Here is a 113,994-nt window from a genome sequence, read left to right as displayed (position 1 = left end):
TCACTCGAGTTCAGGCAAATGTCTACGGCTCCCTCTCCCTCACGGGCATCGGCCACTCCACCGACAAGGCCATCCTCCTCGGCCTCGCTGGTGAAGAGCCAGAGACGGTTGATATCGACGGCATCTCCGAGTTCATGAAGAACGTCCGCAGCAGCGAGAAGCTCATGCTGGGCGGCTCCCACGAGGTAGAATTCCCCAAGGACGGCGGCTTCTACTTCCACGATGAGTACCTCCCGATGCACGAGAACGGCATGTGTCTTATCGCCTTCGCCGGCGAGGAAGACATCCTGCACAAGACTTACTACTCGGTCGGCGGCGGTTTCATCGTCAAGCAGGAAGACTTTGCCACGCGCACAGACGCCAAGGTTGATATCCCCTTCCCGTACGCCAGCGCCGCAGAGATGCTCGAGCTATGCGAGAAGAACAACATGACCCTCCCGGAGCTAGGCCTTGCCAATGAGTTGGCACTTCGTTCCGAAGAAGAGGTCAACGAGCACCTGCGCAAGGTTCGCGATGTCATGTACACCGGCATCAAGCGCGGCTCCGCTACTGATGGCCCACTCCCAGGCTCCCTGCTTGTCCCCCGCCGCGCCGCTGCCCTCAGGCGCCGCCTGGAGCAGTCTGAACCGCACGATGGTCTGAACATCCTCAGCTGGGTCAATATGTTCGCACTGGCTATCTCTGAAGAGAATGCATCCTGCGGCCGCGTTGTCACCGCACCTACGAACGGCGCCTGCGGCGTTGTCCCGGCAGTACTGGCTTACTACGACAAGTTCGTTGAGCCCGTTACCACCGAGATGTTTGCTGATTACATCTTCGCCTGCAACCAGATTGCTTCCCTGTACAAGATGAACGCTTCCATCTCTGGCGCTGAGGTCGGCTGCCAGGGTGAGGTTGGTGTAGCGTGCTCCATGGCTGCTGGCGGTCTCGCCCAGCTCATGGGCGCTACCCCAGAGCAGGTTTGCATTGCAGCCGAGATTGGCATGGAGCACAAGCTAGGCCTGACCTGTGACCCAGTCCTTGGACAGGTTCAGGTACCCTGCATTGAGCGCAACGCTGTCGCTGCCGTTGACTCCATCACCAGCGCTCGCATGGCGCTGGAGCGCGAGAGCAAGCCATGCGTTTCTTTGGACGAAGTCATCTGGACCATGTATAAGACTGGTAAGGATATGAACGCCAAGTACAGGGAAACCTCACAAGGTGGCCTGGCCCTAGCAGTTCACCCGCCAGTTCCGGTGTGTGGATAGAGACCACCCTGTAAAGAAGCGATGAGCCGGGTGAGCACAGCGCTAAGCCGCTTGTGTTCATCCGGCTTTCTTGGCGCTACTCCCCCCTTCCGCCTATTCGCTTCCGTGTGATATCTTCTCTATAACCTGACAGGAATTAAAGGACATGCTTCAGCTAATGAACTTCCCTAGCGGCAGTGCCTCCGAAGAAAATTTCCTCGAGCAGTACATTCCCCTCGTCGAATTCCTCGGTAAGGCAATGGGCCCAAACACCGAAATCGTACTCCACGATCTCGACGTTCCCGATAAATCCATCATGGCCATCGCCAACGGCCACATCTCCGGCCGGCAGCTAGGCGGCCCCGTGACCGACTTCGCACTGTGGTTTATGAAACAAGGCGATGCCGCAGCAATCCCCATGATGACCGGCTACCGCGCCGTCAATGCGGAAGGCAAGATTTGCCGCTCTTCAAGCTACTTCATCCGCGACGACTCCGGCCATATGCGCGGCATGCTGTGCATCAATGTTGATGTCTCCGAGTTGGTACACATTCGCGATGCTGCCGCCGCACTTATCGGCAACGCCGATGATCCCGCATTTGATAAGTCAAAGGCTTTCGGCGGCTACCCCGGCGCGGAGGAGCAGCCGCAGCGACCCATTGCGGTACCAGACCCGGTCCCAGAAGACGAGGCTGCGGAAGAGGAGCCGGAGAAGGAAGAAGTCAGCGAATCTTTGCGCTCCAACGTGGAGAACCTTCTAGATTCCATGTTGAATTCCGCAATTTCTAACCAGAGCACGCCAGTTCCTCGCATGCAGCGCGAAGAGCGCCTCGAGGTGGTTTCTGACCTCGAGGATGCAGGATTTTTCCTCCTTAAAGGAGGAATCGCCGCGGCAGCGACGCGCCTAGGCGTATCTGAACCGACTATCTACCGCTACCTCGTCCAGGTGCGTGGATAGTAGTTCCACATTCCTAGCTATTCGCAGCTCGTAACCGTTCCCCGTGGTACCTCTCCCCCGAAAAGGTGGAGTTGTACCACGGGGAACAACTGTTTTTAATATTTCTCTCCGCACCGGGAACTAAATCGCTTAAGACTCCGTTGTACTTTGTGAAACCGGCGACAAATTCAGGAGGCTTCACTATGACGAAGACATCTGCCACCACCGCCAAGGGCACTTCAAGTGCCACTACTGATGAAGAACAGGAAGTAGACCGCGGATCTCGCCGCAACCAAACCAACGATAATCCTTCAGCCGATCTCGTCCGCGTTTATCTCAACGGCATCGGCAAGACCGCACTGCTCAGCGCGGAAGATGAGGTAGAACTCGCTCAGGCCATCGAGGTTGGACTGTACGCGGAGTACAAGCTCAATAACGCAGAAAAGCTCACCCGCGCAGAAAAGCGCGACCTTAAGATCCTCGCCCGCGAAGGCAAGAAGGCACGCTCCCACCTGCTCGAAGCCAACCTGCGCCTCGTCGTCTCGCTGGCAAAGCGCTACACCGGCCGCGGTATGCCACTGCTGGATCTCATCCAAGAGGGCAACCTAGGCCTTATCCGCGCAATGGAGAAGTTCGATTACGCCAAGGGCTTCAAGTTCTCCACTTATGCCACTTGGTGGATCCGTCAGGCGATTACCCGCGGCATGGCTGACCAGTCCCGCACCATTCGCCTCCCAGTCCACTTGGTTGAGCAGGTTAACAAGCTTTCCCGCATTAAGCGCGAGATGTATCAATCCTTGGGCCGCGAAGCTACTAACGAGGAACTTTCGGAAGAATCCGGTATTGACGAGAACAAGATTGAAATGCTGCTGCGCCAGTCACGTGATCCGGTCTCTCTCGATATGCCGGTAGGCACCGATGAAGAAGCTCCTTTGGGCGATTTCATTGAAGATGCAGAAGCTACCGATGCTGAAACTGCGGTCGTCGCATCTATGCGCCACTCTGATATCCGCGGTGTGATTGACACCTTGGAAAAGCGCGAGCAGGATGTCATCCGCCTGCGTTATGGCCTCGATGATGGTGTTCCGCGCACCTTGGATCAGATTGGTCGCCGCTTCGGTCTTTCGCGCGAGCGTGTACGCCAGATTGAGCGCGAAGTTATGGCAAAGCTGCGCGATGGCAATCGCGCCGATCGCCTGCGCGAGTACGCTTTGTAATCCACGCCTACCGCATTCGGCAACACATCCTCTCCCCGGGCCCATTTGGCAACGTACCGCCATGGGCTCGGGGTTTGGCGTTGATAAGGCATCGGCTTGGTTCTTAGCGGCGAACCAAGCCTTGGGTAGGCTAATCTGGACTGCAGAGTCTAGAAAGCGCTTTCCCGTTCTTGGGCGGGACAATAGCCGCGTAACCGTATTCACACAGAAAGGTATGCCCACGTGAGGGACCTAGTTGATACAACGGAGATGTATCTGCGGACCATCTACGAGCTAGAGGAAGAAGGCATCACTCCCCTGCGCGCCCGCATTGCGGAGCGTTTGGAGCAGTCCGGGCCAACGGTTTCTCAGACCGTGGCTCGCATGGAGCGCGATGGCCTTTTGCACGTGCGCACCGACCGCAGTTTGGATCTCACGGACAAGGGCCGCGACTTAGCAACCGCAGTCATGCGCAAGCACCGTTTGGCAGAGCGTTTGCTTACCGACGTCCTGGGGCTCGACATTGCCAAGGTCCACGACGAGGCCTGCCGGTGGGAGCATGTGATGAGCGAAGAGGTGGAAAAGCGCATGGTCGCTGTTCTCGATGATCCGACGCGGTCGCCCTTTGGCAATCCTATTCCGGCGCTATCTGCACTTGGCTTCGATGTTCCACAGCCGGATCAGGGTACCCGCGCGGTCGATCTCCCCAATGGCGAGCAGGTCTCTGCGACCGTCATCCAGGTCAATGAAATCCTGCAGGTTGATGATGGCACCTTCCAAGAACTCACCGATGCTGGAATCCGAGTGGGCGCCAAGGTGTCTGTGGTCAATAACAGCGGCACGATTACACTGTCGACACCGGAAGGCAGAAGCGTCGTGCTTTCCGACGATTTGGCGCACGCAGTGCGCGTGGAGGTATAACCCATGAAGCTTCTCGTCACAGGTGGCGCGGGCTATGTAGGCAGCGTTTGCGCTGCTGTATTGGTCGAACAGGGCCATGACGTAACCATTATTGATAATTTCTCCACCGGCAATCGCGAGGCCGTTCCGAAAGCCGCCCGCGTCATCGAGGGCGACGTCGCGGACAAGGCTGCCGATGTCCTGGGCGAAGGTGGCTTCGAAGGCGTCATTCACTTCGCTGCGCGCTCCTTGGTGGGCGAATCCGTGGAAAAACCAGATGAGTACTGGCAGCACAACGTCGTTACTACCCTGACGCTGCTTAATGTCATGCGGGATAACGACGTCAAAAACCTCGTCTTTTCCTCCACCGCTGCAACCTACGGTGAGCCCGACCAGGTCCCGATTACGGAAGACATGCCAACCCAGCCCACCAATCCGTATGGTGCGACCAAGCTGGCCATCGACTACATGATCACGTCCTTTGCCCACGCCTACGGCCTAGGCGCTACCTCGCTGCGCTATTTCAATGTGGCTGGCGCCTACGGAAATATTGGCGAAAACCGCGAGGTAGAAACCCACCTCATCCCCATCGTGTTGCAGGTTGCTTTGGGCCACCGGGATAAGATTTTCATGTTCGGTGATGACTGGGATACCGCAGACGGCACCCCAGTGCGTGACTACATCCATATCCGCGATCTAGCTGACGCCCACGTGCTTGCTCTCGAGTCCAATGAACCTGGCACCCACCGCATTTACAACTTGGGTTCTGGCGATGGTTACTCCGTCAAGCAAGTCATCGAGATGTGTCGCAAGGTCACCGGCCACGATATTCCGGCTGAGGTGGCCCCGCGCCGCGCGGGCGACCCAGCTACGCTCATCGCTTCCTCTGAGAAGATTCAGCGGGAGCTCGGGTGGAATCCCACCCGCACGGACCTGGAAACCATAGTCACCGACGCGTGGAACTTCACCCGACAGCTTGGCGATAAAGCACATTCGGCAAAGCGGTCCTAGACACCGCGCGCGTTAGGCGGGGCTGTCAACGCGGAGCCCCGCCGCTTCGCGGGCTAGCTCGCAACCATGGCATAGGCTGGAGACCAACCGCTTTCCCATGCCGCTGCGATATCCCTGCGCTATGAGGCGCCCCAAATTGTGATGGGGCGCCTCCTCTACTACTACGGAAAGCGCCGGACCGGCATAAATTCCGAATTCGTGAGACACCTGGCTAGCAGCATACAAAGCTAGGGCGTTATAGCGAATAGACCCCTGGAATGTACGCGCTACCGCCAATAACAGGTCTCCTGCTTCCTGCGGCGCGGAGACGAGCTCCGTAATGACTAGGTCGCGGGTCCAGGTGGTAGACATCCACATGGCTGCCACACACAACAATTCTTCATTTTCTAGGGTTTCCTCCAGCGATTCGACCTCGCTGAGCACATAGCGCACATCGGCAATGAGGTGCTTGACCACCTGCACTGGTTCTGTCGTGCCGTATCCGTGCCCGGCGCGCAATTGGCGGGCAATCTCTTCGGCGCATCGCTCCATGGCCCTAATCTCTTCTTCCCCAAAGTATGGGTTCGGGTCCTTAAAGCGCTGGACCAAGTCATGACGGCTAAGTTCCGGAAGCATGCCATTATTCACGCAGGCGCGCATCGTGTGGCTCGTCGAGATGGCGGGTATGGTTCCTTCCATCCAATTCTGGAGCGGGCCCTCGCCGCTTTCTGTGGCGTGGCCAAAGATGAGGTCATAGGAGGTACCGGTGGATAGTTCTTCGGCCAGCCAGCAGGCATCGATGCCCATACCTGTTCGGTCGTGGAAATGGTAAAGAGACTGCAGAATATCCCAGAGCTCTCCTTCCTCGCGCTGAGAGAGGACGAAGCAGAAAATGATGTCGGGATTTCCGCAATGAAACGCCTCCATCACCTCGTGCAGGGCACCAGGCACATCGTACAGATCGAGGCGGGCTACTGGCCCAATGCTGTATCCGCGTGGGCTGGGCTGGATGGAGATGAGGATCACTGATTCAGTGGGAAAGAATCCGAGGATTCCTGGGATATTGGCGAGGATATCGCCGGGCGTACGGATGGGCTGAGTTGGTGTTGTGATGTCCATGGCCCCAGCTTCAACCATGCGCGCAACTCTGCATAGGCCACCAGGGGCTAGGTGGTGGGGATCTGTGGATAGGTGGGGTGAAGGGGGCGTCGGCAAGCGGCTTTCCACACCCCGCCCGGGATTGCGCTGGCAATGCGCAGCGGTTTGGGGCACAATTGTTTATTTAACCTCGCAGTGCGCGCGGGAATAGTAAGCACGCACGCGGCGTTGGGGTAGGTAAGAAAGCAAGGAGGTAACACAACATGCACGAAGAAGATCGCCGCATGTATGAGCTGGAATATCCGGCTCCGGTGATTAGGGATGATTCCGGTGACGGACAAGGCCCCACCATGATTGTTGCCATGCACGGCTATGCTGACGCTGGCCAGGCCATTGAGGCAAGTGCTGACCACCTGAAAGCCGCTTTGGAAGGCCGTCAGCTGGCGTCATTTAACTCTGATGAGCTGATTGATTACCGCTCGCGCCGCCCAGCCATCACGATTGATAAGGATCGGGCGCTGGAAATCGAGTCCATGGATCTTGGCATTAAGGTCCTGCGCGATAATTCCGGCAAGACCTTCCTACTGCTGTCTGGCCCTGAACCAGACATGCGCTGGGAGGCGTTTACTACCGCCGTGGTGAAGCTGGTGGAAAAGTTCAATATCGAAGACACTATTATGCTCTATGCCGCGCCGATGCCGGTGCCGCATACCCGCCCCACGGTGGTTACGGCCCATGGCGCCTCCTCCCGCTTGACTGAGCACATGCTCTCGATGGATTCCACCATGATGGTCCCAGGCTCCGCCGCGCTGTATCTGGAAAAGGCTCTAGCGGATAAGCACCGCACGGTGGCTGGATATACCGTCCACGTGCCGCATTATCTGGCAGCTTCGCCTTATCCGCAGGCCACGTTCCAGTTGCTGGATTCGGTGGCTCGGGCGGCGCGCCTCAATATTCCTTTGGGCAGCATTGAGGCCGATATTTCTCGCGTGGAAAACCAACTGGAGGAGCAAGTTGGTGGCTCGGAGGAGATTGAAGGCGTAGTCCAACAACTCGAGCAACAGTATGACGCTTATATGGAGCGCTACCGCAAGGAGCATCCGCAGGCGATCATGCCCGGCGAGGAGCCTATGCCTACCGGTGAGGAAATCAGCGAGGAATTCCAGGCATTTTTGGCTTCCTTGGATGAAGAAGAAAGCCAGCAGATCATCAATACCGAGATCGATGACCGCGAAGATTCCACCAAGGAAGAAGGCTCGAGGTCCGATGAAGGGAAGGATGGCCCTGATTCTGCTTCGGGTGAGGGCGACTTAGGTGACGATATCTAACTAACCCGCCCCCATCGCCGCTAAGGTGGTGGGGGTGAACTTATCTCAGCTGCTGCCAGATTTGACGGAAGTACCCGAGTCCCTCGTTGACGAGGCGATCTGGGATACCTTTACCTCGTGGACCACCAGCCGGGGTATTAATTTGTACCCGGCTCAGGAGGAAGCCTCGCTCGGCATTTTGGCCGGCGATAATGTCATCCTCGCTACGCCTACTGGCTCAGGAAAGTCCATGGTGGCTAATGCTGCACACTTCATCGCCCTAGCTCGTGGCCAGCGCAGTTTCTATACCGCGCCGATTAAGGCGCTTGTGAGCGAGAAATTCTTTGCCCTCTGCGATATCTTCGGCGCCGAGAATGTGGGCATGATGACTGGCGACGCCACCGTTAACGGCAATGCCCCCATCATCGCCGCCACCGCCGAGATTGTGGCCAATATTGCGCTGCGCGATGGCTCCGAGGCCAATATCGACCAGGTAGTGATGGACGAGTTCCACTACTACTCCGAACCAGATCGCGGATGGGCCTGGCAGGTGCCGTTGCTAGAGTTGTCCAAGGCGCAGTTCCTGCTCATGTCCGCCACTTTGGGCGATACTCAGTGGCTAGAAGAAGATCTCACCCGCCGCACCGGCCGCGCCACCAACCTCGTCGCCGGCACTACGCGTCCCGTCCCACTGGACTTTTCCTATGTCTTTAGCGCGGTGCACGAGACCATCGAGGAGCTCTTGGCCGATAAGAAGGCTCCCATCTACGTGGTGCACTTCTCGCAGCGTGAAGCGGCCGAGCGCGCCCAGGCGCTCACCTCTCTATCGGGGATCATCACTAAAGAAGAAAAGGAAGCGATTGCCCAGGAAATCGGTGGTTTCCGCTTCACCACTGCCTTTGGCAAAGATTTGTCCAAGCTCCTGCGCAAGGGAATCGGCATTCACCACGCGGGAATGCTGCCCAAATACCGCCGTTTAGTAGAGCGCTTGGCACAAAAGGGCCTGCTTAAGGTCATTTGCGGCACCGATACCTTGGGGGTGGGCATTAACGTGCCCATCCGCACCGTGCTGATGACTGGGCTTGCCAAGTTCGACGGCCAGCGCCAACGCATCCTCAAGTCGCGCGAATTCCACCAGATTGCCGGCCGCGCCGGCCGCGCCGGCTATGACACCGAGGGCACTGTGGTGGTCGAGGCCCCCGAGCACGAGATTGAAAATGCCAAGGAGCGCCGCCGCATCGGCGACGACCCCAAGCGCTTGAAGAAGCTGAAGAAGAAGTCCGCTCGCGAAGGCGAGGTGTCCTGGTCCGAGAAGACCTTCGCGCGTCTTACTGAGGCGGAACCGGAACAGCTTACCTCTCAGTTCCGCGTTTCTAATTCCATGCTGCTCAACGTCTTGGCACGCCATGGCAATGGCTATGACCACATGCGCCACCTGCTGCGAGACAATCACGATAATCGCAGCAAACAGAATAAGGACATTCTCACCGCTATCGATCTCTTCCGCGGGCTAGTGGATTCCGGCGTGGTACAAAAATCGACCAAGGGATTGGATATCTACGGCCGTCCCTACCATTTGGTACGAGAGCTGCCGCGTGACTTTGCGCTCAACCAGCCACTGGGTCCATTCGCGCTGGCGGCGCTCTCGCTGCTGGATCCGGAGGCGGAGACTTATAACCTGGACGTCATTTCCGTGTTCGAGGCCATTCTGGATGACCCACGCCAGGTGCTCATCGCCCAGCAGAAGCAGCGCCGCGGCGAAGAAATTGCCGCGCTGAAAGCGGACGGGGTGGACTATACCGACCGCATGAATATCGTAGAAGACATCACCTGGCCGAAGCCGCTCGAAGAGCTATTGGAGCAGGCCTACGATACTTTCGCTGAGACCAATGCGTGGGTCAAGGAGTTTGAGCTGCGGCCCAAGTCCGTGGTGCGCGACATGCTCGAGAACGCGATGACCTTCTCCGATCTGGTCGCAACCTACGGCTTGGCCCGCTCCGAGGGCGTGATTTTGCGCTACCTGACCGACGCCTGGCGTACCCTGAAGCAATCCATTCCCGATGAGTACAACACTCCGGAGCTCGAGGACATCGTTGTCTGGCTGGGAGAGCTTATCCGCCAGGTGGATTCCTCGCTTGTCGACGAATGGGCGCAAATGGCCGGCGAAGACTCCCCCATCGACCAAGACACGGTGGACCGCGAGCTGGCCTTTGGCGTGAAGGACCCCACCGCGCTCACGGCCAACCGCCGCGCCTTTACCATCATGGTGCGCAACTACATGTTCCGCTTGGTACAACTCTTTGCTTTGGAAAAGGAAGACCGCTTGGCGGAGCTGCTTGATTACTTGGACGAGGTGCCGGACTTCGGCGCGATCCTGGACGATTACTTCGATGAGTATGATGACATCGATTCCGGCCCCGAGGCCCGCGGCCCAGAGTTCTTCCGCCTAGGCGATACTGACTCGCGTGCGTGGTCCGTGCGCCAGATCATCAAGGACCCCGACGGCGACCATGCCTACCAGTTCGTCGCTACGGTAGATCTCGACGCCTCCGATGAGGCCGGCGAAGTTCGCCTAGCGGACCTGCGTGTGGAGTACTAGCCAGCGAAAACGACAAAGCCGCCCTGGTTGCCGCGCCCCGGAATAAGAGGCACGTCGGCAAGCGCGAGGGCGGCTATAAGCCAGACTTTTAGCGTGCGGCCTCGATCTGGACAGCCTGTGCCACAGCCTGAACAACGGCCGCAACCTTGACGGCCTCCCAGACCTGCTCCTTGCTCAGGCCAGCCTCGTTGAGCTCGTGCGCGTGGGCACCCAGGCAGTGCTCGCAGCCATTGATGGCGGAAACTGCGGTATTCCACAGCTCGAAGTTGGCCTTGTCTACGCCTGGCTTCGAGATGATGTTCATGCGCAGGCCGAACTTAACCTGTGCGTAGTCATCGCCCAACCAGCCCTTGGCACGGTAGGCAACATTGTTCATAGCCATAACGGTGGCTGCGCCGTAGGCTGCCTCGATAGCTTCCTCGGAGAGGTGCTCCTTTGCTTCTTCCGCAATCTCAGACAGCACGGTGTCATTGCGGGTTGCAGCAGCCGATGCCAGCAGGCAGCCCCAAAGCTGCTCCTCATTGAGGTCCTTGGAACGGGTCAGGGCGCCCAGGTTGAGCTTCTGGTCCTTGGCGTACTCCGGCAGGGAAGACTTCAGATTATCAATAGACATAGCTTTTCTCCTTTGAGGTTTTGATAGGAATTTACTGCGTCGGATTTAAAAGGAAACCCCGCCACGAAAGCGGGGTGAACCTGCATCTCAGTGAGATTTAGAGCGCGGACTGAACGACGTCCATCTTGTTGATGTTCTTGGTTGGGTCGTTCTTCTCCCAGTTACAAGCGCAGACCTCTTCGGACTGCAGGGCGTCGAGCACGCGCAGAACCTCGTCTACGTTACGGCCGACAGCATCCGGGGTAACGGATACGAACTGGATAACGCCATCCGGGTCGATGATGAAGGTGGCGCGGTCAGCAACGCCATCAGCGTTTTCGACGCCCAGTGCACGAATGAGGTCGTGACGTACGTCAGAGAACATCGGGAAAGGAACTTCCTTCAGCTCTGGGTGAGTTGCACGCCAGTTGAAGTGAGCGAACTCGTTATCGGTGGAGCCGCCGAGGATCTGGGTATCACGGTCCTGGAATTCCTCGTCCAGCTTGCCAAAGGCAGCGATCTCGGTCGGGCAGACGAAGGTGAAGTCCTTCGGGTAGAAGAAGACGACCTTCCACTTGCCCTCGTACTTGTCCAGGGATACCTGCTCGAAGTAGTCCTCCGGCTGGTTAGCGTTGACGTCGTGCAGATCGCCACCGGTCAGGGCGGTGAGGTTGAACTCTGGGAACTTTTCGCCGACGGTCAAAATAGGCATAGTCTTCAACTCCTTTAGCAAAGGCTTTTCCTCTAAGTTTCCTGCCGCTTGACGTACAAGCAGCGGGGCCGGACCGTGTCCGGCCCAACACGATCAGTTATACCATCTTTTCCGCTCGCGTCAATAGCAAATCCTATAGGTAAGTGTTAGAGTGATAGGCATGCATAATAAAGAGTATCGCCCTACACTTGCTCAGCTGCGTACCTTTGTCACCGTTGCGGAAAATAAGCACTTTGGCACCGCGGCCGCCAAACTCGAAATTTCCCAGCCCTCCCTCTCCCAGGGCCTCGTTGCGCTCGAGCAGGGCTTGGGCCTGCAGCTTATCGAGCGCTCCACTCGCAAGGTCATCGTCACCTCGGCTGGTGAGACCCTCCTCCCCTACGCCAAGGCCACCCTTGAGGCCGCCGATACCTTCCTGGCCCACGCTCGCGGCGCCAACGGCACCCTTGCCGGCCCACTGACCATCGGCGTTATCCCCACCATTGCTCCCTACATCCTTCCCGATCTGCTCTCGATGCTTGTTGAGGCCTACCCGGATCTCGAGCCGCGCTTCGTCGAAGAGCAAACCCAGCACCTCATTACTCGCCTGCGCAACGGCAACTTGGACCTTGCCATCATGGCCCTTCCTTCTGAGGCCACCGGCATGGTCGATAGCCCGCTCTACACGGAGAAATTCTCCATCGTTTGCCCTCCTGATCACCCCATCGCCGGCCGCGAGGATGTCGAGCTTGCGGAGCTCAAGGACTTAGATTTGCTGCTGCTTGACGACGGCCACTGCTTGCGCGATCAGGTCGTCGATCTCTGCCGCCACGCCAATATCAACCCGGCCGAGGCCACCAATTCCGTCACCCGTGCTTCCTCCCTGACCACCATCATGCAGCTAGTCATGGGCGGACTGGGCTGCACCCTCGTCCCCGAATCTGCACTGGCCACCGAGTGCCATGGCAAGGACGTCGCCATCGCCCACTTTGCCTCCGATGTCACCGCCGAACGCGAGGTCGGCCTCGTGTTCCGTTCCTCTGCCGCCCGCGCCGAGGAATTCCGCGAATTCGGCACGCTCATCACCTCCGCCTATAACAAGGCGATTGAACGTTCCCGGCAGTAGTCTCACCCGGCGGCCCCACACGGGGCGTCGCCAAGCACGCCAAAGGCCACCGCCCCAAATTGGAACGGTGGCCTTTAACTATGGTGCGCTACGCCTGCGGAAGAGTATTGCGCCCCGCGCACTGGCGGTACATATGCGCCTGTGCCAAGAGAGTAACCGGATACGCCACGATGAGGCCGATACCCAAAAGCAAGAAACCGGCCACAATGATGAAAAAGTTCAAAATTGCCAGCAGCAACATTTGGCCGTAGTTATTCTTACCTGCCTGAAAGCCTTTCTTCACGGCCTCACCAACGCTATCGCCATCGGCCGCGAACCATTGCATCAGGGAGAAGAATGGTTGGATAAAGAAGCTAATCAGCGAAATCACGGCCATGACACCGAGCATGCCCATGACGGCGGCGAACGCTTCTTCATCGGAAAGCTGCTCGGCATTGCCGGCCAGCCCCTCCGCAGAACCGCGCACAGCGACGAAAGAAATCAGTCCCGCCACAACACCGATGACGACCATAATGACTAGTGGCTGCCACCAGCGCACATTCTTAAACAGGTAGCCCCACCCGGTGCGAGAATCATCAATCTGGAAAAGCGCCAGGCGCATAAGCGCCAGAGTTAGCACGATGCCAATCACCCAGGAAATGATTTGCATGATCGTGGAACTAGCAGTGAGATCACCGTCGGCACTCGTCGTCGCAGCGCCTACTCCGCCAGAAATGGCGAAAAAGACCACGCCGAGGAAGCCTGCAAGCAACGTTCCCAAAATCCACAGCTTCCAGTTGCTAAAGATAGCCCGAAAAGCCCAAGAAACGGCATCTATGGCCGAAACCCTTCCGGTGTGCTGAGGTTGGCCCGCGTGGTAGCCGGCATAGCCTTGGGCGTTGCCTTCGTGGGCGCCACCATACGATGGAAGCTGGCCGTAGTCCGGCCGATCCTCGGGATGGTTGGTCGGCTCATAGCGAGGAAAATCGTCATTTCCACCCGAATACGGGTTCGTCATAGGCGGTGCTCCTCCTTCAGGAATGCACATAGAAAATGTATAAGTATTTTCACTTTAACAACTTTTTCCTCATTTCAGGTGGACGGGTAAACTCGTTGCCTAGTCATGACTAAGAACGAATCCCCTTCTCGCGACGAGCTCTTCGCCGCACTCGAAAATGTCACTTTGGCCGAGGCCCGCTCCTTCCGTCGCCGCCTCAAGAAGGCTCGCGCCCCTAAAGCGCTGCAAGAAATCGGCGCTGAAATCCATGCCGCTGCCGAGCGCGTCGCGCTTACCGACGCCGCTGTTCCCACCATCACCTACCCCGAAGCCCTCCCCGTCACCGCCCGCAAGGACGATATCGCCGAGGCCATTCGAGACAACCAGGTCGTCATCATCGCTGGTGAGACCGGTTCTGGTAAGACAACTCAGATCCCAAAGATCTGCCTCGAGCTGGGCCGCGGCCGGCGGGGGTTCATCGGCCATACCCAGCCGCGCCGCATTGCAGCGCGCACCGTGGCCGAACGCATCGCCTCGGAATTGGACCAGAAAATCGGGGAGTCCGTTGGCTACGCCATCCGCTTTGACGATCGCGTGTCTGAGACCACCGCCGTCAAGCTGATGACCGACGGCATCCTGCTCGCCGAGATGCAGCGCGACCGCTTTCTCAATAAGTACGACACCATCATCATCGACGAGGCCCACGAACGCTCGCTCAATATCGACTTCCTCTTGGGCTACTTGAAGCGCCTATTACCTAAGCGCCCAGACCTCAAGGTGATCATCACCTCCGCAACCATCGACCCAGAAAGCTTCGCCGCCCACTTTGCCGACGCCGACGGCAACCCCGCCCCCATTATCGAGGTCTCCGGACGCACCTACCCCGTAGAAATCCGCTACCGGCCACTCGAGTTCGAGGCCGGCGAAAAAGTAGTGGACCAAGACCCGCTCGACGGCTTGACCGAGGCCATCGAAGAGCTCATGCACGAAGGCGACGGCGATATCCTGTGCTTCTTCCCTGGCGAGCGAGACATCCGCGATGCCATGGAAGCCATCGAAGGCAAGAAGTGGAAAAACGTCGAGGTCACTCCCCTCTTTGGCCGTCTATCCAACCAGGAACAGCACCGCGTGTTTAGCGAGCACCGCGGCCGCCGCATCGTCTTGGCCACCAATATCGCCGAAACCTCGCTTACCGTACCCGGAATCCGCTATGTCGTCGATACCGGCACCGCCCGCATCTCACGGTATTCCACGCGCACCAAGGTCCAGCGGTTGCCTATCGAGCCCATCTCGCAGGCCTCCGCCAACCAGCGCTCCGGCCGTTGCGGCCGCGTCGCCGACGGCATCGCCATCCGCCTTTACAGCGAACAGGACTTTGAAAGCCGACCCGAGTTCACCGACCCAGAAATTCTGCGCACCAACCTTGCCAGCGTCATCCTGCAAATGGTTTCGCTCAAGCTCGGCGATATCGAACAATTCCCCTTCATCCAACCTCCCGAGCACAAGGCCATCCGCGATGGCCTCACACTCCTCCACGAGCTCGGCGCCCTCCACGACAAGCAGGACAAGCCCTCTCTCACCACCATCGGCCGCGATCTTGCCCGCATCCCACTGGATCCGCGCATGGCTCGCATGCTCATTGAGGCCAATACCAACGGCTGCCTCGATGATGTCATGGTCATCGTTGCCGCCATGACCATCCAAGATGTGCGCGAGCGCCCCCTCGACTTCCAAGCCCAGGCCGACCAAGCCCACGCCCGTTTCAAGGACAAGACCTCAGATTTCTTCTCCATGCTCAAGCTGTGGGATTACATCAAGCAAACCCGCAATGAGCAATCCGGCAATAAGTTCCGCAAGCGCATGAAACAGGAGTTCCTCCACTACATGCGCATCCGTGAGTGGTTTGACTTGGTGCGCCAGCTCAAGGACGTCGCCAAGCAGCTGGGCTGGACCTACCAGGAAGGCACCGAGCGCCGCTCCGATGACATCCACATGTCCCTCCTTTCGGGCCTGCTATCCAATATCGGCGCCCGCGATGGCAATTCCAAGGAGTTCCAAGGCGCGCGCAACACCCGCTTCCTGGTATTCCCCGGCTCCGCCCTGGCTAAAAAGCCTCCCGAGTTCCTCATGGCCGCCGAGCTGGTGGAAACGTCCCGCCTCTGGGCGCGCGATGTCGCCGCCATCGATCCCGCCTGGGTGGAAAAGCTCGGTGCGGACCTGCTCAAGCACAACTACTCCGAGCCCACCTGGTCTCGCAAGCGAGCCGCCGCCATCGCGCACCAAAAATCCACGCTCTACGGCGTGCCCATCGTGGCCGACCGCACCGTGCCCTACCACCGCGTCGATTCCGCCGCTGCCCGCGATATGTTCATCCGCAACGCCCTTATCGCCGGCGACTGGAACACCCACCACGCCTTCTTCAAGGCCAACGCCCAAGCGCTTGACGACGCCGCCGCATACGAAGAAAAGGCCCGCCGCCGCGGCCTCATCGTGGACGAAGATACACTCTTTGACTTCTACGACCAGCGCATTCCGGCAAAGGTAACCACCGGCCGCCACTTCGACTCATGGTGGAAAAAGGAGCGCCGCCGCACCCCGGATCTGCTGAATTTCGATCCCGCTAAGCTCATCGATGACTCCCACGAGGTCACCGAGGAATCCTTCCCCGACCACTGGCACAAGGGCTCTATCGATTACGAACTGACCTACAAGTTCGAGCCCGGCGATCCTCTCGACGGCGTCACCGTAATGGTTCCCATTCCTATGCTCGCCGGCTTGGATACCGAAGGATTCGATTGGCTTGTTCCAGGTCTTCGCCTTGAGCTCGTCACCGAGCTCATCCGCAGCCTGCCCAAGGCCCTGCGCCGCACCGTCGTACCCGCGCCCGAATTTGCCGAGCGCGCCATCGATCGCCTCATCCCTTATGAAGGCCCCATCACCCAGCAGCTTGCCGACGTCCTCCGCGAACTCGGCGGTCAAGGAATCAACGCCACCGACTTCCAGGCCAGCAAGCTACCCGCCCACCTGCGGATGAACTACGGGGCCATTGATAAGCGCGGCAAGATCGTCGACTCCGACCGCGACCTCGCGGCACTCGTCCGACGTCAGGCCGGGCATATCAAGTCCTCCGTGTCCCGCGTCTCGCGCACCTCCGAGTCCACCGCCGTCAGCGAATGGACCGACGACACCCTCGGCACCATCGATGACACGGTCAAGACCACCGTGGACGGCCACGAAGTCACCGCCTACCCTGCCCTGGTCGCTACCAAGGACGGCGTCGAACTCAAGGTCCATCCCACCAAGGCCGCCGCAGATGCCGCCATGGTCACGACCACTCTTACGCTCCTCATGCGTGAGATATCCGTCAACGCCTCACAAATGGTCAAGGGCCTACCATTGCAACAGCGCGTCGCCGTCGATTCCTATCCGCACGGCGGCGCCGACGGCCTTGTCAATGACGCCCGCGTCGCCGCGATCCGCGACCTGATGCTCGAAGCCGGCGGACCCGTCCGCACCCCCGCGGCGTTCCAGAAGCTTAAAGACACCGTCAAACCCCAGGTCCCAGGACGCGTACGCCAGGCAGTGGTAGCTATTGCACCGGGACTCGCCGAGTACTCCAACCTGCGAGCGGAGCTCGCTCATTGGGACGGCCCAGCAATAGATGACATGCGCGCACAATTGGACTTCCTCCTACCCCAAAACGCCATCACTGTCCATGGAATGTCCCATCTGCGTCATCTACCACGATATATCCAAGCCATGCGAATTCGTCTAGAGGACATGAACCTTGACCCGGACCGCGATGCGGACCGCCAAGCCGAGGTAGACAACGCCAAGGCTTACCTATCTAACCGCCTTCGCAACCTCCCGGCAGGCCGCGAAAAGACGCGCGAGGTCAAGGACGTACGCTGGATGATTGAAGAACTTCGAGTTTCTCTTTTCGCTCAGCGCCTTGGCACAGCCCATGCCGTTTCACTCCGCCGTATCCAAAAGGCGGTGGACAAACTGCGCTAAAAGTCCTCGCGATCTCGCCTTCGCATCAGGCGAATCTCGGATTCAAAGTCATCTGCGCTTTCAAAGGATTTATATACAGAGGCGAAGCGCAGATAGGCCACTTCATCAAGGTCCCGCAGTGGTTCTAGGATGGCCAAGCCAATCTCGTTCGCGTTGACCTGCGAGGAGCCATGACTGCGCACGGTCTCCTCCACTTCTTGCGCCAGCTTCTTCAGGGCATCGTCGCTGACATCTCGCCCCTGGCAGGCACGGCGCACACCGCGAATCAATTTATCTCTACTGAAAGGCTCGGCCAGACCGTTTCTCTTCACCACAAGCAGCACGGCCTTCTCAACCGTGGTAAAGCGGCCCTTGCACGAAGCACACTCGCGCCGGCGACGAATCGACGCTCCAGCATCGACCACACGCGAGTCGATGACGCGGGATTGCTCATTGTGACAAAAAGGGCAATACACGGTGGTCCTTTCACTGACGTTGTTACGCCAGTAGTTTACTCACCTTCGATTTCGTGCGACCACCGACCTTCGCCCCACCATTCCCCCTATCGTGGTACTGCAGCCTCTACTTGTTGCACATTAGAAGCTGGCGGTTGCGGTGTACTGCTTCCTTCAGCGCCAGCTAGTCCACCTAACAAAGTGCCCACAAAGACCGCTACACCAAACACTGCGCCCAATGCGTAGTTACCTGTGTTCGACTCACCCACGCTGTTTCGGCCCCTATTCGATCTATCCCCAGAGCCTCCGGGCGACGTACGGTTCGAACGATAGGTCGTGCAATCTTCCACACGTAGAGTTCGAACATACCGAGAGTTTGCGGTACCGCGGACCACAGAACCGTAACCACGCTCCACATCCCACACGGATGCAGAAGGCACCACTACAGGTTCAGTAGCATTGCGAGTTACCAGGTTATTGCGAGAATTGATCAACAGAGACATGACTTTCCTTTCGACGACTGAACCCACCGTAGGCGTCTCATGCGACACGTCATGACAGCCAGTCGCCATAATGTTCGATTTAGTTGGTACGTTCGATTTATAGCATCGCTTCGAATACTTGTCCACCCCAACGCGCAAATCTCGAACATCTGTACTTTTCGTGCTACAAATGACGTGTGGCAACTTTTCAGCGCCGCCAGCTAACAGACCACCGATAAATCCACCCGACCCCCTCCGAGGAGCCAGCAATGGGCCGCAAGCCAAAGAAGACTACCGAGAAGACCGACTACGCTTCCCTATCCGACCGCCAGCGACGCATTCTCAACGTCATTAGTGACGCCGTTATGTTGCGTGGCTACCCACCAAGCATTCGCGAAATTGGTGACGCAGCAGGCCTGCAGTCCACATCATCGGTTGCCTACCAGCTAAAACAATTGGAAGAGAAGGGATTTTTGCGCCGGGACCCTAATAAGCCGCGTGCTGTAGATGTTCGTCACCTTAATACGGATGAAGGCGCCAAAAAGCCGGGCCGCAAGCCGGCCAAGTCTGAGCAGCAAGTTCCCGAGGATGCAGGTGCCGTTTCCTATATTCCTGTGGTCGGCCGTATCGCTGCGGGAGCACCCATTACCGCAGAGGAAAACGTGGACACATACTTCCCCATGCCTGACGAGGTGGTCGGTAGCGGCGACCTTTATATGCTGCAAGTAGTCGGCGACTCGATGCAGGATGCCGGCATCCTTGACGGCGACTGGGTAATCATTCGTTCCCAGTCAGTTGCAGAGGAGGGCGAGTTCGTCGCCGCCCTGCTCGAAGGTTCTGAAGCTACCGTCAAGGAGTTCCACCGTGATTCCTCCGGCGTGTGGCTGCTTCCCCACAATGATGCCTACGCTCCCATCAACGGCGATGATGCGGAAATCATGGGCAAGGTTGTATCGGTATTCCGTAAGCTTTAACCACTCACCTGACGCAGATTCCATTACCCCGCAAGGGCCGAGCGTAGCCCCCGCGGGGTCTATCTATGTACACCCTTCGTTGACGCAGCCCGTATCCTGCCACCCCCATTTTGGCTCTATTTCGGACCCGGACACCAAAAGAGACGAAAATCCCAATTTCCCACTTTTCCTGATAACCAGGCATTTCAAGGTACCGGCTCTAAAATGCAGCTGTGCAAGTTTTTGCTTTAGTCCGTTTGTTCCCGATTTTTGAGACAATAGACTAAGCAAAACAACATCGCCGGATTTTCACTTCCGCATAAAATGGCAATTTTTACCCCCGCGCCATGACGCGATGTCTCTAGATTCAAGGAGGAATCATGTACGCAGAAGAGCGGCGTCGCCAAATTGCTTCCCTCACCGCCGTTGAAGGCCGCGTCAACGTCACTGAGCTCTCAGAACGCTTCGAAGTTACGGCCGAGACCATTCGCCGCGACCTTGCGGTGCTTGACCGTGAGGGTGTCGTCCATCGCGTGCATGGCGGCGCAGTAGCCTCCCAAACCTTCCAGACCGCGGAGCTTACCCTGGATACCCGCCAGAGGTCCGCCTCCGGCGCAAAAGCGGCTATCGCCCGCGCGGCCCTTGATTTTCTCCCCCACGGCGGCGGCAGTATTTTCTTGGACGCAGGCACCACCATCAATGCGTTCGCGGAGCTCATTGGACAGCAATACCCGCAGGCGCAGTTCAATATTGTCTCCAATAGCTTGCCTATTGCCCTGTCGCTAGCGGGCAATGGCGTGCCTGACGTCCAGCTACTTGGCGGTACGGTCCGCGCGATTACCCAGGCCGTCGTTGGCGATACCGCACTGCGCACCCTAGCTTTGATGCGTGCCGACGTCGCCTTTATCGGCACCAATGCCCTCACCCTAGACCATGGCTTGTCGACGGCCGACTCCCAAGAGGCAGCCATCAAATCCGCCTTCGTCACCAATGCCCACAAGGTAGTGGTCATGTGTGACTCCAGCAAGCTGGGCAATGACTACCTTGTAAGTTTCGCCTCTGCCGCCGATATCGACGTCGTCATTACTGACGCTGCTGCCCCCGATTCCTTCGTGGAAGCGTTGCGCGAGCGCGAAATTGAGGTCGTGCTCGCCAGCGAATAATCCCCCGATCCTTCGCCCAATTTAGGCGAAGGACTCCATGCGTTCGACCACTGCGGTACGGGCAGCGTCAGGGCTTTCCGCATCCAGTGCCACCTCGGCAAGCTGCTGACACTGTTCCAAGGTAACTTCTGCCAGCTGCGCGCCGACGCCTGCTACCGCCGTCGACGCTGCGGATAGCGAATTTACGCCCAAGCCGGTAAGCACGCAGGCCAACATCGGGTCGGCTGCCGCCTCACCGCAGACGCCAACCGCAACGTTATTAGCTTGGCCCACGATGCAAGTGTGCTGAATGAGTCGCAGGACAGCCGGCTGCCACGGGTCGGTCAGGTAGGCCAGCTGTGGAGACAAGCGGTCCGCAGCCATCGTGTACTGAGTCAGGTCATTGGTGCCGATGGACACGAAATCAAGGTGCGGCATGATTTTATCCGCCATAAGCGCTGCGGCCGGAACCTCAATCATGGCGCCAGCAGTCAGGCCGCGCTCGCGGCACAGGCTAGCAAACCACTGGGCCTCGGTAGAGGTGGCAACCATAGGAGCCATCACCCAAGTCGATGCTTTGTCATCGCGAGCCGCAGCCGCCTGCGCAATCGCATCCAGCTGGCGGGTCAGCAAAGCCTCATTATCGCGTGCAATACGCAGGCCACGAACACCCAATGCTGGGTTTTCCTCGGAGCTTAGCGTGGCATAAGAGATAGGCTTATCGGATCCGGCATCCAGCGTACGCACGACAACCTTTGACTCAGGAAAGGCATTAAAAACCTTGCCGTAAATCTTTGCCTGCTCGTCCACGCTCGGTTCTTCACTAGCAGAGAGGAAGGACAGCTCCGTGCGGTAGAGACCAATGCCCTCTGCCTGGGAATCCGAAGCAATGCGGGCGGCGTTGCCATCAGCGACGTTGGCAAGCAGCTGCACGCGGTGGCCATCCTTGGTTTCAGCCGGGCCGCGCCACTGGGCAACGCGTGCTGCACGCTCGCGATATTCGGCCACGGCCTTTGTAGAAGCCTCTTCGTCGGCCCCAAGAGTGACGGCACCCACTGCACCATCGACGAATACCAGCGTGCCGCTTTCAATATCGCTAAGCGCGGTGCCCACAGCAACGATGCATGGAATATCCAGCTGGCGGGCGATAATAGCCGTGTGGCTGGTAGGTCCCCCCAGCTCGGTGACAAGGGCCTTGATGTGCTTGGTATCCAGCGTCGCGGTATCGGCCGGGGCCAAGTCATCCGCGAAGAGCACGGCCTCGCCGTCTACGAGCGGCAGCCCCGGCTCGTCCTCGCCGCGCAGCTCTGCGATTACGCGGTCGCGCACGTCCTTTAAGTCAGTGGTGCGCTCGGCCATCACGCCGCCGGCGGCCTCGAACATGGTGACAAACTTATCGGTGGCGCCGACAGTAGCGAACTCCGCATCCTGGCCGGTGCGGATGTTTTTGCGCACGGCTTTGTGCCAGCCACGGTCCTTGACCATGCCGGCCGTTGCGGTCAGAACTTCCGCAGCCTGGCCTTCTGCGGCAGCAGCTCGCTGCTCCAAACGGCCAGCGACAGTATCTACGGCCGCAAGGAAGCGGTCGTATTCAACATCACTCGCTTGCTCTGGGTCGATGCTTCCCTCGGTAGGCAGGGCGGGGCGAGGGCGGACCCACACGGCTTCGGCGTAGGCGACTCCGGCAACGACACCGGTTCCTTTGATTGTGGACTCAGACGCGTTTTCCATGAGCGTACTTCCTTCGAAGATAGCGGTTTATTAACTTCCAGAACACCACAAATCGGATAGAAAAGCAATGTATACCACAGGAATTCTGTTGACTTTCGGGCACAATCGGACAAGAATCAACATTAAGGGCGGGCCATGCCCGTACGGTTCTCTCCAACGGCGTTCGGCCCCCAATATACAACCTGCGAAAGGGACGACTTGATTCTCACGCTGACCCCCAATCCCAGTATCGACGCCACCCTTGTGCTCAGTGATCCATTGACCTCCGGTGATGTCCACCGCGCCAGCGAGGTCACACAGGTTGCTGGCGGCAAGGGTGTAAACGTCACCCATACCGTGCACTTGGCCGGCGAGCAATCCTTGGCTCTTTTCCCGGCCCACGACTCCGATTCCTTCCTGAATCTCATCCACTCGGCTGGACTGCCTTCCTCTGCTATCCCCATGGACGGCACAGTTCGCGTCAATACCACCATCACCGAGCCTGATGGCACCACCACCAAGGTCAACGGTCCAGGCCCTGCGCTTTCCGACGCCGACTCCCACGCCATTACCTCCGAACTCACCGCCCGCGCCCTTGCCTCCGACTGGGTGGTTCTAGCCGGCTCCCTGCCGCGTGGCGTCAACACCGATTGGTATTGCGACCTCATCTCCGCAGTCCGAGCAGCCGCACCACAGGCTCGCATTGCCGTCGATACGTCTGACGCCCCAATGCAGGCCATTGGCGAAAACCTCAATTCTGCTGCGCCGGATCTCATTAAGCCGAACGGCCTAGAGCTCGGCCAGCTCACCGGAACCGACGGCCGCGAATTGGAAGACCAGGCCGCACGCGGCGAGTACGCGGGGATTGTGCGGGCGGCCCGAGACGTCGTCAAGCAGGGCATCGCAGAAGTACTCGTCACCCTTGGCGGTGCCGGCGCGGTGCTGGTTACCGCGGACGGCGCTTGGGCTGCAACTCCCCCGCCAGCAACGGTGAAATCCACCGTAGGCGCCGGTGACGCCGCGCTCGCCGGATACCTCCTCGGCCGCACCGCCGGTAAGTCGCCGGCCGATAGCCTTGCGCAGTCGGTGGCCTACGGAACTGCGGCTGCATCCAAACAAGGCACCCAATTCCCTCGCCCAGAAGAACTCGATATCGCACATACCCCCGTACAATCGCTAGCCTAAGGAGTGCCTAATCATGGCTTCCGACCTCATCACTACCGACCTAGTCGCGCTCGACGCCGACTTCGGCGACAGCGTTGACTCCGTTATTACCAACCTGGCCACGCTAGTCCATGACACCGGCCGAGCCACCGACATCGCCGGCTTGGCCCAGCCCGCCATCGACCGCGAGGCCAAGGCCGGTACCGGCGTCCCTGGCGGAGTCGCCATTCCGCACTGCCGCTCCGAGGCAGTGACCGAACCCACCCTCGCATTCGCCCGCCTGAGCCGTGGCGTGGATTTCTCCGGCCCTGACGGTGACGCCCAGCTGGTCTTCCTCATCGCTGCTCCGGCCGGCGGCGGCAAAGCCCACTTGAAGATTTTGTCCAAGTTGGCCCGCGCTCTAGTGCGCAAGGACTTTCTCGAGTCTCTGCGCAACGCGCCCACCAAGGAAGAAATCGTTCGGCTTGTACTGGACGTAGTCAATGCCGAAAAGCCGAAGAAGAAGCCAGCCGAGGAACCGGCCGCCCAAGGCGCTGCTGCCGGCACTGCCGCAACCGGTACCGATGCCGGTGCCGCCGGCCCCTCCGCCGCCGCGCCCTCGGCCGCACCCCCTACCAACGCAGAACCTTCGGCCGATGTCACCCGCATCGTGGCCATCACTGCCTGCCCCACCGGCATCGCCCACACCTACATGGCGGCCGACGCCCTCACCCAAACCGCGGCCGAGCGTGATGACGTATCTCTGACTGTTGAGACGCAGGGCTCGTCTAATAATGAGTCTGTCTCCCAATCCACGATCGACGCGGCCGATGCGGTCATCTTCGCCACGGACGTCGGCGTGCGCGACCGCGAACGCTTCGCCGGCAAGCCGGTTATCGAGTCTGGAGTCAAACGCGCCATCAATGAACCTGGCACGATGCTCGACGAGGCGATCGCAGCCGCGCACAACCCCCACGCGCACAAGGTCTCCGGCACTGCTACCCGCGCCGATGCGGAAGAAGAAGACAAGTCTCTTGGTTGGGGCAAGCGCATCCAGCAAGCCATTATGACCGGCGTGTCTTATATGGTCCCGTTCGTTGCGGCCGGTGGTCTGCTGCTCGCCCTCGGCTTCCTTTTCGGTGGCGCCGATATGGCAAATGGTTGGCAGACACTATCGACGGAGTTTTCGCTCGGCAACCTCCCCGGCCATGACGTGACCGTTGACGGCGAACTCATGCACTTCGAGCGCTCCGGGTTCTTGCTCTATCTCGGCGCTGTTCTCTTCGCCGTAGGCCAAGCGGCAATGGGCTTCATCGTCGCTGCGCTGTCGGGCTACATCGCCTTTGCGCTGGCTGGCCGTCCGGGCATTGCTCCGGGCTTCGCAGGCGGAGCGATCGCAGTTACCTTGGGCGCTGGATTCATCGGCGGCCTAGTTACTGGCCTGCTGGCAGGCTTCATCGCGATGTGGATTGGCAACTGGAAGGTACCGCGTTGGCTAGGCTCGCTCATGCCGGTTGTCATTATTCCGCTGCTGACATCGTTGGTTGTCGGTCTCGCCATGTACCTGGCACTCGGCATACCGCTGGCAAACCTCATGGAAGGCCTGCAAAATTGGCTATCGTCCATGTCCGGTTCTTCGGCTGTATTGCTGGGTATCATTCTCGGCCTGATGATGTGCTTCGACTTGGGCGGCCCAGTTAATAAGGCGGCCTACCTCTTCGCCACGGCCGGACTGTCTACCGGCGACGAATCCTCCATGCAGATCATGGCCGCCGTCATGGCGTCCGGCATGGTCGCACCAATTGCGCTGTCGCTGGCTACGTTTATCCGCAAGTCGCTGTTTACACCGGCCGAGCAGGAGAACGGCAAGTCCGCCTGGCTGCTGGGTCTGTCCTTCGTCTCGGAGGGTGCCATCCCGTTTGCGGCGGCCGATCCGTTCCGCGTCATCCCTTCGATGATGGCCGGCGGCGCGGTGACGGGCGCGATTTCGATGGCCCTGTCGGTCGGTTCCCGTGCCCCGCACGGCGGCGTGTTCGTCTTCTTCGCCATCGACCCGTTCTGGGGCTACCTCGTGGCCATCGCGGCCGGCGTGGTTGTCTCCACTGCGGCGGTGCTGGCGATGAAGCAGTTCTGGCCTAATAAGGCCGTCGAAGAAGCCGCCCAGAACGTGGCAGTATAAACCAAACACTCGTACACTGGATTGTAAAAATCCCCGTAAGAAAGGATATTTTCCATGGCTTCCAAGACTGTAAAGGTTGGCTCCTCTGTAGGCCTGCACGCACGTCCTGCATCTATTATCGCGGACGCTGCCGGCGAGTTCGATGAGGATATCTTCCTCAACCTGGTCGGCGATGATGATGAGGATGAGACCGATGCGGCCTCTTCCCTGATGATCATGGCTCTTGGCGCAGAACAGGGCGATGAGGTTACCGTTACCTCCGAAAACGAAGAAGCAGTGGAAAAGATTGCTGCTCTCATCGAGAAGGACCTGGACGCTTCCTAAGCCCTAAAACGGTTCGGCTCTAGGCTCCCCACCCTTGCGGTGGGGAGCTTTTCGCTTGCCGACGCCACCTATCCCCACGGTGGCACCCACGTCACCTGCCCGCGCACGCGGGCTAGCCGGCCACGGCGCGGCGGGGCGTTGGGGTCATCGTCATTGACGCCGTTGTGATAGGGACAGCATGTTGCAAGGTTCGCAGCGTTGGTCTCGCCGCCATGCTTCCAGGCTTTGAGGTGGTGAATCTGGCACTTGTCGGCGGGATAGTTACAGCTCTCCCACGGGCATACCGGGTTGACCGCAGCCGCCATGAGCCGCTGCTTGTCGTTAGCCACGCGCGAGGTCCGGTAGAGGTTGACCGGCCCCTCGTGGGGATGGACGAGCGTGACATAGCCGTGGTCGCTCAGTGTCCGCGCGACAAGCTCCGCTCCGGTGATTCGAGCGCCGTTGGTGAGTTGGAGGGTGATTTCCTCGCCGCCTCCGTCTACTACGCGGTCGAGCTCGTCGAGGGTGAGAACCACCTGAGTCGTCACCGTCGCCCGCGTCGCATTCGCCTTGCCAAAGAAGAGGTCTTTGGCAGATTCCAGGGGCTTATTGGCATCCAATGCAGCGTGCATATCCGCCACATCGGCTGAATCCCCGGTAATAGTCAGTGACCACGGACCGCCGGAGCGGCGGGTAAGGCGCACTCCCTTTTCGGGCGCGCGGCGAGGTCGCAGTTCGCGTACCAAAGCGCGGGCACGCTTTTCCAAGGCGGTGGCGCTGCCGCGAAAGGCACACAGCTCGGTGCGTAGGGTCCAGGCGTCGCGCTGCGTCGGCAAGCGCAAGGCGTATTTTTCAATCAGCAATAGCACGTCAAGGGAATGCCTAGTCTGCCGCGCCGCTCGCTGTTTGGCAGCAAAGCCGCACCGGCCGAAGTAGGTATCGCATAGACGCAGCAGGTCGCGCGCGGCTATGTCAGAGGCACCCCGCGCGATGAGCTCGCGATCGCTAAGCCCTTGAACGGCGGCGACAATGTCCATGCCGGCGTTCACTGCGTTTAGATATGCATCCAATGCGGTCATGCTGCTAAGTTAAATAGACCCCGCACGCCTAAGCGAGCCGCATACCGGCGCGCTGTGGATAACCCGCGTTGCTCCGTCAACAACGCTGCCCGCCGCGGGCGCGCGACGGGCAGTTATCCACAGGTGGAAAATTAGTACTTGGCGCCGTGCCCCTCGCCGACGGAATCGTAAAGCTTTTTCATAATCGGATAGGCCACGATGATGCCTACGGAGCCCCACGCAATGCCCTCGAGGGAAACCCCACCCACGGTGAGGGTCAGGTTGCCGATGCCCGCGATAAGCGCCACCGCGGCCGCAGTCAGGTTGACCGGGTTATTGAAATTAACCTTATTATCCATCCAGATGCGCACACCCAGCATGCCGATGAGTCCATACAGCACGATACAGGCGCCGCCCAGAACGCCGGTCGGGATGGTGAAAATCAGCGCACCAAACTTCGGCACGAAGGCCAAAAGGATGGCGGTAAAGGCCGCCACCCAGTAGGCGGCGGTGGAATATACACGGGTTGCGGCCATCACGCCGATATTCTCGGCGTAGGTCGTGGTACCGGAGCCGCCGAAGCCGCCAGCAAGGGTGGACGCAAGGCCATCGGCGATCAGCGCGTCACCGGCCAGGTCATCGATATCGCGCTTGGTCATCTCGGAGACGGCCTTGACGTGGCCGACGTTTTCCGCGATGAGTACCACCAGCACGGGAAGCGCCACGGCAATGGCGGAGACGTTGAAAGAAGGCGCGTGGAATTCCGGCAGGCCTACCCACGGGGCGGCATCGATGGCCGCGACGGCGTCATCGCCGAGGTTGCCGGTCAGCGCAGCGAAGACCCAGCCGACGACCACGCCGAGCAGGATGGACAGGCGCGAGACCATACCGCGGCCGGCGACGGTGGTCAGCAGGATGACGAGCAGCGTCACCGCGGCCACGAGCGGTTGGGAGGCGAAGTTCTCGGCCGCATTCGGCGCTAGGTTCAGGCCGATGAGGGCCACGATTGCACCGGTGACGGCCGGCGGCATGACGGCATCAAGCACGCGGCGGCCGGCGATTTTGACTGCCACACCCACCGCAGCCAAGACGAGGCCGGTGACCAAAATGGAGCCCGCCTGCGCGGCGATTCCGTACTGCTGCGACGCCGAAAGCGGCGCGATGAACGCGAACGAGGAGCCGAGGTAGGACGGCAACCGGTTGCGCGTGATAAGCAGGAACAAAATGGTGCCGAGGCCGGAAAAGAGCAGCGTCGTATTGACGGGGAATCCGGTCAGGGTAGGAACCAACAGCGTAGCGCCGAACATGGCCACCACGTGCTGCATTCCGATGCCGATGGTTCGGCCCCAGCTGAGTCGTTCTTCCGGCGCTACGACCGCGCCCGGTGCAATCCTTTTACCGTCTCCGTGGACGGTCCAACCTTTTAAGCTCACGAGCCTTAATTATGGATCACCCAGGCTGGTTTTAGGAAACTTCCTCCACGATGAATTCGGCAAGTTCGCGGGCGGTGGGTGCGGGAAGGCGGACGTCGACAAGCGTGCCATCGGCCGTGTACTCCTCGTGGCGCACCGTGCCCTCGGCGTGTACGCGGGCCACCACATCGCCGCGGGTGAAGGGAACCTGCAGCTTGACGTGGCTATCGCGGGAGTTGAGGAAAAGCTCCACGCGCGCGGTAAGCTCGTCGATTCCCTCGCCCGTGCGCGCGGATACGCAGACGACGTCCTCGTGGTCGAGTACGTGACGCAGCTCGGCGAGCACTAGCGGGTCGGCCTGGTCGATCTTATTGATCACGATGATCTCGGGCGGGGCCTGCTCCCCAGTTTCCGCGACAATGTCATAGATGACCTGGTTGACGGCCTCAATCTGCTTGAGCGGGAATGGGTCAGAGCCATCGACCACGTGCAACATGATATCGGCGGCCAGCACCTCTTCCAGGGTGGATTTGAAGGCTTCGACCAGCTGCGTGGGCAGGTGTCGGACAAAGCCGACGGTATCGGTGAAGACGACCTGGCGGCCGTCGGCAAGCGTGGCACGGCGAGTGGTGGGGTCCAACGTGGCAAAGAGTGCGTCCTCCACCAGCACGCCGGCGCCGGTCATGGCGTTGATGAGCGAGGACTTTCCGGCGTTGGTGTAGCCGGCAATGGCTATTTGCGCGATAGTCGAGCGCTGACGCTTGGAACGCTTGACCTCACGGGCGGTCTTCATAGCGCGCAGCTCCTTGCGCAGCCGGGCCATCTCCGTGCGGATGCGGCGGCGGTCCGTCTCAATCTTGGTCTCACCGGGACCGCGCAGGCCAACGCCACCGTTGGAGCCGGCGCGGCCGCCCGCCTGGCGCGAAAGGTTGCCGCCCCAACCACGGGTATGGGTGTAGAGGTATTCCAGCTGTGCCAAGGAGACCTGCGCCTTGCCCTCTTTGGACTTGGCGTGCTGGGCAAAGATGTCAAGGATGAGCATCGTGCGGTCAATGACCTTGGTGTTAAGCGCGCGCTCGAGAGCGGTGAGCTGGCCAGGATTGAGCTCGCCATCGCATACCACGGTATCGGCGCCGGTGGCCTCGACGATGTCGCGCAATTCCTTGACCTTGCCGGAGCCGATGAAGGTGCCGGAATCCGGCTTATCGCGCTTTTGGTAGATCATCTCCACTACTTCGGCGCCGGCGGTCTCGGTCAGCGCCGCGAGCTCGTCCATGGTGGCTTCGACTTCGGCCACGGTGCCTTCGGTCCACACGCCAACCAGGATGACGCGCTCGAGGCGCAGCTTTCGATACTCCACCTCATAGCCATCGGTGGTGTCTTCGGCGCGGATGGTGGTCTCACGGGTAACGCGGCGGAAGGCGTTGCGCTCTGCCAGGTCAAGGTCACCGGTGGTGGGCGTCGCCTGTGGTGCGGTAGGGGCCTCGTTATCGCGGAACGCACGGGCGAGGAGATCGTCGTTATTGTGCTGGGAAAATTCGGTCATACTACCTTTCATTTTGGCATGTTGCGGCCGAAAGCGGGAATTGCGGATTCTTAGCTGGCTGCGCAAGGCGATACAATGGCGGGCATGAACGTTAAGGACACTGGGGTGAAGCAGAATACCGAGATGCAGGCGATTGGCCTCAATTTCGAACGATGGCAGGATGCCGTCGAGGCCGCTATCGCTAGCGATCGCTTGGCCGTTACCGGCGAGGTACGCGGTGGTCAGCTGATTCAGTTCACCGATCCATCGGGCGCGCAGCTCAATATCCTCGCGGTGGAACCTTTTGCTACTTTCATTGGCTTCAATGCCGTTACGCAGGGGTTCGCCCACGTGGAGATGGTCAACGATGTCCTCGCCCTGCTGGAGATTATCGATCCTTTCGGCACCACCATCGCCCAGGCCACCGCAAACTTGGCGCAGGGGCCTTTGCTTGCCGACGAACCCTTGCAACAGTGGCAGCAAATCTCCCTCACCGCCATGGGCCTTGATGTCCGCACCTACGAGTCTGCCGATGCCTATGAGGCGGCCGAGGGCGAATTCCCGGCGCTCTTTGAGTCCGCGGGGGCGAAGGTAATTTCCTCCGGGTCTGGCGCGGAGGTTCCTACCCCGGCTGCTACCTTTGCGGCGCGCGTCATGGAATCCGAGTGGCGTACCAATGAGCTCACCGGCGAGAAATTCGCCCACCTCGTCATGGATGGCCTCTTCCCCTTCGATCTCTGCCTGCCTGCAGGCAGAGATGAGCTGCCCGCCAAGGACTCTATCGTGGCCGGCACCGCCCTGCTGACGGCTTCTATTGAAATGCCCAGCGGTGGCTGCGGCGACGGCGCTGGCTGCGGTTGTGGTTCCGGAGGCTGTGGCTGCGGCGGCCACTAAGAACTGACGCAAAGGCTTGGTGGAATAGCTGTGTGGATGCCTTTCCCGGAAAATGCGAGGAACCGGCGTGTATTGGTTCTCGCGCTGATCCTGGTCGGATCAGTGGCGGTTGTGGCAACCCTAAAACTCCCCGGGGTTTTCATCGCGGCACTACTCATCGCGGCAGCACTGCTCATGCTCCACGCACGGCCGGATGCCTCGGAGCAGGCGGCGCTGCGCAGCTCTATTCGGCTCTCTGCCGAAGATATTCAGGACGTCTTGGCCGAATACGAAGACTTCCGGTCCTCCGAGGCGGCCGAAAAGATCGCGGACCGCACGCTTTACCGGCCGGCGCTTTTAGATCTGGATTGCTCCGACCCCACCATCGAAGCCTTCCACTATGAGATTTCGGGCTCCCGACGGTTCCTGCGCCGGCTGAACCTACGCGTCAACTCGGAAGAGGTCAGCACCAACGAGCTGGAGTCCTTGCTCAAGGTGACCGATGGACGGGCTCGCGAGCTCAAGGAAACATGGCTATCGGCCCGCCGCGCCGCTTTTGCGCTCGGGCCGAAGTATGAAAAGAACGAAGTAAAAAATCGCGCCCTGCGCCGCCAAGCCCTCGAAGAGCAAGCATTCGAGGAAGAGGAAGGCGAAGGACGCAGCGCCTAAGCACTCACCGTGTACCGCGCACCGCGCGCGTCGGGCCCGACGCGGTCTAAAGGGAGGTCTCGCCGGTGGCGACGATCGCGGACGGGCCGGTCAGGCGCGAACCGCCCTCGTAGATGTCCACTGTCACTTCCCCGCCGGGGACGTGTACGTGCACGGTACCGTGAGGGGTGGTGGTGTGGTCAACGGCGGCGTCGGCAAGCGCAGCGGTCGCGGCCGCCACGGTGCCCGTGCCGCAGGAGCGGGTCTCTCCTACCCCGCGCTCAAAGACGCGCATGTGCACGTGGCCATCACGCAGCGGGGTCACGACCTCAACATTCACGCCGGCGGGGAAGAAAGAATCATCAATGATGGGCTGCTCGAATGTCTTGGCTGCAAGGCCCTCGGCGTCCAGCCCCGGCACCACGGCCGCGAGGTGGGGGTTGCCCATGTCAACGCCTAGACCGGCGTAGCTCTCCCCGGCCATAGACGCGGTGGATACACCCGTTACGTCGGCCGGTCCCATCTCCACGGTCACCTCTGCCGCGTGCTCATCGCACGAGTGCACCGTCACGCGCTTGGCGCCGGCGCGGGTACCGATGGTGAACTCGCCTTCTTCCACGAGGCCGCGCGAGCGCAGCCAGTGGGCGAAAACGCGGGTGCCGTTTCCGCACATTTCGGCCACGGAACCGTCAGCGTTGCGATAATCCATGAACCAGTCAGTGGGCGCGATGCCCTCGGGCAGCGACTCGATTTCCCCGGCCGCGAGCAAGGCCTCGGCGCGCACGACGCGCAGCAATCCGTCGCCGCCGATACCGGCGCGGCGATCGCACAGCGCCGCTACGCGCTCGGGGGCAAGCGGCGTGGTGGCCGCGTGGTCTTCGACGATGACGAAGTCGTTCTCAGTTCCATGACCCTTGGCAAATTTCATGCTCCCTACCCTAGCGCGCGCAGCGCCTGGGCGGTCGTATCGCCCGCGGCATCCAACCACATGATGCGCTTATCGCGGTTGAACCACGAGCGTTGGCGGCGCACGTAGCGCCGTGTCCCGGTAATAGTGCGCTCGACGGCCTCATCCCACGTAAGTTCGCCACGCTGGGCTTGGAATACCTGCGCATAGCCAATGGCGCGCCCGGCCGTGGAATCGGCAACCAAGCCTTGGGCTTGGAGGCACTCGACTTCCTCGATGAGCCCGCGCTCAAACATCAGGCGCGTGCGCAGCTCGATGCGCGGATTAAGCCAGTCTGCGGTGGTGCGCAGGCCGAGCAAACGGGTGCCCCACCGCGGCGGGGCGTCCTTCGGCGGTTGACTAGCCTTATAAGGTTTACCGGTCAGTTCGATGACCTCCAAGGCACGCACGGTGCGCCGTGGGTCCTTATCTTCAATGATGGCGGCCGCGGCCGGATCCACCTGCGCCAGCTCCTCATGCAGGGCATCGGTACCGATTTCTACGCGCCGGGCCTCATACTTGGCGCGGACGGCGGGGTCGGTGGGTGGAAACTGCCAGTCGTCGACAAGCGCTTGGGCATAAAGCATGGAACCGCCGACTAGGATTGGCGTCTTGCCGCGGGCCATGATGCCTTCCACGTCCGCGATGGCATCGCGCTGGTAGCGCGCCACAGAAGCGGTCTCGGTCACGTCCCACACATCGAGCTGGTGGTGCGGGATTCCCTCGCGCTCGGCCGGGGTGAGCTTGGCGGTGCCAATGTCCATACCGCGGTAGAGCTGCATGGAATCGACGTTGACCACCTCGCCGCCCAGCTTCTGCGCCAGCGCCAACCCCAGCGCAGATTTGCCGGAGGCGGTGGGTCCAAACACTGCAATCGGGCGCATTAGACCTCCCACCCTGCAACGTAGCGGCCAACCCCCAGGGTGGCGTCGGTGGCCAGCAATTGCGCCTTCTTTGGTTGTAGTCCTGCTAACTCCTCCCACAGCGCGGGCTCTACCACACCGCGCTGGGACAGCCATTCGCCTGCCTTGCTTGCCGACGCCCCCATGAGCACCTCCTCGCACCACTCGTGCGCTTCCTGGGCACCGGGAACGAGCGCCAAGGGGGCGCGCTCGGTCAGGCCCGCGCTGCCATCTGCCACGACGATGGTGAGCGCCGCCGGATCCGGCTGGCCAATGTGCTCCCGGCTAGCGCGGGCGTGAAGCTGCGGCACGCTGTGCAGCACGTACCGAGCCATGATCTCCGGAAGGAAGTTGCCGCCGCCCAGGTCAGTGGCCGCACCCCAGGCCCGTAAGCTTCCGGAATGGGCGGTATACCAGCGCTTATCCTGGCTGCCGACGATATCTACTTCCACTATTCCAGCGGCTGCAGCCTCCACTGCGAGCGTACGGGCAGCGGCAAGCAGGGCGCGGGAAGCAGCGTCATTGGCGGAAAGCTCCACGGCCAGCGCCGGTGACGCAGGCATTACCATGAGATTGAACATTATTCCTCCATACTATCTACCCAAGTGGAGGTAATTAAATAGAATCTGGGCACGCGCGGGATATTCGCGGTAATGTATCCAGTGATTTTATTCGGCAGCCGTGACGCGCGGCGATCTATGCATAGGAGGGCTTGTCATGTCTCCCATCCCTACCCCAGGTTCCATGCCCAAGAAGGGCCCTCGTCCCACCGCAAAGCCTGTTCCCGTGCAGGCACCAAGCAAGAACGACCCGGCTAAATGGGGCCGCGTCGACGCGGATGGTTCCGTCTTCGTCTCCGCTCCGGAGGGCGAACGCAAGATTGGCGAATGGCAGGCCGGTACCCCAGAGGAGGGCCTACAGCACTACGGTGCGCGCTACGACGATCGCTCCACCGAAATTGAATTGCTCGAGGCTCGCCTGCGCGCCAACCCCAGCGAGGCCGCTGGCATCAAGAAGACCGCAGCGCAATTGCGCGACACCCTGCCTACCGCTGCGGTCATCGGTGATATCGCAGCACTTGACCGCCGCCTTGTTGCCGTCATTGAGCACTCGGTAGAAGCCGGTGAGCAGGCGCAGGCCGATAAGGAACGCCGCCGCGAGGAAGCTATTGCTGCCAAGGAGAAGCTGGCGGCGGAAGCAGAAGACATCGCAGAAAATTCCACCGAATGGAAGGCCGCCGGTGACCGCATCCGCGCCATCTTAGAAGAGTGGAAGCAGATTAAGGGCATTGATCGCAAGACCGATGATGCCCTGTGGAAGCGCTACTCCCGCGCCCGCGACTCCTTCAACCGCCGTCGCGGCTCCCACTTTGCCGAGCTGGACCGCGCCCGTGCGGTTGCCCGCAAGAAGAAGGAAGAACTGGTCGAGCGCGCCGAGGCTATCCAGGATTCCACCGAGTGGGGACCCACCGCCCGCGCCTACCGCGATTTGATGACTGAGTGGAAGGCTGCCGGCCGCGCCCCGCGCGACGTGGACGATAAGCTCTGGGCCCGCTTCCGCGCCGCCCAGGACAAGTTCTTCAATGCCCGCAATGCCGTCAATGACGAGCGCGACCGCGAGTTTGCAGAAAATGCCAAGGCCAAGGACGCCTTGATCGCGGAATACGACGAGCAGATCGACCCGTCCAAGGGCATCGAGGGTGCGAAGGCCAAGCTGCGCGAGCTGCAGGAAAAGTGGGAAGAAATTGGCTTCGTTCCCCGCAAGCAGGTGCGCGAGTACGAGTCCAAGATTGAGGCGCTGGAGCAGCGCGTCACCGAGGCAGAAAAGTCCGAGTGGCGCCGCACCGACCCAGAGGCGCAAGCACGCGTGGCACAGTTCCAGGCCAAGGTCGATGAGTTTAACTCCCAAGCCGAGGCAGCTGAGGCCAAGGGCAATGCGAAAAAGGCCGCTGATCTGCGTGCGCAGGCTGAACAGTGGCAGGCTTTTGCCGACGCCGCCGCTAACGCCGTCAATGACAAGTAGTGCACCTCGTCCACATTGCGCGGCCACCGCGGCCGGCGCACTCGCCTACCGCTCACGCCCGGCCCAGCGAACCTGCGGACTGTATTCGCAGCTTCGTCTTTTGGGCCAACTTGGCGGCCCAAGAAGCCAGCGGCGATGCCGCGGCATCGACGTCGCCGGGCCGTGTGGTCCAGCGTCTGCAGGGTTCTAGCGAATCACAGACCTATCTCTTTGCCGTAGTGGACGGCGACTCCACCCTTGGTGAGGTTTCTGATCTTGGCCTGCCGCTCATCCCCTCGGTGGAGCCGAGCCCGGAGCTGGATTACCTTGGGTTCATCCACATTAGCCTGCCGCTTTTGGAGGAGCGCGAGGCCGCTGAAATTGAATGCGTGCTGTGCGACCTGCCTCTGCCCGGCGAGCAGCTCGATGAGGAAGGGCGCAAGGTTGCCGAGTGGATGGGTACGAAGGCGCTGGAGCTGGCCCGGCAGCTCGGCCGCACCGTAGCGCACGTGGGATTATTGAACCCGCCGGGCGCGGATCCAGACTACGACGCTATGGGCAGCATCTACCGCGAGTTGGGATTTACGCAAAGGCATGCGGAGCACCAGCTGGTGATGGACATCCCCGAAAGCCCGGTCGCAGCACTGCTCCCAGCGGGAATCACGGCCCGAGTCTGGCCGGATTACGACATCCCTGAGGACTACCTCGACGAGGTCATGCGGCTGCTTAGCCTAGCGTCCAAGGACGCGGAGACCGGGAATCTGACGGTGGAGCCCATCGTGTGGACGCGTGCTCGATTGCGCGAAGCGCACAGCCGGCTGCGCTCTCGTCGCGGGCACACACTTCTTGTCGCACTCACCGCCGAGGACGGGAGCATTCTCGCACTAACCGAAATGGCCCGGCACGAGGACGCGAATCCTGAAGTATGCGAGTGGACTCTGACTGTGACCGATCGCCCGCACCGCCGCCGTGGACTTGCGCAGCTAGCGAAGCTCACAGCGCTGCATGAGGTGGCAGGCTATTGGCCACGGGTACGGCGCTGCTATTGTTCCGTTGCCGCCAAGGACGCGGCCATGAATGCCATTTACCGCAGCCTGGGTGCCCGAGAACTCTCCCGCTCTTCCGCGTGGGAGTTGCGGCTGCGGGACTAGTGGCGGTGATAGGCCTACTGCTCGCCGCGCTGGGCGCGGTGGCGTTCGGCGGCTTGCTTGCGGCGATTGTCCACAAGGGGTTCCTGACTCGGTGCCGCGTCAATTTTGGATTGGAATTCGCCCACCTCATCGAGCTGTCCGGCGGTGGCGCGCACGCGGGCTTCGGCAGCCTTCTGCTCTGGGCTGCGGCGCAGCGCCACCATGCTATAGGCCAGAAATGCTAGGAAGGTAGCCAGCATTCCTACCCACATTCCCAACGACGCCCCGTCGGAAGTAGAGCCACGGAACCAGAAGCCCCATAGGTTAGCGAAGAAGGACACCGTCACCAACATCCACGCGATGAGTCCCGGCGTAGCGCGGCGGGTAAACAGCGTCACCGGAGTAAGAACGCCCAACCCAATGAGCGCGAGCCACGCGGAGACGGTTTCCATGATGGAAATCCTGACGCCACTTGACGTGGTGCCGAAGGTCAATGCCTCCCAACCATGGGCCGGACCGGCGTAGGGCAAAATCAGGTAGAGGATATAGACCACCACTGCAATACTCAGCGTCACCTTGTGACCGCCGAGGTCCATTGTTTGTGCTGCTCTACGCTCAGCGTTAGCTGCATTATGGGCTGCGGTGGTCGAATGTTCCTCAGTCATGGCTCCCTAGCCTACTCCCCTGCTAGCAACCGCAGGAATCGCCAGATTCGGCCGCTGCGGGCTTGCCAATCGACGGCAATCCCAGACCGACGCCGATGGGTGCGGTGGTAGGCGTTTCGCCGGCAGCAGACATGTCCCCGGCCTTGGTACGGGTGTGGGAGGTCACGGCGGCGTCGGCAAGCAAGAAGAAGGAGCCCGCACCGGTGACCTGGGTATGCACCACATCGCCAGGGCGAATCTCCGCCGAAATATCCGTGCCATCCGAATCAACCGGGGTAAAGTGCACCAGGCGGCCATCGCGCGCACGGCCGGTCATGCGGTGGGTTTCATCGTTCTTGCGGCCACCTTCGGCCTGCACCAAAAGCTCCACATCCGTGCCGATGAGCTTCTTGTTTTCCTCTGCCTGAATGCTATCTTGCAGGGCAACGAGACGTTCGAAACGATCCTGGACGACCTCCTTGGGAATCTGATCCTCCATTTCCGCAGCCGGGGTTCCCGGGCGCGGCGAATACTGGAAGGTAAAGGCCGAGGCAAAGCGAGCGCGGCGCACCAATTCCATGGTGTCTTGGAAGTCTTCCTCGGTCTCGCCCGGGAAGCCCACGATGATATCGGTCGTGATTGCGGCGTGCGGAATCTTGTCCCGTACCTCGTCCAAAATCCGCAGGAACTTCTTGGTGCGGTAGGAACGACGCATGTCCTTAAGGACCTTGTCGGAGCCAGACTGCAGCGGCATATGCAACTGCGGGCACACGGCCGGGGTCTCGGCCATGGCATCGATGACGTCGGAAGTAAACTCCGCTGGGTGCGGGGAAGTAAAGCGCAGGCGCTCAAGGCCTTCGATCTTGCCCACCTCGCGCAGCAGCTTCGAAAAAGCGAAACGGTCGCGTGGCATGTCGGGATCGGCGAAATTGACGCCATAGGCATTGACGTTTTGCCCCAGCAGGGTGACCTCGGATACGCCCTGATCTACTAGGGCTTTGACTTCGGCCAAGATATCGCCGGGCCGGCGGTCCTCTTCCTTGCCGCGCAGGGAAGGAACAATGCAGAACGTGCAGGTGTTATTGCAACCTACGGAAACAGAAACCCAGCCGGCATAGGCAGACTCACGCTTGGCTGGCAAGACCGACGGAAAAGCCTCGAGGGAATCAACGATTTCCACCTGGGCTTCATCGTTGTGACGGGCGCGCTCCAGCAGCGTCGGCAGGGCCGCCATATTGTGAGTGCCAAAGACAGCATCAACCCACGGGGCATTATCTAGGACGGTGTCCTTGTCTTTCTGCGCCAGGCAACCGCCCACGGCAATTTGCATGCCGGGATGATTTTCCTTGGTCTTCTTCAAGGCACCCAAGGTGCCGTAGAGCCGCTTATCGGCATTTTCGCGCACGGCGCAGGTATTGAAGACGATGAGATCTGGCTCCACGCCTTCGCCGGCGGCCGCGTAGCCGGCCTCCTCCAAGAGACCAGAGATGCGCTCCGAATCGTGCACATTCATCTGGCAGCCGAAAGTTCGGACTTCATAAGTACGGTTATCTGCGATTGTCTGCTCCACGTCGGCATAGTTTAGCCATGAAGCTAGGCATCTCATAACTGCCGGACTTGGCCATTCCGGTGCTGCCCTGCCTTGGCCGTATCAGTCCTCTGCGCGCAGCTCCGCGCACCGCGCGTCAAGCGCCGCGATTGCAATCTGCAGCGACATCCCTTCATTGAAGCCACGGCGTGCCAGCACTCCCACGATGCGGCGTAGAGCCTTGTCGCGCTCCTTGCGATCCTCCGGTACGAACTTAATGGAGCGGGCCTTCTTTTCCGCAAGGGCCTGTGCCATAGCTTGTTCATCGGCAGGGTCGATTTGCTCGAGAGCCTCAGCACGGTCAGCCTCACTCACGCCCTTTTCCCGCAATTCCCTGTTGAGAACCGAACTGGACTTGCCGCGCCGCTTATGGCGCTGGCGCACCCACTCGTGTGCAAAAGCGGCGTCGTTCACCAGGCCCGCGTGGGCTAAATCATCTAACACTTCCTCCACGACATCTGGCTCAAACTCGGCCTTTACTAGACGGTCATAGAGCTCTTTCCGGGACCTAGAACGCTGATCCAAAAGACCCAGCGCCCGAAAGCGGACCTTGGCCTTAGCTTCTTCTGCCTCTCGATCAAATAGCCCGCCCCCTGCCGCTCCATTCTCATAGGCCTCGAGGGCCTGACGAAGTTGGACGAGCTTTTCGGGGGCGGGTTGATTCATGATGCAGATTCAAATGGTACGCGGAGTGTGTGGGGACGGGTTAGACGTTTTAGTCGTCATCAAAATCGACGTTTGGAACGAGATCAACGGACTCGTCGGTCAATGGATCATCGGCTCCAGGAACGTCCATCGCGGCACCCTCTTCACCTTCGGCCGCGGCCTCGCCGATACCGAGCTTCTGGAAAATCTTCTGCTCGATTTCATTGGCCAGATCCGGGTTATCCTTCAGGAAATTACGCGCTTTCTCCTTACCCTGGCCCAACTGGTCGCCTTCGTAGGTAAACCAAGAGCCGGACTTGCGGATGAAGCCGTTTTCGACGCCAAGGTCAATAATGGAGGACTCGCGAGAGATGCCTTCGCCATACATGATGTCGAACTCGGCAATCTTAAATGGTGGCGAGACCTTGTTCTTTACTACCTTGAGCTTGGTGCGGTTACCGATGGCATCTTGGCCATCTTTTAAGGTCTGGATGCGGCGGATATCGCAGCGCACGGAAGAGTAGAACTTGAGAGCCTTACCACCGGTGGTGGTCTCAGGCGAGCCGAACATCACGCCAATCTTTTCGCGCAGCTGGTTAATGAAGATAGCGGTGGTCCCGGAGTTGTACAGGGCACCGGTCATCTTGCGCAGCGCCTGCGACATCAGGCGGGCCTGAAGGCCGACGTGACTATCTCCCATCTCACCTTCAATTTCCGCCTTCGGGGTAAGGGCAGCTACGGAGTCAACGACGATGATGTCGATTGCGCCGGAGCGCACCAGCATATCGGCAATCTCCAAGGCCTGTTCGCCGGTATCTGGCTGGGAAACCAAGAGGTTATCGGTATCCACGCCAAGCAGGCGAGCATACTGCGGGTCGAGAGCGTGCTCGGCGTCAATAAACGCGGCAATGCCGCCATCCTTTTGCGCAGATGCAATAGCGTGCAGCGCAACAGTGGTCTTACCAGAAGACTCCGGGCCATAAATCTCTACGATGCGCCCGCGCGGGAAACCACCAATACCCAGAGCGACATCGATTGCGGTATTACCGGAAGAAATGGCCTTAATCGGTGGGCGGTTGTCATCACCCAGGCGCATCACAGCGCCTTTGCCGTAATCCTTCTCAATCATGGCCATTGCGGCATCGAGGGCCTTTTGGCGGTCATCTCCCTTAGAGGCGGCAGAAGAAGACTTCTTTTTGGTTGCCATTAACTTTCATCCTTATCTTTAACGACGATGTACTAACGCATTATTAGACTGCCGTGGAACTCAAACGGTTCCCTCCGTCAACGCCATCCCACTGTAGACGACTGCATCGACACTTCCGCCATCTTACATACATCTGTTCGAATTTTGAAAGTGAACACGCCAGTCCGTCAAATTCGACGCCGCTATAAAGTAGGGTAATCGACCCCCAACCTGCGCTCCTTCGGTACATCAAAGTCATCGCACAGGCTCAGCCAGACGCGACGCGGATCGACGCCGCGTTCGATAAGCTCATCAGGCGTTGCCCCGAGGTCTGGCAAGACATGGGAGTGGCTAATCCACTTTCCCTTAGACTCGCCAAATTCGTCCTTAATGAGCTGGTAATACTCGGTCAATCGCATGCGCGCCATCCTACTCAGCGCTTAAACACAGGCGCCAGCGGGCTAAGAAGCCTCGATTGGGAGCCCGCCGCAATAGCTCTGGCTCGCAATTATCAGCCCCGGGTGAACACCGTTCAAAACCCTCAATTGTCTGCAGTTTTCATGCAGTGCTAACCTCTTGAGCATGAAAAAGAACTCTCTGGCAACCACCATTGCCTATGTTGCCGTGTTTACCGCTCTCGTCATTGTCCTTGCCTTCGTATCCATCCCCGTCGGTTCAGCCGGCGTGCCCATTGTGCTGCAAAACGCAGCGCTGATCCTCGCCGGCCTAATTTTGGGCAGCAAGCGCGGCGGTTACGTGGGACTACTCTTCTTGTTCCTGGGGCTCGCCCTCCCAGTTCTGGCAGGTGGCGGTACCACGCTGCGCGCGCTGGCAGGCCCGACCGCAGGCTACATCATCGGCTATGTTCTCTCGCCAGCAGTTGCAGGCGCAATTGCCTACCGCTCCCCTAAGAACAAGGGCGGCATGGCGGTCATATTTGCCATTGCTGCCATTGCAGGCCTTGCGGTCCAATACATCTGCGGCGCCTTTGGTCTCATGATCCGCTCTGGCTTGGACATTGGTCCAGCCTTCGCCGCCCAATTGCCCTTCATCCCTGTCGATGCCGGAAAGCTTGTCGTTGCCGTCATCATCGCTCTCGGTGTTCACGCGGCCTTCCCCGATCTGATGGGACGAAAGGCCGCCTAGTGCCCACGATCGAATTTTCCTCGGTCTCGGTGGCTTTTGATGACACCGTGGTGCTTGAGGACATCAACCTCACCCTCACCGAACAGCGCATAGGCATTATCGGCCAGAATGGTGGCGGGAAATCCACCTTGACCCGGCTCATTAATGGGTTGGGCGAGCCTAGTGAAGGTACGGTGACGGTGGACCAGATGGACGTCGCCAAGCAAGGCAAAAAGGTACGCGAAAAGGTGGGGTTCGTCTTTTCGGATGCCGAAAACCAGATTGTCATGCCCAATGTGCGCGATGACGTCGCCTTTTCGCTCCGCCGCTTTAAGCTGCCCAAACATGAGCGTCTCGCCCGCGTGCATGCTGCTCTCGAGCGCTTCGGACTCGCCGACTTTGCTGAGCGCTCGCCGCATACGCTCTCCGGCGGACAAAAGCAGCTCCTCGCGCTGGCAGCGGTCATGGTCATCGACCCGATTCTCATCATCGCTGATGAGCCCACTACCCTGCTGGATCTGCGCAACCGCGATCGAATCAAAAGAGAATTCGCGCGATTGGAACAGCAACTAATTGTGGTGACGCACGATCTGGACTTTCTGCGCGATTTTGATCGAGTCATCTGCATCGATAACCACCGCATCGCCGCGGATGGTAGGCCGGCTGAGGTCATAGATTTTTACCAAGACCTCATGGCCCAGCGGCCGCTGTAGGGAGAATTGTTATGCAACGACGCTCGAATCTCCCACTTTCCGTCTATGTTGATGGCACCAGCTTTGTTCATCGCATCAAACCTAGCTGGAAGATCGCATTCCTCTTAGTCTTTATCCTGGTCACCAGCATCTTTTTCAAGTCCATTCCGTGGGCAGCAGGCGGTGTCATTTTCGTCGTCTTTCTCTATGCTTGCGCCCGGATTCCACTAGGCATTGCCTGGAGTCAGATCTGGCCGCCTCTCCTTTTCCTAGTCCCCTTGGCAGGCTTTCAATGGTGGGCAAAGGACTTCGACTATGCGGCGGTGATGTTCCTCAATGTCTTCGCCGCTATGATGGCTGCCTTCCTGCTCACGCTGACCTCCACGGTAGATGAAATCATGGAGTCGCTGGAAGAATCGCTGCAGCCCCTAAAGCGACTCGGAATACCGGTAGAAAACATCAGCTTGGCTATGTCACTGACTATTCGTCTCATCCCGCTGATGTTTGAAACCGTCTATGAAGTTCTAGATGCGCGCAAAGCGCGCGGTGCCGGGATGTCCCCGCTCGCATTTGGCACCCCGGTTATCATTCGCTCCATCCGGCGAGCGCGCGCGATGGGTGAAGCGTTACAGGCCCGCGGCGTCGGCGACTAGCAGCAAAAGTTATCGCCTCCCTTGCACCACCACATGATGGCCGAGGGAGGCGATAACTATTTAAAAGACAGTCGGGGTTTACTCCCCACGCAGCTCACGCAGCCGGGCCTGCACAGCATCGTTATTGGCACTGCCGGGCTGAGCAGCGTTGTCGGCAGCAGAGCCGGACGCTTTATTGCCCTCAATGGCCTGAGCCTTATTGCCTTCCACGGACTTAGAAGAGTTCATTTCACTGCGAATCTGCTCCAAGCGAGAATGACCGGCCATCTGAATACCAGCTTGTTGTACCTCGGCCATGCGGTTTTCCACGGAGTTCTCAGCAAGCTCAGCCTGGCCCAGCGCCTTGGAGTAACGGCGCTCAATCTTATCGCGCACAGCATCCAGAGACGGCGTATTGCCATTGGCAGTCAGCTCGTTCATGGAGTTCAAAGACTCAGAGACCTTTTCCTGCATCTTTGCCTGCTCCAGCTGGGAAAGCAGCTTGGAACGCTCATTGACCTTTTCGCGCAGCGCGGCGTTATTACGCTGAACCGCATTCTTGGCCTTTTCTGCCTGCTGTAGTGCCTGGTCGTGCAGCTTCTTGGTATCCTCCACGGACTCCTCAGCCGTAACCAGCTGGGCGGCGAAGGCCTCGGCCGCGTTCTCATACTCCACGGCCTTATTTTCATCGCCCTTGGCACGGGCCTGATCAGCCAATTCCAGAGCCTGGCGAGCATTGCCCTGCAGCTTTTCTACCTCTGCCAAACGGCGGTTAAGCTGCATTTCCAACTGACGCTGGTTACCAATCACGGCGGCTGCCTGCTGAGACAGCTCTTGGTGCTGGCGCTGAGCATCCTCAATAGCCTGCTCGATTTGCACCTTTGGATCGGCGTTTTCCTCGATCTTATTATCGAAGAGAGCCATTAGGTACTTCCAGCCCTTAACAAATGGGTTCGCCATGGTGTGCTTCAACCTTTCTAGGTTAAAAAATGTGCGTAATGTTCTGCTGTTTATACTAGCGAAGCGCTGTTTCCACCGCTTGTACTCCCCGCGGTCGCGGGCGCTTGCCGACGCCCCCTTAACCACCACAGCCGACCTTCCTCGCAAGAGAATAGGCCGGCTGTTGACATAGACCGCTATGGGCTAAAGCTCTGATGCGGCAGGTGCCGTATGGGCTAGCTCCTCATCCATGGAGGGCAGGGCCATGTAACCGGCCGCTTCAATCAATACGTCCGAGACTGAGCAATCCAGCGCGTGGCACACGGACGCAAGAAGCTCAGACGAGACTTCCTTGCGGCCGCGTTCGAGCTCTGACAGGTAACCCGGCGATACGCGGGCCACTCCGGCCAATTCGCGCAGGGTCACTCCTTTGTCCGCGCGGAAGGCGCGCAGCGTCAACCCAAGAGCCTCACGCAAAAGGGGCTCAGGGGTACGAGCAGTGGCGGGCGCCGCTGGTGCAACAGCGCCGTTTACCGGGTGTTCGAGGACTGCAGTAGAAGTGTTCATCACTATGGTCAACGCTCCTTGTCTCGATATTGTTCCCGCAGTGCCGGATTTTCTTCCAAAGTTGAGCCCAGGAGCCGCAAGGCGGCTGCGACCGTGGCCTCTCTGATTTCGTTTCGCTCTTTCCCCAACCCGGACAGCTGCAGCGAAAAACTGACTCCGCTAGGAGAAAAAATTCCGATATAAACCGTGCCCGCCGGCTTGCCTTCCTGTAGGTCTGGTCCCGCCACCCCGGTAAGGCCTATCCCCCAGTCCGCGGCGGTTTCTGCCACCGCCGCGCGCGCCATTGCAAGGGCGGTCTCCCCAGAAACCACACCGGCTGCTTCGATATCGGCTACCGGTTGGTGCAAAAAGTGGGATTTCACCTCGGTGGCATATGTTACAAGCCCTCCGCGCAACACAGCCGAAGCTCCAGGGACGGAAGCCACCGTGGCGCTGGCCAACCCAGCAGTAAGTGACTCACAAAAGGACAAAGTTTCGCCGCGCTCGGTGAGTTCAGATACGAGGCGGGCCGCCATGGAGCTCATGAGCTACCTAGCTATTCTGCTTCTTGCCGTCGATGAGGTACTGAACGCCGGTAACCACGGTCACCACTGCGGCCAAGAGCATCACCAAGAAGGTAGGAACGTTCATCCACTCCGGCAGCGGCCACAGGTACAACCCTACTGCCAAGGATTGCAATACAGTCTTCAGCTTGCCGCCCTTCGAAGCAGGCACGACCTTACCGCGGCGCAACAAAACCATACGCCAGATGGTGATTCCGAACTCACGGATGAGAATGACCACGGTAATCCACACTGGCAGTACCCCAATGATATTGAGGCATACCAGTGCGGTAGTCATAAGCGCTTTATCCGCGATGGGATCAGCAATCTTGCCAAAATTGGTGATAAGGCCACGGGCACGTGCGATGTCCCCGTCGAGCTTATCTGTGAGCATTAGGGCAGCAAATAGGCCAAAAGCCCACCATTCATGGCCGGCAATAACTAGCCATGCGAAAACCGGAATGAAAAGAATGCGCAGGCTGGTGAGAATATTTGGCAGGTTCCAATTGGACACCTGCGGATTCACATCCGAGGATTGCGCTGACTGTGTTCCGGGTTGATTCACGTTATACATACTACCTGTTAGCACCAAGCACCTGCGCTTGGATGCCCCTGCATTTTAAAATGCGAAGCATGAAGTATTTTGCTGTTAGCTACGACTACAACCCCAATAATCCTGAGATTGCTAAGGCTCGCCCCGCGCACCGCGAGTTTACCGCGCAACTTTTTGAGGAGGGCACCATCATTGCCACAGGCCCCTTGACGGATTCCAAGGGCGGCGCACTCATCATCGTGGGGCTTGCCGACGACGCCGTGGTCGCCGACGCCATCGCTCTCATGGACAAAGACCCCTTCTACCAAGCCGGCTGCATCACTGGCCGCAGCTTCCGCGAATGGAGTCCCGTAAACGCCCGCTTCTAGTGTGGTAGCTCTTCCTTGGGCAGGTCTTTGGCCTTGCCCAAGAATTCGCCCCTCTTGTTCCGGACGATCTTATTGCCTTCCTCGTCCCAGTCGAAGTGATTGTGCGATACCGGCACTCCGCCTTGGTTCTCATCGCGTTTACTTTTAATAATCGAGGCGATAACCGTAATAACCAGGACGCCCACGATCACGATAAGTGAGGTGATGGTGGAAAATTCTGGGATCGACTCCACGTTCTCGCCGCCGTTTACAAACGGCAAATTATTCTCATGCAGCGCATGGAACATGAGCTTTACACCGATGAAGCCCAAGATGATGCCCAAACCATAGGGCAGGTATACCAAGCGATCCAGTAGGCCATCCAACAAGAAGTACATCTGGCGCAATCCCATGAGGGAGAAGGCATTGGTGGTAAAGACCAAGAACGCTTCCGAGGTAATGCCGTAAATGGCCGGAATGGAGTCGAAGGCAAACATCACGTCGATAAGGCCAATGGACACCAACGCAATAAATAGCGGGGTGAACGCGAATTTCCGCTTGCCCGAAGAATCTTCCACGCGGTGCGTGAGCTTATCCCCGTGGTAGCGCGGGGTGACGTGGACTACCTTGCGGATCAGCTTGATGATGCCCATGTCATTGGGATCGGTTTCGGGGGCGTCCCGAATCTCGTCGACGATGAGCTTGATCGCTGTGTAGATGAGGAAAATCGCGAACAGGTAGAAGATATCGGACCATGCCGCGATGACCGCAGCACCCAAAAGGATAAACACCAGGCGGCATGCCAAAGCGATGACGATACCGATGAGCAAGACCTTTTGCTGGTACTTACGCGGGATCTTGAAGGCGCCCATGATAAGCGCGAAAACAAAGAGGTTATCTACGGAGAGCGCCTTCTCTGTCACGTAACCCGTGAGGTATTGGATGCCGTGCTCATGGTCCCATATGGCCCACACGCCGGCACCAAAAAGTAAAGCGATGCCGACATAGAATAGGGTCCAGAACCCGGACTCCTTCAGCGTGGGCTCGTGCGGGGTGCGCACGTGGGAGTAGAAATCAAAAACAAAGAATCCAAGAATGACGACGATGGAAATCGCCCAAATCCACAATGGCACATGCATTGGTACATCCCTCCGGTCGAAGATACAACAAATTGACCGGAGGTCTCCCCCGCCCGGCGAACTAAATTCCGCCGGGCCGGCACGACCGGGAGCGTAACGCTTCCGTGCTGACGATCAATGCCGAAGGATGGGGTACTCCCCTCCAAGACCCGTCCAACTCTACACGATCTTAGAAGGCTCCAGCAGAAGGGTTATACGTTGCCTGGACGGTACGGGTGTCCTCGGCGTCGCCCTGCGGGGAAGAATCGGAGCTTGGAGAAGAGTCGGCATCGGAAGTAGCGGCAGCTTCGTCCTCCTCTTGCTGCTGCATCTCCTCCTGAATCTCCTTCGGGGCTTCGGCAGGGTCGGCGCCCTTGATCATCCAGATGATGGTATCGAGCTCTTCCGGTTTCACCAGAACCTCGCGGGCCTTGGAGCCTTCGGACGGTCCGACCACGCCACGAGATTCCATCAGGTCCATGAGGCGGCCGGCCTTGGCAAAACCGATGCGCAGCTTGCGCTGCAACATAGAAGTCGAGCCCAACTGGGCGGTGACCACCAGCTCGACGGCCTCGAGGAGGTCGTCCATGTCCTTGCCAATTTCCTCATCGATTTCCTGCTTGGCCTCGGATTGCTTCTCTTCAGTCACGCCCTCGGTGTAGTTCGGCGCGGCCTGCGACTTGGCGGCATCGACAACCGCCATGACTTCATCATCCGAGACGAATGCGCCCTGCATACGCACGGGACGCTTGCCCTGCGGAATGAAGAGGCCATCGCCCATACCAATGAGCTTTTCCGCGCCGCCCTGGTCCAAGATAACGCGGGAGTCCGTCAGTGAGGACGTCGCGAAGGCCAAGCGTGAAGGCACGTTGGTCTTAATCAGACCGGTCACCACGTCAACGGACGGGCGCTGGGTTGCCAGCACCAGGTGAATTCCGGCGGCACGTGCCTTCTGGGTGATGCGGACGATGGAGTCCTCAATCTCCTTTGGCGCGGTCATCATCAGGTCCGCCAGCTCGTCGACGACACAGACGATGTACGGGTACGGGCGCACCTCGCGCTCGGAGCCTGCCGGCGCCTGGTATTCGCCGGAGACCACCTTGCGGTTATAGTCCTCAATCTTGCGCACGCGAGCAGCCTTCATATCCATGTAGCGCTGCTCCATCTCCTCCACCAGCCACTGCAGAGCTGCTGCGGCCTTCTTCGGCTGGGTAATGATGGGCGTGATCAAGTGCGGAATGCCCTCGTACGGGGTAAGTTCCACCATCTTCGGGTCCACCAAGATGAGGCGAACCTGCTCAGGGGTGGCTCGGGTAAGCAGCGAGACCAACATGGAGTTGACGAAAGCGGACTTACCGGAACCGGTAGCACCGGCGACGAGCAAGTGCGGCATCTTTTGCACCGAGAACGAGCTGTATTCGCCTTCGATGTCCTTGCCCAAACCGATGAGCATGGGATCCGGTGAGCTGGTCATGCTTGGCGCATCAAGCACCTCGCGCAGGTGCACCATCTCGCGGTCTGGGTTCGGAACCTCAATGCCGACGGCCGACTTGCCGGGGATAGGCGTGAGCAAGCGTAGATTGTCCGTGGCCACGGCGTAGGCCAGATTGGACTGCAGGTTCGTAATCTTCGATACCTTGACGCCTGGTCCCAGCTCGATTTCATAACGGGTCACTGTTGGCCCACGGCTAAAGCCGGTTACCTGGGCATCGACCTTGAACTCTTCGAAGACATCGGTGATGGCCTCGATGATGCGGTCATTAATCTCCGTGCGCTCCTTGGCCGGAGTGCCCGGGGTCAGCAGGTCTGTGGTGGGAACCGCGTAGTTCTCATTGCCAAACTGCGCGGACGGCGCAGGAGCAGCAGAAGTACCCGTTTCCCCTGCGGCCTCGGTCGCAGGCTCGGTGGAGTCCACCTGTGCACCGGTCGTAGCGTCGCGTCCGGAGCGCTCGCGGAAGAGTTGGCGGGCCTTCTCGTGCGCGGACGAGACTGCATCAGCGCCTCCTTCCACCGCAGATCCAGCAGCGCCTGCAGCTACACCGGCCGCTGCAGCGCCAGCGGCACCGGCAGCACCCGCAGCAGCAGTCTTTGCTGCGCCACTTGCTGCTCCCGCAGCACCCGCGGCGCCCGCAGCCGCACCAGCGGCCGAGCCAATTGCGCTACCAGCGGCGGTGCCAGCATCAGCACCCGCTGCCGTAGCCGAGCGAGTGGAAGGAGAAGTGGGACGTTGACGAGTAGTGCCCAGCACTCGGGTCGGTTCCGGATCTGCGGAGTCCGGTTGTGCTGGCGATGACGCAGCGGCGCCGTCTACCACCGGGATCTCATCGGTATCGCCGATGTCACGAGAGACCGGCTTCTCAGCCGCGTTAGACACGGACTGGAAGCCGCCACGCGTCGGTGTGCTAAAGGCGCGGGTGGCCTGTTCCTCCTCTGCTGCAGCAGGGGAATCCACCGGGTAAGAAGAACCACGCGGGGCGGGGTCTTCAGAGGGGCGTCGGAAAGCGCGCAGGCTACCACCACGCTCAGAGGAACGACGCTTGGCCACAGGTCGTGCTGGGCGCTCGCTGCGCTCGCGCCCTTCCGCGATGTCATCAATATCGCCAGTCACGTGGCCGTAGAGGTCATCGCCCTCTTCGTCGTAATAGTCTTCATCCGCACCACCGAAGCGGGAGAAGGCCGCAGCAATGGCGTCAGCCACCAGCTCATAGGCCTCGCGGATAGTAATGCCGGTGACTAACAAGGCGCCGTAAATAATGACGAGGAAAAGCAACGGCACTGCGACGAAGGAGGTAAAGGCCGTCTCCAGAAGGCCGCCGATGGCGTAGCCGATTACACCGCCAGCACCACCGGCGCTGTCCGGGGTAAAGCCAAGCTCAGGGGTGCCAGCAAAGATGTGGATCAAGCTGAGCATGGCAAGGACGATGATGCTGATACCGCCCACAATGCGCGGCTTAAAGTGCCCCGCTGGGCCGGAGATATCCATCATCAAGGAAATGGCCAAGGCCACCAGTGCCACCGGCAGCACCCAGGCGCCTGCACCAATGACATAGCGGACGATATTGCCCACCCAGGCGCCAACCTGGCCAGCAACGCCAAACCAGACGGTAGCAGCGAGCACGATGGCAATGCCGATGAGAACGAGTGCCACCGCATCAGGATTTTTCACCTGAATACCGCGTGATTCTTCCTCGCTTGCTTCCATCGTAGAAAGCTCTTCTTCCGCGGCTACATCGCGCGCCCGAGTAACCTTGCTCTTCTTCTTTTTCTCCCCGCGTGCAGAAATTTCTTCCGGCTCCCTCGTCGTCTCGTACTCCTCGGTGTCATATACGTCTTCGCTGGGCTTGAGCCCGGCCACGCCATGGCTTACACCCCGCGCCATATTTCCCATGCCGCGGGCCGTGGCACCAAAGGCAACGCCCAAGCCCTTGCCGACGGCCCGGAACGCACTACCCGTACGCTCCTGCGAGGTCGCCGCAGCGCGCCGATGCGAAGACGTCATAGCCAAGGTTTCCGGCATGCCAGCACCGGACCGGCTGCGGCCCGACGGCCGGGAACGATTCGACTTTCGGCGCGTTCCGCGCGAAGAGGCATTTTTGACAGACATGCCTCTACTCTAACCGGGCTACCCCACAAATCACATTAGCCACACGCGTTTCCCTAACACCTGGACCCACAATCTCACGACGAACGCTTCCCACGCACCCCACAGCTTAGAAACTGCGATTAAATCAAGATTAGAGCGTTGACTTTACGATGGATTCGGCGTCACCTTCAATCTTGACTTCAGCAGAATCTCGCCCGAAGGCCCAGAGGATGAGCTCGCCTACCTCTCCTGAAACGCGGACCACGGCATCGCCCTTCTCCGCCACGCCATGGGTATCTGCGGCAACGATTCGCGGCAATCCTTCCGGCTGCACAATGACCGGACGTTCAGATCTGCGCAGGGCCACCTTAACTAAAGGCTTTAGGTAGCCATGCATCTGCTGCTTGATGCGCGCCGAAAAGTCGCGTGGGCCCATGCCATTAGCTCGGCGAATATCCTCGTGATGAACAAAGTGCTCCACAAAGTTTTGCTGTGCATCGACAAACCGGACGGGGTTATAGGCAGCAGGTCCCCTCCCCCAGTCATCAACCAACTCATCAAAGTCGCGTTCGGCTACCTTGCGTGATTCCTTTTCCAGACGGCCAGACAGTGCGTTGACGAAGATGCCGGCGGCCGCATCGGGGCGGTTTTCTCGCACCCATAAATGTACGGCTAGGTCGCGGGTTGTCCAGCCCTCGCACAAGGTGGGGGCATCGGGACCAAGCTTATGAAATAGCGCTACCATCTTGGCGCGCTCAGCAGAAGAAAACGACATAAGCCCCAGCATACCGAGCTAGCTGGCATGCTGGGGCTTGCTTTCACTTAGCGCGAGGAACCTGTGCTATTTACAGGGACTCGCGAGAAGCGTCAACGTCTTCTTCATCGGTAACCAAAGGGCCAGAGTTGGTCGGCACGATGGTTGGGAGGATAACTGGCTCGCGCTTGTACTTGGAATCCATGAGCTTGGATACCTTACGGCGCAGCTTCTGCACCATGCGGTAGGTATCGTTCTCGCCCTCTGCGGCAAGATCGTTCATGGTGTTTTCCACCATCTCCGCAACCTCCGGCACAATGCCGCGGTCATCATCGGAGAAGCCTGTAGTAGATACCGTTGGGTGCTCCAGCAGGCGCGAGGTGCGGTTATCAATCACGCAGGTGATAGAAACCACGCCGCCGGTACCCAGGTTGGTGCGATCAGCCAAAGTGTCAGCATCCACATCGCCCATGGAAACGCCGTCGACGTACAGGTTACCCACCTGCATCTGGCCTACGACCTCGGCGCGCCCCTTGCGCAGGTCCACGACGACGCCGTTTTGTGCCAGCACCGTACGGTCGCGGTCCACACCGGTGGAGATAGCCAGTTCCTTATTGGCGCGCAGGTGGCGCCACTCGCCGTGCACCGGCATCGCGTTGCGCGGGCGCGCTGCGTTGTACAGGAAGAGGAGCTCGCCAGCGTAACCGTGACCGGAAGCGTGCACCTTTACGTCCTGGTTGGTAATGACGTTGGCACCGATCTGGGACAGCATGTTGATGACGCCGTAGACGGCCTCCTCGTTACCCGGAATGAGCGAGGAAGAGAAGATGATGGTATCGCCATCGCGGACGGTAATCTGGCGGTGCTCACGGCGGGCCATACGCGACAGTGCTGCCATGGGCTCCCCCTGCGTACCGGTGGTAATCAGCATGGTCTTATGCGGAGCCATCTTGGCGGCCTCATCGATCGGAATGATGGTGCCGCGTGGAACCTTCAAGAAGCCCATCTTCTCCGCGATTTCCATGTTGCGCATCATCGAACGGCCATTGAAAGCCACCTTGCGGCCGTTGGCCACAGCGGCGTCGATAGCGGCCTGGACACGGTAAACGTTGGAGGCGAAGGAAGCCAAGATTACGCGCTGCTTAGCGCCGGCGACGAGCCGCTTGAAGTTGGCAGGAATATCACCCTCAGATGCCGAAACACCGGGGACGGTTGCGTTGGTGGAATCACACAGCATGAGGTCAACGCCCTCATCGCCATAGCGGGACAGGGCTGGGAGGTCCGTTGGACGGTTATCCAGCGGGGTCTGGTCCAGCTTGATGTCACCGGTGTGGATGATATTGCCGGCTGGGGTTCCCAGCATGATGCCCAAGGCATCCGGTACGGAGTGGTTGACTGCCCAGAAGCGTACGCGGAACGGACCGTAGGTTACGTCGGACTTTTCATTAACCTCGACGAACTTCGGCTTCTGGCGGTGCTCCTTACACTTTGCAGCAATAAGCGCGATGGTGAAGCGGGAAGCAACGATAGGGATATCCGGACGCAGCTTAAGCAGCCACGGGATTGCACCAATGTGATCCTCGTGCGCGTGGGTAACGACGAGGGCCTTGACCTTGTGGATTTTCTTCTCAATGGGGCCAAAGTCAGGCAGGATGAGGTCCACGCCTGGCTCACCAGAGGATGGGAAGAGCACACCGCAGTCGATGATGATGAGGTCATCACCGTACTCGAAGACGGTCATGTTACGGCCGATCTCCGAGATACCGCCCAGAGCGTAGATACGCAGGGCATCCTTCGGCTGCTTCGGTGGCTCCGGCAGGCGCTTGGTCAGATCCGCGCCCTGCATAGACTTGGGCACGTTGCGGCGGCCACGGTTGTTGCGGCCGCGGCCTTTACCATTGCCGTTCTTTCCGTTGCCATTGCCGTTCTTGCCGCCGTGGTTATTGTTTCCACCGTGGTTATTGCCATTGCCGTTGCCGTTTCCACCACGGCCACGGCCGCGGCTGCCACGGGAACGGGAGCGACGATTGTTGCTGCCGCCATCATTGTTGTTGTCGGAAGAATTCTTCTTGCCAGAATTGCCTTTGTCGCCCTTCGCGGAATTATCCTGTGCGGAATTGCCCGCATCAGTTGCTGGGGCTTGGAAAACTGGCGAAGCCGCCTCGTTGGAGGCGGTTTCGTTTTCCGCCGGTGGGCCCGCCTTGCGGGTCACCTTGCGGGAACGGTTACGGGGTTCATTCATTCTTAGAGGACTCCAGATTGTTCCAGATCACGGCGAAGTACCTCGCGTTCCTCCTCGCTCGCAGCGGTGACAGGAAGACGGGTATCGCCAACTTCGATGCCCTGCAGGCGCAGGGCTTCCTTTGCAAACGTCGCTCCGCCCAACCGAGCTTGTGCATGGGTGAGCGGAAGGAGCGTAGTGACATTGATTTCTCGGGCGCGGGCCATATCGCCCGCGTCGAAAGCTTCATAAAGTTCTACCAAGGCACGCGGTGCAACATGGCCGATGACGGAGATGAAACCAGAAGCGCCGAGGGAAAGCCACGGCAGGTTAATCGGATCATCACCGGAATACCAGGCCAAACCGGTTTCTTGGATGAGCTCTGCGGCCGCAGGAAGGTCGCCCTTGGCGTCCTTTACGGCTTGGATGGTCGGCAAATCCGCAAGGCGGCGGAGGGTATCCGGCGCCACTGGGATGCCCGAGCGGCCAGGGATGTCATAGACACAGATCGGCAGATCCGTGGCTTGCGCGACTGCAGCAAAGTGCTCGTAAACGCCCTTTTGAGATGGCTTGGAGTAGTACGGAGTTACCACCAGCAAGCTGTCTGCCCCCGCGTCAGCGGTGGTCTGAGCCAACTTAATGGAGGTTGCGGTGTCATTCGTTCCGGCACCGGCGCAAAGCTTTGCGCGATCTCCTACTTCTTCCTTTACGGCTTTGAGCAGCTCCAGCTTCTCTTCAACTGAAGTGGTCGGTGATTCGCCGGTTGTTCCACCTAGGATGAGCGAATCAACGCCATTGTCAACGAGATGAGCTGCTAGGCGACGACCTGCTGCAACGTCCAGCGCACCGTCACGGTCAAACGGGGTGACCATGGCGACGCCGATGCGTCCAAAGGTGTCGACGCCAGTCTTTGCTGTCATACCTGTGCTCATAGCCGTCAAGATTACCCTTTTGGCTTGCAATTAGCCGCATCGGGGTCACGCGCGTGTTAGGCGTAGGGGCTTGCTGCCATCTGGGTTCCATCAGCCAGAGTGGTGATGTTGAAATCATCAAACAGCACTGGGGCCTTGCTTTGCAGCAGTTTCAGGCACTCCACCGCAACGTGGCGGAGCTCCTCATCGGCCTGCTCGGCGGCACGAGCACCAATAAAGTGACGCCACGCCCGATAGTTGCCGGTGACAACAATGCGCGTTTCTGTGGCGTTGGGAAGAACGGCACGCGCCGCCTGGCGGGCCTGCTTCTTGCGGAGGAGCGCGTTGGGTTCATCCAGCTTCTCCTCTAGTGCGCTAAGCAGTTCATCGTAGACAAAGCGAGTCTCATCTACCGCTTGCATTACCAATCGGCTAAGTTGCTCGTCCTCAGCCACCAATTTAGGCAGGACCACCTCGGTCTCCTCCGGGTGGACGAAGCGCTGGGAGAGCTGCGAGAAGGAAAAGTGCCGGTGGCGCACGAGCTCATGGCTCGCCGAACGCGACAGCCCTGTGATGTACATCGTGGCTGTGGCATGCTCGAGCAACGCAGTATGGCCTACCTCCATGATGTGGTGCAGGTAGGCTTCATTAGTTGCCGTGCGAGGATTTGGCTTATCAAAGGACTCGTAGCAAGCCCGTCCAGCAAACTCGACGAGTGCTTCCCCATCAGAGGCCGAGTCATCCGCGTGCCACTCCACGCCCTGCGGGGCGTGGAACTGCGTTGCGGCAATGAGCTGAATATCTAGCTCACTTGCTTTAGCCATGGCTTAAAGCCCCAGGTACTTGTCGAGGCCCACGACTAGGCCCGGGTGATCCGCAATTTGGCGCACACCCACCAGTACGCCCGGCGTGAAGGACGCGCGGTCATAGGAATCCTGGCGGATGGTCAGCGACTGACCTTGAGCACCAAAGATGACCTCCTCGTGTGCCACCATGCCACGGGTGCGAACCGCGTGTACCGGAATGCCATCGACAGTGGCGCCGCGAGCACCATCGAGCTGCTTTTCCGTAGCATCCGGCATGTCACCCAGACCAGCCTCCTTGCGGGCGGCGGCAATTCCCTCAGCGGTATGGATCGCAGTACCGGACGGCGCATCCAACTTGGTTGGGTGGTGGAACTCAATTACCTCTGCCGTTTCGAAGAACTTGGCAGCCTGCTTAGCTAGCACCATGGTGAGAACTGCAGAAATGGCAAAGTTCGGCGCAATGAGGACATTGCCGGCACCGTCCTGCTTGGTCCACTCCTCTACTTGAGCCAAGCGCTCCTTATCAAAGCCGGTGGTTCCCACCACGCAGTGGATTCCGTGGGCGATGCAGAATTCCAGGTTGCCCATTACAGAATCTGGCTGGGTAAAGTCCACGATGACCCCTGCGTGGGCGTCGATAAGCTGTTGCAGATCATCATCGCGGCCGATTTCTGCCACCAGCTCTAGGTCATCTTCCGCGTTGACACCTTCAACGATTGCCTGGCCTACGCGCCCGTGGGCGCCTAGTACGCCAACCTTGATAGCCATGGTGTGTTCTCCTTCTTCAGCCACATCGGTAGTACTTTTCTCCCCATCCTAACGCGCATGGAGGTTGCACAATTCTTCACCTTCCTTGGAATGGACTTGCCCCCTTCGACGATGCCCCTCATTCTCATTAGGATCACGTGCATGCAGATATATATATCGCTTCCCTTCCTGTAGACGACGTTGCCCGCGCTCACGATTTTTACGTCAATACCCTTGGCTTCCGAGTTAAGGATGACGTAACTCACGGCGATTTCCGGTGGCTTACCGTTACCAATGCTGAAGGTGAGGGAAATACCGAGCTGCTTCTGGAGCCGAAGGGCCATCCCGCCGCCAAAGACTACGCCGCAGCACTCAAGGCCGACGGTATTCCGGCCACGCAGTTCCTGTCCGCCGATGTTGAAACCGAATATAAGGAACTCAGTGACAAGGGCGTGAAGTTCACCATGGAGCCCACCAATGTTGGGCCGTCCATCATCGCTGTTTTTGATGACACCGTGGGCAACCTAATTCAGCTCGTCGAACTGAAGAAGTAGTCGCACCCCTCCCCCATCACACGGGTTAACAATTGCATCACTTCCTAATGCTTGTCCCATCTGCCCCAGTAGAATGGGTGTAACAACACGGTAAGCACCAAGGAAGTGATGAATATGTCTCCCTCAATTTTCTCTCGCACTATCGCCGTGGCCATCAGCGCAGGATGCGCGTTAGCAGTTGCCGCTTGTTCCGATGAAGACACTACGCAGGCAGGCACACCGGCATTTAGTGAGGTTCAGTCAACTACCGACACTGCTGAAGTTCAGACCACCTCCGCTACCCCTGCCACCACTTCTGCACCGCGCAGTAACTCAGCGGCGGATGCAGAAAAGCAGAAGCTCCCCCAAGACTCAGCCCCACTGGCATTCGCCGGTATGGGCACGGCCTCTCTCGAGGACCAACAGCACATGCCGGAGAGCCTCGGAAACCTCATCCCCACTGGTGTGCGAGTGGGGGCGCACGATGGGTTCACCCGCGTCGTCATTGACTTGGAGGGCGAAGGTGAACCGGGCTGGTTTACGTCCTATACCGATAGCCCTGCCCAACAGGCATCCGGCAAGCCGGTTGAGGTCCAAGGAAATACCTTCCTCAACCTCGGCATTGAGGGAACACCGTGGCCTTCTACCCCAGAGCTAAAAGAAAAGTACATGCAACCGGGCACTACCCCTGGTGCCGGGGTGGTCAGCGCAGTCAACTACACCACCACCTTTGAGGCGCAAACACAGCTCATTATTGGGCTAGAGAAGAAGACCGCTTACTCCGTGACGTATCTGAAGGACCCGTCCCGCGTGGTCATTGACTTCCAGAACTAAGGTTTAGCGGCGCCTCTAGATGGTGCACATCTACGAAGAAAGGCTCTGCCTTCCAGCGAGTGAACTGGAAGGCAGAGCCTTCTTTGGGTTTAGGGATTAGTCCTCAACCGGAACTAGGGAAATCTTGCCGCGGTTATCGATATCCGCGATTTCTACCTGAACCTTATCACCAACGTTGATGACATCTTCTACCTTCTCGATGCGCTCGTCGCCACCCAGGTTAGAAATGTGGATCAGACCATCGCGACCCGGGGTCAAGGAAACGAATGCGCCGAACGGAACGGTCTTCACCACGGTGCCCAGGAAGCGTTCTCCAACCTTCGGCAGCTGTGGGTTTGCAATGGAGTTCACCTTATCGATGGCAGCATCCGCAGCCTCACCGGTAGCAGCGGAAACGTAGACGGTTCCGTCATCCTCGATGGAGACATCGGCGCCGGTTTCCTCGGTAATCTGGTTGATGGTCTTGCCCTTTGGCCCGATAAGCTCACCGATCTTATTAACCGGGATCTTCACGGAGGTGATCTTCGGAGCAAGGCCAGACATCTCATCTGGGGTATCGATGACCTCAGCCATGGTTTCCAGGATGGTAGAGCGGGCATCGCGAGCCTGCTCCAGGGCCTGGGCCAGGACCTTAGACGGGATGCCATCCAACTTGGTGTCCAGCTGCAGGGCGGTGATGTACTCAGAGGTACCGGCGACCTTGAAGTCCATATCGCCAAAGGCATCCTCGGCACCGAGGATATCCGTCAGGGCGACGAACTTTTCCTTGCCATTTACCTCGCCAGAGACCAAGCCCATAGCGATGCCAGCTACCGGAGCCTTCAGCGGGACACCGGCATTGTAGAGGGACAAGGTGGAGGCACACACGGAGCCCATAGAGGTGGAGCCATTGGAGCCCAAGGCCTCAGAGACCTGACGGATGGCGTATGGGAAGTCCTCACGGGATGGGATGACCGGAAGCAGAGCGCGCTCGGCCAAAGCACCGTGGCCGATCTCGCGGCGCTTCGGGGAGCCCACGCGGCCAGTCTCGCCAGTGGAGAATGGCGGGAAGTTGTAGTGGTGCATGTAACGCTTGGATTCCACCGGGGTCAGGGAATCAATCTGCTGCTCCATCTTGAGCATGTCCAGGGTGGTAACACCCAGAATCTGGGTCTCACCGCGCTCGAACAGGGAAGAACCGTGGGCACGCGGAACCAGGTCCACCTCAACGGAGAGGTCGCGGATATCGGTAACGCCGCGGCCATCGATACGGAAGCCCTCGGAGAGGATTTTGTGGCGCACGATCTGCTTCATCAGGGCGTTATAAGCACCGCGGATCTGCTTGGAAGCATCGGCCTCATCCAAGTCCTCGAACTGGTCCAAGAGCTCTTCTTCGACCTGCTCCATGTATTCATTGGTGGCATCGTCGCGTTCCTGCTTGCCCGGGATGGTCAGCAGCTTCTCAAGCTTCTTTGCAGCAGCCTTTTCCACTGCAGCGAAGACATCGTCGCCGTATGCCGGGAAGAGTGGGAACTCCTGGGTTTCCTTGGCGGCACGCTCCGCCAGACCGTTCTGGGCCTCGCACAAGGTCTTAATGAATGGCTTTGCTGCCTCCAAGCCTTCAGCAACGGTTGCTTCCTGCGGTGCAGGAGCGCCGTCGGCAATGCGCTCAGCAACGTTGGTGCCGGCACCGGCCTCGACCATCATGATGGCTACGTCGTCCTTACGGCCCTTTTTGACAATGCGGCCGGCAACGACCATCTCAAAGAGAGCGCGCTCGTGCTGCTCGTGATTCGGGAAGGCCACCCACTGGCCTTCGGGGTGCTTATCATCAGCGATCAGTGCCATGCGGACACCGCCGACAGCGCCGGAAACGGGCAAGCCGGACAGCTGGGTGGCGGCGGAAGCGCCGTTGATGGCAACGACGTCGTAGTACTCTTCCGGATCCTGGGACATCACGGTGACAACGACCTGGACCTCGTTGCGCAGACCCTTGACAAAGGTTGGGCGCAGCGGGCGGTCGATAAGGCGGCATGCCAGGATGGCCTCAGAGGAAGGGCGGCCCTCACGGCGGAAGAAGGAGCCTGGAATCTTGCCGGCCGCGTACATGCGCTCTTCTACGTCCACAGTCAGCGGGAAGAAGTCGAATCCCTCGCGCGGCTGGTTGGACGCGGTGGTCGTGGCCAACAACATGGTGTCATCGTCTAAGTAGGTGGTCACGGAGCCGTCTGCCTGCCGGGCCAGCTGGCCGGTTTCAAAGCGCAGGGTGCGGGTACCAAAGTCACCATTGTCTAGCGTGGCAATGGCCTCGGTAATGCCAAAGTCCTCGTCAATATTGAACTCGACGGAGTTCTGAACGCTCATTAAAAAATGTCTCCTTGAGTGGTTTAGGCGATCGTCGATGCCGCCTGGTCGATTTTGTCTATGACAACGGTGTCAAATTCTAACAGAAAAACCACAAAAGCCCCGCCAAAGGGCGGGGCGAGGTGGCCGAAGCTGGGCCGAAATTAACGGCGCAGACCCAGGCGAGAGATCAGATCACGGTAGCGATCGACGTTGTTCTCAGCCAGGTACTTCAGCAAGCCACGACGACGACCAACCATCAGCAGCAGACCACGACGGGAGTGGTGATCGTGCTTGTGGAACTTCAGGTGCTCGGTCAAAGTATTGATGCGGGAGGTCAGCAGGGCAACCTGTGCCTCAGGGGAACCGGTATCGGTTTCGTGCAGGCCGTACTCCTTGAGGATTTCGGCCTTCTTCTCAGCGGTCAATGCCATGAGTATTTCTCCTTTATTTCAGTCCACATTATCGTGACGCATAAGCCTGCGCTGCGCGCGTGACTTGTGCGTGCCGCAACTGCTGTGAACCGCAGTCGCTAAGCCAAAGAAACACCTTACAGCGCTCAGGCAGAGAAAATCAAAACCACATGGCTTCTAGGCTGTGCTTTTAAAGCTCGCTGAAGAGCGTCTCAAGGCGTTCGACAAACTCTCGCACAAAACGCTCACTATCCACACCCACAGCTACCCGGGCGGTGGGTGGCGCATCCAATCGCTTTTCATCCGCGATTGTCCGCCCACGGGTAGGGCCGGTGGTGTCAGTCTTGAGGTTTATCGAAAGGACGTCGACAAGCGAGGCATCTGCGGCCACCGCAACGGCCAATGGATCGTGCAGGCCGCACCCGCCCAAGTGCGGCGATGTGGTGGCGTAAGCACGAATGTAATAGTTCACCATATCCGCAAAAATGCGGCCGGCGCGGGTTCCGGTAGCGCGCCAACGCGCAGACTCCGCCGTGGTCAAAAGCGTGCGCAAGGTGACGTCCAAGCCCACCATGGTGGTATCACTTGTGTGGCGGAACAGGTAATCGGTAGCTTCCGGATCCTGGGAGATATTGGCCTCAGACCACGGCGTGACGTTGCCCGGAACGGTGAGAGCCCCGCCCATCATCACCAGGTGTGCGGCCGTGGCAAAGGAAGGGTCCTGCTGCATGGCGGCAGCAATCGTGGTGGACGGGCCGGTCGGAATGATTACTAGATCATCGCCGTGCTCGTGCACAGCCTCGATGAGGAACTCGACCGCTGGTTGGGACTGCGCCTGGGTCGTTGCCGGCGGAAGCAGGACCTCCCCCACGCCGTTGTGGCCGTGGATAAAAGAAGAAATCTCGCTTGGTCGAAAACCATCCGGGCTAGGTCCGGCAAAAACTGGAATATCGTCTTGGCCCAGCAGCTCTAGAAGGGCCAGTGTATTGCGCACGGCTAAGGGCACGGTCACGTTACCGTACGTGCAGGTCACGCCGATTAAGTCCAGGTCCTTATGGGCGATGGCATACGCCAGCGCAAGGGCATCATCAATGCCGGTATCAAGATCGAGAATCGCCTTCATTTATTTCTCCCGCAGGAAGTAGTCTTTCGCGGTCCAGCCCTGCGCCTTCGCTTCGGCAGCGAGCACCTGGCGGGCCTTGGCTACGTCATTGGCCATCGCTTCTAGCAGCTCGTCTACGGAATTGAACTTCACCATATCGCGAATGTGGCCTACGAAATGCACCGTGGCTTCGTAGCCATACAGGTCCGCATCGCGGTCGAGCACGAAGGACTCAATGGAGCGCTCCTCATCGCCGAAGGTGGGGTTGGTACCTACGGAAATAGCGGCCGCATAGGCCACGCCAGGGCGCATATCCCCCTCGATAGAGGAGTCAGAGTGGACGATGAACCAGCCCGCGTACACACCATCGGCCGGGATGGCCACTGTATCCGGGAAATACTGATTGGCCGTGGGGAATCCGAGCTCCTTGCCACCACGTCCTGCGCCGCGCACTACGGGGCCGGTCACGGTGAAATGGCGGCCGAGAGCCCAGTTTGCGGATTCGATGTTCCCCTGCGCAAGGCACTCACGAATGTGGGTGGAGCAAATGCGCACGCCCTCATCATCCAGCAGTGGGACGATGTCCACACTAAAGCCGAACTCGGCACCAAAGTCCTGCATAGCCTGGGCGGTTCCGGTCGCGCCGGCGCCAAAGGTAAAGTTCTCGCCTACCACGATGTGCTGGGCTGCGAGCTTTCCTACCAATAAATCCTCTACGTAGGGTCGCGGCTCCACCCCAGCAAGGTCTCGGGTGAAGTCAATAACAAGCACGGCTGCGATGCCCATTTCTTCGGCCAATTCCAGTCGGCGTTCAAAGCTCAGCACCGCCACGGGCGCACGTTCCGGGAGAAATACCGACACCGGGTGCGGGTCAAAGGTCACCATGACAGGACGCTCACCATGAGCGCGCGCATGTTCCACGCAGGCGGAGATGAGCTGCTGATGGCCGCGGTGCAGGCCGTCAAAGACACCGATGGTTACTGACGTTGGGCCCACTTCCGCGGGGATGTCATCGATTCCGTACCAAATATCCACGCAGACCATCGTAGAGCATAGACTTAGAGGCTATGACTGATGCGCTCGCAAACTCCGGACTCGTCATCGTAGACAAACCCGCCGGCATGACCTCCCACGATGTTGTCGGCCGCCTACGCAGGTACTTTCACACAAAGAAGGTAGGCCACGCCGGCACCCTCGACCCCATGGCTACCGGCGTGCTTGTCCTTGGTGTGGAGCGTGGCACCAAGTTCTTGGCCCACATGGTTGCCTCCACTAAGTCCTATGACGCCACCATTCGCCTCGGCGCCGCCACCACAACCGATGACGCCGAGGGGGAATACGCTTGGGGCGCTAGCGCTGCGGCCATTGACCGCGCCGCAATCGAGGCAGAGATTGCCAAGCTCACCGGCGATATTATGCAAAAGCCCGCGGCCGTTTCCGCTATTAAAATTAACGGCCGCCGCGCCCATGAGCTGGTGCGGGAGGGCCAGGAGGTAGACATTCCCGCCCGCCCAGTAACGGTAGATAAGTTTGACGTCCTGGCCGAGCGCCGCGAGGGCGACTACATCGATCTAGACGTCACGGTGGACTGTTCTTCCGGCACCTATATCCGCTCTCTGGCCCGCGATCTGGGCGAGGCCCTGCAGGTGGGCGGGCACCTGACCGCCTTGCGTCGCACTGAGGTGGGCCCTTTTGCACTTGCCGACGCCCTCTCGCTCGACGCCCTTGCCGAATCCCCTCGCCTGTCCCTCAGCTTGGATGAGGCCTTGGCTCGCTGCTTCCCCGTCCTTTCCGTCACAGAGGAGGAGGCAGCCGCCCTCGCCATGGGCAAATGGCTAGAGCCCCGCGGGCTCAAGGGCGTCCACGCTGCTGTGGCCCCTAATGGCCAAGCCGTGGCGCTCATTAAAGAAAAAGGCAAGCGCCTGGCCACCGTATTTGTGGCACGGCCTTCTACCCTTTAGTGGCTAAAGTCTAAAGCCGGAACCGAGGTGGAGACGATGACGTAGCCGTCTCGAATTACCCAGCGCCCGGTGATAAAAGGCACCGGTGTGGGCCTAGCCAAAATATAGGAAATAAGCGTGCCATCTTCGCGCAGGTCGATTTCTGCTTGGTCAAAGTCCAACCAGCGGAAGGTCATAGGAAACCACGACTTATACGTGGCCTCCTTGGCACAAAAAAGCAATCGGTCCGGGCAGGTAATCCCTGCCTCACGCAGCCGCAAAAGCTGCGGCATCTCCCCTGCCCGGGCGATCATGGTGAGCACATGATCCGGCAGCGGTTCGGCGGGTTCTGCATCCAGGCCTACGGATTTTAAGGCTGAGGTAGGGGCAACCACTGCAGCCCGCATGCCCTCGGTATGCGTCATCGAGCCGACAAAACCTTCTGGCCACAGCGGCATGCCGCGCTCACCGCGCAAAATCGGCGTCGCCGGATTGGCGCCTAATTCCTGCAAGGCTCGGTGCGCACACCACCGAGCATCTCCGAACTCGGCCTTGCGCACATCAACTGCCTGGGAAACGAGAGACTTTTCTTCAGCCGCGAGGCCTTCAAAATTAGCCAAATCCGCGTAACCCGAATCCGTGCGCACGTAGCAATAGCGCGCACTTTCAGGAAATAGATCCGGATACATCATCGTGCCTCCTCCCCTTCAAAAGATCGCAGTACCGGATACGGCCACGCCTGGGTGCTGTCGCGCCCCTGCCATTCGCGTGGATACCCCAATGACGTCTCGATGTGGTCAACGCCGTCCACATTCATGCGAGACGGCATATGCAGGTGCCCATAAATGACGGACTCTGCGTTGTAGCGCCGCGGCCACGACCGCGTATGCCGTGTTCCGCACCATAAGGCAATTTCAGGAAAGCGCAATAACATTGTCGGCTCTTGGACCAACGGCCAATGGTTAACCAACACGGTAGGACCATGTACACGGGAAAGGCGCTTGATGGAATAAGCCAACCTATCCCAACACCACGCCCGCACGTCTACGAAGGGGGCGATAGCGAACTCATCGGTCATCATGAGTTGTTTCGCGCGCGCCGCGTCAATGGCTTCGTCCACGCTAAGGCCATGCGGACGGAAACTGTAATCATACAAAGTAAATAGCGGAACGATGGTAGTTCCGTGAAATACCGGATACGGGTCTTCTGGAGTAATAACTCCAATCTCCCTGCACCTTTCCACTAAGTGCGCATACTTTTCTCGGCCTTGATGCCGGTCCTGGGAACGGGAGAATAGCTCATGGTTGCCCGGCACCCAGATGACCCTGGCATAGCGATCATTGAGCTGGCGCAAAATACGAATAATGAGTTCGGTACGCTCTGCAACGTCCCCGGCCACGATGAGCCAATCCGCGGGATCGGGCGGAGTAAGCTGATCAATGCGCTCGCTATTGGCGCTGACCGCTCCATGCAGGTCAGAAACCGCCCACACTGTTGGCATAGGTTTCTCACCTGCCTTCCTAGAATCTGCGCGCTGCACGGAGCCGCACACCGCGCGAGAGTATCAACACGCCCACTTTAGCGCAGCTAGCGCTCCTGTACTACGGCCCATTTCATCGATCGGAACCGGTAGACCACACCCACCATACGGAAAGCAATGAAGGCGGCGAGACCACACCACACGCCGGTTAAGCCTGTACCCATAAAGTGCGCCAAGATTACACCCGGCAAAAATCCCACTAGGACCGAAGAAATGGTCAGCGTACGCAGGAAGGCAGCATCGCCGGCCCCCAGCAAGACACCATCGAAGGCGAAGACCACGCCGCCGCCGATAACCATGGCTACCAGGATCCACCACGGCTTAGAGATGGCATCGAGCACCTCCGGAGCGGAGGTAAAAATGCGCGGAATAATCCCTGCACCAGCAGCAAATACGGCAGCCAAGAGGCCAGAGAAAATCGTAGAGTACAACGCCACCTTGCTGCCCACACTGCGTGCGTGCCGCGCAGAGCCAGCACCTAGTGCAGCACCAGTCAATGATTGCGCGGCAATGGCCAACGAATCCAAGATAAGGGACATGAAGTTCCACAGCTGCATCATGATCTGGTGACCGGCCAAAGAAGCGGTACCAACGCGGGAAACCACAGCCGTGGCAGTAAGAAAGGCCACCTGGAAGCTAGCCGAACGCAAAATAAGATCGCGGCCTAAGATGAGCTGTTCGCGTACCACATGCCACTGAAATTGCCAGGAGCCGGTATGTTCCTTATGCAATTCGCGGACAAATAGCGCTGCAATAATGCTCATGCCCAAAACCGTGGCAATGGCCGAGCCTGCCAGCCCCCAGAAATGGACGAAGATGGGCACCGCAATAGCGCCGGGAATCATGCCAGACAAAGTGAAGTACAGCGGCTTCTTCGTATCTTGGACGCCGCGCATCCAGCCGTTTCCGGCCATCTCCACCAAAGTAACGGGAATAGCCAGAGCTGCGATGCGCAGCCACAAGGCCGTACCGGCGGCCGTGGTGGGATCACCGGTTAAGGCGCGGGCAAATACGCCGCCGAAAATCCACATGATCACGGCGAGCAGCGCGCCTACACCTAGGGCCACATAGGTGGCTTGCACGCCTTCAGCAACCGCAGCTTCGCGCTTTCCGGAGCCAAAGAGACGGGCAGAGCGAGCGGTCGTGCCGTAGGACAAGAAAGTCAACTGCGTCGTCACCACGGAGTGAATTGTGGTGGCTGCAGCCAGCGAGGCGAGCTCTTGGGCGCCAAGGCGTCCGACTACCGCGGTATCCAGCAAGAGGTAGAGCGGCATGGCCGCAAGTACGCCAAGCGCGGGAAACGCGAGGCCAAAGACCTCGCGTGCGGTTACCGTGCCAGCGGTGGAGCGATCCTGAGCGTTCATTCCATCCGTCTGCCTATTTCTCATTGGATAGCGGCCACCAATTCCTTAATAATCTTTTCCGGAGCCCCATGGGCGGTATAGCCCGCGGCCGGTACATGTCCGCCGCCCCCGAAGGTAAGCGCTACCGAAGAACAATCAATGCGAGAAGAACGCAAAGAAACCGCCCAAACCTCCGGAGCTTGTTCCTTAAACACCACGCCGACGGTGGTTCCTTCAAGCGCGCGAACGAACTCCACTAGTGATTCGACAGCCGAATCGGAGTGTCCCTGGATATCTTCCAGCCGCGCGACGAGAATGCCTAGGGTGTGCTCCCCTGCATCTTCGAGGCGCAAACCGGCCAATACCCTACCGATCATCTGAAGATCGTCCGGCGTGGTGGAATCTAAAAGGTCAGCTGCGATCTGCTTGGTATCCAGATCGTAGTGCATGAGGCGGGTGGCAATATCGTGCATAGCCGGCCTGCCCCAGCGGAAGCTGCCAGTATCGGTCATCAAACCGGCATATAAGCAGTGCGCAATATGCCGGTCAATCTGAATCTCCAGTGAATCCAGGATTCTCAGCAACACCACGGTGGTGGATTCACATTCAGTGTCCACCACATTGATGGCACCAAACCCTGGATTAGAAGAATGGTGGTCAATGCACAGAACTCGGCCCTGCTGGGCTAGCTGCTCAATCCGGTCCGCAAAAAAGCCCGTCCGGTCCAAAGAACCACAATCAACGGTGACATAGAGGTCATAGCCTTCCGGCAGCTCACGACTAGTGGTGACGTCGTCGGCGGCAGGAATGGTGTAAAGATTACGGGAAATCTCCCGCTCCTGGCCCACAACGGCACACACGTCTTTGCCCCGTTGGCGCAGCGCGAGCAGCAACGCCGCAGCAGAGCCGATGGCATCGGCATCCGGCCGCAGGTGCGTCACAATGCAGATGCTATGAGCATCATGCAAAGCGGCAACTGCCGGCTGGTATTGCTTCTTAGTCACTTAAGCCTCGTCTTCATCGGAGGTCTTATACGGGTTCGCATCCCCTGCCGGCTGAGCGTTTTCCTTCAGCTTTGCTAGTTCTTCATCGCGGGCGCGAGCACGGGCCAGAAGCTCTTCCATATGAGCAGAGGCCTCCGGAACGGTATCGACCTCGAAGGTTAGCGTCGGGGTAAACCGCACCGAGAGTTGATCGCCCACAATCTTGCGCAGCTGACCTTTAGCGCGCTTGAGGGCTTCTTCTGCTTGGGCGAAGTCCGGCTCGGAGTCGATGTCTTTTCCGCGCACGGTATAAAAAACGGTGGCATCGTGTAGGTCGCCCGTGACTCGAGTATCCGTAATGGTCACCAGCTCGAGGCGGCGATCCTTAATCTGGCGTTCGATGGCGCTTGCCACGATTTCCTGAATGCGCTTGGCCATGCGCGCTGCGCGTGCGTGATCGACCATGTGAACCTCCCAGCTCAAAAAGAATCTATCTCTAAAATTACCGCCAACCGGTAGAAGAAACCACCAGTTTAGTGCCGAATCGCGGACAATGAAAACCCGTCGCGGCAGCGCCTGTAGGCAGCGGTACCCACGGCGCCCTCGACTCACAGACGCAGGAATAGGACAAGGCCCGCTTCCCATCTCCCCGGGCCTTCCCTACTGTGTGCTGGCAGCACATGCAGTGGGGACGGCGGGAGCGGAAGCGGGCCTTGAGACGGCGACTCTTAGTCGCGCGGAACCTCGACCTCTTCGTAGGCCTGGATGATGTCGCCTACCTGGATATCCGGGTAAGAGAGCACCATACCGCACTCGTAGCCGGCCTTGATCTCGGTTGCGTCGTCCTTTTCGTGACGCAGGGACTCAATCTTGGCATCGGCAGTGATGACGTTGTTATCGCGCAGCAGGCGAACCTTGCCGTTGCGGACAACCTTGCCCTCGGTGACCATGCAGCCGGCGATGGTACCCACCGCGGAGGACTTGAACAGGGCGCGGATTTCGGCCGCACCGGTGTCGCGTTCCTCGTAAATCGGCTTGAGCATGCCCTTGAGCGCAGCCTCGACCTCTTCGATGGCCTTGTAGATGATCGTGTAGTAGCGAATATCCACGCCCTCTTGGGTGGCCATCTCCGTCGCCTTGCCTTCCGCACGGGTGTTGAAGGCAATAATGACGGCGTCGGAAGCCGCTGCGAGAGATACGTTGGTCTCGGTCACAGCACCGACACCACGGTCGATGATGTTGAGTTCAACTTCGTCCTCGGTCTTGATATCCAGCAGGGCATCTTCCAGTGCCTCGACGGAACCGGCGTTGTCGCCCTTGAGGATGAGGTTGAGGGTCGAAGTCTCCTGCAATACCTTGTCCAGATCCTCCAGGGAGACGCGCTTGCGCTGCTTGGCCTGCAGGGCAGAGCGCTTGCGAGCATCACGCTGGTTAGCAATCTGGCGGGCAACGCGGTCGTCTTCCACCACGAGCAGGTTATCGCCTGCACCCGGCACACCGGACAGACCCTGGACCTGCACCGGACGGGATGGGCCAGCCTCTTCGACATCTTCGCCAAACTCATCGAGCATGCGGCGGACACGACCGTGCGCATCACCGACGACGATGGAGTCACCCACGTGCAAGGTACCGCGCTGAATGATGACCGTTGCCACCGGACCACGGCCGCGATCCAGGTGCGACTCAATGGCCACGCCCTGTGCGTCCATGTCTGGGTTAGCGGTCAGCTCCAAGGCGGCATCCGCGGTCAAGATGACCGACTCAAGCAACTGGTCAATGTTCTTGCCCTGCTTCGCGGAAATATCCACGAACATGGTGTCACCGCCGTACTCTTCCGGAACTAGGCCGTACTCGGTGAGCTGGCCACGGATCTTATCCGGCTGAGCTTCCGGCTTATCCACCTTGTTCACAGCCACGACGACCGGAATATCGGCAGCCTTGGCGTGGTTGATGGCCTCCACGGTCTGTGGCATGACGCCGTCATCGGCGGCAACCACGAGGATGGCCAAGTCGGTGGACTTAGCACCACGTGCACGCATAGCGGTAAAGGCCTCGTGGCCCGGGGTATCCAGGAAGGTGATGGTGCGCTCGCCGTCCACGTCCACCGTGGTTTGGTAGGCACCAATGCCCTGGGTGATGCCGCCTTCCTCGCGGGCGCCCTCGTTGGTCTTACGGATGGCATCCAACAGCCGGGTCTTACCGTGGTCGACGTGACCCATAACGGAGACGACTGGAGGACGATTCTCCAGTGCTTCCTCGCCGCCTTCGTCCTCGCCGAACTTCAGGTCGAAGGACTCGAGCAGCTCGCGGTCCTCGTCCTCAGGGGAGACGACCTCAACGTTGTAGTTGATCTCGGAGCCAAGCAGCTGCAGCGTATCTTCCGATACGGAAGCGGTTGCCGTCACCATTTCACCGAGGTTGAACAGTGCCTGCACCAGTGCTGCTGGATCCGCGCCGATCTTCTCGGCGAAGTCAGACAGGGATGCGCCACGACGCAGGCGGACGGTCTGGCCCTTGCCATCTGGCAAGCGCACGCCGCCTACGACATGCTTTTGCTGCTCCTCGTACTCATGGCGCTTCTGACGCTTGGACTTCTTGCCCTTACGTGGAGCGCCACCTGGACGGCCGAATGCACCCGCGGTGCCGCCGCGGCGTCCGCCGCGTCCGCCTCCGCGGAAACCGCCTGGACGGCCACCACCTGGGCCACCGTGACCCGGACCGCCGCGACCGCCGCGACCGCGACCACCACGTCCACCGCCGCTCGGTGCCTTAGACGGCATCGACGCAGGGTTCGGGTGGGACGGCATCATGGCCGGGGATGGACGACGACCGCCGCCACCCTGGTTATTGCCACCCTGGCGGTTATTTCCGCCCTCGTTCTGGCCACCGCGCTTACCGCGGTTATCGCCTGGCTTATTGCCGCCACGCTGACCCTTGGAACCGCCTGGGCGGGGGCCCGGACGGTTGTCGCCGCCACCCGTGGAGAACGGGTTATTGGCTACGCGACGGGAACCGCCTGGCTTCGGCATTGGACGAGGCATGGAATTGCCTGGGGTCGGGCGCTCGCCCGACTTCTTGCCGCCAGCCTGGTCTGGCTTCGGTGCGCCCTGGCCAGGCTTCGGTGCAGCAGGCTTAGCACCAGGCTTCGGGGCCTGAGCACCTGGCTTCGGGGCAGCTGGCTTTGCGCCGGGCTTAGCAGCAGCACCCTGTCCCGGCTTCGGTGCGCCCTGGCCAGGCTTCGGTGCAGCGGCCTTCGCGCCTGGCTTTGGCGCCTCTGCGCCCGGCTTGGGGGCAGCGGGCTTCGCACCCGGCTTAGGGGCGCTCGCCTTTGCGGTGCTCTTAGCGGCACCCTTGGCAGGCTTATTGTCTTGCTTCTTTTCGGCGGCGTCATCGCCGCCGGACTGTGCTTCATAATGAGCTCGCATCTTCTTAACCACCGGCGGTTCGATGGTGGAAGAAGCAGTCTTTACAAACTCACCCTGTTCTTTCAGGGTGGCGAGCAGTTCCTTGCTGGTTACTCCGAGCTGCTTTGCGAGCTCGTGAACACGTAGCTTTCCGGGCACTTGTCTCCTCTTGGTATCGACTAGGAGTCAAGGCCGCGGAAACTGGCCTGACCCCTAGTTAGGTGTGTAGGACTGTCATCGCTGATGCTTCATCGTTGTGCGCTCATCAGTGTTCGGTCTTCCTTTGTAACTCTGGTTCGTACGAATCCAACGCGGCGTTTTCCGCGCTAGGTACCTGTCCGCTATGCGCTTCCAAGTACTGCCGTACCTGACCTGTGTCCACGGGTGCGGACGTGCGAAGCGCGCGCTTGAAAGCGCGTTTGCGCTCCGCTAGCTCGAGTGCAGAAAGAGTCGGGCTAATCCACGCCCCGCGGCCGGGAAGCCGGCGGTGTGGATCTGCTACCAGACGGCGGCCGTGCGGATCATCGTGGTCAATGACCACCCGTAGCAAGTCCGTATCTGGCAGGCGGCGGCGAGTAGCGATGCAGGTCCGGAGTCTTAGTCTCTCAGACATTCAACTCCTTACTTTTCGCGTCGCCAATATGCCCCAATCTGCAACTGGGCCGTTTACTAGCCTACGCTACAAAAGCGCAGATCCTTAATTAGCGTCAGCGTCCGAGTGAATATCGATCTTCCAACCGGTCAAACGGGCAGCTAGACGGGCATTCTGCCCCTCTTTACCAATAGCCAGGGACAGCTGATAATCCGGCACCACCACGCGCGCGATTTGCGCCTCGTTGTCTACAACGGTGACCTTGACCACCTTCGAGGGAGCCAATGCGTTGCCTACGTAGACCGTTGGATCCTCGCTGAAGTCGATAATGTCAATCTTCTCACCGCCGAGCTGGCGCATGATGTTGTTGACGCGCTGACCGCGCGGGCCGATGCAGGCTCCCTTAGCGTTCAGGCCCTTGGCATGGCCCACAACGGCCACCTTGGAGCGGTGTCCCGCCTCGCGGGCGATGGCAATTATTTCTACGGTGCCATCAGCAACTTCTGGAACTTCGAGCTCGAAAAGGCCACGCACCAGCTCCGGGTGGGTGCGGGAGAGATTGATCTGTACTTGGGCGCCGTTGCGGTTCACGCCTACGACATAGGCCTTAATGCGATCACCATGCTCGAGCTTTTCTCCCGGAATCTGCTCGGCCGGCAGCAAGATGCCATCTTGGGACTCCAGCTCAGAGCCCAGCTGGACCACGACGATGCCGCGGGCATTAGCGCGTGCATCGCGCTGGACGATGCCGCTGACAACGCGGCCGGTAAGCTCCGAGTAGGAATCGTAGGTGCGCTCTGCCTCGGCCTCGCGCAGCTTGCGCAGGATGGCCTCGCGCACGGCCTGCGCGCCCACACGTCCAAAGTTTTCCGGGGTGTCATCATATTCGGTAGTTACTTCCCCAGTTTCTGGGTCGCGCTCCGAGACAATGACGCTGACCGCACCGGTGGTGGCGTCGATATCGACGCGGGACTTGGCGCCTTCTACCTTGCCGCCAGCATTAGACTCGCGGTAATCCAGGTAGGAATACAACAAGGCACCCGCAATCGCTTCCAGCAAGTCCTTTACGGGGACGTTGCGCTCGGACTCGATGGTACGAAGTGCCTGTAGATCAATATTCACTTGTCATTCCTCTCGGTTGCCGGTTAATTCTCGGCTTCTTCAAACGTCTTGCGCACTGCCTCTAACTCTTGTTCGGACGGCTGTGCAAACTCAATTTCTACCACTGCCCGGGCAATGTTTTCCAATCGTTCGGCGCGCACCTGCACGTCCTTTTTGCTTGCCGTGATGAGAATTACGGCATCGGCGGCGTCGTTAAGCGCGCCAATGCGCGCCGAGTGAGTCTTGCCATCGCCAAGGTCAAAGGAGACCTTGCGCCCCCGATTGCGGCGCCAGTGGCGCGGGGCGGTTAGCGGCAAGTCCACGCCGGGGGTGGAGACCTCCAAGGTATAGCCCGCACCGAAGTTCAGCTCTCCTTGCGCTTCCTTGTCATCAAAGAAGGCAGAAATCTCGTTGGATACTTCCTCCAACACATCGGAGCTAGGACGCTTATCACCGTCAATACGGATAATGACCTGGGATTTCTTTCCCGCCTTGGTGGTTTTAATGTCTTCTACGTCCAATCCCCGCTCAGCCAGTTTGGGTTGTAGGAGATCGGTCAATTGTTGTGCATCTGGGAAAGCCATGTGCACTAGCCTACGTGCTACGGGGTACAGTCTTTTGCGTGAACCGCCGACGTATAGCTTTAACCCTCGTAGCCACAACCGCCACCCTGCCCGCCTTGGCTGGGTGCCAAGCGGTTGATTCCGTCGTCGACTATTTTGGCCCGCGGCCAGAGAACAGGCTGCTGGCGCTTGCCGACGCCGCCGCCACCGACGCCTTGTCCCTCAGCGGCGTCGATGACCATGCCGCAGGGCTGCGCAGCTCCCAGGCGGATGCCCTTTATGCCGAAATTACGCGGCTATGCGGCACGGATGATGCTGGCAATCCCCCACGCTCCTGCGAGGTAGAGCGCCCTACCGAGGCCAATCACGCCGCAGACTCTGGCGAAATTATGGAAAATGCCGCTTCCGCTACCACCGAGGCCACCGATGAGGTCACCGTTGAATCGCGCACCCTAGTTACCGAGCAGGCCATCGCGCTCAATGCTTGGTTGCCTGGCGATGCCCCCGATATTCCCGAGCTTTCCCAACCAGAGCAAAAAAGCGCTGCTGATCTCCTGAGCTGGGAGTATGAGCAGGTATACGGTCTAGATTTCGCCCGCGCCTACGTTGGCCCCGAGCACGAGGACAAGGTGGATCATCGCCTCGCTGTTCATCATCGCCGCATCGACGCCCTCCAGGGCGCACTTGCCCGCTACGGCAACACTCCGCAGCCGGAGCCGGCTTATACCTCCGGAGAGCAAGAACTGCCCCACGATTCTGATTCCGCCCTGGCCTTTATCGATGGCCTTGCCGCACACGACGGCCGCAAGTGGTCCGCTGCCGCCACGGGTGCAGCGCAAGAAGAATCCCCGGATCAGGAATGGGTTACTTGGCTCATTGGCATCGCGGCGGAGTCCCACGGAATGCGATAAGACAGGCTGACCGCCTGTAAATCCCCTGAACACCAGTCAGCGAAATTGCAGCGACCTTTACGGCATAATGCATTGCTTTCGCTCCGCAAGCGTGCGTAGGTTGGGTCACCATGAGCTTGCAGGAGATTCCGCAAGCTAAACAGACACAAAGAGAAGGAGTTTCCTCTCAATGCGTTCTAAGAAGACCATGTTGACCGTTTCCGCCGCAGCTCTCGGCCTTGCTGGCTTGGCCGCGCCTGCTGCTACCGCCGCACCGGCTAGCGCCTGGGACCAGGTAGCCGCCTGCGAGTCCGGCGGCGATTGGCACATCAATACCGGAAATGGTTACCAGGGCGGCCTGCAGTTCAACCCGCAGACCTGGGCCGCCAATGGCGGTACCCAGTACGCCCCGACCGCTGACCAGGCAACCCGCGAGCAGCAGATTGCCGTGGCCGAAAGCGTCCTAGCCACCCAGGGTGCTGGCGCCTGGCCCAACTGCGGCGGCCCCGTCGCCGGCTAGTTCCTAGCCCCGGCATTTAACACGAAGCCGGCCTCCTCCCTTACTCCGCGGGGTTTCGCGGGATGGGGAGGAGGCCGGTTTTGTGCTTCCTATAAATGGCTAGCATGCAGCCATGGTGAATTTAGGCCTCGTGCTTGGCGATGTTCCAGGCATACACCATCAACAGCACTTGTAGCGGCTGGCGGATGATGTGGTAGAGCTTCTTTGGCCACCCTGCCTTACGCTCAATCCAAGCGTGGTACATATTAGCCGGCCACACCGTAGCAAAGAGTGCGAGTGCGGAAGCACCGCCGAAGCCGCGGGTGGCGCGGCGGCGAAGCAAAGCACCGGTGGCAATCTCCCACAGGCCCGAAGCAAAGTTATAGAAGCGCGCAGGGCCTGGCAGTTGCGGCGGAACAATGGATTCGAAAGTCTTCGCCTTCACAAAGTGCAGTACGCCCATTGCTGAAAGCACGGTGGAAAGCCCATTCTTTTGAAAGTTCATGCCTTCCACGGTACCCCGCCGCGCAGAGGTTGGTCTTATTTAACCACGCACGAGCTCGAGGATCTTGTCCACGATGTCCTCGGCTGGAACCTCGAGGGTCTCACCACCGCGGATGCGCAACTCGATTTTCCCTTCCTTGAAGGCACGGCCCAAGATGGCCACGAAGGGCATGCCAAGGAGCTCTGCATCCTTGAACTTCACACCTGGGGAGACCTTTGGACGGTCATCGAAAAGCACCTCGAGCCCCTTGGCAGAGAGCTCCTCTACCAGCTTGTCGCCGGCCTCCATGGCGGCGGCGTCTTTGTTAGCCACGGCCACGTGCACTTGGTAAGGCGCGATGGCAACCGGCCAATTGAGGCCCTTGTCATCATGGCGCTGCTCGGCCAGGACGGCCAGCATGCGGGTAATACCAATGCCATAGGACCCCATGGTAGGAACGGCACGCTTGCCGTTCTCATCCAAGATTTGCACGTCAAAGGCCTCGGTGTATTTGCGGCCCAGCTGGAAGATATGGCCGAGCTCAATGCCGCGCTCCAAGGTCAAGGTGCCTTGGTTATCAGGAGCCAGGTCGCCTTCTTTAACCTCTGCGGCCTCAATGAACTCATCCACGGTGAAATCGCGGCCGGCCACGCAGTCAACCACGTGGCGCTCGCTCGCATCGGCGCCGGTAATCCACGCCGTACCCTTGACCACGCGCGGATCGGCCAAGACCTTGATGCCATTGGCGTTCAAGGCGCGCGGGCCAACATACCCCTTGACCAAGAAGGCATTGTCAGCAAAGTCCTTGTCCCCGGCCAACTCAAACTCCACCGGCTCGAGTGCGGCCTCAAGGCGCTTTTCATCCAGCTCGCGATCGCCAGGGATGAGAACGGCCGCCAACTCCGACTCGCGCTCTTCGCTCTCCGCGGCCGGGTGGAAGAGCTTGACCATCATGCACTTGAGGGTATCTGCAGCGGTGGCCTCGCGGCCGTCGACAGTAAGGCCTGCGCCCTGGGCCCATTCGACCAGCTTCTCAATGGTCTCTGCTCCCGGGGTGTCATACTCCTGTGCCTCTGGCTGGCCCTCAATATCCTTCTCCGCCGGTGCTGGGGTCACCACGGCCTCGACGTTGGCTGCGTAGTCACCCTCGGTGGAACGCACAAAAGTATCCTCGCCCACCTCAGAGACGGCGAGGAATTCCTCGGAGGCGGAGCCTCCCATGGCACCAGAGGTGGCCTTACAGATGGCGTAGTCAATCTCTAGACGGTTGAAGATATTCTGATACGCCTTGCGGTGGCGGCCGTAGGACTCGTCCAAGCCCTCGTCGGTCATGTCGAAGGAGTAGGAATCCTTCATCGTGAATTCGCGGCCACGCAGCACACCAGCGCGAGGGCGCTCCTCATCGCGGTACTTGGTCTGAATCTGGTACAGCGTGACCGGAAAATCCTTATAGGAGGAATACATATCCTTGACCGCGCTGGCAAACATTTCCTCGTGGGTAGGGCCAAGCAGCATATCTGCGTTCTTGCGGTCCTTCAGGCGGAAGAGGTTATCGCCGTATTCCACCCAGCGGTTGGTCTTTTCATAAGGCTCGCGCGGCAGCAGGGCAGGAAATAGCATTTCCTGGCCGCCAATGGCGTCCATTTCCTGACGGACTACATCTTCAATCTTGCGCAGGGTGCGCAGCCCTAACGGCAGCCAGGTATATACGCCCGGTGCGACGCGGCGTACATAACCGGCGCGTACGAGCAGCTTGTGGCTAGGAACCTCGGCATCGGCGGGGTCCTCACGAAGGGTACGGAGAAATAGTTCAGAAAGGCGGGTAATCATGCACCAAAATATACCCCGCTACCCTGTATATATGCTCATTATCCTCCCTCCTTCAGAAACTAAAGCTCATGGCGGTACGGGACAGCCCCTTGACTTCAGCCAGCTGTCCTTTCCGCAATTGCATGCCACCCGGCAAGAAATTGCTGCTGAACTGCAGTCTCTTCCGGTAGACGAGGCCATGGAGGTACTCAAGCTTTCGGAAAAGCTGCGCGGTGAGGCCGAATCCAACCAGGGGCTTTTCACCACCCCCACCATGCCAGCCGTGTTGCGCTATACCGGCGTGCTTTTTGATGCCTTGGATGCCCCTTCCCTGCCCACGTGGGATCGCCTTGCTATTGGCGACGCCCTCTTTGGCGTCCTCCGCGCCGGCGACCCCATTCCGCATTACCGACTTTCGGGAGGCTCGAAGCTAGGCGGCCGCACCATGAAGTCACGCTGGGGCACACAGATCACGCAGGCGCTCGAGGGGGTAGACGAGCTTCTTGTGGATCTGCGCTCGGGCACCTACCAGCAGCTCGGCCGCGTAAAGGATGCGGTAACGGTACGGGTGGAAAGCGTGCAGGACGATGGATCGCGCAAGGTGGTCAGCCACTTCAATAAGCACTACAAGGGCCTTTTAGCCCGCGAGTTAGCGCTCTCGCCTGCTGACGCCTATTGCGCCGCCGACGTTGCCGCCATTGCGCGCGCCGCGGGTATGACAGTTGAGGAGCCGGGGCCTGGGTCGAGTGAGCTCACGCTCGTCGTCAAGCGCTAAGCCCACCGCAAACTACTCAGCACAGCTTGTCTAGCGCAGCTGTGGGTTATACAGCAGGCTGTTGCGCTGTACCGAACATTCGGTAGCCACGCGGACCGAGCGGGCAACATGCCCGGACTCGCGCAGGGGATAAAGCTGGCTTACTACCCTATCGCGCAGATCCCAGGGCGAGATGGTGTTGAGATAAATTTTGGTGCCGCCTTCGAATCCGGCAAGGGTGGAAATGCGGAGCTTGATGAGGATGCGCCATGGCTGAGCGACGTCGACGTCGGCAGGCTTGTGGTGCCACTCCTCATTGCAGGGCACCTCGCGGCCTACTGCGGCGTGGGCGGCGTGAACAAGGTCGCTCATGGCGCGGATTTCCTCTTCTGACTGCCGCCACGGCTCACAGGTCGCGGACTTGGAGTAGACCTCCAAGGTGGGATAGCGGTGCCCAAAGCCGGCGAAGAGAACGGCATGGTCATTTTCCGCGACGATGAGGTTGCGGCTAGCGGCATAGTCCACCGCCCACTCGTTGTACATGTTCATATTGCTGCGCAGCATCTGTACCTCCCGGTGGGAAGCCATGCCGCGGTCATCGATGGCAACGAGTTGCTTGTGCAAGTGCTCAAAGGAGGCGCCGGCTGGCTGCAGCCAGTTTTGGAAGGCCACCACATAGGGTGCGTAGCGGTTGCGCTCGTAGAGGTCCCGCATGGCATCGATAGTCAGCTGCATAAAAAGCAGGTGCTCTTCGGCGCTTAGGGTGCCGGAAGATACCACGTGCGAATCATCCTGTGCACCGCGCTCAAAATGGCGGCCGGCCACGATGACGTCGTGGCCTCCTGCGAAGAAGCCCGCCGCCTGTTCTATAAGTTCTTCTTCGCTTGCCTCAGGCAGGTGCGCTGCCTTTCGCTTCGTGCGCACGATATTGAGCACATGTTCCCGGCCGGCAGGATCGGCAAGGTAGTTGTCCATGCGCTGTCGGGTCTCAGCATCCATGTCGAAGCCGTAGTTAGCGTGCCAGTAGTCATAAGAGACGATTTCAAACAGATTGGGGATGCGGCGAAAGGCCGGCACGGTGTGGCTGTATTCGCTCAAAGGCAAGCCACGCACAATCCCGCCGGAAGGCAGGATGCGGGCCTTTTCCGGCGGGGTATCAGTCATGCGACCTGAGCAAAAGGCGCAGCGGTGGGTGAAGTCTTCTTCGTGCAACGGCTGCGGGTTAGCCACCGGTGTGGACAAGGGGCGGTTGCCCCGGCCCGGCACGGTCCACACCTCGGTCCCGGAGAACGGGTTGACCTGCTTGACCGTGCCATCCCGCATGGTCTGGATGGGTTCTATGCGGGCAAAAAGTGCATCACTCATGCCCACCAGCGTAGCTAGTTCTGGGTGCTATTTGGCGACGGACCGGCGGCGGGATACTACGCACGCACCGCCGACGCAGACTGCCAGCGTGATGCCCAGAATCAAAGCCGATACGCCACGGGAATGGTCCAAGGGGCCCGAATCGCTACCCAGGACCAAGGTCTGCATATTGGCGAAGGGCAGGCAGCCCAATATCGCTTCTGCCCAAGAGGTATCAAATGCCATAAGCGCAGTTTCTACGACAAAGAATTCCACCACGAGGATCATTGCGGCAAATGTGCCGCTACGCAAGAGAAAAGCCAGCCCCATAGCCAGCAGGCTAAATCCGGTCCATTCCAGGTAAGCAAACACCACTCGGTTGCAGTCCGGCCACTCATAAAAGCTTGTGAAGTCAATATCGCCGCCGAATGCCGCAATCAGCAAAGTTCCCACAGCTATACCCAGTGTGGCTGCAAGCAAGAGTGATACCAGGATGACTAAGAATTGGCTGAGCACTATGCCAACGCGGCGGTTAGATGAAAGATAAGACCAAGCAACAGTTCCCTTTCCCAGGTCACCTCCGACCATCATCGCAGAGGCAAAGATCATCACCACCATGGCGAGGTCACTAGCTGCTAAGACATCACTAGATTGAAATTTGCCATCCACGCTGCCGTTAAAGTCATAGCCCCAAGCCATGAGCACGCCGCCGGCGGCCATACCGAGTGCCACGATGGCGAGGTAGACCCAGGTAGAGCGCAGGGAAAAGAGTTTGCGGGATTCTGAAACCACAGTATTCATAGAAATCTGTCCTTAAGGTGGGGTTGTGTGTTTAGGCGGAGCGGTAGGCCACGTGGTCGGCGGTCGCGCCAAGGTAGGCCTCTTCCAGGGAGGGCTGCTTGCGTTCCAAGCTGGAGATGAGAATGCGGTTATCCAGGCAGATTCGGCCAATGTCAGAGCCTTCTAGGCCGCGCACGCGCAGGATCTCACCGTCAAAGGAGGTCTCCGCATCGGTGCCGTGCAACAGGCGCAGGAGCTCATCGGGCTGGTCAACGATGACTTCAAGGCTTGCGCCTCCAGTTCCGTTAACGAATTCATCCATGGTGCCCTCACCCAGCAGCTTGCCCTTGCCGATGACCACGAGGCGGTCTGCGGTGAGCTGCATTTCCGAAAGCAGGTGGGAGGAAACCAGCACGGAGCAACCAGCCTCAGCAAATTCGCGGATACGGGCACGCATCCAGTGCACACCTTCGGGGTCGAGGCCGTTGACGGGTTCGTCAAGAAGCAAGTGCTTCGGCTCGCCGATGAGCGCACAAGCAAGGCCCAGGCGCTGCTTCATGCCTAGCGAATAGCCGCCCACTCGCTTGGTGGCTACCTGGGTAAGGCCGACGCGGTCCAGGGTGTCATCCACATGGTTCATGGATACGCCCTGCAACGCGGCCATGTAGCCCAAGTGAGCACGGGCGCTGCGGCCCGGATGAAACCAGTTGGCGTCCAACAAGGTGCCTACCGTGGTAGCGGGATTGGACAGCCCGCGGAAGGACGTGCCATCGAAAGTCGCGGTGCCGGAAGTCGGATTCTCCAACCCCACGCACATGCGCATGGTGGTGGATTTGCCAGAACCATTCGGTCCGAGGAAGCCGGTGACTTGACCGTCTGGGACCTCAAAGGAGAGGTCATCTACTGCTTTAAAGGAACGGAATTTCTTGGAAAGGTGTGAAACTTTGAGCATGGTTTCTATCGTGACGCCTCACCAGCACGAAGTAACCATCCTTGGGAGTGATTTAGCAGGTCATACCTAGGGATGAGACAGCAGCTCCTCCACCGAAACCACGCCATGAGTAAGGGCGTAGAGCACGGCATGCACGCGATCGCGCGAGCTGGTCTTAGTAAGAATATGGCGCACGTGTGTCTTGACCGTGGCCATGGACACGAACTCGCACTCCGCGATTTCGGTATTCGAATACCCCAGTGCCATCAGCTTGAGGACGTCCAGCTCGCGTGGCGTGAGATCTTCGGCTGGAGGGGCGGTAGCTGCTGCCGCAACGGGGGTGGCATGTGAATCGGGCTGTGCTGCAGACTGCTCGCTGCGCAGTCGCTGCAGCACCTGGGCGGTAATGCGCGGCGAAAGCACCGCCTCGCCGGAATGTACGGTACGAATAGCGGCGAGGAGTTCCTCCGGTTCGACGTCTTTGAGCAGGAATCCGGAGGCCCCAGCGGAAATTGCTCCGTGGACAAAATTCTGGTCATCGAAAGTGGTTAACATAATGACCTGGGTGTCCGGGAATTCCGGCAGCAGCCTTTCTGTGGCGGCGATGCCATTAACGCGGGCCATCTGGACATCCATGAGCACAATATCGGCAGGTTGCGCGCGGGCGAGGTCGAGGACTTCATCGCCATCGGATGCCTGCCAGGCAACGTCCAAATCCTCTTGGGAGCCAAGGAGCATGGCGAACCCGGCGCGCACGAGGGGCTGATCATCGACTAGGCCGATACGGATGGGGCCAGCGGGCGCACCTGTTGGCTGCTCAGGGTTAGTCATTGGGTACCTCCACGGTAATAAAGAAGTGTCCATCCTCGGTGCGGGTAACAACGCTGCCGCCATAGGCCTTGACACGCTCGCTCATTCCAATAAGTCCGTAGCCGGGCTTGTGAGTATCCGGCATGCGTGCGGCCGGGTTATTGGCGCTCAATACTAGGCCGCTTCCAGTGGAGCGAAAGCGCAGTACTCCCCTTTTATCACGCGAATGCTTGATCATATTGGTCAAAAGTTCTTGCACCACGCGGTAGATGGTGAACTGGTAGAGTTCGTCGCTTTCGGTCGGCAGGTCCTCCAGCCCGTGCACGATGATATCGAAACCGCTGCGGCGGGCTTCCGAGATAAGGCCGGCAATATCGCTCGCTCCAGGCGCCTTGGTATCGGCGCGGGAATCTCCATCTCGCAGCACGGAGAGCAATCCGCGCATCTGCTTGAGGGAATCGCGGGAGGTAGAGGCGATGGTTTCCAAGGCTTCTGTGGCAGCTGCGGGATTTTTGGCGGCGGCGAACCGGGCGCCGTCGGCAAGAGCGATAACGCCCGCCAAGTTATGCGCCACGATGTCATGCATCTCGCGGGCGATGCGGTTGCGCTCTACCGCGCCGGCCATCTCCGCACGTTCAATCAGAAGCTGCTGGTCCTCGCGCTTTTTGCGGTCATTGGTGCCAAGCAGGAAGAAAAAGCCCATGACCGGCCACGCGATGATGACGACGGAGGCGAAGGCAGGAAGCGGGCCAACAGTGGTGTCTTCGAGGCCAAAATCGATGCCGCTGATAATCCTCCGCCCGTATAGGTCCGCTGCGGTGGCCGCCAAGGAGCCAAAGGCAATCCACCCTATCCAGATTCGCTGTAGTCGTTTGGGTGAATGTGCTCCTATCAGAAACACGCAGTAAGCCAAAGGGAAAAAGTGAGCGTTGCCCATTGCAGCAAGCGGGGTAAAGATGCACACCGTTAGCGTGATAGCAGTGACCCCGATGGCATATTCCCTGAGCTTGGGGTGTAGCCAGAGTGCTAGTGGAATAACGACTGTATAAAGTACGAGAACCAGCTCCTGGAAAAGCGAAGTTCTATCAATAACACCTTCTGCCGCCGGCACCGAAGCCCCCCAGAAAAACAGCGGAATGATAATTCTCCACGGTGGGCCTACCCACGCGCGAAGTGCATCGGGCCATAGCTTCTTCATGGCTTTCTAGGCTAGCGCAGGCGCTAAGCTTTAGTCCTCATCCCTGGGGCTGACTAGACTGGCGGGCATGCACCACGAGTTCTTTGAGGTTGATGTTTTTGCCACGGGTGCCTTTAACGGCAATGCCTTGGCGGTGATCGCGGGCGCCGACGGCCTAAGTACCGAGCAAATGCAGGCAATCGCGAACTGGACCAACTTTTCTGAGACCACCTTCTTGCTCGAGCCTCACGACGCCCGCGCGGACTACCGCGTGCGCATTTTCACCCCGTACGAGGAGTTTGATTTTGCCGGCCACCCCACCTTGGGCAGCGCTGCCGCGTGGCGGGCGCTAGGCAATAACCCGCAGACAGAGGGAACTATCGTCCAAGAATGCGGCGTGGGCTTGGTAACCGTCCGCGAAGAGGGCGAAGTCTTGTCCTTTGCTACCCCGCCGCTGCGCCGCGATGAACCGCTAAGCCCGGCGGATCTGAAGGAGGCCTGCGGTGGGCTGGGGCTAGATAGCGCGGATATTGTTGACCATGGCTGGGTGGACAATGGCCCGGGCTGGCGCCTGCTGCAATTACGCGATGCCGCGGCGGTGCGCGCGGTTGAGCCTCGATCCGAGCGCCCCAAGGTCGGCGTAGTGGGCCTTAATCCCAACGCCGCAGAGGGTGAGTCGGCCTATGAGGTTCGGGCCTTTACCACGCAATTCGAAGACCCAGTCACCGGTTCTTTCAATGGCGGCGCCGCGCAGTTTATGCGCTCGCGTAACTTGGTGCCGGCGCGTTATACCGCAACACAAGGCAGCCAGATAGGCCGAGCGGGCGAAGTATTTATCAACGATGACGGCACGGATATTTGGGTAGGCGGTCGCGCCCAGATTCGCGTGCGCGGAACACTGGAGGTTTAGATGCAGCTACACCACGATTTTGCCCAGAAGCTCCCCCACTTGGTTCGCCCCACCGAGGGTGAGGAGCAGCCGAACCCAGAGATGGTCATTTTGAACGAGGAACTGGCTAGTCAGTTGGGCTTTGACCCGGACTGGCTGCGCTCCTCCGAGGGCATAGATTTCCTTACCGGCCGAGCAGGCGGCCACGCTATGGCCTATTCCGGCTTCCAATTCGGTGCGTTTAACCCGCAGATGGGAGACGGCCGGGCCATGCTCTTAGGCGAGGTAGAAAAGGACGGCCGTTTGTGGGATCTCCATGCCAAAGGGACTGGGCTTACTCCCTTTTCCCGCCTCGGGTCCGATGGCCGCGGAACGCTATCTTCCATGCTGCGCGAGTACCTAATCTCTGAGGCTATGCATGCCTTGGGTGTTCCCACCACCCGGGCGCTGGCGGTTATCTCCACCGGCCGGCCCATTCAGCGCGGGCACGTGCAACCGGCCGGCATTGTGGTACGGGTAGCGGCCAGCCATATCCGCGTCGGTACCTTTCACCTAGCCGCGCAGACGGATTACACCCGCCAGTTGGCCGACTATGCCATTGCGCGCCACTACCCTGGCGCGGACTACCAGGAGTTTTTCACCCAGGTGATGGATGCGCAGATCCGCACCGTGTCCCACTGGATGCGCTTGGGCTTTATTCATGGCGTGATGAATACGGATAACACCACCATCTCTGGCGAGACCATTGACTATGGCCCCTGTGCCTTTATGGAGGCCTATTCGCCCGCGACGGTCTTTTCCAGCATCGATAGGCAGGGCCGTTATGCCTTTGGCAATCAGCCCTCCATCCTGGGATGGAACCTGGCCCGCTTGGCGGAATCCCTGCTGCCGCTCTTTGATATGGACATGAATAAGGCCATGAGCTTTGCCCAGGAATCCATCAACGGCTTTAGCGACCGCTTTGAGGACCAGCGCAGGGCAGATTTAACACAGGCTTTGGACACCTCCCTGGAGGTCGCTTCTTCTTATGCGGCTGCCATGCAGCTCAACGGCCCAGATATCACGCTGGCTCACCGCGCTCTTGCCGACGCCGCCGCGGGCCACCCCACCCACGCCCGCGAGCTCTTTGCCGAGGGAGACTTCTTGGATGACTACCTTGCCTCCTCGCCCGATCCTTCCCGCGTCGATAGCGCCATGCCGCGGATTATCCCGCGCAACCTCGCCGTAGAATCCGCTCTGGATGCTGCCGAACGCGGGGAGTTGGGCCCGTATCAGGAGCTTCTCCACGCGGTCACCCACCCGTGGGAGCCCAACCCCACGTTCGAGTCGCCGGATCCTAATGGTCTCGAGGGCTACCTCACCTACTGCGGCACCTAGGGCTGCCATTACCTACTTAGAAGACACGGAACCCCCGCACCGCAATCGTGGCGGTGCAGGGGTCTGTGAGGCCGAAAGCTAGCTCTTAGCGGTCCAGCTTCAGGGTCTTCTGAGTGTACTCCCACATCTCGTCATACAGCTTCTCATCGTTGCGCAGCTTGATGCCATAAGACGGAACCATCTCGCGGATCTTGTCTGCCCAATCAATCATGTGCTCGCCGAAGCAACGCTCCAGCAGCTCCAGCATGACGGCCGGGGCAATGGATGCACCCGGGGAAGCGCCGAGCAGGCCGGCGATATTGCCCTCCTGGTTGTTCACCAAGGTGGTGCCAAACTCGAGAGAGCCGAACTGCGGAGCACCAGCAGGCTTAATCACCTGGACGCGCTGGCCAGCGATAACGGTCTCCCAGTCGCTTTCCTTTGCTTCCGGTACGTACTCGCGCAGGGCTTCCACGCGGTCCGAGAAGCTCTTGCGCACCTCATCCACCAGGTACTTGGTCAGACCGAACTCCTGCACGGCAACGCCGAGGTAAGAAGTGATGTTGTCTGGGCGGATGGACTTGAACAAGTCCAGGTAGGTGCCCTTCTTCAGGAACTTCGGGCTCCAACCACCGTAAGGTCCGAAGAGCAGGCCCTTCTCACCGTCGATAACGCGGGTATCCAGGTGCGGCACGGACATTGGCGGGGCGCCCACGGCAGCCTTGCCGTAGACCTTTGCCTGGTGCTGCTCGATAAGCTCTGGGTTCTTGGAGCGCAGCCACAGGCCGGATACCGGGAAGCCTGCGTAACCGGCAACTTCCTTCACCTTTGCCTTGCGCAGCAGGTCCAGGGCGTAACCGCCGGCACCGACGAAGACGAACTTTGCCTTGACTACGGTGATGTCACCGGTGTGCTTGTTCTTGGAGTACACCTTCCACGCGGAGCCATCGCGCTTGATGTCGATGACCTCGTGGCCGTAGCGGATCTCGGTGCCGGAAGCCTTAGCTGCGGTCAGGAACTGCTTGGTCAGCGCGCCAAAGTTGACGTCGGTACCAGCGTCGGTCCAAGAAATGGCCACCTTATTGGAGAAGTCACGGCCCTTCGCCATCAGCGGCAGCTTCTCAGCAAAGTCGGAATCGTCTGCGGAGAACTGCATGCCCGGGAACATGTGCTTCTCGCTCAGCACATCATAGCGGCGTTTGAGGTAATCCACCTGGATTTCGCCCTGTGCGAAGGACACATGCGGAACCGGATTAATGAATTCGCTCGGGTCGGTGAGAATACCGTTGTTGAGCTGGTGGGACCAGAACTGGCGAGACTTTTGGAACTTCTCGTTGATGCCCAGAGCCTTGGAGATATCAATGCGGCCATTCTTCTCCGGGGTGTAGTTCAGCTCGCACAGCGCGGAGTGGCCGGTACCGGCGTTATTCCATGGGGAGGAGGACTCCAATGCAGGGCCATCGAGGCGCTCAAAGACCATTTGGGTCCAGCTGGGCTCCAACTCGCGGAGCATTGCACCCAAGGTGGCGCTCATGATGCCGGCACCAATAAGTGCTACGTCGACCTCGTCTACAACCTGTGCTGTCTTCTTAGCGGAGGACACTCTGTTATTACCTCTTCAAATTGAAAATAGATATCCATCGGCGCGGTCTACGCCTTGATTTTTAGCGCTTAGCGCCCCGCGCCACCATCGCTGCACTATGACAACCTGGCGGTGCGTCACGCATTAAGGCCTTACTCTACGCTTTTCTCATCCAATTTGGGATTTCTCCCCCAGACCAGTGGCGAAAATGTGGGAATTTCCGCCCCCAGTATTTACACCCCACCGGCAGCCCCATAAATTCTTCGTTACACCTAGAATCGAGGCATGGTTACACACTCCCCAGTATGGGGTCCGGACAAACTTGGCCCCGACTATGAAGCTGCCACCATTGACTTGGGCGCAGACCCCGATGGCGAGGGCGACGTGGTCACCACGCTGGTGCACTACGCGCCGGAGCATGCGGGCGATACTGCACGTGAGTCAGCCGCCCCGTCTCGCCCGGCACTGGTGTGGCTACACGGCATGACCGATTATTTCTTCCACACCCACGTAGCCGAGCACTTTGCGGCCGAAGGTTATGACTTTTATGCCATCGATCTGCGCAAGTGCGGCCGCTCGCGCCGCTCGGGCCAGTCGTGGCACTATGCTTCGGACTTGGCGCTGTACTTTACAGACCTCACCGCCGCACTTGATGCGATCCCCAATGAGGAGGTCATCTTCATCGCCCACTCCACCGGTGGCTTGATCGCTCCGCTGTGGATGGATCATCTGCGCCGAACTGACCAAGAACGCCACCAACGCTTGGCGGGCCTCATCCTTAATAGTCCATGGCTGGACATGATGGGCGTGCCCGGCCAGGTCCTCACTCCCCTCAAGCCGCTGCTCTACACATTGGGCCGCATCGCCCCCATGACTCCCCTGCCTGGTGGCAACCTCACTGCTTACGGCGAGTCCGTGCATAAGGATTTCTACGGCGAATGGAATTTTGACCTCCGCTTTAAGCCACTGGCGGGCCATAAGAAATATGTCGGTTGGATAGCCGCGGTATTCCACGGCTTTGATGCTATTCACAGCGGCCGCGTTGATGCCGGTGTCCCCATCTTGACGCTGCAGTCCACCCGAACCCTATTGGGTCAGCCGTACTCCGACAGCGTGAACCACGCAGATGTCATCATCGACGTTGCGCAAACGCGGCGCTGGGCAAAGGAACTTAGTGCCCACTACACCTTGCATCCCATCAAGGGGGCTAGGCACGATGTGTTCCTATCGCTTCCGGACCCGCTCCAAGAAGCTTTTGACGCCTGTGACAAGTGGCTGCCCACCGTCCTCGATACCCCACAATCTACTCAGTAATTAAGCCCCTATATATAAGGAATAAACGTGACTACTTCACACCAGTCCCACACACCCGTTGCCGAGGAACATTTCGATCTCATCATCATCGGCACTGGCTCCGGAAACTCCATCCCTAGCCCGGATTTTGATGACCGGAAAATCGCCATCATTGAAAAGGGCACCTTTGGCGGGACCTGCCTCAACGTAGGCTGCATTCCCACCAAGATGTATGTCTACGCCGCCGATATTGCCCTAGCGGCGCGCGAGGCCGGCCGGCTCGGCCTTGATGCTCAGGTCACTAGCGTGGATTGGGATTCCATCGTGGACCGGGTCTTTACCAACCGCATCGACCAGATTGCCCAGGGCGGCGAACAGTACCGTCGCGGCGAAGAAACCCCGAACATTACCGTGTTTGATGAGCACGCCCGTTTCGTCGGCCCGAAGACCATTCAGACCGGCGAGCATGTCATCAGCGGCGACCAGATCGTCATTGCCGCCGGCTCCCGTCCGGTCATTCCGGAGGTCTATGCCAACTCGGGCGTGAAGTACTACACCAATGAAGACATCATGCGCATGGATCACCAGCCAGAAAGCCTCATTGTGGTAGGCGGTGGCTATATCGCCATGGAGTTTGCCCATGTCTTTGACGGCCTCGGCACCAAGGTGACCGTGGTCAATCGCTCCGAGACCTTGCTGCGTCACTTGGATGATGACCTATCCAGCCGCTTCAACCAGATTGCGCGCGATCGCTTCGACGTGCGCATAGCCAATGGCACCAAGCTCGAGGAGACTGACACGGGCGTGCGGTTGGAGCTCGACAATGGTGAACCCGTGGAAGCAGAAGCGATTCTAGTTGCTACTGGGCGCACCCCCAATGGCGACCAGATGGATGTGGACAAGGCTGGCATTGAGCTACTTGCCGACGGCCGAATTGCCACCAATGAATTTGGCCGCACCGCCGCCGAGGGTGTTTGGGCGCTTGGCGATGTCTCTTCGTCATACATGCTCAAGCACGTAGCCAATGCGGAGACCCGCGCAGTGCAGCATAACCTGCTCCACCCAGAAGATCTCCGCCCACTGCCCCACGACAATGTCCCCGCCGCCATCTTTACCCACCCACAAATCGCCACAGTGGGCCTAACTGAGAAGCAGGCGCAACAGAAGGGCTTCGACGTCACCGTCAAGGTACAGAACTTTGGCGACGTTGCCTACGGCTGGGCTATGGAAGATCACACCGGAATCTGCAAGCTGGTAGCAGACCGCTCCACTGGGCAGCTTCTCGGCGCGCACCTGATGGGCCCGCAGGCCTCAACCTTGATCCAGCAATTGATTACCGCGATGGCCTACAAGTTGGACATGCGGGAATTCACTCGCAACCAATATTGGATCCACCCTGCGCTGCCAGAAGTAGTGGAAAATACCCTTTTGGGACTGGAGTGGAATAAGTGAACTGTTACGTGATCCTTCTCACACTCCTCCAGTTTCTTCCCAGGGTTTAGGACGTTTTCCCACTTCACGCCAAGGAAGTCCCATTCACAATTTCAGGAAATTCACCACCATAAAGGGGCCCAAATTAATTTAATCGCTGAAATTCCGGTCTTTGACGTGCAAAAGGACGGGAGTTTTACTAAATTCACTTGGGACACCGGCTCGAGCCGATACGAACACGGCTACCGCGTGTTTATGAATACCGCCTGTGTATTCAATAACACTTTGGTTTCCCAGTGCGGAAGCCTTGCAAGTACGACTTTTAAGGAATTTTGATATGCGTATCCGCAATGCAGCAATCGCTGGCGCAACCGCTCTCGCCGTTGCCTTCGGCGGCACCACCGTCGCTTCCGCTGCCGACACCGTCAACCAGAACGGCAACAACGTCACCGTAGAGCAGGCTAACCCTTCCAAGACTGGTAAAGGCCAGGCCGAGGACCAGACTCCAGAGGACTACACCCCTTCCCTGTCCTCCAAGCTTGGCCACAAGCTCGAGGGCGACAAGGCAGCTAACGGCGTTGCCATCTTTGGTTCTTCCAAGGACTTCTCCGGCCAGCCAGCATGGGCAAAGGTCTTCTACGGTGCAACCGTTGTAGCAGGCGTTGGTGCCCTGCTCGGCGGCATCATCGGCCCTGTTTACAACTTCTTCGTACACGGCCCGTCCTTCTAAGCAACAGCCACACGGCTCAATCAAAACTTCCGAAAGGTAATTTTCACAATGCGTAACTTCCGCACCGCAGCCGTTGCTGCTGCTACCGCTGTCACCGTAGCTTTCGGCGGCGTTGCCGTCGCTTCTGCAGAGTCCTCCACCGCCAACGAGAGCACCGGTTCCTCCCTGTCCTCCAGCTCCTTCACCCAGAAGGGCAAGGAGTGGGGCGCATGGACTCCGGGCGAGGACGGCAAGCCGGTAGTAACTGCAGACAACCAGGTCACCGGCGAGGACATGTTCGGCAAGGAAACCTCCGAAACCATCCCGGAGTGGGCTTCCAACTGGAAGAAGGGTGCTACCGCACTGGGCATCACCTCCGTTATCGGCGCAATCATCGGCGCTTACAACTACGCTGTTTACAACGGCATCATCCCGCAGCACATCCTGGACCCAATCTTCCGCCGCTAATTGTTAGCCGCAGATTGGCTCTAGATAGCTAGGGCTTGCACGGGCCTCGTTCTTGTAACGAGGCCCTTTTTGCTATATATAGTCGCTCCGATACGGCCGACTGCTCCGTGGGAAGTCGGCAAGAATACAAAGGCCGCCTCCACTCCCCTTCTCTGGAAATGGAGGCGGCCTTCAGTTTGTTCTGAGACTAAGTACTAGTCCTCATCTGGAATGGTAAGGATTTCATTGCCGTCTTCGGTGATGACGAGGGTGTGCTCAAACTGGGCAGTGAACTTGCCGTCGGTGTTTTGGACGGTCCAGTCATCATCCCAGATCTCGTAATCCAAGGAGCCGAGGTTAATCATCGGCTCAACAGTGAGCGTCATGCCAGGCTCAAGGATGTCGCGGTACACGGTCGAGTCATGGTGTAGGACCACAAGACCGTTGTGGAAGGTTGGTCCGACGCCGTGGCCGGTGAAATCGCGCACGACGTTGTAGCCGAAGCGCTTGGCATAAGACTCAATAACGCGGCCAATGACGTTAATCTCACGGCCGGGCTTTGCGGCCTTGATGCCGCGCATGGTGGCCTCCTTGGTGCGCTCTACCAGCAGGCGGTGTTCCTCGGAGACGTCGCCGGCGAGGAAGGTGGCGTTATTGTCGCCGTGGACGCCGTTCTTATAAGCGGTGATATCGATATTGACGATGTCGCCATCCTCAATCACCGTGGTATCCGGGATGCCGTGGCAGACAATCTCATTGAGGGATACGCAGCTGGACTTGGGGAAGCCGCGGTAGCCTAGCGTAGACGGGTAAGCGCCGTGGTCGCACATGTACTCGTGCGCGACGCGGTCTACATAATCGGTAGTTACGCCCGGCTGCACAGCCTTGCCAGCCTCCTTGAGGGCGTTGGCCGCAATCTTGCAGGCCTCACGCATCTTCTCAATGACCTCTGGGGACTGGACGTAGGGCTCGCCTACGGCCTCCTGCACCTCGTCTTTCCACACGTACTCTGGGCGCTCGATGCTCTCCGGCACGGTAAGGATCGGAGTGGGCTTGCCTGGCTTTAGCTTTCCTCGATTACTCATGGTTTCCCATGGTAGTCCTCCACGCCCATAATGCAGCAGCCGGGGTCACGAGGGCAGGCGGGGTTTCTACCCTTCGGCCGGCGGAGCCGCACCCTCGTGCGGTCCGGAGCGGTAGTCATCGACCTTCTGCAAGAAGTTGCTAGTGATATTGACCGAGACATCGGAGCCGCCGCCCAAAACCACGAGGGTGGCAAAGGCGATATCGTCTTCTTCCCGGTAACCGGTAAACCAGGCGTGCGAGCCCTCGTTAATCTCGGCCTCACCGGTCTTGCCGTAAATCGTGCCGCCCGCCGCCATGCTGCGGGCAGTACCGTTGGTGACTACTTGGCGCATCATGCCGCGGACGTTATCTAGCACGGGCTTCGAAATCTGCTGCGGCTTATCGGAGGCTTTGGTTTCGTGGCCCTCGATAAGCGTGGGCGTAGGTGTCTTGCCATTAGCAACCGTTGCGGAGACAAGCGCCATGCCGAAAGGGCTAGCCAAGTCGTAGCCCTGTCCATAACCGGATTCGGTTCGCTCCAGTGGTTCTTTGCCCTCCGGAATGGAACCGGTAATGGTAGTAAGGCCTGGGATATCGTATTCCACGCCGAAACCAAACTTTTTGCCCACATCCTTCAACTCACCAGGCTTAAGCTTGGTGGAGATATCCGCGAAGGTAGTGTTGCACGATTGTGCAAAGGCTTGGCTGAGCGGAACGCTGCCTAGGGCGAAGGCGTTGTAGTTGGTCACCACGCGGCCAAGGATGTCCATGGTGCCAGGGCACGGAACGATGGAGTCGGTATTAAGGCCCTGCTTTTCTACACCAGCCGCGGCAGTGAGAATTTTAAATACAGAACCGGGCGGGTACTGACCTTGGAGGGCTACGTCGCCGTCTTCATCGGCTTTCTCGGTTTGGGCGACGGCCAAGATATCGCCATTGGAGGGCCGAATGGCTACGAGCATGGCCTGGGAATCGGCACGCTCATTGACCGCCTCCTGCGCGGCACGCTGCACATCGTAGTCCAGACCTACCTTAATCGACGGCGCCGCATTAGGGTCGTGCTTTTCCACATCAGAAAGCGCCGCACCATTTTCATTGACCACAGAAATGGACCAGCCGGTTTGGCCATCGACCTCATCCTGGACCGCGGAGCGCACACGCGACATCAGATCGGGTGCCAGGCCACGGTCGCGGGTGACCAGAGCCGGTTCTTCATTGAGGCGCACGCCGTCCATGCCCTCCACCTTCGGGCGCACCGCCTTGGCTTGGTCCTCCGTGAACATAGTTACGGAGTAAGAACCGTCTGCATCCTCCAATTTCTTGGCCAAATCCTTGGCATCAATCTCTGCAATTGAATCATCCTGGCGATGGGCGGCTGCCAACGCGCCGCTGATCTTTGAGGCGATGGGCCGCACATCATCGAGCGAGCTGGTATCTACCACCAGCCGGTAGTTCAGCCCCGGGCTCATCAATTCCACCCCATTGGAAGAGACCACGCTGGCACGCTTTGCTTCCAACGCGCGCAGCTCCAAGTGCTGGTTTGCTCCCAGGTCGGGGTGGATAAGGCTTGGCTTCCACCGCACCGTCCACTCATCCTCAGTCTTGGTCAGCGTCATCTGCGTGTCATAGCTCAAGGTACGATCCTTGGGCAGATCCCAGGTGACCTTGTAGTTCGCCGTGGCGAGGTTCTCATCTTGGTCCACGCCTTCAAGCTCAATGTCGAGCCCCTCGGCCTGCAGGCCGGAGTAGGTGGCGTCGAGGGCGGAGGTGGCGTCGGAGGGGGCGTCGGTAAGCGCGGCTAAGCCGTCATTATTACGAGATTCCATCCCCTGGAGGAATTCTTCCGCGATCGGTTCCGCAGAAACCGGCTTCGGTGTACAGGCAACCACGCTGGTGGAGGCGAGCGTGATAGTTGCAACCAGCGCGACCAACTTCTTCATGTCTTGGCACTCTAGCAGCGCAAGCGCCAAAAAAGACTGCCCCACACCGAAGTGCGGGGCAGTCTGCTCAAAGTGGGTAAATTACTGGGTTACGCGAACCTCAGCCTTGGCGCCTTCCACGGCTTCCATACCCTGCTCATCGGCAATGCGCATGGCCTCTTCAATGAGGGTTTCCACAATCTTGTCCTCCGGCACGGTGCGAACGACCTCGCCCTTAACAAAGATCTGACCCTTGCCATTGCCGGAGGCAACGCCGAGGTCGGCATCGCGGGCCTCACCCGGACCGTTAACAACACAACCCATCACGGCAACGCGCAGCGGGAACTCCATGCCCTCCAAGCCGGCGGTAACTTCCTCCGCCAGCTTGTAAACGTCCACCTGGGCGCGGCCGCAGGACGGGCAGGAAACGATTTCCAGTTTGCGCGGGCGCAGGTTGAGCGACTGCAGAATCTGGTCGCCCACCTTGATTTCCTCTACCGGCGGAGCGGACAGGGACACGCGAATGGTATCGCCAATGCCTTCTGCCAACAGTGCACCAAAGGCAACCGAAGACTTGATGGTGCCCATGAACTTCGGACCGGCCTCGGTCACGCCGAGGTGCAGCGGGTAATCAGTCTTTTCCGCCAGCTGGCGGTAGGCCTCCACCATCAGAACCGGATCGGAGTGCTTAACGGAAATAGCGATATCGCCATAACCGTGCTCCTCAAACAGGCCAGCCTCCCAAATAGCGGACTCGACGAGTGCCTCCGGGGTGGCCTTGCCATACTTTTCCAGCAAGCGCTTATCCAAGGAGCCACCATTCACGCCGATGCGAATTGGAATGCCGGCATCGCCGGCTGCCTTAGCAACTTCCTTCACGCGGCCATCAAACTCGCGGATATTGCCCGGGTTCACGCGGATGGCGGCGCAACCAGCATCGATGGCCTGGAAGATGTACTTAGGCTGGAAGTGGATATCCGCAATCACCGGGATGGGAGATTTCTTGGCAATGGCCGGAAGCGCTTCCGCATCGACAGGCTTAGGGCAAGCCACGCGCACGATATCGCAGCCGGAAGCGGTTAGCTGCGCGATCTGCTGCAGTGTGCCATTGATGTCGTGCGTCTTCGTATTGGTCATCGACTGCACCGAAATTGGTGAGTCAGAGCCGACACCGACCGGGCCCACCTGCAGCTGACGAGTCTTGCGGCGTGGGTGCAGGACTGGTGGTGGGCCGTCTGGGATTCCTAGACCGATGGGGGTCGACATGAATTCTCCTTGTTGAAGCACAGTAAGTACATACGGTGGGTGATTAACGCCCCCACTCTAGCACTGCTTGCTTTATGCCTGAAGTGCGTGCAGCGGGGGCTACGGCGGCTAGCCAAATAGCTGTATGGGGTTGACCACATCGGCGACGATGACGATGACACCAACGCCCATCAGCAGGTCGGCCATTACATAGGTCACCGGCATCAGCTTGGTGTAATCGGCTGGGCCCAGAGCGGGCTTACCTGCCAGCTTGCGGATGCCATCGCGCAGCTTTTCATAGATGATGACTGCGATATGTCCGCCGTCGAAAGGCGGCAGCGGAATCAGGTTAAAGAGCGCGAGGAAGAAGTTCAGCGTGGCCAGCATCATAAAGAACATCGACCACAGGGAGCGCTCCGCCAATTCGCCGCCCACGCGGGATGCGCCGACGACGGACATCGGGCCATCGGCCTCGCGTTCGTGGCCGAAGATGGAGGCCACCACACCCGGAATTTTGCCGGGGAATTGCTTGAGACCATCGACCGTTGCGCCCAGCGAATAGGTGCTAAAGCGCCAGGTTGCCGGTAGAGCGTTGACGGCATCATGCTTTTCGACGACATCGATAAGCTGATTGCTCAGCCCGATTGAGCCAGCATCCACTAGCTCGCCGTCTTGGTTCAACCGTTTGACCGTATCGAGGTGGACTGTGAAGTCCCTGTCTTCCCCACCGCGCTCGACCGTCAGCGTGATGGTCTCACCGGGGCGGTGCATTACCTCATCGCGCAGCTGGGTAAAAGAATCCAGCTTCTGACCATCGAGGGCCACAATAATATCGCCCTCCTGCACGCCGGCTCTTCCAGCAGGGCCTATACCCGTGCACGTTTCTAGCTCTTGGTTCGGCTTCTGATTGGCCGAGCAAGTCACCTCCCCCACACGCGGGCGCACATCAGCATCCGGGTTGGGCAGGCCAGCCGTCATCGCCACAAAATAGAGGATGACAAAGCCCAAAATCAGGTTGACAGCGATGCCGCCGGCCATCACGATTATGCGCTGCCACCACGGCTTTTTATACATCGCATGGGGCTCTTCTTCCTCGGTGAGGAATTCATCCTGCGCGGTCATGCCAGCGATATCGCAAAACCCGCCTACTGGGAAGGCCGCAAGTCCATATTCGGTGTGGCCCTTCCGGAAGGAAAAAAGGCGCGGCCCAAAGCCAATAAAATAGCGGCGCACGCGCATGCCAAAGGCACGCGCGGTGAGCATATGGCCTGCTTCGTGCAGCGCTACGGTAAGCCCGATGCCGAGGGCGAAAAACACAATGCCCAGCAAGTTTGCCATGGTGTGAAAGCTTTCTAGTCAGCCAGCGAATCAATCAGCGCATTCGCGCGCCTGCGCGCCTCGCCTTCCACCGCGAGGATTTCATCGAGGCTAGAGACTACACCAGCAAACTCGGATGCGGAATCAAGGATCCTGCCCACGACGTCCACGATCTCCGGGAAATGGATGCGCCCGGACAAGAACGCGGCCGCTGCCTCCTCATTAGCGGCGTTGTAGATGACCCCTGTTCCCTCAGCCGCGGCCCTGCGGGCGAGGTTGACGGCGGGAAAGGCGGCATCGTCAAGCGGCTCAAAACGCCAGTCATGCGCCTGCGCAAAGTCCAAGGCCGGCTGGGCGCCTGGTACGCGGTGCGGCCAATTCAGTGCCAGCGAAATAGGCAGTTTCATCGATGGCGGCGAGACCTGTGCGATAGTGCAGCCGTCTTTGAAGGTGGCCATGGAGTGAATGATGGACTGCGGGTGCACGGTGACGTCGATGCGCTCAGGGGCGATGTCAAAGAGGAGCGTTGCTTCAATAAGCTCCAGGCCCTTATTAATGAGGCTGGCAGAGTTGAGGGTATTCATCTGCCCCATGGACCAGGTTGGGTGCTGCGCTGCCTGCTCAGGGGTCACGTCCCACATCTCTTCGCGCGACCAACCGCGGAAGGGGCCACCAGAGGCGGTAAGGACAAGCTTATCCAGCTCCCCCTCCTCGCCGGCACGCAGGCACTGCGCCATGGCGGAATGTTCCGAGTCAACAGGGATAATCTGGCCAGGGCGCGCCTTTTGCGTAACCAGCGTGCCGCCCGCGACGAGGGATTCCTTATTGGCCAAGGCTAAGTACTCGCCCATTTCCAGTGTGGCCACGGTGGCCTTGAGCCCCAAAGAACCCACCAAGGCATTGAGTACCGTATCGGCCGGGGTCGAGCGCACTAGGTGCTCTGCAGCGTCGGCACCACTCAAAACCGAACCGCCTAGAGCGGCCGACACCTCGGCCGCGGCCTCCTCGTTGGCCACGGCAACGTGGTCAAACGAAAGGTTGAGGCTACGGGCTTGTTCGATGATGAGCTGCGGGTTAGAGCCACCCGCAGCGATTCCCACAACGTCGAATTTATCGGGATTATCCGCAATGACTTCCAGAGCCTGCGTGCCGATTGAACCGGTGGAACCAAGAATAAGTATTCGCTGAGTAGTCACGCCTCCACCCTAGCGCCCACCACCATTGGGCGGGCGCGGCAGGTACGCCACACTGCGACGGGGGTGTTTAATCGCCATCTCAGGTGCGATGTTTTAGAATGTGTAGCAGACAGATGGCATTGGTGTGCCCGCATGCCCATCGCACAGACGGACACACGCAGAAGCGAAGGAGAGCAAGTGTCTTCCCACAAGCCGGTACCGCAGGTATTTGACGGTGTTTCTACTGAGGACGTCCCATCCGCAGGATTCGGTTGGTCCCGCATCAGCCGCTCTGGCGTACAGATCGCCGGTTGGATCTCTGTCCTGTTCCTGCTTGCCTACAACTTTGGTAACCACAAGGGCCACGTTGAGACCATCTGGCTCATTGCCTTGGCTATCTTGATCGCGGTTGGCCTGCTCATCCACGCTTTCCAGCCTAAGCTGCACCAGGTTCGCACCGTGACCGCCCGCAACCAGCCGGTGGGCCACCAGGAGCCGGACTGGGTCTACGACCAGAAGACCAACACCGGCGTTTACGCCGAGCTGACCGATTCCCAGCTGCGCGCGCTCAACATTGAGCCTTCCCGCGTTTCTCACCTGCGCGTTGAGCCAGGCACCAACAACGCCACCCCGGTAACCTCCGGCAAGCACACGCTCTAAGCTTTTAGTACGCTTTAGCTACCGCCGCCCTTCCCTGCGAAGGCCGGCGGTTTCTTTATGCCTCCGCTTGGCTACGCCCCCTACTCACCAACACATCCTGTCGTTTAGGCCCCACTCCCAGCCCCCACGGACCCCATCGCGCCCCGGGGAGGGCCGCGATGGAGCTACTGTCGCGGGGCCGGAGGATTAAGACACCCAGTGCCCCACCTTGGCGTAAATCTCAGGCAAGGAGTTGTCCACGCGTTTGCCGCTTACCCGGAGGGCGACGATATAACACGCAACGGGAACCGCAATGACGAGGATACATCCCAGCGCAACCAGCGCCATATTCGAGCCGTAGCCGATGGCCATTGGAATGACGCCAGGGATAATCGGCGTCCAGCCAATAAACAAATTCAAAATGGCGCTTAAGAAGGCACTGGCCGAGTAGCCGGATTTATCTGCCCACATACTGCCACCGGGACGCGCGGTGGCAAAGGGATTAAAGGTGGAAAGCAGCAATGACAATCCTGCAGAAGAAATGAAAATTCCCAGCGCGACCACCATCAAGCACCCGGTGAGCGCTTTGTCGGCGCTCACTGCGAAAAGCACTGCCGCTGAGAGGACGAAGGTAATGGTTGTGGGTGCCAAGTGCGCCCAGTGCCGCGCGTAGAGAAACGTGCGCGGACGAACTGGGGCGGCCATCTTTACCCACAGGCTGGGACCGTCATAGCCAAAATCATTAGTGGCTACAATTCCGCCGAAAAGTCCCAGAAATAGCACTCCTATAGAAGGCATGACGGAATCAGTAGTAAAGCCCTGAATGATAAAGACGATTGCCAAAATTGGCTGCATGATGATGGTTCCGATAAGGCGGGAGTCGCGGAAAATGTAGCGCAGCGAGCGCGTAAATTCCATGGCAGCCGGCCCGCGATAGGAAAAGGTGCCCAAGGAAAAGCGACTTATCCCTTTGGCCTTTTCGCGGCGTTGGTGCGCCGGAGACAGGAGTGTGCGGCGCTCGAATTGCAAGCGCAGCAACCGGTGCCACGCCCACACGGCTGCGCCCAGTGACGCTGCGGCGATTAGGAACTGTGCAAGGGCCACCGCCAGTTGGCCTTGGGCGAGCGCGAGCGCCCAGCCTACAGGTGCGCCTACTGGCGTCCACGCCAGACCCTCGCCCACAGTTCCCAATGGGAAGTCAGAGTCAGCGAGGGAAGCAAGCCGATTCGAACCAAAGATAAGCAAGAACACCGCCAGCGCACCCAAAACTTTGAGGGTGGTCGAGCTTAGCTCCGCGACGGTAACCCCGACATAGACCGCGAGATCTACTAAGACCAGCGTCAGAACTAGGGCGAAGAGCATGCCCAGGCAGAAGGGCAAGATGAACAATGCCTTGCCATTGGCCGCCAATATCACGCTTCCCGCCACCGCGTAGGCGATGGAGAGCAGGACAGATACTGGAGCGCGCAGATTGATTACTGAAGCAATAGCTAGTGCCGGTGTGATGTCTTTTAACCGCACCGGCAACGCGGAAAGCTCACGGGCAGAAAGCTGATTCTCCCCGCTGGGTATGATGAGGGTGATAACGATAAAGGCCAGCGTGCCTACAGCAGGGGCCACGGTAAGGGCTTGCACGTTCCCAGTTCCGATGGAGATATCTGCCGCAGCAAGAGCTCCTAGCGACGCAAGGCCAATGAGACCATAGAGCAAGAGGCAGATAGGAATCATGACCGCCGCGGCATTCGCCTTGAGATTGCGCGCCCACAGTGTGCGGTGCAGCTTGAGGAGCGTCGAAGTCATGGCGCCTACGCCTCCCCTTCCCCGCGCTGCGGCTCGCCGCCTTCACGGCGCAGCCAATCGAAGGAGCCCGCATCAAAATCACTCCCACCGGCAAAGTGGATGAAGGCATCCGTCAGGCTACCGCCTTGGCGCACCTCTTCGACGTGGCCAGCAGATAGGACCTGTCCTCCCGCGATGATGGCTACATGATCGCACAAGCCCTCCACCAATTGCATGACGTGTGAAGACAGGATTACGGTGCCACCACGGGCGGCATAGGCACGCAAGAGTTCCTGAATCAGCTGGCCCGAGACTGGGTCCACCGCTTCCAAAGGCTCGTCGAGGATCACGACTTCCGGATTATGCAAAAGCGCACCTGCCAAAAGGATCTTCTTAGTCATGCCGGCGGAATAGTCCGCGATGGGTTTATCGGCGGCGTCGGCAAGCTGCAAGGCATCCAGCAGTTGTGCGCTGCGGCGCTCCACCTCGGCTTGGTTCATGCTGCGCAACGCACCTAAATAGAACAAGTACTCCGGGCCAGACAAGCGGTCAAAGACGGGAGCACCATCAATGAGCAGGCCCATCGCCGCCTTAGCCGCAATCGGTTCCTGCCACGTATTGTGCCCAGCGATAAAGGCCTCGCCGCTATCCGGGCGCAGCAGACCGCACGCCATGGTCAGCATGGTGGTTTTGCCGGCGCCATTAGGGCCGACGATGCCATAAATAGAGCCCCGCGGAATGTCGAGACTCAAATTCGACACCGCGGGGCGCCCAGCGAAAGATTTATTCAGACCGCGCACGGCAAAGGCCTGCGCGGTGGGGTCATCTGCAAGCGGCGGATAATTCGGAATAATCATATCCGCCAATCTTATCAGTTAGGCGGACTTATCTTCCCGTTCATCCGCTGCGAGCTGACCACACGCCGCCGCAATCTCATCACCCTTTGTATCGCGCACCGTGCAAGGAACACCTTGGGCCTGTACGCGGCGCACGAACTCGTCTTGGCGGTCCTGCGGAGCTGCATCCCACTCCGAGCCCGGCGTGGGGTTCAGCGGAATGACATTGACGTGAACCTTGGAGCCCAGCTTCTGATGCAGCTTGCGGCCCAGCATATCCGCGCGGAAATCCTGGTCATTCTTATCGCGAATCAGAGCATACTCAATGGACACGCGGCGAGCAGACTTATCCGCGTAATAACGCGCAGCATCGAGCACCTCATCGACGGACCAACGGTTATTGACTGGCACGAGACCATCGCGCAGCTCATCATCCGGAGTGTGCAAGGAAACGGCGAGCGTGCAGGCCAAATCCTCGTCCGCCAGCTTACGAATTGCCGGAGCCAAGCCCACCGTAGACACGGTTACGTTGCGCTGGGAAAGACCAAAACCGGCACCATCCTGGCCGGTAATCTGACGCACGGCCTGCACCACGCGCTTGTAGTTGGCCAGTGGCTCACCCATGCCCATGAAAACTACGTTGGACAGGCGGCCGCCTTCTGCAGCCATTGCAGCTGCAGCATGGCGGAACTGCTCAACAATCTCACCCGTAGACAAGTTGCGGTCGAGACCGCCCTGGCCGGTAGCGCAGAACGGGCAGGCCATACCGCAGCCGGCCTGGGAAGAAATACACAACGTAGCGCGCCCTGGGTAGCGCATCAGAACCGACTCCAGCAGCGTGCCATCATGCAAACGCCACAGGGACTTAGTGGTCTCGCCGTCATCCGTGGAAGTAGTCCGGATAGGCTGCATGAGCTCAGGGAAGAAAGCTTCCTTGACTGCTTCGCGCTTGCCGGCGGGGATATCGGTCATATCCTCTACATTGTCGGTATAGTGCTCGTAATAGTGCTTAGCCAGCTGCTTTGCGCGGAATTTAGGCAGGCCAATTTCTGCGAGCTTGTCAATACGCTCGGTTTCGGTCAGGTCCGCGAAGTGCTTAGGGGGAAGTCCGCGGCGCGGGGCGGAGAAGTTAAGTTTCACTGGTTGAGCCATAGTGTTGCCCATCTTTCCACGGTCTGCGTGGGTTTTTCCAATTGAAAGCCATGCCAAGTGGCATAATCGACAGGTTTAAAGAAATAATGGATGCATGACAAATCCGAATTACCCCGCAGATGACTTTTCTTCTTCCGACGCAGACCTCTCCTCGACGGAGATGAACACTTCTGCACCGGAGACCGGTTCCAGCCTAGAGCCAACGGTCTCTGACTCTATTTCTCACTCCACCCAGCCTTCCGGCAAGGCAAAGGGATCTTTCGCAGCCAGCACGTGGATCGCGCTCATTGTAGGTTTCCTGCTGCTGATTGTTCTCATTGTTTTCATCATGCAAAACCAGCACGAGGTTCCCATGAACTTCCTAGGCTGGTCCGGTGAGTTCCCTGCCGGAATTGCTTTCCTCATCTTCGCCATTGGCGGAGCACTCATCATGGCACTGGTGGGTGGCTGGCGTATGTTTGAGTTGCGCCGCCAACTTCGCAAGCAGGCTCAGCAGGTATAGGTCTTAAAAGCCGCCTCTCCCCCCTGTCCTGCCTACCTAGGAAGGACTATTGGGGAGAGGCGGCTTTTGCGTACCCGCTGTTCCTATGGTGTGAACGTTGCCAGGAAGCTAATGGCCACCCAGGTAACCATGGCGGAAGGCAGCATGCCATCCAGGCGGTCCATCAGTCCACCATGGCCTGGCAGCAAGGCCGACATATCCTTGATTCCGAGTTCACGCTTAAACTGTGATTCCACTAAGTCGCCCAAGGTGGCACAAATGACAAGGCCAAGCCCCATTAGGCCGCCCACCCAGGCATCGTGATGGAGCAGGAACTTCACGGTAAGCGCGCCGGTGACCATGCCAAAAAGGATGGACCCGGCAAAGCCCTCCCACGATTTCTTGGGGCTTACTGCAGGGGCCATGGGATGCGAGCCAAACATCACGCCAGCGATATAGCCACCAGTATCGGAGGCCACCACGCACAACATGAAGACGACGATGGAAGCGGCACCACTGGCAAACGGGGTCGATACCAGCGACAGCATTGCTGCGAAGGTGGCAAAAAGCGGAATCCACGTTAGGACAAAAATGCCGACGGACATATCACGCAGGTAGTTAATGGGTGGGCGATGGCGACCATTATGGAAGAGGCGCCCAAACATAAGCGCCAGTACAGCGGTGACATAGACCGCCACGAGGCCGGGCGCGCCCAGTGGCCACGAGATCCACACCATGGCTTGGCCCAAAATAATGAGCAGTGTGCGCGGAATATAGTAGGAATGCTCCCGCAGGCGGCTGAGCACCTCCCACATGGCAACGCCAACTGCAAGGGCCACGACCGCGTACCACGCGAGTGGTCCAGCCCATACGGCGAGCACGACAAGTGCGCCGAGGCCTACGCCAACGCCGATAGCAGCCGGCAAATCGCGGCCTGCACCATTCTTCGGCTGAGGCAATCGGCGGTTAATGGCGTCACTCACCGTGACCGGCTCCTTTCACTGCTTCTTTCGCGCCCCTCGCTGACTTCTACTGCTCGACCTCCCCTACTCCTAACTTCGGAGCTGTAGGCCGCGGAACAGAAAAAGCGCCGCCGGCCGGGGACGGGCACGGCGGCAATGACGGGAGGTCTTAGACCTCCATCAGCTCGTTTTCCTTATTATCTACCAGCTTGTCCACCTGCTCGATGTAGCCGGAAGTAATCTTTTCCATTTCCTTTTCCGCTGCGATGACCTCGTCCTCGCCGGCGTCGCCGTCCTTCTGCAGCTTCTTCAACTGCTCCATGGCCTTGCGGCGAATATTACGGATAGCAATCTTGCCGTCCTCGCCCTTGCTCTTGGCCAGCTTCACCATTTCCTTACGACGCTCCTCCGTCAGCTGCGGAACGGTCACGCGCAGAACCTGACCATCGTTGGTGGGATTCACGCCCAAATCCGAGTTGCGGATGGAGTTTTCAATCTCATGAATCATGGACTGCTCATAAGGCTTGATGAGCAGCATGCGCGGCTCCGGTACGGAAATGGTAGCCATCTGGGTAATTGGGGTAGGTACACCGTAGTATTCGGCTACCAAGCCGTTGAACATGGTGGGGTTCGCGCGGCCGGTACGAATGGTCACCAGCTGCTCGCGGGTGTGCTCGACGGAAGCGGTCATGTGCTCTTCTGCTTCGAGCTGAATCTCATCGATCATGAGGTTAAATCATCCTTAAACGAATAGGGGTGGCTGTATAAAAAGGTAGCAGGTTCGCAGCCCTTACAGTATTAGGACTGCACCAGCGTGCCGATAACTTCGCCTCCTGCGGCACGGGCGATATTGCCCTCCTCCAGCAGGTTAAAGACCAAAATTGGCATATCATTGTCCATGCACAGGCTAAACGCCGTAGCATCTGCAACCTTAAGGCCCTTTTCAATGACCTCACGCGGAGTGATTTCAGAGTACAGTTCCGCATCCGGGTTGGTACGTGGGTCATCGGAGTAGACGCCGTCGACTGCCTTGGCCAAGAAAAGAACCTCGGCGCCAATTTCCAGGGCACGCTGCGCGGCAGTGGTATCCGTGGAGAAGTACGGCATGCCCATGCCGGCGCCAAAGATAACCACGCGACCCTTTTCAAGGTGACGCTCAGCGCGCAGCGGCAGGTACGGCTCGGCAATCTGCGCCATGTTGATGGATGTCTGCACGCGGCAATCCACGCCTTGCTGCTTGAGGAAGTCCTGTAGTGCGAGGGAATTCATTACCGTGCCCAGCATGCCCATGTAGTCCGAGCGAGCACGATCCATGCCGCGCTGGGAGAGCTCTGCGCCGCGGAAGAAGTTTCCGCCACCGATAACCACTGCAATCTCGATTCCCTGACGGGAAACCTCGGCGATCTGGCGGGCTACGTTTTCAACCACATCTGGGTCGATGCCGACCTTGCCGCCGCCGAACATCTCACCGCCCAGCTTCAGCATTACTCGCTTGTATCCGGTTCGCTTAATATCTGCAGCAGTCACGCCTACTTCGTCTCCTTAACGCGGGGCAGTTTCAATCTCCGCCCTATCTTACCCATATATCTTTCGCTTCCTCACACCGCCCGCCGGTGCAGGCCAGTAGGCAATTGCTACGTGCCGGCCCCTCTCCTGCGGATAGACAATCCTCACTAGTCGGCACGATGAGCGCACAACAAAGCCCACGAAGGATAGTCCTTCGTGGGCTAGTCGTTAAAGCGGGGGTGGGCTTAAGCGCCAACCTCATAGCGAACGAAGCCGGTGATGGTGGTGCCAGCTTCTTCAGCAACCTGCTTTACGGTCTTCTTGTTATCAGACAGGGAAGCCTGCTCCAACAGAACGATGGACTTGAAGAAGCCGTTCAGGCGGCCTTCCACGATCTTCGGCAGGGCTGCCTCTGGCTTGCCCTCCTCACGAGTGGTGGCCTCAGCGATCTCGCGCTCCTTTTCAACGATCTCTGCAGGAACGTCCTCGCGGGTGAGGTACTCAGCGTTCATTGCAGCAATCTGCAGGGCTGCAGCGTGAGCGCCTTCCTCGCTACCCTCGTAGGAGACCAGAACGCCCACTGCCGGCGGCAGGTCAGCGGAACGCTGGTGCAGGTAAACGGCAACGTTGTCACCCTCTACGGTAACTGCACGGCGTGCCTGCAGCTTCTCACCGGTCTTTGCGGACTCCTCGTCCACGACCTCGGAGACCTTCTTGCCGTCGATCTCAATGTTGTTGAGCTCGTCAGCGGAGTTGGCCTTGGCCTCAGCAGCAGCGTCAGCAATCTTGGCTGCGAAAGTCTTGAAAGCCTCGTTCTTAGCAACGAAGTCGGTCTCACAGTTGATCTCGACCATGGTGTTGCCAGAAACGGCGATGAGGCCCTCGGTAGCCTCACGGTCAGCGCGCTTGGAGACGTTCTTAGCGCCCTTGATGCGCAGGTACTCAACAGCCTTGTCGTAGTCGCCGTTGGACTCTTCCAGAGCCTTCTTGCAATCGAGCATGCCGGAGCCGGTAGCTTCGCGCAGTGCCTTGACGTCTGCAGCAGTGTAGTTCGCCATAGTTGGGGCGATCCTCCTTGAAAATCAAACAGTGTTCGTTCAAACAGCGTAGTCGACGCGGTGAAATCGCGCCGCTTTAGGGTGGCAGAAACCACCCCTTTCCCACCTATGCATGAAAGTGGAGCTGGTTTCAGCAGCACCCAGCATAGATAAAACCAACCCCCGCCGCCGTTAAAGCACGGTGGCGGGGGTTGGTAAACAGCCTTGGGCAGGAATTACTCCCCTTGCTGCCCCACACCAAAAGTGCGTGGGGTATTCAGTTAAACGCAGGTGAGGAAATTTCCTAGCGAGAAGTTTAAGACTACTTCTCGGCCTTGTCTGCGGATGCTTCCTCAGACTTTTCCGCGGAAGCCGGGTCGGAAGCTGCGGCAGCTGCCTCAGCGTCACGCTTTTCCTTCTCAGCGGAGTCGCCGACAGCTTCCTTAGCTGCAGCCAGCTGACGCTCCTCACGAGCCTTCTTGCCTTCCTCAACAGCGGAGGCAACGATGCCGGAGAGCAGCTTGGTGGAGCGGATGGCGTCGTCGTTGCCCGGGATCGGGAAGTCAACGTCGTCCGGGTCGCAGTTGGTGTCCAGGATGGCAACAACTGGGATGTTCAGCTTGTGAGCTTCCTTGACCGCAATGTGCTCCTTGTTGGTATCAACAATCCACAGTGCGGACGGGGTCTTGGCCATATCGGAGATGCCACCCAGAACGCGCTCGAGCTTGGCGCGCTCACGGTTGAGCATGAGAACTTCCTTCTTGGTGCGGCCCTTGTAGCCGTCCTCACGCTCGTCCATTGCCTGAAGCTCCTTCATGCGCTTCAGACGCTTGGAAACGGTCTGGAAGTTGGTGAGCATGCCGCCCAACCAGCGGTGGTTGACGTAAGGCATACCGACGCGGGTTGCTTCCTCAGCAACTGCTTCCTGAGCCTGCTTCTTGGTACCAACGAACAGGATGGTGCCGCCGTGTGCAACGGTTTCCTTGACGAACTCGTAAGCCTCGTCAATGTAGGTCAGCGTCTGCTGCAGGTCGATGATGTAGATGCCGTTACGGTCGGTGAAGATGAAACGACGCATCTTCGGATTCCAGCGACGGGTCTGGTGGCCAAAGTGCACACCAGCGTCGAGGAGCTCGCGCATGGTTACAACTGCCATGATTCGCTCGCTTTCTTTTATCTTGTCTTTCGGTTTTCCAATTGTGCGGTGTTTTATTCCGCACCCTAGCAACGAAGGCCCCGCTGACACCTTGTTTCCAAGGACCACGTCAACCGTCAGGCTGTCTCTTCCTTCCAGCAGGAAGCGACGACTTCGCCGCGCGTAGTCAATGCCTCCACGAGGTGGACACACTGCTGCCACAAAGAATAATCCCCTTACGCTGGTTTTTCCAAACCGAAGTCAGCTTATCCACAACTTCGTCGCAGCCACTTTGTCTCAATCGTCACAACCGACTCAAGCACATCATGCAACCCAAGTTGTCCACAGCTAAAGGAGAACTAACTTCCCTAACCGCTTGCCTCCGGCGGACACTGTGCCCATGAATCAGTTCCTTTCCTCCTCCACATTTCCCGCTTGCCGACGCCCCACCTTCCTCCCCACCGCTTTCCTCACCCTTCTTTCGCTACTTATTTTGTGTTGCCCACCGGCCTGGGCCTATGTCGACCCTGCCTCCGGCAAACCTAGCCCGGCGCGGGTGTTGCGTGGATTCGATGCCCCAGAACAAAAGTGGAGCCCTGGCCACCGCGGCGTCGACATGGCTTTATCCGTAGGCTCGCCGGTGGTAGCCGCCGAAGACGGCGAAGTCGCTTTTGTGGGCACGGTGGCCGGCAAACCAGTTGTCTCCATTGCTCACGCGGATGGAGTGAGAACGACGTATCAGCCCGTGCACGGCTCCGTAAAGCAGGGCCAAAAACTCCGCGAAGGCCAAGTGATTGGCCGTTTAGGCAATCCCGTTGATGGCTATCCCGGACTGCACTGGGGCGCACTTATTGCTAAAGATACCTACATAGACCCTTTAACCCTGCTGGATATGCCGGTAATTCGCCTCAAACCGCTTTAGGCTCGGGGATGGGCTTGGTCGTACACGCGCTGCAAGCGCTGCGCGGACACGTGGGTATAAATCTGCGTGGTATTGAGCGAGGAGTGCCCCAGCAGTTCTTGCACTACGCGCAAATCTGCCCCACCTTCCAATAGGTGGGTTGCGGCAGAGTGGCGCACCCCGTGCGGGGTAAGCCCCTGTGTACCAGTGACTTTGGCGGCCTTTTCCACAATGCGGCGCACCTGGCGTTGATCGATGCGCCCTCCCCTGCTGCCGACAAAAACCGCTTCAGTTTCAGCCGTGGCGATTTCTCCACGGCCTTTGTCAATCCACTGCTTTAAGGCGTCTTCCGCTGCGTGCCCGAAAGGCACTACGCGCTGCTTATTGCCTTTACCGGTAACGTGCAAGGTACCGCGTTGAAAATCAATATCGCCTAGGTCCAGCCGGACCAACTCCGCCACGCGCATACCGGAGGCATAGAGCAACTCCAGGATGGCGCTATCGCGAAGGAAGTGGACTTCATCTGCAGAAACCGCATTGCCCATAAGCTCGCCGGCCTGCTCCGGAGCGAGAACCGTTGGAAGGTGACGCCCCACTTTGGGCGTCACTAGGCGGGCAGCAACGTCTCGCTTCAGGTGCCCTTCGCGCACTGCCCAAGTAGAAAAACCCTTCGCTGCCGCGGTGCGCCGTGCCAGGGTGGAACGCGACTTTCCTTCCGCAACAGCCTCTGCCAACCATTGGCGCAGGCTATTGAGGTCAAACTCCGCGAAGGTAGGCACGCTGCGTGCAAGGTCGCGCAAGTCGGAGCGATATCCGCGCACTGTCGCTTCTGCGCGGCCTTTGACATGTAGTTGGAAATCCGCAAAGTCCTCAATAGCCTCAGCCATCTGCCCCTCAACTTTCGGAGCCTTCGCGGACTTTCCATCTTCACTCATGCCACAGGAGTGTACTCGCCATACGCAGGTGCCATTTATTCCGTTTCCCGGCGCGCCCAGGTATTGCCATGCCGGACGACAACGCGCATCTTTTCCAGTGCCAGTAGTAAGTGAACTGTCAGCGGTAATCGGAATCCTGCTTCGCGGGCAATGTCTTCTGCCGTTGCTTTCTCCTGTCCTAGCGGTGGCGTCGCGTCAAAGACGCGCAACTCATTGCGGGAGAGGCGTTGGGTCATGGTTGCCGCAAAATTGATTTCGTACTGTGCGCCTGGGTCTACTTCCCCGGCGCGACTTACTAAGGCGCGAATTTCATCAGCACTGGTAACCAACTGTGCGCGGCCTTCTTGAATGCGCTGGTGGCAGCCCAACGAACCGCTAGTAGTTATCGGCCCCGGCACCGCCATCGCAACTCGCCCAAGCGCTTCTGCCCAGTTGAGGGTGTTCAACGCGCCAGATCGAAATGCCGCCTCCATAACTACGGTACCGTGACTCAATGCTGCCACTAAGCGATTGCGCGTTAAGAACCGGTGGCGCTTCGGCGCGGTTTCCGGCGCGAATTCAGAGATGATGCAACCATTGTCCGCAATCTTGGCGAATAAGTTGGCATTGCGGGCTGGGTAGTCCCTATCGATGCCACACGCTGCTATGGCTACCGTGCGCCCGTTGTTGTGCAACGCTGTTTCGTGCGCGACAGTATCCACTCCCAGCGCGCCGCCGGATATTGGAGTCCATTCATGCTGAACCAATCCGGACACGACGTTGTGGGTGGCCTGCCAGCCATAGCGAGAAATGGCACGAGTACCGACGATGGCCACAGCTTGAGCAACCTCTGCCTGCAACGGTGCACCGCGCACCCACAGGCTATGTGGTGGCAATGCTTGGTCATCAAAAGTAGCTGGGGCCTCCCCGCCGTGCTGATAGAAGCCGAATGCAGAGTCAAACTCCTCTGTGGGCCACTCTGAGCTTTCTGCCGTAATGAGCCGAGCCCCGACCCTTTCGGCTGCCGCCATATCTTCGGCCTGCCGCAACCAGTCATAGCGGGAGGCCGTGCGCGCCAAAAGCGGGCCAATCCAGTCGGCGCGATTGTAGATTCCGTGGGCGATTTCCTCAGCTGGGTATTGCGTAAGCAGGGCCTGTAAAGCAGCAGAGGGGCCTTCCACCACTCGATTGAGGTATACCCAGGTCGCATACGAAGAAGAGAGATCAAGGTCGCTCATGCTGCGAGCCTCCCGACGTTTATTGAGCCGCGCAGATCGAGCGCGCGCCCCACTTCGTCCAGGTCCGGCTGTGCCTTTCCTGCTAGATCGGCCAGAGTCCAAGAGAGTTTCAATACGCGGTCCACTCCGCGCTGGGATATTTCACCTTCAGCCAAGTAGGCAGACAACATGACCATCGCAGCCTCTGCAGCGGGTCTCTTTCGGCGCAAATAGGACGAAGGAACTTCCCCATTGGTGCGTGCGGTGATGCCATCCGCCCACCAGCGTGCGGCGGCGCGCTCACGGGCAGCGGCGACGCGCTCGGCGATGACTGCGGATTCCTCTTCACCGTCCGCGTTAATTGTTGCCGCCTGCCCGCTTAAGGTGACCACCATATCCAGACGGTCTCGCAACGGTCCGGAGAGATTGGAGAGGTAGTTCATTCGTTCATGGGGGTTGCATCTGCACTTAGACGGGTCTTCGGCCGCACACCTGCACGGGTTTGCCGCCATGACCAATTGGAAGCGAGCAGGATAGGTAACCTCGCGGCGCGAGCGCGCCAACCGCACGTGTCCTTCCTCCAGCGGTGCACGCAGACCATCGAGTACCGGCGCGGCTACCTCACTGGCCTCGTCGAGAAAGAGCACACCATTGTGAGCCAAACTCACCGCACCAGGGCGCGGATGTCCGGAACCGCCGCCAAGTAATGCCGCCCGAGTAACTGAGGCATGCGGGGCGATGAACGGGGCGCGCTCGATGACCTCACCTGGGGTTCCGGTCAGCGAATGAATTGCGGTGGTTTCGACCTGCTGGTCCGGGGTAAGTGTAGGCAGGATGGTGGGCAGGCGTGAGGCGATCATGGACTTTCCTGATCCTGGCGGCCCAATCATCATCAAGTGATGGCCACCGGCTGCAGCAACCTCGGCAGCCCATTTGGCATTAGCTTGGCCAGCGATATCGCTAAAGTCGAGTCGCGACGCCGCCGCAGGCGCGGGGCTGAGCGACCCCGAAAAGCTCGCCGCCTGCGGCAGCCCACGGTTTCCGCAGGCCCATCCGAAAGCTTCCTTCAAAGACGAAGCAACCAGTACGTCCATGTCCGGCACCAATGTCGCCTCGGCGGCATTGCCAGGCGGAACAAGGAGAGTTGTTATTCCTTGTTCCCGTGCGGCAAGGAGGGCAGGGATGATGCCTGCTACAGGCCGAACGGAGCCGTCGAGGCCGAGCTCGCCTAGGACCAAGGTGCGCTGGAGACGTTGGGCGGGCGAGGGAGTACTGCCATAAGACGGGAAATCGGCCTCCGCCTGGGCCGCCAGAATCGCAAGCGCTATGGGTAGGTCAAAGTGGGACCCGGATTTGGGAAGCGACGCCGGGGACATGGAGACAACCACTTTCGTCTTGGGCCAGGGCAGATGGGAGTTAAAGGCTGCGGTCTTGATTCGGTCCCGAGATTCGGAAATTGCGGTATCCGTCTGGCCTACAACGTGAATGCCCGGCAGTCCGTGACCGACGTTCGCTTCCACGTCAACCAACTGGGCTAAGACTCCGTTGAGAGACATGGTCAAACAATTACCTAGAGCCATCTTCAACCCCTTTGAAGTGTTCGAGCGCAAACCCCTGCCCGCACGCGACCAAGGCAATGACGTCGAACCGCACCTCAGCCAGTGGCTTTCCATCAAGCCACTGTGCCGCGGCTTTACGCAGTCGCGCGAGCTTCTGCGGGGTTACGGCCTCAGCTACCCCGTAGCGGGAATTGGCGCGGGTCTTAACCTCAACAAAGACGATGGTTCCATCCGCCTCCCGGGCGATGAGGTCGATTTCTCCCACCCGATAAGTGACGTTGGCAGCAATTATTTCTGCCCCGCGTTCGCGCAGATAGCGCGCTGCGAAGGCCTCTCCCCTCTTTCCTAAGACTTGTTTATGACGGGGCTTCTTCGTGGCCAAGCGGTGTTCTGAACTAATGTGCATTGCGGTTTATCCTTGTGCGTCGAGAGAATCATTGACTAGCACAGGACACCGCAGGTGAAAGGGCCTACACAAGGGACACAAAAGCAAAAAAGACCCTAGCTGTGGATAACTACGCTCTGCAGCGCTGTTATCCACAGCTAGGGTGCGGCACGTTGTGCGCCAGCTTGACAAAGTTATTCCGGCATCATGAATTCCGGCTTATCCAGCTCCTCGATATTGACATCCTTGTATGTAATAACGCGGACATAGCGCACAAAGCGCGCGGAGCGGTACATATCCCATACCCAGGCATCCGACATGCGCACCTCGTAGTAGACATCAGGCCCAGAGGTATGCGGAATAAGCTCTACCGCATTGGCCAGATAAAAGCGCCGCTCAGTTTCAACGACATAGGAAAACTGGCTGACAACGTCCCGGTACTCACGGTAGAGGGATAGCTCTACCTCAGCCTCGTAGTTATCGAGTTCCTCTGCACTCACGGTGGACCTCCAGGTTGTGGGTTAGCTCGCTTAAGCTTAGCGCGAGAAAGGCTAGATTTTAGCTAGGCACGCGCGGCAAACTCCGCATGAGCGCGGCGGACATTCTCATAGCTCATCCGGTGCTCCGGACACGCTCCAAGCACCGCAATTGCGGCCTCGTGCGCCTTGGTTCCGTACCCCTTATGGCTGGCCAACCCGTAGCCGGGGTACCGCGCATCCAATTGGTGCATCAGGTGGTCGCGGCTGACTTTGGCCAATACACTCGCCGCGGCGATACACCGTGCGGCCGCATCGCCGCCAATAATGGGCAGGTGGGGTTGGGTGAGACCGGGGATAAAGAGGGCGTCGGTAAGCACATAGCCCGGACGTGCTTCCAGGCGGGCAACTGCCCTGCGCATGCCGGAAATATTGGCGTGTTGGATGCCGCGCTTATCGATGTCCCCCGCACCAATATGCACCACAGACCAGTCCACAGCCTTGTCTTTAATGAGTGGAAAAAGCTTCTCGCGCTGTTTGGGGGTGAGCTTCTTGGAGTCAGTAAGTTCCGATAATTCCTTGATCGGCCGATCAGGCATCACACAGGCCGCGATGGTGATTGGTCCACAGCAGGCACCGCGCCCTGCCTCATCTACGCCAGCTACCGGACCTAAACCGGCCTTGCTCAATGCGACCTCGTAGGTGCGTCGCTGTTTAAGCCGCCGCATGCGAAATTTCCGGGTGCTCCACCCCACCCCAACGCGAAAGCGGCAAAATGACGGCCTCGACGCGCCCGCGGACATTGTCCACCGGCACGGTGCCCTGCAGATGGTCACCCAAGTGCGCACGGGAATCGAGGGAGTTGGTGCGATTATCACCCATCACCCAGAGGCTTCCTTCTGGGACGGTGACTGGGCCAAAATACTCACCGCCGCACTCTTGCGAGCCCACACTGGGATCTACGGGAATCTCCGGCGGATCGAGGACGAAGGATTGGTCAATGGGCTTTCCGTTCACCATGACAGCAGGATCACCAGCCTGACAACTCACCGTCTGCCCGCTGGTAGCAATGACGCGCTTTACCAGGATATTCTCCCCATTAGGAAGCAGCCCTACGGCCGCCAAAGCGTTCTGCGCGCCGCGCACAAAAATATTGTGCGAGCGATTGACCTCAAACTCGTTATTCCATGAGTCGGGCCCTTCAAAAACCACAACCTCCCCAGGCTTGGGGTCCGTGAAGTAGTAGCTGACCTTTTGCACGGCAATGCGATCATTTTTGCAGCCGGGACACCCGTGCAGGGTCGGCTCCATCGAAGCAGAAGGAATGACATACATCCGCCCCACCAGCGCCTGCAGGAGCACCAGCAGGACAAAGCCTGCCACCACGGGGATAAGAAAATCCCGGGTGCGCAGGCGTTGGGAGGAAGGCTTATTCCTGAATGTCCGGGTCATCAACCCCACCTATGCGGGTAAACGGCCAGAATACGAATTTCACCTTGCCGCGGACGTTTTCTACTGGAACCGTGCCATGGAACTTATCGGTCATGTGGTAGCGAGAATCGGCCGAAGCAGTACGGTTATCGCCCATCACCCAGATATTGTCCTCCGGTACCTCGACGGGACCAAAGTACGGACCACCGCAGGCCTCCGAGCCGGTCGATTCATCTACCGGGTACGTTGGCGGGTCTTGCACGTAGTCTTGCTCGATGGGCTTGCCATCTACCATGACTGCAGGATCGCCCTCTTGGCAGGACACCGTCTGTCCGCCGGTAGCAACCACACGCTTGACCAGAGTATTTTCGTCTGGCGGTGCCAAGGATACGAAGCTCAACGCATCCTGCACGCCATGAATGATCGGATTGGACGAGCGTGGTGAGACGTAGCTGGAATTCCAGTCCTCGGTGCCCTTGAATACAACCACATCGCCCGGTTCTGGCTCGCCGTCACCGTAGTAAGAGATCTTTTCCGTAAAGATACGGTCATTTGTGCAGCCCTCGCAGCCGTGGAGGGTCGGCTCCATTGAACCCGATGGGATCACATACTGCCGGCCGATAAAGTTCTGGAATAGTCCAACGATCACGAGAACCGTCGCCACTACCAGAAGGGTTTCCAGCAGCCACGGCATATCTTTCTTCTTAGTCGCCTCTTTGCCTTGCTGGGTGACCTTGCCCTGTACTGGGTGGGCCCCCTCGCCTTCTGGCGGCTGTTCCTGCGAGATGCTGTCTTTATTCACGCGCTAGATCCTAGCAACCCCACGCCCGATGTCCGGTCTTATCCCCCTCGCGGCAGGGGGATTCACAGCCAACTTTTCGCTTGCCCCCTTCCCCCTCGGCATAGGGATGAAGG

At 59.2% G+C, this 113,994-nt stretch carries 107 protein-coding genes (1 of these 107 only partly in view); 37 read left to right on the top strand and 70 right to left on the bottom strand.

What is annotated here, in order from left to right:
* The 5 genes from QKD99_RS00535 to galE all read left to right on the top strand — a co-directional run.
* On the top strand, window positions 1-1,247 hold the 3' portion of the coding sequence (locus tag QKD99_RS00535; protein WP_294164720.1) for an L-serine ammonia-lyase. It extends 127 nt beyond the left edge of the window; the window shows 1,247 of its 1,374 coding nt (coding positions 128-1,374); its start codon lies beyond the left edge, outside the window; the stop codon is at window positions 1,245-1,247.
* 157 nt (window positions 1,248-1,404) lie between these two features.
* Window positions 1,405-2,184 carry a helix-turn-helix transcriptional regulator gene (locus QKD99_RS00530; RefSeq protein ID WP_347950428.1) on the top strand — a complete coding sequence of 260 codons (780 nt, stop codon included), beginning with the start codon at window positions 1,405-1,407 and terminating at the stop codon, window positions 2,182-2,184.
* Window positions 2,185-2,366: 182 nt separating this feature from the next.
* On the top strand, window positions 2,367-3,380 hold the full coding sequence (locus QKD99_RS00525; protein WP_005325073.1) for a sigma-70 family RNA polymerase sigma factor: 1,014 nt from the start codon (window positions 2,367-2,369) through the stop codon (window positions 3,378-3,380).
* A 222-nt stretch (window positions 3,381-3,602) separates the two neighbouring features.
* Window positions 3,603-4,280, top strand: a complete 678-nt coding sequence (locus tag QKD99_RS00520) for a metal-dependent transcriptional regulator (protein ID WP_239277554.1) — start codon at window positions 3,603-3,605, stop codon at window positions 4,278-4,280.
* 3 nt (window positions 4,281-4,283) lie between these two features.
* On the top strand, window positions 4,284-5,270 hold the full coding sequence (gene galE, locus QKD99_RS00515; protein ID WP_347950427.1) for a UDP-glucose 4-epimerase GalE: 987 nt from the start codon (window positions 4,284-4,286) through the stop codon (window positions 5,268-5,270).
* Between the two features lie 12 nt (window positions 5,271-5,282).
* Here the strand turns inward: galE and QKD99_RS00510 are convergent, their stop codons facing one another.
* Entirely contained in the window at window positions 5,283-6,386 is a 1,104-nt protein-coding gene (locus tag QKD99_RS00510; protein WP_347950426.1) for a DUF4192 domain-containing protein, read from the bottom strand.
* Between the two features lie 224 nt (window positions 6,387-6,610).
* Between QKD99_RS00510 and QKD99_RS00505 the strand changes: the two genes are divergently transcribed.
* Window positions 6,611-7,675 (top strand): PAC2 family protein, encoded by a 1,065-nt coding sequence (locus QKD99_RS00505; protein WP_347950425.1) that lies wholly within the window; start codon window positions 6,611-6,613, stop codon window positions 7,673-7,675.
* Window positions 7,676-7,709: 34 nt separating this feature from the next.
* Window positions 7,710-10,253 carry a DUF3516 domain-containing protein gene (locus QKD99_RS00500; protein WP_347950424.1) on the top strand — a complete coding sequence of 848 codons (2,544 nt, stop codon included), beginning with the start codon at window positions 7,710-7,712 and terminating at the stop codon, window positions 10,251-10,253.
* A gap of 88 nt (window positions 10,254-10,341) precedes the next feature.
* Here the strand turns inward: QKD99_RS00500 and QKD99_RS00495 are convergent, their stop codons facing one another.
* The gene (locus QKD99_RS00495) at window positions 10,342-10,866 is read right to left on the bottom strand and encodes a carboxymuconolactone decarboxylase family protein (protein ID WP_284814138.1); all 525 of its coding nucleotides are present in this window, start codon (window positions 10,864-10,866) and stop codon (window positions 10,342-10,344) included.
* Window positions 10,867-10,963: 97 nt separating this feature from the next.
* Window positions 10,964-11,557 (bottom strand): peroxiredoxin, encoded by a 594-nt coding sequence (locus QKD99_RS00490; RefSeq protein ID WP_023021385.1) that lies wholly within the window; start codon window positions 11,555-11,557, stop codon window positions 10,964-10,966.
* Window positions 11,558-11,717: 160 nt separating this feature from the next.
* Here QKD99_RS00490 and QKD99_RS00485 point away from each other — a divergent pair, with 160 nt between their 5' ends.
* On the top strand, window positions 11,718-12,662 hold the full coding sequence (locus tag QKD99_RS00485; RefSeq protein WP_239277550.1) for a hydrogen peroxide-inducible genes activator: 945 nt from the start codon (window positions 11,718-11,720) through the stop codon (window positions 12,660-12,662).
* A gap of 88 nt (window positions 12,663-12,750) precedes the next feature.
* Here the strand turns inward: QKD99_RS00485 and QKD99_RS00480 are convergent, their stop codons facing one another.
* On the bottom strand, window positions 12,751-13,659 hold the full coding sequence (locus QKD99_RS00480) for a hypothetical protein (RefSeq protein WP_347950423.1): 909 nt from the start codon (window positions 13,657-13,659) through the stop codon (window positions 12,751-12,753).
* A gap of 105 nt (window positions 13,660-13,764) precedes the next feature.
* On the opposite strand from QKD99_RS00480, the gene hrpA reads away from it, so the two are divergent.
* Entirely contained in the window at window positions 13,765-17,652 is a 3,888-nt protein-coding gene (gene hrpA / locus QKD99_RS00475) for an ATP-dependent RNA helicase HrpA (RefSeq protein WP_347950422.1), read from the top strand.
* On the opposite strand, the gene nrdR is transcribed toward hrpA, so the two are convergent.
* Window positions 17,649-18,107, bottom strand: coding sequence for a transcriptional regulator NrdR (gene nrdR / locus QKD99_RS00470; RefSeq protein ID WP_005328590.1), 459 nt, complete (start codon window positions 18,105-18,107; stop codon window positions 17,649-17,651). The genes hrpA and nrdR overlap by 4 nt on opposite strands.
* A gap of 730 nt (window positions 18,108-18,837) precedes the next feature.
* On the opposite strand from nrdR, the gene lexA reads away from it, so the two are divergent.
* A complete protein-coding gene (gene lexA / locus QKD99_RS00465; protein ID WP_239277543.1) occupies window positions 18,838-19,542 on the top strand; it encodes a transcriptional repressor LexA in 705 nt (234 codons plus the stop codon).
* A 359-nt stretch (window positions 19,543-19,901) separates the two neighbouring features.
* The gene (locus QKD99_RS00460; protein WP_284765897.1) at window positions 19,902-20,684 is read left to right on the top strand and encodes a DeoR/GlpR family DNA-binding transcription regulator; all 783 of its coding nucleotides are present in this window, start codon (window positions 19,902-19,904) and stop codon (window positions 20,682-20,684) included.
* A 21-nt stretch (window positions 20,685-20,705) separates the two neighbouring features.
* Here QKD99_RS00460 and ptsP read toward each other — a convergent pair whose 3' ends face one another.
* Window positions 20,706-22,394, bottom strand: coding sequence for a phosphoenolpyruvate--protein phosphotransferase (gene ptsP, locus QKD99_RS00455; RefSeq protein ID WP_297845249.1), 1,689 nt, complete (start codon window positions 22,392-22,394; stop codon window positions 20,706-20,708).
* A 198-nt stretch (window positions 22,395-22,592) separates the two neighbouring features.
* Here ptsP and QKD99_RS00450 point away from each other — a divergent pair, with 198 nt between their 5' ends.
* Genes QKD99_RS00450 through QKD99_RS00440 form a run of 3 tightly spaced genes read left to right on the top strand, consistent with a single transcriptional unit; the run spans window position 22,593 to window position 26,019 of the window.
* A complete protein-coding gene (locus QKD99_RS00450; RefSeq protein WP_347950421.1) occupies window positions 22,593-23,558 on the top strand; it encodes a 1-phosphofructokinase family hexose kinase in 966 nt (321 codons plus the stop codon).
* A gap of 13 nt (window positions 23,559-23,571) precedes the next feature.
* Window positions 23,572-25,695 carry a fructose-specific PTS transporter subunit EIIC gene (locus QKD99_RS00445; protein WP_347950420.1) on the top strand — a complete coding sequence of 708 codons (2,124 nt, stop codon included), beginning with the start codon at window positions 23,572-23,574 and terminating at the stop codon, window positions 25,693-25,695.
* A 54-nt stretch (window positions 25,696-25,749) separates the two neighbouring features.
* Window positions 25,750-26,019 (top strand): HPr family phosphocarrier protein, encoded by a 270-nt coding sequence (locus QKD99_RS00440; protein WP_005325102.1) that lies wholly within the window; start codon window positions 25,750-25,752, stop codon window positions 26,017-26,019.
* A 68-nt stretch (window positions 26,020-26,087) separates the two neighbouring features.
* On the opposite strand, the gene QKD99_RS00435 is transcribed toward QKD99_RS00440, so the two are convergent.
* The 3 genes from QKD99_RS00435 to hflX form a co-directional block, all read right to left on the bottom strand.
* Window positions 26,088-27,077, bottom strand: a complete 990-nt coding sequence (locus tag QKD99_RS00435) for an HNH endonuclease signature motif containing protein (protein WP_284765893.1) — start codon at window positions 27,075-27,077, stop codon at window positions 26,088-26,090.
* Window positions 27,078-27,208: 131 nt separating this feature from the next.
* On the bottom strand, window positions 27,209-28,489 hold the full coding sequence (locus tag QKD99_RS00430) for a solute carrier family 23 protein (RefSeq protein ID WP_347950419.1): 1,281 nt from the start codon (window positions 28,487-28,489) through the stop codon (window positions 27,209-27,211).
* Between the two features lie 31 nt (window positions 28,490-28,520).
* Window positions 28,521-30,014, bottom strand: a complete 1,494-nt coding sequence (hflX, locus tag QKD99_RS00425) for a GTPase HflX (protein ID WP_347950418.1) — start codon at window positions 30,012-30,014, stop codon at window positions 28,521-28,523.
* A 75-nt stretch (window positions 30,015-30,089) separates the two neighbouring features.
* On the opposite strand from hflX, the gene QKD99_RS00420 reads away from it, so the two are divergent.
* On the top strand, window positions 30,090-30,887 hold the full coding sequence (locus tag QKD99_RS00420) for a hypothetical protein (RefSeq protein WP_347950417.1): 798 nt from the start codon (window positions 30,090-30,092) through the stop codon (window positions 30,885-30,887).
* 111 nt (window positions 30,888-30,998) lie between these two features.
* On the top strand, window positions 30,999-31,535 hold the full coding sequence (locus tag QKD99_RS00415) for a hypothetical protein (protein WP_232619531.1): 537 nt from the start codon (window positions 30,999-31,001) through the stop codon (window positions 31,533-31,535).
* A gap of 46 nt (window positions 31,536-31,581) precedes the next feature.
* Here QKD99_RS00415 and dapF read toward each other — a convergent pair whose 3' ends face one another.
* From dapF to QKD99_RS00400, 3 genes are read right to left on the bottom strand one after another with little or no spacing between them, the layout of a single operon-like run.
* A complete protein-coding gene (gene dapF, locus QKD99_RS00410) occupies window positions 31,582-32,442 on the bottom strand; it encodes a diaminopimelate epimerase (RefSeq protein ID WP_347950416.1) in 861 nt (286 codons plus the stop codon).
* A 5-nt stretch (window positions 32,443-32,447) separates the two neighbouring features.
* The gene (gene miaA, locus QKD99_RS00405) at window positions 32,448-33,344 is read right to left on the bottom strand and encodes a tRNA (adenosine(37)-N6)-dimethylallyltransferase MiaA (protein WP_347950415.1); all 897 of its coding nucleotides are present in this window, start codon (window positions 33,342-33,344) and stop codon (window positions 32,448-32,450) included.
* Window positions 33,344-33,943 (bottom strand): hypothetical protein, encoded by a 600-nt coding sequence (locus tag QKD99_RS00400; protein WP_198493203.1) that lies wholly within the window; start codon window positions 33,941-33,943, stop codon window positions 33,344-33,346. The genes miaA and QKD99_RS00400 overlap by 1 nt, the downstream gene beginning before the upstream one ends.
* 136 nt (window positions 33,944-34,079) lie before the next feature.
* Here QKD99_RS00400 and QKD99_RS00395 point away from each other — a divergent pair, with 136 nt between their 5' ends.
* A complete protein-coding gene (locus QKD99_RS00395; protein WP_347950414.1) occupies window positions 34,080-35,384 on the top strand; it encodes a DUF349 domain-containing protein in 1,305 nt (434 codons plus the stop codon).
* Entirely contained in the window at window positions 35,384-36,514 is a 1,131-nt protein-coding gene (locus tag QKD99_RS00390; protein WP_284814115.1) for a GNAT family acetyltransferase, read from the top strand. Before QKD99_RS00395 ends, QKD99_RS00390 begins: the two co-directional genes overlap by 1 nt.
* 14 nt (window positions 36,515-36,528) lie before the next feature.
* Here the strand turns inward: QKD99_RS00390 and QKD99_RS00385 are convergent, their stop codons facing one another.
* From QKD99_RS00385 to QKD99_RS00365, 5 genes are all read right to left on the bottom strand, one after another.
* Complete coding sequence (locus QKD99_RS00385) at window positions 36,529-37,158, bottom strand: hypothetical protein (RefSeq protein ID WP_284814114.1); 630 nt, start codon at window positions 37,156-37,158, stop codon at window positions 36,529-36,531.
* A gap of 22 nt (window positions 37,159-37,180) precedes the next feature.
* Entirely contained in the window at window positions 37,181-38,743 is a 1,563-nt protein-coding gene (miaB, locus tag QKD99_RS00380; protein ID WP_198493206.1) for a tRNA (N6-isopentenyl adenosine(37)-C2)-methylthiotransferase MiaB, read from the bottom strand.
* Window positions 38,744-38,788: 45 nt separating this feature from the next.
* Entirely contained in the window at window positions 38,789-39,391 is a 603-nt protein-coding gene (recX, locus tag QKD99_RS00375) for a recombination regulator RecX (RefSeq protein ID WP_347950413.1), read from the bottom strand.
* 49 nt (window positions 39,392-39,440) lie between these two features.
* On the bottom strand, window positions 39,441-40,577 hold the full coding sequence (gene recA, locus QKD99_RS00370) for a recombinase RecA (RefSeq protein WP_005328639.1): 1,137 nt from the start codon (window positions 40,575-40,577) through the stop codon (window positions 39,441-39,443).
* Window positions 40,578-40,759: 182 nt separating this feature from the next.
* Window positions 40,760-40,975, bottom strand: a complete 216-nt coding sequence (locus tag QKD99_RS00365) for a DUF3046 domain-containing protein (RefSeq protein ID WP_239277525.1) — start codon at window positions 40,973-40,975, stop codon at window positions 40,760-40,762.
* Between the two features lie 163 nt (window positions 40,976-41,138).
* On the opposite strand from QKD99_RS00365, the gene QKD99_RS00360 reads away from it, so the two are divergent.
* Genes QKD99_RS00360 through QKD99_RS00350 form a run of 3 tightly spaced genes read left to right on the top strand, consistent with a single transcriptional unit; the run spans window position 41,139 to window position 43,026 of the window.
* Window positions 41,139-41,702 carry a biotin transporter BioY gene (locus QKD99_RS00360; protein ID WP_284814108.1) on the top strand — a complete coding sequence of 188 codons (564 nt, stop codon included), beginning with the start codon at window positions 41,139-41,141 and terminating at the stop codon, window positions 41,700-41,702.
* On the top strand, window positions 41,702-42,394 hold the full coding sequence (locus QKD99_RS00355) for an ABC transporter ATP-binding protein (protein WP_284814107.1): 693 nt from the start codon (window positions 41,702-41,704) through the stop codon (window positions 42,392-42,394). The genes QKD99_RS00360 and QKD99_RS00355 overlap by 1 nt, the downstream gene beginning before the upstream one ends.
* Before the next feature lie 11 nt (window positions 42,395-42,405).
* Window positions 42,406-43,026 carry an energy-coupling factor transporter transmembrane protein EcfT gene (locus tag QKD99_RS00350; protein WP_347950412.1) on the top strand — a complete coding sequence of 207 codons (621 nt, stop codon included), beginning with the start codon at window positions 42,406-42,408 and terminating at the stop codon, window positions 43,024-43,026.
* Between the two features lie 78 nt (window positions 43,027-43,104).
* Here QKD99_RS00350 and QKD99_RS00345 read toward each other — a convergent pair whose 3' ends face one another.
* The 4 genes from QKD99_RS00345 to pgsA form a co-directional block, all read right to left on the bottom strand.
* The gene (locus tag QKD99_RS00345) at window positions 43,105-43,965 is read right to left on the bottom strand and encodes a PspA/IM30 family protein (protein WP_005325125.1); all 861 of its coding nucleotides are present in this window, start codon (window positions 43,963-43,965) and stop codon (window positions 43,105-43,107) included.
* Window positions 43,966-44,148: 183 nt separating this feature from the next.
* Window positions 44,149-44,511: a helix-turn-helix domain-containing protein gene (locus tag QKD99_RS00340; RefSeq protein ID WP_005325127.1), complete on the bottom strand. Its 363-nt coding sequence runs from the start codon at window positions 44,509-44,511 to the stop codon at window positions 44,149-44,151.
* Between the two features lie 8 nt (window positions 44,512-44,519).
* Window positions 44,520-45,035 carry a CinA family protein gene (locus QKD99_RS00335; protein WP_347950411.1) on the bottom strand — a complete coding sequence of 172 codons (516 nt, stop codon included), beginning with the start codon at window positions 45,033-45,035 and terminating at the stop codon, window positions 44,520-44,522.
* A gap of 7 nt (window positions 45,036-45,042) precedes the next feature.
* On the bottom strand, window positions 45,043-45,627 hold the full coding sequence (gene pgsA / locus QKD99_RS00330; RefSeq protein ID WP_005325132.1) for a CDP-diacylglycerol--glycerol-3-phosphate 3-phosphatidyltransferase: 585 nt from the start codon (window positions 45,625-45,627) through the stop codon (window positions 45,043-45,045).
* 59 nt (window positions 45,628-45,686) lie between these two features.
* Here pgsA and QKD99_RS00325 point away from each other — a divergent pair, with 59 nt between their 5' ends.
* Window positions 45,687-45,974 carry a YciI family protein gene (locus tag QKD99_RS00325; RefSeq protein WP_297552490.1) on the top strand — a complete coding sequence of 96 codons (288 nt, stop codon included), beginning with the start codon at window positions 45,687-45,689 and terminating at the stop codon, window positions 45,972-45,974.
* Here QKD99_RS00325 and QKD99_RS00320 read toward each other — a convergent pair.
* From QKD99_RS00320 to dapB, 7 genes are all read right to left on the bottom strand, one after another.
* On the bottom strand, window positions 45,971-47,092 hold the full coding sequence (locus QKD99_RS00320) for a TerC family protein (protein WP_284814100.1): 1,122 nt from the start codon (window positions 47,090-47,092) through the stop codon (window positions 45,971-45,973). The two genes, QKD99_RS00325 and QKD99_RS00320, sit on opposite strands and share 4 nt — an antisense overlap.
* Before the next feature lie 169 nt (window positions 47,093-47,261).
* Window positions 47,262-50,675 carry a DNA translocase FtsK 4TM domain-containing protein gene (locus QKD99_RS00315; protein ID WP_347950410.1) on the bottom strand — a complete coding sequence of 1,138 codons (3,414 nt, stop codon included), beginning with the start codon at window positions 50,673-50,675 and terminating at the stop codon, window positions 47,262-47,264.
* A gap of 130 nt (window positions 50,676-50,805) precedes the next feature.
* Window positions 50,806-51,441, bottom strand: coding sequence for a TIGR03085 family metal-binding protein (locus tag QKD99_RS00310; RefSeq protein WP_347950409.1), 636 nt, complete (start codon window positions 51,439-51,441; stop codon window positions 50,806-50,808).
* 58 nt (window positions 51,442-51,499) lie between these two features.
* Window positions 51,500-53,650 (bottom strand): ribonuclease J, encoded by a 2,151-nt coding sequence (locus QKD99_RS00305; RefSeq protein ID WP_284814094.1) that lies wholly within the window; start codon window positions 53,648-53,650, stop codon window positions 51,500-51,502.
* Window positions 53,651-53,652: 2 nt separating this feature from the next.
* Window positions 53,653-54,561 (bottom strand): 4-hydroxy-tetrahydrodipicolinate synthase, encoded by a 909-nt coding sequence (dapA, locus tag QKD99_RS00300; RefSeq protein ID WP_284814092.1) that lies wholly within the window; start codon window positions 54,559-54,561, stop codon window positions 53,653-53,655.
* Window positions 54,562-54,617: 56 nt separating this feature from the next.
* Entirely contained in the window at window positions 54,618-55,364 is a 747-nt protein-coding gene (gene thyX / locus QKD99_RS00295) for an FAD-dependent thymidylate synthase (protein ID WP_150851383.1), read from the bottom strand.
* 3 nt (window positions 55,365-55,367) lie between these two features.
* Window positions 55,368-56,114, bottom strand: a complete 747-nt coding sequence (dapB, locus tag QKD99_RS00290; RefSeq protein ID WP_347950408.1) for a 4-hydroxy-tetrahydrodipicolinate reductase — start codon at window positions 56,112-56,114, stop codon at window positions 55,368-55,370.
* Window positions 56,115-56,251: 137 nt separating this feature from the next.
* Here dapB and QKD99_RS00285 point away from each other — a divergent pair, with 137 nt between their 5' ends.
* Window positions 56,252-56,647: a VOC family protein gene (locus QKD99_RS00285; protein ID WP_347950407.1), complete on the top strand. Its 396-nt coding sequence runs from the start codon at window positions 56,252-56,254 to the stop codon at window positions 56,645-56,647.
* Between the two features lie 114 nt (window positions 56,648-56,761).
* The gene (locus QKD99_RS00280) at window positions 56,762-57,460 is read left to right on the top strand and encodes a hypothetical protein (protein ID WP_347950406.1); all 699 of its coding nucleotides are present in this window, start codon (window positions 56,762-56,764) and stop codon (window positions 57,458-57,460) included.
* Window positions 57,461-57,556: 96 nt separating this feature from the next.
* Here QKD99_RS00280 and QKD99_RS00275 read toward each other — a convergent pair whose 3' ends face one another.
* The 4 genes from QKD99_RS00275 to QKD99_RS00260 all read right to left on the bottom strand — a co-directional run bounded on the left by QKD99_RS00275 (window position 57,557) and on the right by QKD99_RS00260 (window position 62,341).
* On the bottom strand, window positions 57,557-59,803 hold the full coding sequence (locus tag QKD99_RS00275; protein ID WP_284786944.1) for a polyribonucleotide nucleotidyltransferase: 2,247 nt from the start codon (window positions 59,801-59,803) through the stop codon (window positions 57,557-57,559).
* Between the two features lie 143 nt (window positions 59,804-59,946).
* Window positions 59,947-60,216 (bottom strand): 30S ribosomal protein S15, encoded by a 270-nt coding sequence (gene rpsO / locus QKD99_RS00270; RefSeq protein WP_347950405.1) that lies wholly within the window; start codon window positions 60,214-60,216, stop codon window positions 59,947-59,949.
* A 169-nt stretch (window positions 60,217-60,385) separates the two neighbouring features.
* Entirely contained in the window at window positions 60,386-61,318 is a 933-nt protein-coding gene (locus QKD99_RS00265) for a nucleoside hydrolase (RefSeq protein ID WP_347950404.1), read from the bottom strand.
* The gene (locus QKD99_RS00260) at window positions 61,319-62,341 is read right to left on the bottom strand and encodes a bifunctional riboflavin kinase/FAD synthetase (RefSeq protein WP_347950403.1); all 1,023 of its coding nucleotides are present in this window, start codon (window positions 62,339-62,341) and stop codon (window positions 61,319-61,321) included.
* Window positions 62,342-62,364: 23 nt separating this feature from the next.
* Between QKD99_RS00260 and truB the strand changes: the two genes are divergently transcribed.
* On the top strand, window positions 62,365-63,258 hold the full coding sequence (gene truB / locus QKD99_RS00255) for a tRNA pseudouridine(55) synthase TruB (RefSeq protein ID WP_347950402.1): 894 nt from the start codon (window positions 62,365-62,367) through the stop codon (window positions 63,256-63,258).
* On the opposite strand, the gene QKD99_RS00250 is transcribed toward truB, so the two are convergent.
* The 9 genes from QKD99_RS00250 to rimP form a co-directional block, all read right to left on the bottom strand.
* Window positions 63,255-63,929 carry a 4'-phosphopantetheinyl transferase superfamily protein gene (locus QKD99_RS00250; protein WP_297552506.1) on the bottom strand — a complete coding sequence of 225 codons (675 nt, stop codon included), beginning with the start codon at window positions 63,927-63,929 and terminating at the stop codon, window positions 63,255-63,257. The genes truB and QKD99_RS00250 overlap by 4 nt on opposite strands.
* Window positions 63,926-64,738, bottom strand: coding sequence for a metallophosphoesterase (locus QKD99_RS00245; RefSeq protein ID WP_347950401.1), 813 nt, complete (start codon window positions 64,736-64,738; stop codon window positions 63,926-63,928). Before QKD99_RS00245 ends, QKD99_RS00250 begins: the two co-directional genes overlap by 4 nt.
* 86 nt (window positions 64,739-64,824) lie before the next feature.
* On the bottom strand, window positions 64,825-66,165 hold the full coding sequence (locus tag QKD99_RS00240; RefSeq protein WP_347950400.1) for an MATE family efflux transporter: 1,341 nt from the start codon (window positions 66,163-66,165) through the stop codon (window positions 64,825-64,827).
* On the bottom strand, window positions 66,162-67,124 hold the full coding sequence (locus QKD99_RS00235) for a bifunctional oligoribonuclease/PAP phosphatase NrnA (RefSeq protein ID WP_347950399.1): 963 nt from the start codon (window positions 67,122-67,124) through the stop codon (window positions 66,162-66,164). The genes QKD99_RS00240 and QKD99_RS00235 overlap by 4 nt, the downstream gene beginning before the upstream one ends.
* Window positions 67,125-67,568, bottom strand: coding sequence for a 30S ribosome-binding factor RbfA (gene rbfA, locus QKD99_RS00230; protein ID WP_239194447.1), 444 nt, complete (start codon window positions 67,566-67,568; stop codon window positions 67,125-67,127).
* Between the two features lie 263 nt (window positions 67,569-67,831).
* Complete coding sequence (gene infB / locus QKD99_RS00225) at window positions 67,832-70,666, bottom strand: translation initiation factor IF-2 (RefSeq protein ID WP_269953074.1); 2,835 nt, start codon at window positions 70,664-70,666, stop codon at window positions 67,832-67,834.
* 106 nt (window positions 70,667-70,772) lie between these two features.
* Window positions 70,773-71,120 (bottom strand): YlxR family protein, encoded by a 348-nt coding sequence (locus QKD99_RS00220; RefSeq protein WP_239273075.1) that lies wholly within the window; start codon window positions 71,118-71,120, stop codon window positions 70,773-70,775.
* Between the two features lie 84 nt (window positions 71,121-71,204).
* Window positions 71,205-72,221, bottom strand: a complete 1,017-nt coding sequence (gene nusA / locus QKD99_RS00215; RefSeq protein WP_347950398.1) for a transcription termination factor NusA — start codon at window positions 72,219-72,221, stop codon at window positions 71,205-71,207.
* 23 nt (window positions 72,222-72,244) lie between these two features.
* A complete protein-coding gene (rimP, locus tag QKD99_RS00210; RefSeq protein ID WP_347950397.1) occupies window positions 72,245-72,784 on the bottom strand; it encodes a ribosome maturation factor RimP in 540 nt (179 codons plus the stop codon).
* Window positions 72,785-72,822: 38 nt separating this feature from the next.
* On the opposite strand from rimP, the gene QKD99_RS00205 reads away from it, so the two are divergent.
* Both QKD99_RS00205 and QKD99_RS00200 read left to right on the top strand, forming a co-directional pair.
* The gene (locus QKD99_RS00205) at window positions 72,823-73,674 is read left to right on the top strand and encodes a DUF4439 domain-containing protein (RefSeq protein WP_347950396.1); all 852 of its coding nucleotides are present in this window, start codon (window positions 72,823-72,825) and stop codon (window positions 73,672-73,674) included.
* 169 nt (window positions 73,675-73,843) lie between these two features.
* Window positions 73,844-74,173 (top strand): transglycosylase family protein, encoded by a 330-nt coding sequence (locus QKD99_RS00200; RefSeq protein WP_049377454.1) that lies wholly within the window; start codon window positions 73,844-73,846, stop codon window positions 74,171-74,173.
* A gap of 121 nt (window positions 74,174-74,294) precedes the next feature.
* Here QKD99_RS00200 and QKD99_RS00195 read toward each other — a convergent pair whose 3' ends face one another.
* Both QKD99_RS00195 and QKD99_RS00190 read right to left on the bottom strand, forming a co-directional pair.
* Window positions 74,295-74,657: a hypothetical protein gene (locus tag QKD99_RS00195; RefSeq protein WP_347950395.1), complete on the bottom strand. Its 363-nt coding sequence runs from the start codon at window positions 74,655-74,657 to the stop codon at window positions 74,295-74,297.
* A gap of 39 nt (window positions 74,658-74,696) precedes the next feature.
* Window positions 74,697-76,466, bottom strand: coding sequence for a proline--tRNA ligase (locus QKD99_RS00190; RefSeq protein ID WP_239273081.1), 1,770 nt, complete (start codon window positions 76,464-76,466; stop codon window positions 74,697-74,699).
* 31 nt (window positions 76,467-76,497) lie between these two features.
* On the opposite strand from QKD99_RS00190, the gene yaaA reads away from it, so the two are divergent.
* Window positions 76,498-77,220 (top strand): peroxide stress protein YaaA, encoded by a 723-nt coding sequence (yaaA, locus tag QKD99_RS00185; protein ID WP_239273082.1) that lies wholly within the window; start codon window positions 76,498-76,500, stop codon window positions 77,218-77,220.
* A 30-nt stretch (window positions 77,221-77,250) separates the two neighbouring features.
* On the opposite strand, the gene QKD99_RS00180 is transcribed toward yaaA, so the two are convergent.
* The 5 genes from QKD99_RS00180 to QKD99_RS00160 form a co-directional block, all read right to left on the bottom strand.
* Window positions 77,251-78,564, bottom strand: a complete 1,314-nt coding sequence (locus QKD99_RS00180; RefSeq protein ID WP_269953077.1) for a DUF4921 family protein — start codon at window positions 78,562-78,564, stop codon at window positions 77,251-77,253.
* 27 nt (window positions 78,565-78,591) lie between these two features.
* Window positions 78,592-79,344, bottom strand: a complete 753-nt coding sequence (locus tag QKD99_RS00175) for an ABC transporter permease (RefSeq protein WP_239273084.1) — start codon at window positions 79,342-79,344, stop codon at window positions 78,592-78,594.
* A 31-nt stretch (window positions 79,345-79,375) separates the two neighbouring features.
* Window positions 79,376-80,275 (bottom strand): ABC transporter ATP-binding protein, encoded by a 900-nt coding sequence (locus tag QKD99_RS00170; RefSeq protein WP_239273085.1) that lies wholly within the window; start codon window positions 80,273-80,275, stop codon window positions 79,376-79,378.
* 66 nt (window positions 80,276-80,341) lie between these two features.
* Window positions 80,342-81,085, bottom strand: coding sequence for a response regulator transcription factor (locus tag QKD99_RS00165; protein WP_239273086.1), 744 nt, complete (start codon window positions 81,083-81,085; stop codon window positions 80,342-80,344).
* Window positions 81,078-82,262 (bottom strand): histidine kinase, encoded by a 1,185-nt coding sequence (locus tag QKD99_RS00160; RefSeq protein ID WP_347950394.1) that lies wholly within the window; start codon window positions 82,260-82,262, stop codon window positions 81,078-81,080. Before QKD99_RS00160 ends, QKD99_RS00165 begins: the two co-directional genes overlap by 8 nt.
* A gap of 67 nt (window positions 82,263-82,329) precedes the next feature.
* On the opposite strand from QKD99_RS00160, the gene QKD99_RS00155 reads away from it, so the two are divergent.
* Both QKD99_RS00155 and QKD99_RS00150 read left to right on the top strand, forming a co-directional pair.
* A complete protein-coding gene (locus QKD99_RS00155; RefSeq protein WP_005325193.1) occupies window positions 82,330-83,151 on the top strand; it encodes a PhzF family phenazine biosynthesis protein in 822 nt (273 codons plus the stop codon).
* Entirely contained in the window at window positions 83,152-84,507 is a 1,356-nt protein-coding gene (locus QKD99_RS00150; protein WP_347950393.1) for a protein adenylyltransferase SelO family protein, read from the top strand.
* 85 nt (window positions 84,508-84,592) lie between these two features.
* Here QKD99_RS00150 and mqo read toward each other — a convergent pair whose 3' ends face one another.
* Window positions 84,593-86,089 (bottom strand): malate dehydrogenase (quinone), encoded by a 1,497-nt coding sequence (gene mqo, locus QKD99_RS00145; protein ID WP_005325195.1) that lies wholly within the window; start codon window positions 86,087-86,089, stop codon window positions 84,593-84,595.
* A gap of 264 nt (window positions 86,090-86,353) precedes the next feature.
* Between mqo and QKD99_RS00140 the strand changes: the two genes are divergently transcribed.
* The 4 genes from QKD99_RS00140 to QKD99_RS00125 all read left to right on the top strand — a co-directional run bounded on the left by QKD99_RS00140 (window position 86,354) and on the right by QKD99_RS00125 (window position 89,969).
* A complete protein-coding gene (locus QKD99_RS00140) occupies window positions 86,354-87,382 on the top strand; it encodes an alpha/beta hydrolase (RefSeq protein ID WP_347950392.1) in 1,029 nt (342 codons plus the stop codon).
* 27 nt (window positions 87,383-87,409) lie between these two features.
* Entirely contained in the window at window positions 87,410-88,813 is a 1,404-nt protein-coding gene (mtr, locus tag QKD99_RS00135) for a mycothione reductase (RefSeq protein ID WP_347950391.1), read from the top strand.
* A gap of 316 nt (window positions 88,814-89,129) precedes the next feature.
* Window positions 89,130-89,522, top strand: a complete 393-nt coding sequence (locus QKD99_RS00130) for a hypothetical protein (protein ID WP_005328705.1) — start codon at window positions 89,130-89,132, stop codon at window positions 89,520-89,522.
* 48 nt (window positions 89,523-89,570) lie between these two features.
* Complete coding sequence (locus QKD99_RS00125; RefSeq protein ID WP_005328707.1) at window positions 89,571-89,969, top strand: hypothetical protein; 399 nt, start codon at window positions 89,571-89,573, stop codon at window positions 89,967-89,969.
* Window positions 89,970-90,163: 194 nt separating this feature from the next.
* Here QKD99_RS00125 and map read toward each other — a convergent pair whose 3' ends face one another.
* From map to dxr, 5 genes are all read right to left on the bottom strand, one after another.
* Entirely contained in the window at window positions 90,164-91,033 is an 870-nt protein-coding gene (gene map / locus QKD99_RS00120) for a type I methionyl aminopeptidase (protein WP_269953084.1), read from the bottom strand.
* Between the two features lie 66 nt (window positions 91,034-91,099).
* Complete coding sequence (locus tag QKD99_RS00115) at window positions 91,100-92,953, bottom strand: penicillin-binding transpeptidase domain-containing protein (protein WP_269953085.1); 1,854 nt, start codon at window positions 92,951-92,953, stop codon at window positions 91,100-91,102.
* An 81-nt stretch (window positions 92,954-93,034) separates the two neighbouring features.
* Complete coding sequence (ispG, locus tag QKD99_RS00110) at window positions 93,035-94,198, bottom strand: flavodoxin-dependent (E)-4-hydroxy-3-methylbut-2-enyl-diphosphate synthase (protein ID WP_269953086.1); 1,164 nt, start codon at window positions 94,196-94,198, stop codon at window positions 93,035-93,037.
* Window positions 94,199-94,306: 108 nt separating this feature from the next.
* The gene (locus QKD99_RS00105) at window positions 94,307-95,515 is read right to left on the bottom strand and encodes a M50 family metallopeptidase (RefSeq protein ID WP_347950390.1); all 1,209 of its coding nucleotides are present in this window, start codon (window positions 95,513-95,515) and stop codon (window positions 94,307-94,309) included.
* 14 nt (window positions 95,516-95,529) lie between these two features.
* Entirely contained in the window at window positions 95,530-96,690 is a 1,161-nt protein-coding gene (dxr, locus tag QKD99_RS00100) for a 1-deoxy-D-xylulose-5-phosphate reductoisomerase (RefSeq protein WP_347950389.1), read from the bottom strand.
* A gap of 132 nt (window positions 96,691-96,822) precedes the next feature.
* Here dxr and QKD99_RS00095 point away from each other — a divergent pair, with 132 nt between their 5' ends.
* Window positions 96,823-97,329, top strand: a complete 507-nt coding sequence (locus QKD99_RS00095; RefSeq protein ID WP_284814048.1) for a DUF2631 domain-containing protein — start codon at window positions 96,823-96,825, stop codon at window positions 97,327-97,329.
* Between the two features lie 186 nt (window positions 97,330-97,515).
* On the opposite strand, the gene QKD99_RS00090 is transcribed toward QKD99_RS00095, so the two are convergent.
* From QKD99_RS00090 to rlmN, 3 genes are read right to left on the bottom strand one after another with little or no spacing between them, the layout of a single operon-like run.
* Window positions 97,516-99,108 (bottom strand): hypothetical protein, encoded by a 1,593-nt coding sequence (locus tag QKD99_RS00090; protein ID WP_347950388.1) that lies wholly within the window; start codon window positions 99,106-99,108, stop codon window positions 97,516-97,518.
* A gap of 5 nt (window positions 99,109-99,113) precedes the next feature.
* On the bottom strand, window positions 99,114-99,944 hold the full coding sequence (locus QKD99_RS00085) for an ABC transporter ATP-binding protein (RefSeq protein WP_250412601.1): 831 nt from the start codon (window positions 99,942-99,944) through the stop codon (window positions 99,114-99,116).
* 18 nt (window positions 99,945-99,962) lie between these two features.
* Window positions 99,963-101,087, bottom strand: a complete 1,125-nt coding sequence (rlmN, locus tag QKD99_RS00080) for a 23S rRNA (adenine(2503)-C(2))-methyltransferase RlmN (RefSeq protein ID WP_005325218.1) — start codon at window positions 101,085-101,087, stop codon at window positions 99,963-99,965.
* A gap of 82 nt (window positions 101,088-101,169) precedes the next feature.
* On the opposite strand from rlmN, the gene QKD99_RS00075 reads away from it, so the two are divergent.
* Window positions 101,170-101,577, top strand: coding sequence for a lipopolysaccharide assembly protein LapA domain-containing protein (locus QKD99_RS00075; RefSeq protein WP_347950387.1), 408 nt, complete (start codon window positions 101,170-101,172; stop codon window positions 101,575-101,577).
* An 83-nt stretch (window positions 101,578-101,660) separates the two neighbouring features.
* On the opposite strand, the gene QKD99_RS00070 is transcribed toward QKD99_RS00075, so the two are convergent.
* The 5 genes from QKD99_RS00070 to rpsB form a co-directional block, all read right to left on the bottom strand.
* Window positions 101,661-102,539 (bottom strand): phosphatidate cytidylyltransferase, encoded by an 879-nt coding sequence (locus QKD99_RS00070; RefSeq protein WP_239277446.1) that lies wholly within the window; start codon window positions 102,537-102,539, stop codon window positions 101,661-101,663.
* A 148-nt stretch (window positions 102,540-102,687) separates the two neighbouring features.
* A complete protein-coding gene (frr, locus tag QKD99_RS00065; RefSeq protein WP_284814038.1) occupies window positions 102,688-103,245 on the bottom strand; it encodes a ribosome recycling factor in 558 nt (185 codons plus the stop codon).
* Between the two features lie 71 nt (window positions 103,246-103,316).
* Window positions 103,317-104,003, bottom strand: coding sequence for a UMP kinase (gene pyrH / locus QKD99_RS00060; protein ID WP_239277749.1), 687 nt, complete (start codon window positions 104,001-104,003; stop codon window positions 103,317-103,319).
* A 266-nt stretch (window positions 104,004-104,269) separates the two neighbouring features.
* On the bottom strand, window positions 104,270-105,082 hold the full coding sequence (tsf, locus tag QKD99_RS00055) for a translation elongation factor Ts (RefSeq protein WP_005325225.1): 813 nt from the start codon (window positions 105,080-105,082) through the stop codon (window positions 104,270-104,272).
* Between the two features lie 301 nt (window positions 105,083-105,383).
* On the bottom strand, window positions 105,384-106,217 hold the full coding sequence (gene rpsB, locus QKD99_RS00050; protein ID WP_347950386.1) for a 30S ribosomal protein S2: 834 nt from the start codon (window positions 106,215-106,217) through the stop codon (window positions 105,384-105,386).
* A gap of 379 nt (window positions 106,218-106,596) precedes the next feature.
* On the opposite strand from rpsB, the gene QKD99_RS00045 reads away from it, so the two are divergent.
* Window positions 106,597-107,118 carry a M23 family metallopeptidase gene (locus QKD99_RS00045; protein WP_347950385.1) on the top strand — a complete coding sequence of 174 codons (522 nt, stop codon included), beginning with the start codon at window positions 106,597-106,599 and terminating at the stop codon, window positions 107,116-107,118.
* Here the strand turns inward: QKD99_RS00045 and QKD99_RS00040 are convergent.
* The 8 genes from QKD99_RS00040 to lepB (QKD99_RS00005) form a co-directional block, all read right to left on the bottom strand.
* Window positions 107,115-108,032 carry a tyrosine recombinase XerC gene (locus tag QKD99_RS00040; protein ID WP_347950384.1) on the bottom strand — a complete coding sequence of 306 codons (918 nt, stop codon included), beginning with the start codon at window positions 108,030-108,032 and terminating at the stop codon, window positions 107,115-107,117. The two genes, QKD99_RS00045 and QKD99_RS00040, sit on opposite strands and share 4 nt — an antisense overlap.
* Window positions 108,033-108,067: 35 nt before the next feature.
* Entirely contained in the window at window positions 108,068-109,249 is a 1,182-nt protein-coding gene (gene dprA / locus QKD99_RS00035) for a DNA-processing protein DprA (RefSeq protein WP_347950383.1), read from the bottom strand.
* The gene (locus QKD99_RS00030) at window positions 109,246-110,808 is read right to left on the bottom strand and encodes a YifB family Mg chelatase-like AAA ATPase (protein ID WP_347950382.1); all 1,563 of its coding nucleotides are present in this window, start codon (window positions 110,806-110,808) and stop codon (window positions 109,246-109,248) included. The genes dprA and QKD99_RS00030 overlap by 4 nt, the downstream gene beginning before the upstream one ends.
* Window positions 110,795-111,193, bottom strand: coding sequence for a YraN family protein (locus QKD99_RS00025; RefSeq protein ID WP_347950381.1), 399 nt, complete (start codon window positions 111,191-111,193; stop codon window positions 110,795-110,797). The genes QKD99_RS00030 and QKD99_RS00025 overlap by 14 nt, the downstream gene beginning before the upstream one ends.
* A 173-nt stretch (window positions 111,194-111,366) precedes the next feature.
* Complete coding sequence (locus tag QKD99_RS00020) at window positions 111,367-111,672, bottom strand: DUF2469 domain-containing protein (RefSeq protein WP_005325239.1); 306 nt, start codon at window positions 111,670-111,672, stop codon at window positions 111,367-111,369.
* A gap of 62 nt (window positions 111,673-111,734) precedes the next feature.
* Complete coding sequence (locus QKD99_RS00015) at window positions 111,735-112,376, bottom strand: ribonuclease HII (RefSeq protein WP_347950380.1); 642 nt, start codon at window positions 112,374-112,376, stop codon at window positions 111,735-111,737.
* Entirely contained in the window at window positions 112,363-113,100 is a 738-nt protein-coding gene (gene lepB, locus QKD99_RS00010; protein ID WP_347950379.1) for a signal peptidase I, read from the bottom strand. The genes QKD99_RS00015 and lepB (QKD99_RS00010) overlap by 14 nt, the downstream gene beginning before the upstream one ends.
* Entirely contained in the window at window positions 113,078-113,881 is an 804-nt protein-coding gene (gene lepB, locus QKD99_RS00005; RefSeq protein ID WP_347950378.1) for a signal peptidase I, read from the bottom strand. Before lepB (QKD99_RS00005) ends, lepB (QKD99_RS00010) begins: the two co-directional genes overlap by 23 nt.
* Window positions 113,882-113,994 lie beyond the last annotated feature (113 nt).

This window comes from Corynebacterium sp. c3Ub_189 (assembly GCF_039907195.1).
Taxonomy (GTDB): Bacteria; Actinomycetota; Actinomycetes; order Mycobacteriales; family Mycobacteriaceae; genus Corynebacterium.
Note: the sequence above shows the minus strand (reverse complement) of the source record. Positions and strands in the feature narration are given on the sequence as shown.

Excerpts from the sequence above, each read along its gene's own strand:
- QKD99_RS00530 (WP_347950428.1), top strand. The coding sequence starts at position 1,405 with ATGAACTTCCCTAGCGGCAGTGCCTCCGAAGAAAATTTCCTCGAGCAG.
- QKD99_RS00525 (WP_005325073.1), top strand. The coding sequence starts at position 2,367 with ATGACGAAGACATCTGCCACCACCGCCAAGGGCACTTCAAGTGCCACT.
- galE (WP_347950427.1), top strand. The coding sequence starts at position 4,284 with ATGAAGCTTCTCGTCACAGGTGGCGCGGGCTATGTAGGCAGCGTTTGC.
- QKD99_RS00510 (WP_347950426.1), bottom strand. The coding sequence starts at position 6,386 with ATGGTTGAAGCTGGGGCCATGGACATCACAACACCAACTCAGCCCATC.
- QKD99_RS00505 (WP_347950425.1), top strand. The coding sequence starts at position 6,611 with ATGCACGAAGAAGATCGCCGCATGTATGAGCTGGAATATCCGGCTCCG.
- QKD99_RS00495 (WP_284814138.1), bottom strand. The coding sequence starts at position 10,866 with ATGTCTATTGATAATCTGAAGTCTTCCCTGCCGGAGTACGCCAAGGAC.
- QKD99_RS00490 (WP_023021385.1), bottom strand. The coding sequence starts at position 11,557 with ATGCCTATTTTGACCGTCGGCGAAAAGTTCCCAGAGTTCAACCTCACC.
- QKD99_RS00485 (WP_239277550.1), top strand. The coding sequence starts at position 11,718 with ATGCATAATAAAGAGTATCGCCCTACACTTGCTCAGCTGCGTACCTTT.
- QKD99_RS00480 (WP_347950423.1), bottom strand. The coding sequence starts at position 13,659 with ATGACGAACCCGTATTCGGGTGGAAATGACGATTTTCCTCGCTATGAG.
- hrpA (WP_347950422.1), top strand. The coding sequence starts at position 13,765 with ATGACTAAGAACGAATCCCCTTCTCGCGACGAGCTCTTCGCCGCACTC.
- lexA (WP_239277543.1), top strand. The coding sequence starts at position 18,838 with ATGGGCCGCAAGCCAAAGAAGACTACCGAGAAGACCGACTACGCTTCC.
- QKD99_RS00460 (WP_284765897.1), top strand. The coding sequence starts at position 19,902 with ATGTACGCAGAAGAGCGGCGTCGCCAAATTGCTTCCCTCACCGCCGTT.
- ptsP (WP_297845249.1), bottom strand. The coding sequence starts at position 22,394 with ATGGAAAACGCGTCTGAGTCCACAATCAAAGGAACCGGTGTCGTTGCC.
- QKD99_RS00445 (WP_347950420.1), top strand. The coding sequence starts at position 23,572 with ATGGCTTCCGACCTCATCACTACCGACCTAGTCGCGCTCGACGCCGAC.
- QKD99_RS00440 (WP_005325102.1), top strand. The coding sequence starts at position 25,750 with ATGGCTTCCAAGACTGTAAAGGTTGGCTCCTCTGTAGGCCTGCACGCA.
- QKD99_RS00435 (WP_284765893.1), bottom strand. The coding sequence starts at position 27,077 with ATGACCGCATTGGATGCATATCTAAACGCAGTGAACGCCGGCATGGAC.
- hflX (WP_347950418.1), bottom strand. The coding sequence starts at position 30,014 with ATGACCGAATTTTCCCAGCACAATAACGACGATCTCCTCGCCCGTGCG.
- QKD99_RS00420 (WP_347950417.1), top strand. The coding sequence starts at position 30,090 with ATGGCGGGCATGAACGTTAAGGACACTGGGGTGAAGCAGAATACCGAG.
- dapF (WP_347950416.1), bottom strand. The coding sequence starts at position 32,442 with ATGAAATTTGCCAAGGGTCATGGAACTGAGAACGACTTCGTCATCGTC.
- miaA (WP_347950415.1), bottom strand. The coding sequence starts at position 33,344 with ATGCGCCCGATTGCAGTGTTTGGACCCACCGCCTCCGGCAAATCTGCG.
- QKD99_RS00400 (WP_198493203.1), bottom strand. The coding sequence starts at position 33,943 with ATGTTCAATCTCATGGTAATGCCTGCGTCACCGGCGCTGGCCGTGGAG.
- QKD99_RS00395 (WP_347950414.1), top strand. The coding sequence starts at position 34,080 with ATGTCTCCCATCCCTACCCCAGGTTCCATGCCCAAGAAGGGCCCTCGT.
- QKD99_RS00385 (WP_284814114.1), bottom strand. The coding sequence starts at position 37,158 with ATGACTGAGGAACATTCGACCACCGCAGCCCATAATGCAGCTAACGCT.
- miaB (WP_198493206.1), bottom strand. The coding sequence starts at position 38,743 with ATGAGATGCCTAGCTTCATGGCTAAACTATGCCGACGTGGAGCAGACA.
- recX (WP_347950413.1), bottom strand. The coding sequence starts at position 39,391 with ATGAATCAACCCGCCCCCGAAAAGCTCGTCCAACTTCGTCAGGCCCTC.
- recA (WP_005328639.1), bottom strand. The coding sequence starts at position 40,577 with ATGGCAACCAAAAAGAAGTCTTCTTCTGCCGCCTCTAAGGGAGATGAC.
- QKD99_RS00365 (WP_239277525.1), bottom strand. The coding sequence starts at position 40,975 with ATGCGATTGACCGAGTATTACCAGCTCATTAAGGACGAATTTGGCGAG.
- QKD99_RS00360 (WP_284814108.1), top strand. The coding sequence starts at position 41,139 with ATGAAAAAGAACTCTCTGGCAACCACCATTGCCTATGTTGCCGTGTTT.
- QKD99_RS00350 (WP_347950412.1), top strand. The coding sequence starts at position 42,406 with ATGCAACGACGCTCGAATCTCCCACTTTCCGTCTATGTTGATGGCACC.
- QKD99_RS00345 (WP_005325125.1), bottom strand. The coding sequence starts at position 43,965 with ATGGCGAACCCATTTGTTAAGGGCTGGAAGTACCTAATGGCTCTCTTC.
- QKD99_RS00340 (WP_005325127.1), bottom strand. The coding sequence starts at position 44,511 with ATGAACACTTCTACTGCAGTCCTCGAACACCCGGTAAACGGCGCTGTT.
- QKD99_RS00335 (WP_347950411.1), bottom strand. The coding sequence starts at position 45,035 with ATGAGCTCCATGGCGGCCCGCCTCGTATCTGAACTCACCGAGCGCGGC.
- pgsA (WP_005325132.1), bottom strand. The coding sequence starts at position 45,627 with ATGTATAACGTGAATCAACCCGGAACACAGTCAGCGCAATCCTCGGAT.
- QKD99_RS00325 (WP_297552490.1), top strand. The coding sequence starts at position 45,687 with ATGAAGTATTTTGCTGTTAGCTACGACTACAACCCCAATAATCCTGAG.
- QKD99_RS00320 (WP_284814100.1), bottom strand. The coding sequence starts at position 47,092 with ATGCATGTGCCATTGTGGATTTGGGCGATTTCCATCGTCGTCATTCTT.
- QKD99_RS00315 (WP_347950410.1), bottom strand. The coding sequence starts at position 50,675 with ATGTCTGTCAAAAATGCCTCTTCGCGCGGAACGCGCCGAAAGTCGAAT.
- QKD99_RS00310 (WP_347950409.1), bottom strand. The coding sequence starts at position 51,441 with ATGCTGGGGCTTATGTCGTTTTCTTCTGCTGAGCGCGCCAAGATGGTA.
- QKD99_RS00305 (WP_284814094.1), bottom strand. The coding sequence starts at position 53,650 with ATGAATGAACCCCGTAACCGTTCCCGCAAGGTGACCCGCAAGGCGGGC.
- dapA (WP_284814092.1), bottom strand. The coding sequence starts at position 54,561 with ATGAGCACAGGTATGACAGCAAAGACTGGCGTCGACACCTTTGGACGC.
- thyX (WP_150851383.1), bottom strand. The coding sequence starts at position 55,364 with ATGGCTAAAGCAAGTGAGCTAGATATTCAGCTCATTGCCGCAACGCAG.
- dapB (WP_347950408.1), bottom strand. The coding sequence starts at position 56,114 with ATGGCTATCAAGGTTGGCGTACTAGGCGCCCACGGGCGCGTAGGCCAG.
- QKD99_RS00280 (WP_347950406.1), top strand. The coding sequence starts at position 56,762 with ATGTCTCCCTCAATTTTCTCTCGCACTATCGCCGTGGCCATCAGCGCA.
- QKD99_RS00275 (WP_284786944.1), bottom strand. The coding sequence starts at position 59,803 with ATGAGCGTTCAGAACTCCGTCGAGTTCAATATTGACGAGGACTTTGGC.
- rpsO (WP_347950405.1), bottom strand. The coding sequence starts at position 60,216 with ATGGCATTGACCGCTGAGAAGAAGGCCGAAATCCTCAAGGAGTACGGC.
- QKD99_RS00265 (WP_347950404.1), bottom strand. The coding sequence starts at position 61,318 with ATGAAGGCGATTCTCGATCTTGATACCGGCATTGATGATGCCCTTGCG.
- QKD99_RS00260 (WP_347950403.1), bottom strand. The coding sequence starts at position 62,341 with ATGGTCTGCGTGGATATTTGGTACGGAATCGATGACATCCCCGCGGAA.
- truB (WP_347950402.1), top strand. The coding sequence starts at position 62,365 with ATGACTGATGCGCTCGCAAACTCCGGACTCGTCATCGTAGACAAACCC.
- QKD99_RS00250 (WP_297552506.1), bottom strand. The coding sequence starts at position 63,929 with ATGATGTATCCGGATCTATTTCCTGAAAGTGCGCGCTATTGCTACGTG.
- QKD99_RS00245 (WP_347950401.1), bottom strand. The coding sequence starts at position 64,738 with ATGCCAACAGTGTGGGCGGTTTCTGACCTGCATGGAGCGGTCAGCGCC.
- QKD99_RS00240 (WP_347950400.1), bottom strand. The coding sequence starts at position 66,165 with ATGAGAAATAGGCAGACGGATGGAATGAACGCTCAGGATCGCTCCACC.
- rbfA (WP_239194447.1), bottom strand. The coding sequence starts at position 67,568 with ATGGTCGATCACGCACGCGCAGCGCGCATGGCCAAGCGCATTCAGGAA.
- QKD99_RS00220 (WP_239273075.1), bottom strand. The coding sequence starts at position 71,120 with ATGTCTGAGAGACTAAGACTCCGGACCTGCATCGCTACTCGCCGCCGC.
- rimP (WP_347950397.1), bottom strand. The coding sequence starts at position 72,784 with ATGGCTTTCCCAGATGCACAACAATTGACCGATCTCCTACAACCCAAA.
- QKD99_RS00200 (WP_049377454.1), top strand. The coding sequence starts at position 73,844 with ATGCGTTCTAAGAAGACCATGTTGACCGTTTCCGCCGCAGCTCTCGGC.
- QKD99_RS00195 (WP_347950395.1), bottom strand. The coding sequence starts at position 74,657 with ATGAACTTTCAAAAGAATGGGCTTTCCACCGTGCTTTCAGCAATGGGC.
- QKD99_RS00190 (WP_239273081.1), bottom strand. The coding sequence starts at position 76,466 with ATGATTACCCGCCTTTCTGAACTATTTCTCCGTACCCTTCGTGAGGAC.
- yaaA (WP_239273082.1), top strand. The coding sequence starts at position 76,498 with ATGCTCATTATCCTCCCTCCTTCAGAAACTAAAGCTCATGGCGGTACG.
- QKD99_RS00180 (WP_269953077.1), bottom strand. The coding sequence starts at position 78,564 with ATGAGTGATGCACTTTTTGCCCGCATAGAACCCATCCAGACCATGCGG.
- QKD99_RS00175 (WP_239273084.1), bottom strand. The coding sequence starts at position 79,344 with ATGAATACTGTGGTTTCAGAATCCCGCAAACTCTTTTCCCTGCGCTCT.
- QKD99_RS00170 (WP_239273085.1), bottom strand. The coding sequence starts at position 80,275 with ATGCTCAAAGTTTCACACCTTTCCAAGAAATTCCGTTCCTTTAAAGCA.
- QKD99_RS00165 (WP_239273086.1), bottom strand. The coding sequence starts at position 81,085 with ATGACTAACCCTGAGCAGCCAACAGGTGCGCCCGCTGGCCCCATCCGT.
- QKD99_RS00160 (WP_347950394.1), bottom strand. The coding sequence starts at position 82,262 with ATGAAGAAGCTATGGCCCGATGCACTTCGCGCGTGGGTAGGCCCACCG.
- QKD99_RS00155 (WP_005325193.1), top strand. The coding sequence starts at position 82,330 with ATGCACCACGAGTTCTTTGAGGTTGATGTTTTTGCCACGGGTGCCTTT.
- QKD99_RS00150 (WP_347950393.1), top strand. The coding sequence starts at position 83,152 with ATGCAGCTACACCACGATTTTGCCCAGAAGCTCCCCCACTTGGTTCGC.
- QKD99_RS00140 (WP_347950392.1), top strand. The coding sequence starts at position 86,354 with ATGGTTACACACTCCCCAGTATGGGGTCCGGACAAACTTGGCCCCGAC.
- QKD99_RS00130 (WP_005328705.1), top strand. The coding sequence starts at position 89,130 with ATGCGTATCCGCAATGCAGCAATCGCTGGCGCAACCGCTCTCGCCGTT.
- QKD99_RS00125 (WP_005328707.1), top strand. The coding sequence starts at position 89,571 with ATGCGTAACTTCCGCACCGCAGCCGTTGCTGCTGCTACCGCTGTCACC.
- map (WP_269953084.1), bottom strand. The coding sequence starts at position 91,033 with ATGAGTAATCGAGGAAAGCTAAAGCCAGGCAAGCCCACTCCGATCCTT.
- QKD99_RS00115 (WP_269953085.1), bottom strand. The coding sequence starts at position 92,953 with ATGAAGAAGTTGGTCGCGCTGGTTGCAACTATCACGCTCGCCTCCACC.
- ispG (WP_269953086.1), bottom strand. The coding sequence starts at position 94,198 with ATGTCGACCCCCATCGGTCTAGGAATCCCAGACGGCCCACCACCAGTC.
- QKD99_RS00105 (WP_347950390.1), bottom strand. The coding sequence starts at position 95,515 with ATGGCAAACTTGCTGGGCATTGTGTTTTTCGCCCTCGGCATCGGGCTT.
- QKD99_RS00095 (WP_284814048.1), top strand. The coding sequence starts at position 96,823 with ATGCCCATCGCACAGACGGACACACGCAGAAGCGAAGGAGAGCAAGTG.
- QKD99_RS00090 (WP_347950388.1), bottom strand. The coding sequence starts at position 99,108 with ATGACTTCGACGCTCCTCAAGCTGCACCGCACACTGTGGGCGCGCAAT.
- QKD99_RS00085 (WP_250412601.1), bottom strand. The coding sequence starts at position 99,944 with ATGATTATTCCGAATTATCCGCCGCTTGCAGATGACCCCACCGCGCAG.
- rlmN (WP_005325218.1), bottom strand. The coding sequence starts at position 101,087 with ATGGGCAACACTATGGCTCAACCAGTGAAACTTAACTTCTCCGCCCCG.
- QKD99_RS00075 (WP_347950387.1), top strand. The coding sequence starts at position 101,170 with ATGACAAATCCGAATTACCCCGCAGATGACTTTTCTTCTTCCGACGCA.
- frr (WP_284814038.1), bottom strand. The coding sequence starts at position 103,245 with ATGATCGATGAGATTCAGCTCGAAGCAGAAGAGCACATGACCGCTTCC.
- pyrH (WP_239277749.1), bottom strand. The coding sequence starts at position 104,003 with ATGCTGAAGCTGGGCGGTGAGATGTTCGGCGGCGGCAAGGTCGGCATC.
- tsf (WP_005325225.1), bottom strand. The coding sequence starts at position 105,082 with ATGGCGAACTACACTGCTGCAGACGTCAAGGCACTGCGCGAAGCTACC.
- rpsB (WP_347950386.1), bottom strand. The coding sequence starts at position 106,217 with ATGGCAGTTGTAACCATGCGCGAGCTCCTCGACGCTGGTGTGCACTTT.
- QKD99_RS00045 (WP_347950385.1), top strand. The coding sequence starts at position 106,597 with ATGAATCAGTTCCTTTCCTCCTCCACATTTCCCGCTTGCCGACGCCCC.
- QKD99_RS00040 (WP_347950384.1), bottom strand. The coding sequence starts at position 108,032 with ATGAGTGAAGATGGAAAGTCCGCGAAGGCTCCGAAAGTTGAGGGGCAG.
- dprA (WP_347950383.1), bottom strand. The coding sequence starts at position 109,249 with ATGAGCGACCTTGATCTCTCTTCTTCGTATGCGACCTGGGTATACCTC.
- QKD99_RS00030 (WP_347950382.1), bottom strand. The coding sequence starts at position 110,808 with ATGGCTCTAGGTAATTGTTTGACCATGTCTCTCAACGGAGTCTTAGCC.
- QKD99_RS00025 (WP_347950381.1), bottom strand. The coding sequence starts at position 111,193 with ATGCACATTAGTTCAGAACACCGCTTGGCCACGAAGAAGCCCCGTCAT.
- QKD99_RS00015 (WP_347950380.1), bottom strand. The coding sequence starts at position 112,376 with ATGCGGCGGCTTAAACAGCGACGCACCTACGAGGTCGCATTGAGCAAG.
- lepB (WP_347950379.1), bottom strand. The coding sequence starts at position 113,100 with ATGACCCGGACATTCAGGAATAAGCCTTCCTCCCAACGCCTGCGCACC.